Consider the following 115,343-nt stretch of genomic DNA (forward strand, 5'->3'; position numbering starts at 1 on the left):
GCTGTCTACGAGAGAAACGTTAGACCCGCCCGCGAGCAATGTCTACTCCGGCGCGCATAGATTTTGCGGCGCCCGCGAGTGAGGTAGTCTCCCGCCGCGCGGCGGCGGCAACCCCGAGCCGCCGCCGCGCGCCCGAGACAACGAGCGGCACCGCGCAGGGAGGCGACAGTGGGACACCCGGCGGCAGTGAGAAACCCGGCGCCCGTGGCACCGGAGACGGTCCGGAACGGACAGGTGGCCTTGATCGAGGCGATCACCGAGGCCGTGCACGACGGTGACGACCGCGCTGTCCGCCGACGCTGGCCCGCTTCGCCGAACTGGCCACCATCACCGACCTGTACGCCCTGTGCGACGCCCTCGGCACCGCCCGGTCGGCGACCGCGAGCGGAGCTGACCCGTGCCGACCAGGCTCGTAGACCTCCGGCCAGGCGTTCAGGTCGATCCCGCGCCTGGCGTCGTGGCCGCTGCGCAGGCGCACTCGCCCCGGCGGTCGGCGCGGGCAACGGGCGGATGCCGGCCGGTGGGTGAACCCCCGTTCCGGGTTGAGCGGCTCGGCGGCCTGCAGGGGGTTGAGCAGGACCAGGGCCATGGTCTCCGGTAGCCGGGCGGCCAGTTCGGCGCACACCTCGCCGACCAGGTGGGCTCCCAGCAGGGCCAGGACGACCCGCGCCGCGCGCTCGGCCTCCTGCGGGGTGTCGTACTCACCGCGTTCCCGGACCTCCTCCAGGAACGCCTCCCATCGAAGAGTCACCGCGGTTCTCCCTCCGTTCCGGGCCCCGGTACGCCGCCCGGGTGGCCGTCAGAGCTCGACGGCCAGGCGCCGGTGCAGACCCGTCAGCTTGAGTAGCCGCACCACGCGGCGACCGGCCCCGCGCAGGACCAGGCGGGCACCGCACCGGTCGGCCTGGTTACGGGCCCGGACCAGGGCGCCCAGGCCCACGCAGTCCATGAACGTCACCTCCGACAGGTCGAGCACCACCTCCCGCTGCGACTCGAGCGCGGCGGCCAGGGCACGGCGCAGCGAGGGGGCGGTGTCGAGGTCGATCTCGCCGTGCGCCCGTACCACGAAGGGTTCGTTGCTCTGGCCGTTCATGGCGTTGCCCCGTCTCCGCTTGCGGGCTGCCTGACAGCCCGACCGCCGGCGGTTCCGCACGGCGAGATCGACCTCGACTGTTCCGGCCGCCCCTTCGATCGAGGGGGAGAGATCGGGGGCGGCCGGAACGGTCGGGGGACGGGTCAGGCCCGGATCTGCTTGCGGTCGCCGCTGTGGCTGATGGCGACCTTGCGGGGCTTGGCCTTCTCGGCGACCGGGATCTTCAGGGTCAGCACGCCGGCGTCGTAGTCGGCGGTGATCCCGGCGGGCTCGAGGGTGTCGGAGAGCATGACCTGGCGGGAGAACACACCGAGCGGGCGCTCGGAAAGCTCCCACTTCACGCCCTCGCCCTCCTGGCGCGGGCGGCGCTCGGCCTTGACCGTCACCATGTTCCGCTCGACGTCGATGTCGATCGCCTCCGGGTCCACCCCCGGCAGGTCGAAGCAGATCACGTACTCGTCGCCGGCCCGGTAGGCGTCCAGCGGCATCGGCGCCGGACGCGACCAGGTCCCCGTGTTGCCCAGGAACTGCTGGGTCAGCCGGTCCAGCTCGCGGAACGGGTCAGTGCGCAGCAGCATTGCGAAACACCTCCACAGATCGAATGGGTGCCAGTGCGCTTCACCTGACACCCTTTGTAGCGCGGTCATCCATCCGATGACAAGTCGGTGTGTCGCCTATAGAGTGACTTCATGAGCGAGAAGCCCCCCAGAGCCGCCGCCCACACCTCCCCGCCGGTCGAGCCCGCCTCGTTCCTGGCAGCCGCGGCGGCGCTGGCCGCCATCGACGACGCCGTCCGCACCGCCCGCAACCCCGCATCCCGGACCCCGACCGCCCTCGATGCGCAGCAAGGCCCCGAGCAGGCCCTGGCCGCCCTGGTGCTGCTGCGCGAGCTGCGCGCCGAGCTCGCCGGCTGGGAAGCCCAGCTGGTGGAGACCGCCCGGGAGGCCGGCGCCACCTGGGCCGACCTCGCCCGACCCATGAGAGTCGCCAGCCGCCAGGCCGCCGAGAACCGCTATCTGCGCCTCAAGCCCTCCGCCGACGGCACGACGCCCGTCGGCACCGGCACCGAACGCGTCAAAGCCGTCCGCGACCGCCGGGCCGCCGACCGAACGGTCACCGTCTGGGCTCGCGACAACGCCGCCGGCCTGCGCGTCCTGGCCGCCCAGATCACCGCCGCGCCCGGCCTCACCTCCCGGGCCCGTCCCGCGCTGACCGCGCTCACCACCGCCCTCGGCGGCCCCGACCCGGCCGCCCTGATAGCTCCCCTGGCCGCGATGCGCCCTCACCTCGGCCCGGCCCACGCCGACCTCGCCGACCGCCTCGACACCCTCACCCACCACACCACCCGGCTCCGCGATGACAGCGACCGACGCCGCACCTGACGCCACCGCCGAGGACCGCTGGCAGCACATCCAGGACCGGCTCACCGCCATCGAACGCCGCATCCGCGAACACAGCACCGCCGCCATCGCCACCGTCGAGGCCTGCCTGGCCAGACTCGACACACTCCGCCACGACCTGGCCCACCGGCCCTGGCCCCCGCAGTCCTCCCCCGCGCCCGCGGCCCCTCCGAGCCTCCCGCCGCAGCCGGCGCGAGCCCCGACGGCCGACCCCTTCGACACGGCGGGGCGTCGGCGTACCCGGACCGTCGCGGACGCACCACAGCAGGACAACCCCGCCAACAACCACCAAGCCACCGGCCGCGTACCCGCATGACAGAAAACCCGCCGCCCCGGCACGGCCGGGCATCGCGAGGCGCAGCCGGGTGCACGTCCGTCCGCACGTAGATTCCGGACCGTAGGCAACCAGAAGACCTTCGGGCACCCCGACCGCCTGATCCGGGCGCAGCGGGCGCCGACGGCCGTGCGGGCCGAGCGCCGCGCCTTCCTCGGCTCGCCGCCCTCGTGGAGCGGTGACCTGGAGGCCGCCCGGCGCGGTCTGAGCGAGGAGCAGCCGGCCGCCTGGGAGAACCTCAAGGTCGTTGACAGGCCTGCCCGGTGCTTCCGGATGTGGGGTGTGCCGTTTCAGGTGTTGGCGCCGGCATGGGCTTGGCGTCCCCTGGTGGTGGGGCCGTGCCAGTCCAGGCACATCACGGTGGCGTCGTCCTGGAGTTTGCCGCCGCAGGCGTCGGTGACGGCCGCGACCATGGCGCGCACCACCTCCCGCGGGTGCTCGGTGGCGGTGGCGACCATGACGGCGGGCAGGTCCACGGATTCCGCCCGGCGGTCCTGCATGCCGTCGGTATAGAGCACCAGCCGGTCACCGGGGCGCAGGTTGATGTTTTGCACCCTGTACCGGCCCTGCCCGGCGACGCCGAAGGGCAGGTCGGCGCGCAGGGGCATTTCTTCGACGGTGCCCTCGCGCAGCCTCAGCGGGTGCGGGTGGCCGGCGTTGACGAGCTGCGCACCGCTTCCGTCCAGTGCGATGCACAGGATCTGGCCGGTGGCCAGGACTCCGGGCTTGTGTTCGAGGAGGGAGTGGTGGGCGCGGTCGGCCTGCTCGGCCAGAGGCGCTGCGACGCGGCGGGCGCCCCGGGAGGCGTTGACGAGGATGGTGGCGATGAGCGCGGCGTTGAGGTCGTGACCCATGGCGTCGGTCAGGGACAGGTGCAGGGTCTCGCGGTCCAGGGCGTAGTCGTAGGTGTCGCCGGCGACGCTCTCGGCGGGCACCAGTGCGCAGGCCAGGGTGAACTGGGCGGCTTCGCAGCAGGGGGCGGTGGGCAGGAGCTGGCGTTGGATCTCGGCGGCGAGGCTGACGGGGGCAGTGCGCTGGCTCCAGTGGTAGAGGTCGGTGAAGCGGCGGTCGGTGACCACGATGTAGGCGAGGGCGTGGGCCGTCTGCTCCACCTGCTCCAGCATGTCGTCGGTGACTGCGGTGGCTGCGGGGAGAGAGAGTTCCAGGAAGCCGATGGCATCGCCGCGGTTGGTGACGGGGGTGATCACGCGGTGCCCGTGCCCGTCCTCGTCATCCGGGAAGCGGACCAGTTTCTGGGTGCGCAGGACTTCGTCGTAGAGGCTGCCGGTGAGCTGGATCCGCTCGGGGCCGCGCCCGTGCAGGGTGGTGGCGTCCTCCGTCACCCGCACCACGTACTGGCCGACCAGATCGAGGAACAGGAAGGACACGTGCCGCGCGCCGAACCGCTCGCGCAGGTTGCGCGCCACCACGTCGAGGGAGTCGACCGGCGCCGCCGCCTCGGCCGCTGCCAGCATTTCTCCCAGGACCATCCGCTCCCGTGCCACCTCAGCCTCCTCGAAGATCCAGGGCTCTCACCTTCCCGCGATGGCCCGAGGAATCCCAGCCTCCCTCGGCGCGGCCCAAGGCCGATGCCGAGCCGAGCGACGGTCGTGGCTGTGGGTCACAGACGAGCAGGTACGAAATATTCCATCCCGGACCGCAGGTCATGGCCGCCTTCTGCACACCTTGGCTGGCCCCCAGGGTGACCCGGCCCCTACGGAGAGGGGCGACTCTGGGCTTCGACGCACGCGGCAACCGCACCTTCGGCGCCGTTCTCCCCGCCAACGACGAACTCACCGACGCCGAAGCCGCTATCCGGGTCCGTGCCTGCTCGGCGACCTGCCCGGGGAGTTCGGGGTGCTCGCCGCCGGCCGGCCCGCCACCGAGCTGCCGGCCGGATGAGCAGGACCGCCCGACGCGGGCCCGCCCCAGGTCGTCCGCCCGATCTGCCGAGCCACGGGCGCGGTCACGAGGACCTCGCGGTCACGGTCCCCGTCACGCCCCTGCCGGATGCTCCGGTCAGGGGCGCGGGCACCGGGTTCGCGAGTCCGCTTCTTCCACGGCATGGCTGCGCCGTGGGCGTTGGCCGTGCAGGACACCCCCGGCCGACGGCTTCTCCAACAGCGGAGCCCCGGCACCCGGACCGCCGCGTCGTACACCGGCTTGCCAGCGGTGTCCCGGTGCGCGCCCCCGCCCGGGTGCGTTACTTCTCCCAGGGGACGGTGCGGCCGAAGACTTCGTTGACCTGGGCTGCGACGTCCTGGCGGATCGTGGCGACTGAGCGGCGGCGACGGAATTCGGCAGAAGCGGGCCGGTGTTGGGCTTTCCTCTCGACCCCGCATCGCCAAGCCGGAATCCTCAACCGTTACCAAACAGTGCATGATTCCTACTTCTATAGTTACTGCCATGCAATTGGATTTGAATCTGCTCACCGCCCTGGACGCGCTGCTGGAAGAGGGCAGTGTGGCCGGAGCCGCGGACCGGCTTCACGTCACCGCGCCGGCGATGAGCCGCTCGCTGGGCCGTATCCGCAAAGCAACCGGCGACCAGATCCTGGTCCGCACCGGACGCCATATGACGCCCACGCCCCGCGCGCTGGCCATGCGCACCGAGGTCCACGCCCTGGTGCAGCAGGCTCACCAGTTGCTGTCCGCCCGTACGGACCTCGACCTGGCGAGCCTGGAGCGGGTGTTCACCGTCCGCCTGCACGACGCCCTCACCACCGCCTGCGGGAGCGCCCTCGTCGCCGCGGTGCACCGCCAGGCCCCGGGGGTGAAGATGCGTCTGACGGTCGAGCCCGGCCACGACACCCCTGAGCTGCGTCGCGGTGAGGTCGATGTGGCCTCCAGCGCCGGACCGCCGTCTCAGCCCGACATCCATCACCGCCTCATCGGCCAGGACAGGATCATCCTCGCTGTCCGGGCGGGCCATCCGCTCACCGAAGGACCGGTGACCGTCGAGCGGTACGCGGCGGCCGACCACGTGACCGTCTCCCGGCGTGGAAGCCTGCGCGACCCGGTCGACGATGTCGTCACCGCCCTCGGCCACGAGCGCCGTGTCATCGTCTCCGCCCCCGCGACGGACACCGCCCTGCAGCTCGCCCGTGACACCGACGTCGTGGTCACCCTCCCCGACGCGGTCACCCGCTCCGCCCGCGAGCAGCTGGGCCTGGCCACGCTGCCGCTGCCGTTCGACCTGCCGCCCGTACCGCTCTATCTGCTCTGGCACAAGCGGTACGACGACGACCCCGCCCATGCCTGGCTGCTCAACCTGGCGGCCCAGACCCTGCAGGACCTGTTCACCACTCCGGAGGCCTCTGACCAGTAGCGTTCCGTCGGGGCAGTTGGGCCCGACGGTGCCTGATCCCGGACGGTCCGGACCGGCGGCGGTGAACGCCAGGCGCAGGCGCCGGTCGATCGCGGTGCCGACGGTGCCGGCCTCGGTCCCGACCCCTTCAGGCGGCATCAGGACGGGGAGGCGGCGTACCGGGCGCGGAAGTTCTCCCGCAGCGGCTCGGGACCGGCGGACAGCTCCCGATCCAGAAAGCGGCGCGGCGGCGTGCGGGGGCGGCTGAGACCGGAGGTCAGACTCATGCCGTCCACCGCCCCTCTGCGGCTCTGCGGCTGCTGCGAGCCGGGCCGGCGGGCAGCGCAGGGGTGCCGGGCCGGGACGTGGTCGGGGAGGTGGTGCACAGGTGGTTCGTCCTACCGGGGACGCTGGGAACGTCCTCTGACAGGTCGTAGGACGAACGGAGCAGCCGCATCGCCCGGCCGGGGACGTCTTCACCCGACCGGGCGGACCCGCTTTGCGCGTCAGGCCGGCTCCTTCGGCGGGAAGTGCCGCTCGAGGATCTCGGCCCACGTCGGCACGGTGACGAAGCGGCCGGTGTCGTCGGCCTGGGCGGGGCTTGGACGGGTGCTCACGGACGTCTCCCGGTGGTCGTGGTCGGCTGGCTGCCCCTGAGGGACGTCCGGCGCTCCCGACAGGGGATCTGCGTGGACACCGGGGAGGAGGAGGGCTCGCTGCGCTACCGGTGCCCGATGCCGGGTGAGACCATCGGCCCTGAGCCGGAGCCGATTTCGCGGGTCGGCCGACAGAGCGGGGAGTTGGACGACGTCGACGATGCCCTGGCCTTCTTGTGACCTGGGGGACACCGTGACCGAGGAGCGAAGTGGCGCCGGCGACGTCCCCGAGCCGCCGCCGCGGCCCAGCGGCCGGAGCCTGCTGCTCGGCGTCGCCTGGGACGTCGTGGTCCCGATCGCGGTGTACTACGGCCTGCGCGCTGGCGGTGTCAGCGTCTTCGTAGCCCTGCTGGCCGGGGCCGTCCTGCCGGCGCTCACCACGGCGGTGCAGTGGCAGCGCACTCGCAGCCTGGAGGGTATGGCCGGATTCATCGCCGGGACCATGCTGCTCGGCGTTGCGGCCGCGCTGGTCAGCGGCAGCCCCCGGTTCCTGCTGGCCAAGGACGGTTGGCTGACCGGCGTGGCCGGGCTCTGGTTCCTGGCCTCGATCAGAGCCAGGCGCCCGCTGCTCTTCCACGCCGGCCGCCCCCTGCTGGAGGGCCGGTTCCGCTCCGACGGCACCTCCTGGGACGTGCTGTGGGAACGCGAGCCGGCCTTCCGGCGGATCTGGCGGGTCTCGACCGCGATCTGGGGCGTGGCGATGCTGCTCGACGCCGCCGCACGGATCGTGATGGCCTACGCGCTGCCGGTGGACCTCGTGCCCGGCCTCGGCGCGTTGCTCTGGCCGGTCACGCTGCTGCTTCTGCAACTGGTCAACGGCATCTACTACGAGGTGGCCGGGCTCTGGGGGCTGACCTCCGGCAGGACCACGCACCCGCCAGGCGGCTGAGCACCCACCAGCTCATGCCACCTCGCTCGCGCGCTCACACCTCACAGGCAAGCGCCGGACGGGACCGGAGCTGCCGCCCCTGCTCACCCGTACCAGTCACCAAACCCAAGCGCACCCCCGAGAACGCACGAGGCCGGGACGGACGGCGAGGACGCCAGCGGGCAGGAAGCACGGCGCCGCGACCGGACGTCGGAACGGCAGCGGCGGAACGGCACCAGCAGCACCACGCCCGCCGGCCGACCGCGGGCGGCGGGACGGAACGGCGGACCGGCAAACCGGCGGCCGCGGGCGAGCGGGACGGCGGACGGGCAGACCGACCGGGCGACGACGAAACAGGCGGGCGACGGCGGACCGGGCCGGTCAGTCGCACGGTGGCGTCGAAGAGGGCGTGGCCGGTGCGGCGGTGCCCGCGAAGCGGCGGTGGGCGGCGTCGACACTCCGGCGGGGGCCGGTGGGCAGCAGGAACTCGGTCTCCGTCGACCGGTCGGTCACGGCGCCGACCCTGCCCGCGGCGCCTTTGAGAACTCACCCCCACCGGCCTCTGCCTGATCGACAACGCCGATGGCTTCGGCCACCACGAACAGTGGCCCGCCTGACCCGATCCGGACCTTTTCCCGCCATCCTGTCCGGGTGCTCCGTAGACTTGGTCTCAATCGCCCATATCCGGTGCGGTTCAGGGGAGTTGGGGATCATGGAACTCGATGCGTTCATGGCACTGGCCGGTCCGGCCGTCACCTCCGCAGCGGCCGCCTACGGCGGTGCGGTCCTGACCCGGGCCGAGGAGGCCGCGGCCGACGCGACCGTGGGTCTGGGGCAACGCATCATCAACTCGGTCTGGCGCCGCAGTGACGCACAGCAGCGAGCCCAGCTGGAGGCCTGCCTGGACGATGCCACCCAGCCGGGCAACGAGGACGCTGTGGGCGCCCTGCGCTACCAGATCCGGCGTGCCCTGAGCTCCGATCCGGAACTGCTGGCCGAGTTGGCCGCCCTGCTGCCCACCGGGGAACCCCAAGGCGCCACCCGGGTAGAGGCCAGTGGCACCGGATCGGTCGCGGTCGGTGGCAGCATCCACGGTTCGGTGACCACCAACGTCACCACCACGCCCGCCTCGCCCATCGCCGCGTCGGCCGGCGCCGAGTGACGAGCCCTCACCCACCCGGTGCCATCTCGGTCCACGCCGGGGGCATCGCGTCGGTAGCCGCCGGCGGCAGCATCCACGGTTCGGTGACCATCCAGACCACGGTGCTGCCCGCCAGTGCGGTGCGCGACGCCGCCGACACCGAGGCCCGTGGCGTGGTGTACCTGCGCGCCCCCAAAAACACCTTCACCGGCCGGAAGGCCGAGCTGGCCGAGGTGCGGGCCGAGTTGGCCCGGAGCACCGGCGCTCCGGCCGTGGTCCTGCACGGTCTGGGCGGGGTCGGCAAGACCGAGCTGGCCCTGCAGTACGCCCACCTGCACAGTGAGTCGTACGACCTGATCTGGTGGATCGACTCCGCCGTCCCCGGGGCTACCGACGCGGCCCTCGCTGCGATCGCCGAGCAGCTGAGCCCGCACTGGACGGGCACGAAGCCGTCGCTCTCCGCCCAGGCCGCCTGGGCCAGGGCCTGGCTGCAACAGCACGACAGGTGGCTCCTGGTCCACAACAACGTGGAGAACCCGGCCCTGCTGGGGGACATCCTGGGCAGTCTCCGGCGCGGACACCATCTGATCACCAGCCGGTACACCACCGGCTGGCAGAGCCGGGTACGGTTGGTCGGCCTCAGCGTTCTCCCCCGCACCGACTCCGTGGCTCTGATCGGCTCCTGGGTACCGTTCGCCTCCCCAGAGGAGGAATGGCACGCCGGCCAGCTCGCCAGGGAACTCGGCGACTTGCCACTCGCCCTGGAACAGGCCGGCGCCTACATGAACCAGACGATGACCAGCGTCGAAGAGTACCGGAGCAGCCTCCACGAGTTCCTGGACGAGGCCGCCCTTGACCACGCCGGCAACGAGCAGACCGTCGCCGGCGTCTGGGCCCTGACCCTGACTGCGCTGGCCGAGAGCAATCCACTCGCCGTCGAGCTGCTCCACACCCTGGCCTGGCTCGGCCCCGACGGCCTCCCTCGGGAGCTGCTGGCCGAACTCACCGCCAGTCCGGTACGAATCACGACGGCGCTCGGTCTGCTGCACGCCTACAGCATGGTCACCCTCTCCCCGGAGGAGGTGACCGTCCACCGGCTGGTGCAGAAGGTGCTGCGCGACCGGGCCACCCGCGAAGCGGCCGCGCGAGCCACCGCAGACGGGCCGCCTCCCGCATCGCGCGGACGGGAGGCCGCCGAGCGCATCCTGCTCGCAGCCGCGTACCCCAACGGGCCGGAGGAGGATCCCGACACCGTCCAACTCGCCCGGCTCGCAGCACATGCGACCGCACTCTCCACCACCGACCCCGGCACCTACCGCCCCGGGCCGTCCCGGCTCTTCGCCGACACCGCGCGGGACCTCTGTGAGCGCGGCCAGACCGTCCAGGCCCTCCCGCTCCTCGAGGCCTACGCCCGGCAGACCGCCGGCTGCTTCGGCGCCGACCATCCGTTCACCCTGAACGCCCGCGGCGCGGTCGTCACCTCACTCATGGCGGCGGGCCGGCTCGAGCCCGCGGCCGACCTCCTGGAGGAGCTCATGGAACGGGCCACCCGGGTGCTCGGCGGCGGAGACCTCATCACCCTGCACATCCGGGCGAGCCTCGCGGAGGTCCACTTGGCGCGCGGCCAACTTCAGCTCGCGGAAGACGAGTTCGCCGCAGCGGCGGCCGACAGCACAGCACATCTCGGCCCCGATCACCCCCGGACGCTCACGCTGCGGAACAGATTGGCCACCACCTACGAGAAGGGCCACCAGTTCGACCGGGCGATCGAGATCTACCAGGACCTGCTCCGCCACGAGCACGGCGGCCTCACCCACTGGAAGCAGCAGTACTCGACACCCCTGCAGCTCAACGCCGCCACCATCCGGAACAACCTTGCCGGGGCTTACGTGGGCGCGGGGCGATCCGCAGAGGCCATCGCCGCCTATCGCGAGGCGCTGGCCGACATGGTCGACCGTGTGGGGGCGGACCACCCGAGCACGCTGGAGTGCCTCGGCAACCTCGGCTACGCCCTGGACGCCGCCGAACAACGGGAGGAAGCCTCCCGGATCTACCGGGAGGTCGCGGAGAAACGCGTGCGGATCCTCGGCGAGGACCACCCCGACACCCTGCTGAGCCAGAGCAATCTCGCCTACATGCTCCTCAAGACGGGAGAGCCGGAGGCGGGCCTGGAGCTCTGCCGCAAGACCCTGGTCCAGCGCGAGCAGATCCTCGGCATGCTGCACGCCGCCACCTTGGCGAACCGGAAGCTGCTGGCCTCCGCCTACGACTGGATCGGCGACCTCACGACCGCCGCCGAGCTGTTCGAGACCACCCTCCAACAGCACCGGGAGGCCCTGGGCAGCCGGCACCCCGAGACCCTGTCCACCCTCTCCGGCTACGCGATCTGCCTCATACAGGCCGGTGACGCACCCGGCGCCGTGCCGCTGCTGGAGGAGGCCCTCGCCGCCCAGGAGGAGCTCTCCGATCCGGAGGGCATCGCGGCCATGACCTACCGTCACAACCTCGCCACGGCCCTGCGGGACACAGGTGCGTTCGACCGCTCCGAGGAACTGTTCACCACCGTCCTGGAGCAGCGCACCCGCCGACTGGGCGCCGACCACCCCGACACTCTGATCAGCATCGGAGGCCTGGCCCGGCTGTACCAGCTGACCGGCGACCTCGACCGGGCCGTCCCGCTCTACGAGTCGGCGCTCACCGGCCTCACCGCCACCTTCGGCACCGACCACTGGACCACCCGCACCCTGGCCGGCTACCTCGCCGAGGCCCGCACGGCCTGAGACCCGCCCACACCGGGCACGGCGCCAAAAGGCCGTTGTCGTACCGACCGCGGGACGCGTCGATCGAACGGGAGTCTCACTCGGGTGATCGCCGGTCGGCGGAGGCTTGGAGACAGGGCCTCTTGGGCCGATCCAGCGCAGCCACATCGCGCCGCGCACCAGCGGGGAGTCGGGGCGGACGGCCCAGGGGCCGGCAGCAGGGGCGGGGCGGCTGCTGTTCAGGTCCAGCTCTAAGGCGTGTCTCTTTGATGGGCTGAGCAGTTGCCGTCGTGCCTCCCCAGCCGGCCGGGGACCGAGCTACGGCCGCAGGACGAGCTTCCCGGCGGCGTGACCACTCGCGCTCAGCTCCTGCGCCTTCGCGGCGTCCTCCAGCGGAAGGCTCTGCGCGATGCGCACCGTGAGCTTGCCGTCGGCTGCGAGGCGGGCGTACTCGCCGAGGCGGGAACCGAACGGGGCGGGGCCGGAGAAGGTGACGCCCAGCTCGGCGGCCTTCGGATCGGCGATGGTGATGATCCGGTCGGCGCCGCTGAGCAGGTCGATCGACACCTCCAGGTCGCCCGCCCCCGCGGCGTCGTACACGGCGTCGATGCCCTGCGGTGCGGCCTCGCGGACCCGGTCGGCGAGGCCGGTTCCGTAGGCGACCGGGATCGCGCCCAGCGAGCGCAGGTAGTCGTGGTTGCCGGGGGAGGCGGTGCCGATGACCGTGGCGCCGCGGGCGACCGCGAGCTGAACACCGACGGCGCCAGCCACACCCGCCGCTCCGTGCAGCAGAAGCGTGTCGCCCTCCCCGACGCCGAGGGCGTCGAGCACGCGGACCGAGGTCTCGACGGCGACGGGCAGTGCCGCGGCGAGGTCCCAGTCGAGGTCCGCGGGCTTCGGGCCGAAGTCGACGGCCAGCGCGTGCTCGGCGTACGCGCCGGTGACGGTCCAGCCCAGGACCTCCTCACCCACCACGACGCCGGTCACGCCTTCGCCGACCTCGTCGACGACGCCGGCCGCCTCCACGCCGGGGATCACCGGGAACGGCGGCGCCATCTGCGGCCTCCACCCGTTGCGGATCTTGTAGTCGAGCGGGTTGACCGCTGCCGCCACGACCTTCAGCCGCACCTGTCCGGGTCCGGCGTGCGGCTCGTCGACCTCTGCGAGGCGGAGGACTTCCGGGCCGCCGAACTCGGTGTAGGTGATCGCCTTCATGTCCTGCTCCAGTGCTCGTCGCTCTAGGTGAAAGATCAACGTTCTAGTGAAAGATCAACCTCGGCCTGGACCGGCGGGCGCGGTCCAGCCGGTGGATCGGATCCACTCGGCCAGGTCCAGGGTGGCCGGCTCGATCGCCCGCACCACCGCAAGATCCGACGGGTGTTCCGCCGCCTTCGCGAACTGGCGGAACATCGCCCTGTCGAGGTCGCTGGGAAGCGCGCTCAACGGGAGGGCCTCGTAACGTGCCGGGAGCCCGGCGCGCGCGCCGAACGCCGCGGCGATCTGAGGGCCCGTCAGCTCGTCGCCGACGAGCTCGACGGCTCCGCCGGGCGCCTCCGCGGTGTCGAGCAGGAGCGCGGCGGCGACCCGGCCGACGTCCCTGACCGAGATCATCTTCAGGGCGACGTCCTCCGGCAGCGGCAGCCTCAGCACGACCTCTCCGTGCTCCAGGCTCGGTGCCATCTCCTCCATGAAGGGGGTCGGGCGAACCATCTCGGCCCTGAGGCCGGACTTCCTCAGGTGCTCCTCGATCGAGTGCTTCGAGTCATGGTGCGGCACACCCCGCTCCCGGTCCGCGCCGAAGACCGAGTTGAACACGACGTGCGGGACGCATGCCGCGACCGCCGCGTCGACGAGCGCGGTGCCGATGCGGATCTCCGTCTCGACCTGTTCGAGGTTGTTCGCCTCCGGGGTCATGAAGGAGAACGCCTCGACCGCCGTCAGCGCGGCGGCCAACGACGCCGGGTCGTCGGTCCGGATGGCCGCCAGCTCGACGCCGCGGGCGGCCAGCGCCTGAGCCCGGTCGGATTGCGGGTTGCGGACCAGGGCCCGCACCGGGGCCTTGTGGTCCAGCAGCGCGTCGACCACCGCCCCGCCCTGTTGCCCCGTCGCGCCGAAGACTGCGATCGTGCCGGTCGTCTGTGTGCTCATCGCTGCCACCCTTCACTCAGGGCGTGAGCGAGGTGAGCACGAGTCCGGTGTTGACCTCGGCGGTGGGGGGAGGACGACGCGGGCGCGGCGTCCTCGAGCTTGATCTGTTGTGACATGTCTCCACGATGCGTCTGCGGCGCCAGGCGCACCACCGGCATCCCGCCAGGTTCTTCCGATAACCCGCCAGTGTCGGGTAGCCTCAATCGCGTGTCCGACCCCAGCGGCGAGCCGAGCTTCTGCACCGACGACGGGCCGTTGTCGGCGCCGCTGGCCCATGGCGCCGACGTGGCCGCGCACTTCCACGACTATGGCCAGCTCCGCTACGCCGCGCGTGGGGCCCTGGTCACAGCGACCCAGGTGGGCACCTGGGTGGCGCCGGCCAGTCGGATCATGTGGGTGCCGCCCTTCGCAGTGCACAGCAGCAAGGCATACGGCGAGACGGACATCCGGGTGCTGTCGCTGCCCGTGACGCTGACCGGACAGCTGCCAACCGAGCCGTCGGTTCTCGTGGCGAGCGCGTTGCTGCGCGAGGCCTATCTGGCGCTGATGAGCGAGGGCGAGCCGCTGGAGAGCCCCCGTGCGCGGCTGCTGATCGACGTCGTACTCGCCGAGCTCGCCCGCGCCGCACAAGAGCCGCTGCGCCTCCCGGAGCCGAGCGACCGGCGTCTCAAGGCGGTCACCGACCTGCTTCACGTGGACCCAGCAAGCCCGGCGACCCTGGCCGAGCTGGGCCACCGCACCGGCGCCAGCGAACGCACCCTGAGCCGACTGTTCGGCAGCGAGCTGTCGATGAGCTTCCACCAGTGGCGTACCCTGCTGCGCATCCAACGGGCGCTGATCGAGCTCAGCGACGGCGCCTCGGTCACCGACACGGCGATCCGGCTGGGCTGGTCGAACCCCAGCAGCTTCATCGACGCCTTCACCGTGCTGGTCGGTCAGACACCCGGACGCTATCGCTCGTCGGCTCGGTCCTCCCGCAGCACCCATGTCGAGTGCGTGGCCGCCCCGGGCCGGGGCGCGGAACGCGGATCGCGGCCATGACGGTCGTGAAGGCCGGCGCGTCGCCGGCCTGCCCGGCCGCGACGACGAGGGCCAACGGGCGGGCCCGGGTGTCTCTGACCAGGTGGACCTTGGTGCTCAGGCCTCCGCGTGAGCGGCCGATGGCGTGGTCGGCCGGCTCGCCCCGGCCACCGTCACCCTTTGCGAGCTCCGGCGGCGTGCTGGTGGGCCCGGCACACGGTGGAGTCCACCGACGTGGTCCAGCCGATGTCGTCGGCCGCGTCGGCCGAGGCCAGGACGGCGGCGAAGATCCGCTGCCAGGTGCCATCGACGGCCCACCGCAACAGTCGCTTGTGTGCGGTCCGGAACGGGCCCAGTTCCTCGGGCAGGTCCCGCCAGGGCGAGCACGTGCGGTACTTCCACGCGATCGCCTCAAGCGTGCGACGGTGGTCGGCCCACCGTCGCCCACGGACCGGATCGGCCGGCATCAACGGCTCGATCCGGTTCCACATCGCATCACTGACCACTAACCGGACAGACACATCCGATCAACTGCTCAGCCCATCAAAGAGACACGCCTTAGCCGTCCGGCGGCGGGGTCGGGGCGGGTGGTGGCGGTCATCGCGCGGTGCCTCCGGGAGTCGGGAGCCGGGTGCTGGCGGCCGTCCCGGCCCGGGGTGGGCCGGGACGGCGGGGTCTTGGGGGGCGGGTCAGCCGGTGACGGTCTCGGCGCGCCGGGTGAGGGCGTCCAGGAGTGCGATCTGGTGGTCGGTCAGTCTGCCGTCGGTGCGGGCCCCCGCCTGCTTGCGCAGCCACGTGCCGGGCCGGAAGGCCGGGTCGTCGCCGAGGCCGGTGCGGTTGGCGGGGCCGTCGAGGGTTCCGCCGGCGGCGAGGTAGGCGAGCAGGCGGCGGTAGGAGCGGTTCCAGTCCGGCTCCAGGCGCCACAGCTCGTCCAGGCCGTCGAGCTTGGCGACCTGCTCGGGGGTGAGGCCCGCGGCCTTGCGCTGGCGGCGCATCCACGCACCCACCGCGTAGTCGTCGAGCTTCGCGGTCGCCGGGATCGCCAGGTGGCCGTGCTGGCGGTGGAAGGCGGTGGCGTAGGCGTGGCCGCGTTCCCAGGCGTTGGCGTTCTTCGACCAGATCATGCCGAGCGCGTCAAGCTCCGAGACGCGGGCCGGGTCGAGCAGGCCCTGGCCGTTCAGGTGGCGCTGGCGGGTGAGCCAGGAGATCAGCTCGGCGTGCTTGGTCTTGTCGATGGGGTCGAGGTGGCCGTGCTGGAGGTGGAACACCGCGGCGACGGCGTGCATGCGCTGCCACTCGACCGCGCGCGGGTTGAACGCCCGCAGCTTCACGGTCTGCAGGATCCGGGCGGCGTGCTGCCGGGCGTTGATCTTGAGCCACTCGATCGGCGACTCGACCGGGGCCGGCTGCCGCTCACCCTCCCCGGCCTCGGCCGGCTTGGCTGCGGTGGTGTGCGCGGTGCCCTGCGAGCGGGAGGCGCGCAGCTCGGTGATCCGGCCGACCACCCGGGCATCGTGCGCAGCGAGGGCGCGCAGGACCCGCCAGATGGTGCGGAAGGAGCTGGCCTCGATCTCGGCGTCGGCCTCGGCCTTCACGGCCTCGCCGGCGTCGTGGACCTCGGCCGGATCGGCCGCCGCGGTGTCGTCGCCGACCTCCGGGGTCGGCAGGTAGACCGGGATGATGACCCAGGACACCTTGCCCTGCCGGTAGGACTGGCGCAGCGCCCTGCCGACGGCCTGGACGATGTCGATGACCGAGCTCTTGGGGTCCGCGAAGCAGACGGCGTCCACAGCGGCCACGTCGATACCCTCCGACAGGAGGCGCGAGTTGCAAATGATGCAGCACTCCTCGCCGTCGTCGCCGGTGGAGGCCTTGAACGTGGCGAACGCGGCCCGGCGGTCCTTGAGGCGGTCGGTGCCGGCCACGGCGAGCGCTGTCAGCTGCTCCGGCCGGTCCGCATCCTTGAGTAGCTCGGAGGCGTCCAGCAGAGTGTTCGCGAATTCCCGCGCCGCGGAGACCCGGGAGTGGAAGGTGATGACGCGGCGCAGGCCGAGGTCGGCGATCGCGCGCAGCACCGCGATCTGGAGGGCCAGGCGCAGCAGTTCCTCGTTGGTGCGCTGGGTGCGGAGGTCGGCGACGGCGGGGAGGTTGAGGAGTTCGCGCAGGTCCTCGTCGGTGACGACCGGGACCAGGACGCGGTAGTCGGCGAGGTAGCCGTGCTCGATGCCCTGGCCGAGGGTCCAGGTGAACACGGTTTTGCCGTAGATCTCCTCCGAGTCCATGGAGCAGAGCACGGGCAGCGCCTGGCCGTCGGCGTCGGTGAGGTCGGCCAGGCCGTCCTTCGCGCGCCGGTCGTCGGCGATCCGCGGGGTGGCGGTGAAGTACAGGCGGCGCTTCGCCGGGACCTGGGCGTCGTCGTGGACCGCGGCCCACGCCTTCCCTTCGGCGCCGGCGGTGCGGTGCGCCTCGTCGATGACCACCAGGTCCCAGGCCGGCAGGCCGAAGTCGCGGTGGGCCTGGACGATGCGCTCCAGCGAGGCGTACGTGGCGTACACGGTGACCGGCTCCCCCGGCCTCTCGGCGGCGACCAGGTCGGCGATCCGCGGGGCCTGCGTGGTGACCTGGGCGTGGACGCGGCCGCCGGCCTCCGCGCTCTCCAGCGCCTCATCCCGCGAACACGCCGCGACCGCCAGCCCCCGGCGACCGCCCCGCAACGACCAGGCCTCGGCGGTCTGCTCCAGCAGCTCGATCGTCGGCACCAGCACCAGCACCCGGCCCTTCGCCGCCACGCGCCGGGCGCAGCCGGCCGCGATGAGCGTCTTGCCGGAGCCGGTCGCCGCGACGACGGTGGCACGGCCGCCGTCCTTCACCTCGCGCACCGCGGCCGCCACCGCGTCCTTCTGGAACCAGTGCAACGGCAACGGGTTCACCGCGGCGGTGCCGGACGGCTGCGTGGGGACCGGCTGCCCGGCTGCGGCGCGGAACGCGGCCGGCACGTCGGCCTGGGTGGCGGTGGTGGTCTCCACGGCGGTGCTTCTCCTGTTCTTCCTGGCTTGGGTGCACGGGGTGGTGCGGGTTCCATCCGGCCGGAGCCGGGCGGTGGTGTGGCGGTCCGGGTCGTCAGGGGTTGTGGCCGTCCCGTACGACCTCTTCGGCTTCTTCCAGTGCTTCGAGGACGGGCTTGCGGACACCGGGAGCCGGGTGGGTGGCGTGCCTGTGCAGGAAGTCGATGATCTGCGGTGCGGAGTCGGCGAGTTGGGGGACGAGGAAGCAGACGGCGTCGAACTGGTCGAGGTCGGCCGGGTCGGCGGTGCGCAGGATGTCGGGGACGACGCCCAGGATCCGATCCCGGCAGTACGCGGCGGTGTCGACCGTCCCCCCGTCGACCTCGACGGTCGAGCCGGAGTTCCTGGCGTTGAGGATCTCCTCCAGGATTCTCAGCGCGGCGCTGTTCAGTCGCCCGCCAGCGCGGACGTACCCGGTGATGAAGTCCACGCACGCCGCGGCCGCGGTGTAGAGCTGACCCTGGTTGGCAACCTCGCAGTACAGGACCGAACGGGCACCGCGGCGTTCGTCGGGACCGCCGGACACCAGCCGCTCCAGATACCGGGGGAGCTCGGAGGCCGGCTGGCTCATGGTCTGCAGAGACGACCAGTCCCACGCCTGCGTCATCACGCGATCGACTCCTTCGTCGAGGCAGAGAGGTGTGCTCACGACTCGGGCACCCAGGCCCGGACTTCGAGGTACTGGATGTCGGCGTCCTCGATGGCGCGGCCGGTCTCCACCAGCCACTCGCGCATCGCGTGGGTGACGTCGCCGTGGTGCTCGGCGACCCGCCTCGACCACTCGGCGGCGTCGAAGCCCCCGGTGCTGGCGGAGCCGTAGGTGCGCTCCTCGGTGCCGTCCGAGCGGGGGATGAACCCGCGGCGGATGCCGCCGGAGTCCTGCTCCGAGCCCGCGCTGTAGACGTACTGGTCGGCCTTCATCCGCACCGTGAAGGCGAGGCGGCCGCCGGCCTGGCCGGTCTCGTGGACCACCGGCGCGAGGTGGGAGGCGCCAGAGCGGATGGCCTGCCTCCCGGCGCGGCCGGCCATCGACCCGCCCGCCTCACCGACGGTGTCCTTGCCCCGCACCCGGGCCTTCTGCCCGGTCCTGGTCCGGCGGCGGCTGGTGTTCGCCTCGGCGATCCCGGCCAGCGCCTCCGGGTCCCGCTCGCCGCCCCGGACTGCCAGGACCAGCTGGCGCAGCGCGCCGACCATGCTCGCGCCCTTGCCCTTGGTGAAGAACTGCGACACCAGCGAGGTGTCACGGCCCAGCATCCTCGCGACCTTCCGCTTGCTGTAGCCCGCGTCCAGCAGTTCCTGGGTCAACCGGGCGGCCTCGTTCGGGTTCTGCGGATCGGCCGGGCTCACTGGTCAGCCCCCTTCTCGGCGGCGGCGAGCTCGGCGCGGCCCAGACCGCGCAGCTTCAGGTACTGCTCCTGGTTGGTCGGGTGCTCCACCGGCCCTGCCAGGTGGCCCTTGAGGAGGTAGTCGCCGGGCTCGCCCCGGTAGGGCCAGGGCTGGCGCTCGGTCAGGGCGATGCCGTCGGTGCCGAAGTAGACGACCGTGCCGGGCTTGGCGTGGAGGGCACCGGCGTGGCCGATGACGTCCTTGCCCTGGCGGTACTTCATGTCCAGCAGCGCCGCCCGCGCCCCCGACCACACGTAGGCCGCCCACTCCGGGTGGGCGTACGGGTCGCGGGAGAACCCGGCCTGCCGCTGCCAGGTCACCACCTCGTCGCCCTGGCCGAGGATCTCCACCCCGGCCGGGAGCGCCTCACCGACCGGCGTGGTGCCGGAGACCAGCCGCGGGCGCTGCGCGAACCCGCCCAGGCCGAACAGCAGCACCGAGCGGACCGCGCGGGAGGCGAGGTAGGCCGCCTGCCGCTGCCGCTCGTCCCCGTGGACGCGGGAGAGGTTGGTCAGGTCCGCCCACGCAGCCTTGAGTCGCTTGCCCCACTCGTCGAGCGGCTTGCCGTCCTCGAACAGCAGGCCGCCGAGGACCTCGATCCGCCACGGCGCGATGTGGTTCGACAGCGCCAGGTGGACCTCCGCGCCGCCCGCCCACGTGGTGAACGTCACGCCGGGCTCGGAGGGGTAGACCCAGGCGCGGTCCCCGGTCACCGGCGCGGGCAGCAGGCCGACATGGTTCCACCCGGCCGGGACCGTCACGCGCACGTTCCAGTGCGAACAGGACATCAGCGCCTTGACCTGCTCCGCCTCGGTCATCGCGGCGAACGCGGCCGCAGTGATCCGGCGCGGCGTGCCGACCGGCGACTTCCACAGGTGCTTCGCGTAGGCGAACGTACGGTCGTACTCCACCAAGGCGGGCAGCCGCTCGGGGACGCGAGGCGGCAGGACCAGCTCGGTCCGGCCCTGCCCACCGGTCGCGTGCAGCAGGCCCCGCAGCTCCTCGGACAGCACCGGGTAACCGCCCGCCCACTTGCCGGTGGTCGGGATGGTGCGCGACCACAGGTCCCGGCCCGTCTGCGACGGCGAACCCATCAGGACCGCGTCGTCCCAGTGCCGGCGCAGCGCCTGCCACAGCAGCGTGAACACCTGGCGGCAGGTGACGACATCGGCGCCGTCCGGGTCGAACCACTCCCCCATGGAGCGGATCTCGGTGCTGCCGCTGTCCGGCGCGGTGGCGGGCGCGTAGCGGCCGACCGGCTGGCGCTGGTGGACGAAGTGCCCGGCGAGCTTGTCCCGACCCGAGCCCACGGCGGTGGTCCACCGCTCGCTCGGAGTGTTGAGCCAGGCCGCGACCGCGTCCTTGAGCGTGGAGTACCGCTCGGCGCCGTCGTGCCACGGGGCGCCGGCAGTGATGTAGATGCGCTCCGTGCCGGGCGCGGTCGCCAGCACCGCGTCCAGGATCTCCCCGGGCGTGCAGGCACCGAGGTCGAGCCGCACCACACGGTCGCGCACCGCCAGGTCGCCGGTCGCGGCGTCCAGGAACACCGTGGCGCGGGCCTGCTGAACGAAGTTCGGGCGCTTGGACACCAGGCCCGTGGTCACTGCCTCGAACCGGGCACCGGCCGGGCCCTCCGGGAGGGTGGGCAGCTCACGCGGCCCGGCCTCGACCACCGGACGCGCCGCGGCAGCAACCGGAGCGACCGAAGCGGCCGGGACGACCGGCGCAGCGGCGGAGGCGGGAGCAGCAGGGGCGGGCTGCTCGACGACGGCCTGGTCCTCGACCGCGGTCGGCACCTCGGTCACCGGGGCAGCCGGGGCCGGCTGCTCGACGACGCCGGCCGGGCGGGTCAGCGCCGGAGCGACCGCAGCTGCGGGCTCGGCGACCGGCTCGGCCACGGACGCCGGGGCGGGCGCGGCGACGGCGGCGGCCTGGTCGGCGGCCTTGGCGGCGCGGACGGCGGCCGGGGTCGGGTCCAGCAGCGGGGCGATCCGCACGACGTCGCCGACCGACAGCCCCGAAGCCTTCGCGACCGCCGGCGCCTGGGCGCCCTCGTACCCCGCCAGCCCGGCCACCCGACGCGCACGCTGCTTGTTGAGCTTGTCCAGCTCCTTCTGCGCGGCAGCGACCGCCTTCTCCGCGGCCGTGATCTCGGTGCGCAGCTCGCGCAGACCGGCGAGCTCGGCGGTGTACGTCTTGCGGTCCATCAGGGTGTCACTTCCCTTCCGTGGTCTCGGTGCCGGCCTCGAGGGGACGGGCCTGGCGGGCGAGGGTGAGCCAGCCGTCCGGGCCCTGGACGCCGTGGATCTCGGCCAGGCCCGCGAGCAGGAAGGCGTACGCGCCCCGCCTCGGCGCCCGCGGCTGCGCCGTCCCGGCCTCCCACTTCGCGAACGTCTCCCGCCGGGTGTCCAGAGCCGCGGCCACCTCGACCTGCGTCAGGCCCGCGGCCTTGCGCAGCCGCTCCCGCTCGACCGGCTCCGGCAGGTCACCGCCGTCCCGGGCCTTGGCCAGCAGCGCGTCCACCGCCGCGAAGATCTCAGACATCACATACCTCCCAGCAAAGAAGATATCGCAGAAGCACTCTCTAAATGCAACATTATTCATCGCATAAACGTCGCATTTATGACCACACAACGAGCTCACAGTGCCCGACCGGGCAGGACCATGACCACTGGCTTCGGTGCCGTTCCCGTGTCCGGGCGGGGCGGGGCGGCATTCGCAGGGCGTGACGACGACCGCCCCCACCTCCGCACCGGGCCCGACGGCCGCTATCCCGCGTACCGCGGGCGCACCTGCCAGCCCCCTAGTGCTCTGACCGCATAGGTTCACCGGTTCGCTCGGGCCGCAGTGGCGAGTGGGCGTCCGCCCCAGCGGATGCCTCTCTCGCTGCGGATGCGAGCGCGTTCCTTACGTTCGGCGGCCAGGACGTCGCGGTGGCGGGCGTTGGCGTTGCGCCAGCGGAGGTAGGCACGCAGGGCCCGGGTCTGGACCGTGTGGTTGGGGTGGTGGGAGTTGGCCCCCAAAGCCGCAGCAGCAGCCAGCCGGTGGCCTCCGCCGAGGCCGGCGCGAGGGAGACTGATCGTCCGATCGACGGCGAGCGTGGAGGGCTGACGCACCCGGTGAGAACGATCACCCTCACCCGGTGCGTCGTCCTTTGAGGAGCGTGAGGAGGAGGGGAGCATGAGGCCCGGATCAAGGCTTCGCGGCGAGTTCCCGCGTGGCTGGTGGAGCTCGGCGCGATGGTGGGTCACCGGGATCCGTGAGCAGGCACTGAGTGCTGCGGCGGCTGTGGCTACCGTAGTGTTCGTCGGCGAGATGGTGCGCGCCGTGCGGCATCGTGACGAGCCGAGGATCCTGGCGCGTCTGGTCGGCTCGGTCGAGGGGTACGTGGCGGGCCTTCTGGTCAACGGCGCAGGCTTGGGCGTTTTGGGCACCATGGAGATCGAGAATGATCTGCCTGTGGTGCTGATGGTGCTGCTGACGGGGTGGTGTCTGTCCAACATCGGCGTCAGCGCCGTGATGTTCGTCGTGGTGGCCCAGTCGAGGATTCGGAGGCCAGAGGCGTGGGCCGAACTCGATTTCGTCGAGCGGCATGCCCCGAAATACGGCCAGCCGCCGGAGACGATCGAGGAATACCGGGCGCTGCAGCTTCAGGAGTAGACGTCAGAGGCTTGACCAGCCGAGGAAGGACAGAACCCCGTGGACGCGATGCCCACGGGGTTCTGCGCTGCTTGGCCGGCCGAGCGGGACGTCGACGCTACTTCCCGCACTTGGTCTTGAAGCCGTCCAACAGAGCCTTGCCCGCATCGGAGTTGTCCCGCACGTACGCGCTACCGCTGATGCTGATCGAGGTGGTGCTGGTTGAGATCGGCTCGCTGCCGGTCCGCTTGTTGCGGCTGTCGTCTCCGGCGACCGTCCAGATGATCTGGGACTGATCCTTGTTGAACTCGCCGGTGCTGGTCACGCCCGGCTTCTCGTAGACACCGTCGCAGCTGTACTCATGATGCGAGACACTGTTGCCCTTGACGACCAGCTGGCCGAGGTCGGACGTGCCGTTGACGTCCTTGACGTAGTAGGTACCGTCGAGCTTGCTGGCGCTGTCGCTGCTTCCGCTGCAGGCGGTGAGTATGAGTGAGCCCGCGGCCAGGGCCGCGATGGACACGGTCATCTTGGCCCGCGTCCTACGTGCGGTCCTGGTGATGCTCATGGTGCTCTCCTTTCATTCGTCCTGGATAGTCGGTTTGAGATAGAAGGCCAGTCAAAATACCCTATGGATAGGTCACTTTGGCTGACCGGGACCACCTATCAGGCGCCTTCTCGGAGGTTGCCGAGCCGATGCCCAGTCAGCGCTAGTTGTTCTGACCGCATAGGTTCACCGGTTCGCTCAGGCCGCAGTGGCGAGTGGGCGTCCGCCCCAGCGGATGCCTCTCTCGCTGCGGATGCGAGCGCGTTCCTTACGTTCGGCGGCCAGGACGTCGCGGTGGCGGGCGTTGGCGTTGCGCCAGCGGAGGTAGGCACGCAGGGCCCGGGTCTGGACCGTGTGGTTGGGGTGGTGGGAGTTGGCGATGGTGAACTGCCGCAGCGGTCCGAAGTGGGCCTCGATCGGGTTGGCCCAGGAGGCGTAGGTCGGGGTGAAGCACAGTTCGACCTTGTTCTTCTTCGCCCAGCGGCGGATGTCCGCGCCGGTGTGGGCGGAGAGGTTGTCCAGAATGATGTAGATCGGGGCGCCGTCGGGCCGGGCGGCGCGGATCGACTTCAGTGCGGCCAGGCTGTTGGCGGTGCCCTTGCGGCGGCGGTTGACGCCCCACAGTGTGTCGTCGCCCACGGAGTAGCAGCCGTGGAAGTAGGTGATGCCGTGGGTGCGGCGGAAGGTCGCCGGCAGCCGGTCGGGCCTGCCCTGCTTCGCCCAGCAGGAGCCCGCGGTGGGCCGGATCCCCAGGGGTCCGAACTCATCGAAGGCAAAGACCCGGTCCGGGAAGCGTTCCACAACATGCTCGATCCGGTCGAGCTTGGCGTTGCGGTCGGGGTCGGGGGACTCCTTCCAGGTCTTGGTGCGCTGGAAGGTGATGCCGCGGCGCCGGAGCAGGCAGCGTAAGGCCTCCCGGCCGATACGGATGATGCGTCCGTGTACTTTCCGCAGGTAGTCGGCGAGTTTGCGTACCGACCAGCGGGTGAAGGGCTGGCTGAGCTTGGCGGGGCGGGTGGTGGCCGTCTGGACGACGAAGTCCTCGTCGTCAGGGGTGAGCAGGCGGGGACGGCCTCCCGCCCATCGAGGGTCCAGGCAGGCCAGACCGATCTCGTTGAACCGGTGGATCACATCCCGCACAGTGTCCTCGTCGGCGTGGACCAACCGGGCGATAACCGGCACCCGGTTCCCGCCGGCGGACGCCAACAACATCATTGCCCGCCGGTAGCGCACCGAGCTGGTGCTGCCCCGGCGGACGATCTGCTGCAGCTTCTGTCCTTCCTGATCGGTCAGTCTGCGGACCCGCACAGGCTCGGCCACCCCACCTCCAGTAATCGGAATGGACGTCACCACCCATCCAACCGCGCCACCCGCCAATCCGGTGAACCTATGCGGTCACAGCACTAGACAAGGGCTGGGATGACCGCCGCTGGTCGCGCGACGGACCGGAGGACGAGCCCGAGTTCCGCCGGCCCCTTCAAGACCAACCCCTGCTGCTGGTCACCGAAGCTCGGGTTCCACCGCGCCCGCACCCCACACATCCCGGAGCGTCTGACCAGGCTGACCAACGGCACGTTCGACCACGCAGGCCCGCTCGGCGGCCGTCCCGGGCGCGGCAGCGCAGCACCAGGGCAGCCGACGCGGCAGAGCCGGATGACGGCAGGACGGACGGAGCGGGTGCAGGCCAGGATGCGGCCTGCTCATGGGCGGGAGACCGGCCGACCTGGGCGGTACTCCCAGGTGGTCTCCTCCTTCGGGACCTGGCCGCAGTCGGCCCGGGCCAGGGTCCGCATCAGCTCCCGGTGTCCTGGCGCGCCTTCGTCTCGCGGGCCCTCCGGCACAGGTCGTAGGCGTCCCATCCGGGGCTGCCGCATCGCGTTTGTGCCGGGTTCGGTGTCCCAGCCATGATGTGCCCTCGCGAACAAAGGAACGAACGTGAACGTCCAGGTGGAGTACGACGCAGCACCTGAGGAGCTCGCCGCCGCGGTGAGAGCCAACTTCCCCGCACCGGCTGTGCGCTGGGCGGTCGCCGGCGCCTGGTTGCTGCTCTCGCTGCTCTGCCTCGCAGCGGGCGGTGTCCTCTTCGCGGTCGCCGCGCTCATCGCCTGCCTGATCCAGGTCCAGAACGTCGCAGTGGTTGCCAAGAAGCTCGCTGCTCGTGCCGCCCAGCGCCAGGCGGGTCCCACATCGGTCGCGATGACCGATCAGGAGGCCGTCATCCGTACGGCGTCCGGGGAGCTGAGGTTCCCGTGGACGTCGGTCACCCGAGCCACGGACACTCCCCTGGCCTGGTCGGTCCTGGTGAAGAGGCCGAGCGGAGCCCCCGTGTCCGCGACCATCCTCAAGACGGCCTTCACCGACGCTCAGGCCGCCGACGTCACGGCCGCGCTCACGCGGCTGACCAAGACCAAGGTCAAGGTGCGCAGGTCGAGTGCCCCCGGCGTCGCCCCCGGAGTCCCGGCCCGGTAGCAGGAAGCCCTTCCCTGTCAGGTCGCACCCGCCGCCCCTTCGCCGAGTAGAGCGTCGCGTGCAGCGTCCGGTCCCACGGCGGAGTGCCCTGGCAGCCGTGTGGTGACGGGCCGGGGGCGGCGCGTCTCCTGGGTGTACTCCCCCAGCTTGCGCAGCCGCTCCCGCTCCGCCGGCACGGGCAGGTCGTCCACCGGACGCGGCCGCGCCGGCAACGCGTCGACCGACGCGAACAGGTCGTCAGTCACAACCTCACCTCCACGCTGCACGCCACAGCTCGAAAGTCACCCTGGATCGCACGTTGCAGCGCACATTCGGGGATCGGGGTGCGCGAGCTGCCGAGCGGCGCCGGCTGCGCGGCAGGCGACGCCGGGACGGGTTCTCCGTCGTGGGTGTCGCCTGCCGCGGGTCGCGTCAGTGGGCCGGTGCGCACTCCAGGGCCCTGATGGTCGAGCCGTTCTCGTGCTTGCGCACGTGCATCTGTGTGGGAATGCGGCGGCGCAGGTCCGCGACGTGGCTGACAACTCCGACGGCCCGGCTGTGGGAGCGCAGTTCGTCGAGGACCTGGAGGACCTCGTCCAGGGTGTCCTCGTCGAGGCTGCCGAAGCCCTCGTCGATGAAGAGGGTGTCCAGCCGGCTGCCGCCGGCCTCGTGGGCGACGATATCGGCGAGGCCGAGGGCCAGGGCCAGGGAGGCGAAGAACGACTCCCCTCCCGAGAGGGTCTTGGTGTCGCGGGTCTGGCCGGTCCACTGGTCCAGGATTTCCAGGCCCAGGCCCGAGCGGCCCCTGCCGGAGCGGGTATCGGTGTGGGAGAGCAGGTAGCGGCCCAGGGACATCCGCTTCAGGCGGGTGTTGGCGGCGCGTGCGACGTCCTCGAGCCGGGCGGCGAGGACGTAGGCCTCCAGGTGCATGCGCAGTTGGTTGTCGGTGGAGGTTCCGGCCGCGAGTTCGGCCAGGTGCTTGGCGCGCGCGTGCTCCTCGGCCAGCGGGCCCAGACGGGTGGTGTGCGCGGTGAGGTCGTCGAGGTGTGAGGCCAGGGCGTCGCGGCAGGCACGGGTCGCGGTCTCGGCCGCGGTGGCGGTGGCCAGGGTTTCGGTGGCCTCGGCCAGGGCCGTGTCGGCGGCCTGTGGGTCCGCCGGGTCCTCCTGTGCGGCCGCCGCGACGGCCGGGTCCGTCAGCGTGGCCGCCCGGGTGGCCTGCTCGGTGCGCCAGGCGGCGAGCTCCTCCGCCATGTGGTCGGTCCTTTCCCGCGGGACCAGTGCCGCCCGAACGTCAGGGAGCGTGTCGAAGCCGGCGTCGGTGGCCTGTTCCTCGGCGCCCCTGCGGGCCCGGGCGAGATTGACCGCCGTGGTGTCGGCATGCCGGATCGCGGTGCGGGCGGCGGTGACGGTTGCCCGCTGTCCGGTCAGGTGGGTGATGCGGTCGGCCACGCTCGGGTGCCCGTCGAGTGCTTCTTTCAGCCGTCGGCCGAGGATTTCGGCCTCGCCGGCGTGGGTTTCCTGCCGTCCGACGTAGTCGCCGATCCGTTTGCCGAGCGCCGCGACTTCCCTGGTGCGCTCGGCGTGCTGTTCGTCGAAGAGCCTCAGCTGTTCTTCGGCGGGGGCGATGTCGGCGGCCGCGCCGAGCAGTTCGGCGTGCGTACGCTCGGCGTCCTGGTGGGCCTGCTCGAGGTCTGCGGTCGTGGCGTCGCCTGCTTGTTCTCGGGCCGCTTCGGCTTCCGTGGAGTACTTCGCGGCGTCCACTTCGGCCTTCTGCCAGGCCCGGTCGGCCTTGCGGAATTCCTTGTCGGCCTGCGCGGCGTCCTCCCGGGTGGGGTGGCCCTCCCCCGTGGTGGCGGGCCTGGGGTGGGTCGGGGAGCCGCACACGGGGCAGGGTCGGTCGGCCTCCAGCTGTCCGGCGAGCTCACCGGCCATGCCTTCGAGGCGCCGGTCGAGCAGGTCCCTGGCCTGCTGTCCGGCCGTGAGTGCGGCTTCCTTCAACTTCTCGGCCTTGGCGCGGGCCTTGGCACTCTTGCCGGCCAGGGCGTCGCTTCGGCGGGCCGCGTCCAGCTGCTGTGCGAGCTGTGGCAGCGTGGCGCCGAGCCGGACGGCTTCGACGTGGGCGTGCTGGGCCGCTTCCAGCCGGGCGGTGTGCTCGGCGCGTTCCTCGTCCGCCTGCTGCAGCCGGACGGCGATCTCCGTCTGGTCGGCTTCGGCCTGCTCCAGTTCCGCGTCCAGGGCCGCCAGGAGGGTGGTCCGCTCGGCGGCTCGTTCCTCGTCGTGCCGCAGGGCGTCCAGGTGGCCGAGGTCGTTCGCCAGCCGGTTCTCGACAGTGGCCAGGTCCGCGTCGCCGGCCTGGGTGTGGGGCTCGGGCAGGTTCTGCGTGGCCTTGTCCCGTGCTTCGGCGGCCGCGGCGTGTTCACGGTCGGCGGCGTCGAGGGCGCTCAGCAGTGCGCGCACCGGCTCGGCGCGCAGAGCACGCTCCAGGGTCTGCTCCAGTGCCCCGAAGTGGTCCGCCTGGGCGCGGAGTTCCGCGAGTGCCAGGGCCGCAGCGCGGTGGCGGTGCTGGCGCTCGGCGAGGGCACGGACGGTCTCCGCGTGCCTCGTCGCGGCGGAATGCCCGTCGCGGGCTGTCGACAGCGCGGTCCGCGCATCGTGGTGGGCCGTGCCTGCAGCGGCGCTCAGTACGTGCGCCCACTCGAGCGTCTGCGCGGGCGTGAGGTCCGGGGCGTCGGGAGAAGGGGTGGGTGCGGTGGTGGTGATGCCCACCGCCGCGGCGGCGTGCTGGATGCGGTCCGCGTCGCGCCACACCCCCGCCTGGGCCTCGTCGCGGAGGCGGCCGGTCTCCTTCGCGTGGTCGGAGAGCCAGCGCTGGACGGCCGTGAAGCGGTGGGTGCCGAAGAGCCGGCTCAGGACCGCGCCCCGCTCGGTGGCGTCGGCCCGCAGGAACCTGGCGAACTCCCCCTGGGGCAGCAGCACGACCTGGCAGAACTGGTCCCGGCTCATCCCCAGCAAGGCGCTGATCTCGCTGTTCGTCTCCTGATGCCCGGAGATGACCGGCTTCCACACCTCTTGTCCGGAGGCGGTGTCGGCGTGCCGTTCCAGCAGGTGGGCGGTGGCCGACAGGGCGGTGGCACGGCCCGGCTTCTCCTGCTGGGGTGTACGGGTGATCCGCAGCCTGCGCCCCGCCATGGTGAATTCCAGCTCGACCTGGGTCACGGTGGCGGCATCCGCGTGATGGCTGCGCAGCGACATCGCGTGGCGCTTGCCGGGAACGTTCCCGTACAGGGCGAAGCAGACGGCGTCGAAGACCGTGGACTTGCCGGCTCCGGTGGCGCCGTGGACCAGGAACAGGCCGCCTTGGCGGAGCGTGTCGAAGTCGACGCTCTCGCGGGTGCGGAACGGGCCGAAGGCCTGAAGGGTGAGACGGTGCAGACGCATCAGGCGGTTTCCTTCACGGTTTCCTCGACCCGGGCTTCCTCCACGGCTCGCAGCAGCAGGCCTGCCTCGGCGGGGTCGGGTTCGCGCCCTCCCCTCACGTGGCTGATGAAGTCCCGGGTGATCTCGATGTCGGTGCGGTGGCGGGTGCGGGCGGTGTAGGACGTGGCGGTGGTGTCGGTTCCGCCTTCGGGGGCGAAGTCGAGGTGGACGGTGTGGGGGAAGCGGCCACGCAACCGGTCCATCGCGTGGACGGGGCGTTGCGGGTCGGTCAGGGTGACGTGCAGCCATGCCTCGCGCAGCGCCTCGTGGTCCGGGTCGCCGAGGAGGTCGTCCAGACGGCCGGTGAGGGTCTCGAGCCGGCGGGGTACGGGGCAGGGCACGGGCTCGACGGCGGGGGCGGCATCGGGGTGGAGGTCGACGATCCACATGGTCTTGGCATAGCGGGCTTCGTCGAAGGAGTAGGCGAGGGGGGAACCGCTGTAGCGGATGCGGTCGGTGATCCGCTGAGGACGGTGGAGGTGGCCCAGGGCGACGTAGTCGACTCCGTGGAAGACGGACGCGGGCACCGTCGGGATTCCGCCCGCGGTGATGTCGCGTTCGCTGTCACGGCTTTCCGCGGCGCCGGTGACGAAGGCGTGGGCGAGGACGACGGCACGGGTGCCCGCCGGCCGGGCGGCGAGGTCCGCGCGGACGCGGTCCATCGCCGCGCCGAGGACGGCTTCGTGGGTGGGGGCTCCGGCGCCGAGCTCGTCGCGGGTCATGGCCGGCTCCAGGTAGGGCAGGCCGTAGAACGCGACGGGGCCGTGGGCGTCGTGGAGCACGGCGGGCAGGTGGCAGGTGGCCGGGTCCGTGCGCAGGTGGATGCCGGCGCGCTCGATCAGGCGGGAGGCCACGCCCAGCCGACGGGGTGAGTCGTGGTTGCCGCTGATCATGACGACGGGGACACCGAGGTCGGCCAGGGCGTTCAGGGCATGGTCGTAGAGGGCGACCGCGTCCAGCCCCGGGATGGCACGGTCGTAGACGTCGCCGGCGACGAGGACCGCGTTGACCTCGCGTTCCTGCACGGTGGCCAGCAGGTGGTCGAGGAAGACCCGCTGGTGGTCGATGAGCGGTTCGCGGTAGAAGGTCCGGCCCAGGTGCCAGTCCGAGGTGTGGAGCAGCCGCATGGTGTCGGGCATCGATAGGAACTCCTTTTCCCTGCACGGTTGTTACAAGGCATGGTTGTTACGAGGCATGGTTGTTATGAGGCGCGGTTGTCACGAGGTCGGTCACAGCGACATTGCCGCAGGTGGCGAGCGGTCGTCCCCGGTGAAGCGGTGTGAGTCAGTACGCCCCCGCTGTCCACGGTGTCATCGCGGTATCCGCCCGTACAGGTGGTGCAGGGGTTGCCGGTGGTGAGCACGGTGGCGCCCGGGGCGCGGGAAGCGAGACCATGCTCTTGCCGGCGGACGGCGGAGAGGACGCGGTGCCGGGCTGCCGGGGAAAGGGCCTTCGTGCAGATCAGGGCCGTATGCGAGACCTCCGAGAGGAACCGCTGGGGGTACGGCCCGGAGCGCACCACAGCCGGAGAAGATCATCTGTTCGATTTCTGCGGGCCTCGGGCCCCGCGAAATGTCAGTGCCGGCGTGTAGGTACCGGCGCGACGTACCGGGTCCGGGGAGGGCCGACTGCTGCCGTCGGCACCCGGCTGCCCGCCTGACGCGTCCGTTGGCGGTCCGCGCGCCATCGCGGGACGCTGGAACTGCGGCCCTGTGCCGCGACGACTCCAGCCGGACCGGCGGCCGTTGAGGAGTCTGCGGGCTCCACCGTACGGTCGCGGCCCGGCACGGCCCCGAAGGGGCAGCTGCCGCAGGAGGCCCGGCACCACCTGCGTAGCCGCGCGGAGACCGGCCCCGGAACTGCTGCGCGCGGACGCCACCACCTCCGACACGCACTGCAGCGCGCGTAGAGGGGCTACCGTCATGCCCGACACCGACCTGCTCAGCCTGCTGATCGCGCACACCGGGGATCTGCGGCCCGGCCCGGACACCACGCCCGCAGAGCTGACGGACCTGCGGCGCGCCCTGCTCGACGGCGCGCCCGGCGGCCCGTCTCCGGCCTCCGGAACCGCTCCGACCGTGGACGGCGCCCTCCGCGCCGAACTGGACTACCTGATCGCCCGGCACGCCTCGGCGCCACGGCCGCCCGGCCCCGCGCCCCGCCTGATCCGCCGCGAGACGTTCGCCCCGGGCCTGGACCCGTCCGCCCCGGGCCGGGCGGTGGCCCAGCGGCCGGCCCGCACCTTCGGCCCCTTCCTCGACGGCGCGGACCGCCGGGTCTGGTTCGACCTGTTCCAGCCGCACTCCTGGCTGACCGTCCACCGGGGTGCGGCTGGCCCGCCGATCCTCGCGCTGCCGCCGGCGAGCGAGGGGGTGCCCGGCCTGGGGCAGTTCGACCTGCCGGGCGGCACGGTCTGGATCGCCGTCGACCAGCTCGTCGGCTCGGCCCCGGGCGACGGCTGGGCGGGCCTGCGGATCAAGAGCGGCACCCTCCACGTCGGCGCCGCGCCGCAGCTCTCCGACGGGCGGCTGACGGTGCCGCCCTCCGTGGACCTGCGGCTGACCCTCACGCCCGATCCCCCGGCCGGGTCCGGACCAGGCACCGGGCCGGGCGCCGAGGCCGCAGGCACCACGGCGGGCTTCCCCGTGGAGGTGGTCCTCCTGCTCCAGCCGTCCGCCGGGTCCGTCAGCAGCCCCGATGCCTCCCTCACCGTCTACGGCAGCTCCTTCGCCCTGCGGGCGAACGCGCAGCCACCCGCCTACGACCAGGGCTCCAGCCGGTTGCTGATCCCGTTCACCCCCACGCCCGACCGGCTCACCATCACCCGGACCCGGGCCGACCTGTTCACTCCGTCCGGCACGGCGGCGGTCGCCCGCGCGGCCTGGGCACTGCCCGTGGTCAGATCGGCCCCCGAGGGACTCGGCGAGGCGGCCGGCACCGGCGCGCTGCTGCTCTCCGTGAGGGACGGGCTGACCGCGAGGTGGCCCGGCCTCGACGGGGGGCCGGCCGTCCTGGGCCCCGTCGACGTCCTGGCCCACGGGCAGTCGCTGTCCGTGGTCTGCACACGGGCCGCCGCCTGCCGGGCCCGCCAGGAGTTCCGGCTGTGGCGGGAGTCCGAACCCGACGTCCGCTCCTCGGTCGAGATCCGCTTCCCCCACGAGTTCCCCCTGGACTACGAGAGCGTGCTCCCCGCCGGAGACCTGCTGATGACCGCGGGCACCGCCCGTACCCGGCTGGACCGGCCGCGTACTGCCGCGGGCGAGCCCATCGACACTCCGCTGAAGGCGGCGTGCATGCTGGGCCAACAGCCCGGCAGAGTCGGGCTCCTGCTCACCGCGGTACCCGACCGACCCCGGCCTGCGGACCGGACGGCGCTGTCCCTGGCGAACGTGCTGCTGTCCACCACCCCGCCGTCCCGCCTGACCGTCGCCGGGCCGCTGGCCGCACCCGACCGGCTGGACTCCGGCACACTCACGCTGGACTTCGGGCTGCTCCACGTCCTGCCCATGCTCCCCGACCCCTACGCCGCGAACTTCACCGTCCTCACGGACCGTGAACCGCCCGCCGAAGCGGTGACGGTGCAGGCCAGGGTCGCCTGGTCCGACCCGGCGACCCCCGACCTGACGATCGGCCTCGGCACCGACGACGCCTTGCCGCCCGATCTGGTCCCGCCACCGGGACCGGTGTTCGGCTTCCGTCCCGCCGACCATCCCGCCCAGCCCCCCGCGCCCGCGCAGCAGGCACTGGACTGGCTCCTCACCGTCTTCGACGAGCTCGGCCCGTCCACCGGTCTGACCCTGCTCGACCTCTCCTCGAACTCCGACCAACTGGGCGTCAGCATCCCGCTGAGCGCCGCCGCCCGGCTCCCGGTCACGGTCAAGGACCTGATGCTCAACACCGCCGCCGGCAACGCCCGGATCTTCCTGCTGCCCCAGTTCCACTGGGAGACGGTGCACAACCTGACCAACCCCATGACCGGCGACGTCGACGGGCCGCTGCGCTCCGGCGACGACGGCCTCCCCGCCCTGGTCCTGGCCGACTCCGTCGCGCTCGTCCCGTTCGTGCCGGTCCCGCTGACCGAGGAGGTCGTCCGCGGCTACCGGCAGGACGCCGCCGGCGTGAGCGCGCTGTTCACACTGCCCTTCGGCCTGATCGCCCTGGCCATGCTCGATCCACACGACCGCCGGTACCGCAAGCCGCCCGAACTCGACCTGCGGAGACCCGATTTCACCGCACCGAGCGGCCGGCCGGCCGACCGGATGACCGGCGCGCGCCAGCTGAGCCTGCGGGCCGGAGTGAGCGCCGGCACCGACGACGCTCCCGCGGTGGTCCCCCCGGTCCCCCTGCTGGGCGGCGCCACCAGGCAACTGGAGAACCTCACGCCCGGGTCGTCCGTCAGCTCCGTCCTCGGCCTGCTCGCCGGCGACTTCGACGCGCTCTTCCGGACCGAGGTACCGCTGAACCGGATCGAACTCGGCGGCTACGGCGCCAACGTGTTCAGCCGCTGGGTGAACGACTCCACGTCCGCCGTGACGATCACGCAGGTCGCCTTCGACGCCTTCCACGGCCGGACGGCCTTCGAGCGCGTGCAGTTCACCACGATCCTCTGGCCCTGCCAGGCGACGCTGGTACGCACCATCACGCTCGAACGCCGCGGCAGCGCGGCCGTGGTCCGCTTCGACAGCGGCTGGCTGGCCAGCACACCCGGGCTCTTCCACCACCCCAAGGCTCCCGGCATCACCTTCCACCCGGGCGTCGTACGGGGCCTGTTCGACATCCGCGAGATCCGGGACACCTCGCTGTACGTGGACCTCGACGGCGCCGCCGGCGCGCCCGGTCCCCGCCTCCAGGCGGTCTACTTCGACGCCGACGTCGAGATCGACGGTCTCACGGCCGGGGGCGCGAACGGCCGGGTCCCGGCCCACCGCCACCTGGGCTTCGTCCAGCGGATCCCGCTCTCCGAGCAGGTCTCCAGCAGTGGCGTCGGCGCACTGACGCCCGGCCAGCTCCAGCAGCTGTTCACCCTGCAGGGACCGCTCGGCGGCCCGGTGGACTGCACCATCCGGATCGGCGACTCGCCGCACCTGATGCGCGTCACCGGAGTCCACGCCGACAGCGCCGACCCCGCCTCCCGGCAGTTCGCCGTCGCCGTCCACGGCACGCCCGCGCTCCCCGCGCCCGGCCAGTGGAGCGTGGTGCGGGTCGAACCGGACCAGACCGTCGCCCCGGTGGACGCCCAGCGGGGCGTGCCACTGATCCGCCGGGGCGAGGCCACGGCCACCGGAGCCGACCCGTACCCCTTCCGGTTCGCCGACCCCGCCCACCTCTTCAACGACCACCCGGACGACTACTACGCCCTGCTGTTCGCGAGCGAGACCCAGCGGATCCTCTACCCACGGCCGAAGATCGACACCGGAACGGCGGAGATCACCAGCGTCGACACACCCCGGCTGGCCGATCCGTACGCCCTGCTGCGCACCGGCGGGCTCTTCCCACCGCCGACGACGGACGCCGTCCCCTTCGACCCGAACGACCCTCCGCAGGCGTTCCCACTCACGCTGGACGCCGGCCGGCTGCGGTTCACCGGGGGCACGGTCTCCTTCCCCGCCGCGGTGGACCGACTCCTGGTGAACGCCGACTCGTGGACGGCGCGCACGCAGTACGCCTCGTCCACGGTGCGGGTCGAGTCCGACAAGGACTGGCGGATCGTGCAGCAGCAGGTCGAACAGCACCTACGGTTCGAGCCGCTCGGCGAGATCCTCACCATCGTCCACGACATCGACTCGCCGACCGCCGGCTCGACGGACTTCCCCACGCCCGCAGTCGAGCTGGCCGGCCCGCTGCAGCCGGTGGCCGAAGTGATGAACCTGCTCAACAGCCTGGTGCCGAGCCACGGAACACCGGGACTGCCCGGCCCGCTGCAGGTCTCGCTCACCCGCGACGGCACCGCCGTACGCCTCACCGCCGTCGCGGACTTCGCGGTGGCCGACCCGGACGGACAGCCGGTCGAGTGCGGGTTCGGCAAGCTGCTCGGCCACCTCAAGGTCGGCGCCGACATCGCCGCCGACCTGGTGGCCGCGAAGAGCGGAGGATCGGTCTTCCTGGAGATCACCGGCAGCTACCAGCAACAGATCTTCCCCGCGGTCTACGGCGGCGGGCTGCTGCGCTTCAAGATCGGCGCGGATCAGACCGGCGCCACCACCGTCGAGCTGGACGCCTGCGCAGTCGGCTCGGTCGGCGGCACGCTCATCCCCGGCCTGATCGACCTCGAAGCCGGCGTCAAGTACGGCTACTTCATCGGACGGGCCGGCGACCGCTTCCAGCCGGGCATCGTGCTCGGCATGGACGGCCGCGCCACGCTGCTGTCCGGGCTGCTCGGGTTCAGCTTCTCCGTGGACGGCCACCTCGACGTCGACCGCGTCGACGTCCGGGAGATCTCGGTCAGGCTGCACGGCGACATCCTGGTCGCCGGCACCGTCACCGCGGCGTGGTTGGTGAAGGCCCGCAAGTCCTTCCACACCGCCTTCGACGTCACCGTCGACTGGCAACTCGTCGCGGGCGCCGCCAAGGCCGGGCTGATCCCCGTGCCCTGAGACCAGCTGGCCCTCATGCGCCGGGGCCGCCTGCCCCGTGCCGCCCGATCGTGGAGGTGCCCCGATGCCCATCAACAGCGCACCGCTGAACATCCTTCTGCTGCCCGGGCGTTGGCAGCCTCCCACGCTGACCCTGACCCTGCTCGTCCTGCCCCAGGGCGACCCGCGAGCGGCCCTGCCCGGCACCGGCACCGCGTTCGCCGACGCCGACCTCACCTTCGACGCGATGTTCGTGCCCACCCTCACCGACCTGCCGACCCCCGCGAGCGCCCACCGCACCGCGCTCACCACCACCCGGCCCGCACGCCGTCGCGCCTTCTTCGACGAACTGGCCGCACTCTTCCGGATCCGCCCCTCGGGCCTGCCGCCCGAAGGCCCGCCCTCCGCCGTCCGCAAGTTCCTCCCGCCCAGCTTCCGCGCCGCGAACGGCTACACCACGCCGCGTTCGCGCTTCCTGGTCACCGACCGCTCCTACGACTGCGTACTCAAGGAGACCAAGCCCCACGTCCCGCCGCCCGACCGGCCCGACACACGGCTCGAATGGGAGGAGGTGCTCACCTTCGTCCTGCGCCAGCCCCGACTCGCCCGCGAACTGGGCCTGCTGTACGACACGACACTCACCCCGGGCACGACCGACCCGGTCGACCAGGGCGGCTACCTCTTCGCCGACCCGGCCGCGGGCAGCGCCTACCGGGCCGAGGCGAACACGAATCCGGCCCTGCTCGCACGCTACGCCGCCCGGATCCCGCCACTGACCACCGCGCGTCCGGTCTTCGCGGCCGTGCTCTTCCCGGTCACCGGCACCGGCGACTTCGACCAGGTCTTCGTCGAGGCCGACGCCTACGACCACGGCTTCGCGCGCGTGGTACACGGAGCGCAGTCGCGCAGCGCCGCACAGGTCGAGCACGACGTCGAACCGCCCGAAGGAGCACTGCCCCCGGTCAAGGACACCGGCATCCGGCTCGGCTGGGACGACGACCAGGTGACCGTCTGGCTCAACCGCCAGTTCGGCGTCAACGCCCACGACACCCAGCCGTCGCCCGACTCACCGCTCGGCGTCGCCGGGTACCGCGTGGACGTCCGCGAGGACGGCGCCCCGGACGCGCCCTGGCACTCACTGACCCACGTCGCCGGCGACCTCACGCTCGGCCCGCTCGGGTTCGGCCACTTCGACGGCGAACTGGCCGTCGAGACCACGCCCGTCAACCACACCCTGCAGGCGAAGGACGAGTTCTGGCTGCCGGCCTACTTCACCGCCTGGCGCGGCGGGTCACTGGTGCTGGCCGATCCGAGTGCCATCAAGGTCTCGGGGCGCAAGGGCGCCAACGCCGACACGGTCTACCGAGCGGTGGACGCCGACGCCGTCCCGCTGCGCTACGGACACACCTACCAGTTCCGCGTCCGGCTGACGGACCTGGCCGGCGGCGGTCCGCTCGTCACCGACCAGCACGACCCGAGCGCGCCCGCGCCGGTCGCCGTCGTCCCGTTCCGCCGCTTCGTCCCGCCGCGAGCCGTCCGGGTCGACCACGGCGGGCTCGGGGCGGACGGCCGCAGCGCCGGCTACACCGTCCACCGGCCACTGCTCGGCTACCCCGACCTGGTGTACACCGGCTTCCCGGACGCCATGGACGCGCTGCTCGCCGACCTGCCCGCGGCCCAGAGCGAGTACCGCGAGGCCGTCCGGCCCGATCCGGACGTCACGCAGCTGCGCATCGACGTGTCGGTGCGCACGCTCCAGGGGGACCCTGCGGCCGACTCCGACACCGCCCAGCCGTTCCGCCCGCTGTACACGGCGGTCAAGGCCTTCCCTCCCGCGCCCGACCAGCCGCTGACGCTGCGCGCCGTCTTCGAGGACCTCCCCACGGCCTCCCGGCTCGCGGACCTCACCCTGACCGGCCCCACCCCCCTGCCCGACCCCGACCCGCTGCGACTGCCGACGGCCCGCGACGTCCGCCTCGTCCTGACCGCCCTCGGACGCGAGGACCAGGAGCTCGGCTACTGGGGCAGCGACCGCGCGCGCACCGGCGCGGCGCCCGTGAGCGTGTACCTCCGGGCACCGTCCGCCGACGAGCGGCAGCTGTTGCAGTCCCCACCCGAAGGACCCCAGGTCCAGGCCGTCTTCCTGCAGCCCGACCCGGAGGACAACCCCGCCTCCGCGGCGCAGCGGGCGGTCTCGGGGCAACGGGTCGACGCGCCGTCGGACCTGGTGGACCGGCTGGCCCACCAGCTCGGCCTCACCCGCTCCGCGCTCACCCTCTCCGCACGCGCCGGGCGCCGGCTGGTCCTCGGCGCGGCGGCCGGGCTGCGGCACACGCTCAGCCCGGAACGGGACGCGATCACCTTCGCGACCAGGACCGACCTCACCCACCGCTGGCTGGTCTGCCTGCACCTGAGCCTGGAGCGGGACTGGAGCTGGGACGCGCTGCAGCCCGCCGCCTTCGAGGTACTGCGCGACGGCACCCCCGTCGGGACCCTCACGCTGCCGCGCACCCTCGCCCGCGGCGCCACGGGCCGGCCGGACGGGACAGGCCCTGCGGACGGGGACGGCGACCCGCAGGCGCGGGACCGCACCGAGCTCCTCTTCCTCGACGCCTACGACGACCAACCGCCCGTCGACAAGCCCCCGAGCGAGACCCGGCTGACCTACAGCCTGGTGCCCGCCTTCCGCCCGCCGCCGGCCCAGCAGGACCCGGTCCGCCAGGACCCGGTCCAGCAATGGCCGCTACGGCTGCCGATCACCACACCGCCCGGCCAGGTCCCCCGGCTTCGGTCCGCCGGCGTCGCCGCCACCCCCTACCAGCGTGACCAGGACCGCTACACCGCGACCGGGGAGCGGCGTCGCCTGCTCTACCTCGAACTCGCCGAACCGCCGAAGGACCCGGCCGACCGCTACTTCGCCCGCGTCCTGGCCGGCGCCCCCGACCCGATGCTGCTGCGCGGGGCCCCGGAGCGGCCCGATCCCGCCGAACCGCCGCTCGACGTCGCCGAGCCCATCCGGGTCGTCACCCAGAGCAGCTCCGCCGACTGCGCCGGCCACGCGCTGATGCAGGAGCTGATCCCCGCCGCGGACGGCCTGCACTACCTGCTACCACTGCCAGAAGGCATCGGCCCCGACGCGCCGGAGCTCTTCGGCTTCTACGTCTACGAGCTGAGGGTCGGTCACGACTGCTCGCGCTGGAGCACGGCAGCCGGGCGCTTCGGGCCCCCACTGCGGGTGGCCGGGGTACAGCACCCCGCACCGCAGCTGCGATGCACGGTCACCCGCACCGACGAGAAGGTCACCGTCACCGCCCTGCACGCAGCCTCGGTGGCCGACGGCACCGGAGTGCGCCCGTACCCGCCGGCCACCACGATCAGCGCGCTGCTCTACGCCCAGGTGCAGCAGGCCGACGGCCGGGACTGGCGCAACGTGCTGCTGGACTCCCGCCCGCACGCCGGCGGCCCTGCGGCCTGGAAGCACGAACCGTTCGATCCCCACGTCCCGTCGAGCGTGCTGTCCTTCCCGAACGGCGAGATCCTCGCCAAGCTCGCCTTCCTCGGCCTGCCCCTGGACGCCTCGCTCAGCGTGGTCGCCGTCGAGGCCCTCCCGGAACCAGGCGGGCGGAACGAACTTCCGCCGCTTTCGCAGGGGTTGGGAAGCGTCCGGGTCCTGCGCACCTCGCCGCTCACCCCGGTGCCGGCCATCTGCCCCCCGCCGGTCGCACCGGTACCCGGGATCGAGGAGGGGCGATGACCTCGGCGTTCGGGAAGGACAGCCCGCTCACACCACCCTTCCCTGCCACCGGTACCCGATCGAACCCGGCGGCCATGTCCCACGCCCGCCGAGGTCGGCGACCGCGCGCAGCGTCGTCGACGAGCTGCTCGACGTTCCAGTCGGCGACGTCCAGCAGGAGGCCGTCGAGCGGGTCGCCGGCCGGCCGGGCACTGTCTGGATCAGGCCCCACCCGGTCTGCTCCTGTGACTGGGTTATCCAGTTGACGCCTCGCGGGGTGAACGGCTCTCCTGCTTCAATGCCTCAGCTCAGCTTCACAGAACCGGTAGGCGACGCCATGCTCGCCGACTGGCAACGCGTCCATAACGTGATCATCCCGACCGACGTCCTGTCACTCGACGAGGTGCGCGAGCGGGCCGGGCGCAACCACTTGGAGGTCGCGTACCTCGACGGCGAGCCGGTGGGCTGCACGACCGTACGCCCACCCGCCGGCGACAGCCCGTCCACCGCCACCGTCATTGCCCGGGTCCTCCCCGAACACCGCCGCCAGGGATTCGGCGAGCAGCTCTACCAGCGCGCACTGGAGCATGCCCGCGCTCTGGGCGCCACCACCATCGAGACCGTCGTCCTGGCCTCCAACGAGGACGGCCTGCGGTTCGCCGAGGCTCACGGCTTCGGCGAGATCGACCGCTACGTCCTCCCGGGCGACACCATCGCCTACGTCGACCTGCGCCTCACCTGAAGAAGCCGGCAGAGCAGCGGCCCGTGTGACCGGTCGGCGGATTCCTGCTCGGCCTGCCGACGGTCGGCGAGCTCCCGCTTCCATCCCTTGGACGGCGGCCACGGCACGCCCCGGACCGCGGGCGGCCTGGGCGGGCGCCGTGGTGGTCCCCCGGTGGGCCGGGCCGTGGGCGGTGACCCGGCCCCGGCCGCCATGGGGTCGGGCTCGGCGAGGCCGTCCAGCGCGGCGGCCAGGACGGAACGGCGAGGGCAGCGCGGCGTCGGAGCGGGCACCGGCCGAGCAGCAGCCCGGCGGCCAGGTCGTGGTGCACCGGGCGGCGCCGGGTTCGGCCGCCTTCGCGTGACGGTGCGGGGTGCGGCGGTGTGTCGGCACGGGATCCGGCCGTCGCCGGATTCCATCCGCAGCAACGCCAAGTCCCCTTCGGGCGCGAACTTCCTCCGTTGCCGGCCGGCGGCCCCGGCCGGCCAGAGCGGTGCCGGGGATCAGGGGGTGTCGCCGGTCCGATCGTGCCGGCCGGTCGAGGGCGCCTGCGAGCGCCCGCCCCGATGCGTCCCGACCCGGATGCGTCCCGACCGGATGCGTCCGGGCGGGCGCCGTGTCGTCGGCGCCCGCCCGGGGGACGTGCCGGAGTCGGGTCAGAACTCCAGCACCTCGCGGTCGAGCGGGTACTGCGCTCGGTGGGGGCCGTCGTACGGTGAGGGCGTGATCGGCAGGACGCCGGTCGGTTGCAGGCCCAGGTTGTCGTCCCAGATCCGGGGTTCGACCTGTCCGAGGACGCGGAACCGCCGGAAGGTGAACGGCGGGCTGTCGGTCGGGAAGAACTCGGCCGTGGTCATCACCTGGAAGTGCAGGTGCGGGGTGGTGGAGTTGCCGCTGTTGCCGATCAGCGCGAGGACCTGGCCGGGTTCGACGCAGTCGCCCTCCCGGACGTTGAGCGAGCCGGGCTCCAGGTGGCCGTAGAGCAGGTAGCGGCCCGGTGCGACTTCCAGGGTGATGTGGTTGCCGACGGTGTCCTCGATCGGCGGGATGGGCGGCGTGTGGGGCGGCGGGTTGTCCGGGATTCCGTCCTGGACCTCCACCACCCGGCCGCGGGCCGCGGCCGCGACCGGCTGGCGGTAGCTCAGGTAGCTGGTGAGCTGGGCCGGGTCGCCCTCCCAGGCCTGCCCCTGCTCGCCGACCCGGTACCAGTCGATCGCGAAGCGCTGCGGCACGTCGAAGCGGCCGTTGATCGGGGCGAGGCCGCGCCGGTGGTGGGTGTTGCCGCAGCACGACTCGCTGGCGTACCAGGTGCCGGGGAGGACCGGCGGGTTCAGGTTCAAGGGCGCGGTGCGGGCGGTCGGGGTGGCCTGCACGGTCTCCTCGAACGCGGAGGGGCCGGAGGCGGTCAGGATGGCACCCGAGAGATGGTGTTCGAGGACCTCGGGTACCGCCCGGCCGTGGTCGAGGGTCAGGTCGAGCCAGATGATCCACTGCTGGGAGCCCTGGATGACGGTCGGCGTCGGCGCCGGGGGCGGCGGGGTGTACGCGTCCGCACCGGGCAGGGGGTCGCCCACCGGATTGGCGGCCTCGGCCAGCGCCTGCCCGCTCAGCGAGCCGATGACCTGCTGGGTGCGGGCGTCCGTGACGTCGACACGGTCGAGCCGCACCGGCGCGCTGCTGGACAGTGCGCTCGTGGTGAGCAGTTCGTACGAGAGGTGCGTCTTGCCGTCCGTGGCGTCGAACGGCGCCGGTTCGGTCATCACTGCCGCCGTCAGCGGCGTGAACTGCGTGCCGGGCGCCAGAGCGGCCGCGCCGGCCCCGTGTCCTGGTCCCGCCGAGGCCACCAGCATGCCGCCCGCGAGCACGGCTGCGGCGAGCCCGCGCAGTAGAGGGCCGCGACCGGTGCGGTGACGAGGGTCGTGCTCTGCCATCGTGCTCTTTCATTCGTCGGGTCCGGGTCCGTGAAGGCCCCGGCACGCCCCGCGCCGAGGCGCAGGCCCATGCAACCCGGAGGCGCACCGCTTCGGGCGGAGGCCACCGGAGCCAGGTGTCGAACTACACCCGTCCAGCCGCACGCGGGTTTGCGCCGCCGACCGGACCGAAGGCGCCTGCCGCTACGCCATCTGACGTCGTGTCGGAACCATGGGCACGGGCGGGCCCGAAAGACCCGGAACGCAGGCGGGCCGGCCGAACCCGCACGAGTGGGGCCGGAACCGGCGCGGGGTGGGGTCATCCGGCCGCGTCGAGGAGGGCCTGGAGCAGGCGCTGGGGGTCCTCGGCGAGTCGGTTGCAGACGTAGAGCCACCATTCCGTGCCGAAGACGACGTACTCGCGGGTGGGATGGCCGCGCTCGGCCATGGCGTCGAGGCGGTCGGGCCCGAGGCCGAGGAGGGTTTCGAACTCCCAGGGGGCGCAGCCGTGGCCCTTCCCGCCGAGGTGGTGGTCGATGTGGTCGATCAGCTCCCGGTCGTGGGTGGCGAAGGAGCACAGGTGGCCCGAGTCGGCCAGCTGTTGCGCGTACTCCAGGTAGGCGGTGGTCAGGGCCGGGGCCTCACGCGGGTGGGCGATGGTCCCGGGTTCGAGGAAGGCGCCCTTGACCAGGCGGATGCGGCCGGGACGGGTGAGCAGTTCCGGCAGGTCGTCCGCGGTGCGGTGCAGGCGCGCCTGGACGGTGATGCCCACGTGGTCGAACTGCTCGCACAGCTCGCGGTGCAGGGCCAGCACCGCGTCGGTGCGGTCGGAGCCTTCGGCCGAGATCATCATCTCGCGCCCGGTGGCGGCGGTGGCCCGGGCGATCAGGGAGGCGTTGGCCAGGGCGAGCTCCGCGTCGACGGCGAGGCCGATGTGCGACAGGTCGAGGGAGATCGAGCACTCGGGCGGAAGCAGCCGGGCGGCGGCGAGGAACGTGTCGGTCTCCTCGACGGCGCGCTGCGGGTCGCGGCAGCTCTCGCCCATGTACTCGACGTTCACCCGGTGGCCGGCGGTCAGGACCAGCTGCGCGCGCTCCAGGGCGTCGGCGAGGGTTTCGCCGGCCACGTACCGCCGGGCGACCTTGCGGGCCACGGGGCCCAGCACGGGGTCGCCGGGGATGCGCCACTTCAGGTCCTCGTCGAGCGCGAGTGCGCGCAGGACCTGCGCCGCCTGCGACGAGAGGGCGGCGTCGGAGGCGGGGGTGTGCGTGGTCATGGGGTGCCTCGCTGTTCGCGCGGTGGAGGGGGAACGTCTGCGAGCCTTCCAGGACGGAGCACCCGCCGGGAGTGGCAGAAATGACGGGTAGGCTGAAATTCCTGCCACCGTCGTGAGGGGAGAACGGGAGCCGATGCTGCGCGATGTCGCCGTCCTGGCCCTCCAGGGCGCCCACGCCTTCGAGCTGGGCGTGTTCTGCGAGGTCTTCGGCATCGACCGCAGCGACGATGCGCTCCCCGTCTACGACTTCGCCCTCGTCTCGGGAACCGGCAACAGTGTGCCGACGCGACACGGCTTCGAGGTGCGGACCCGGCACGGCCTGGAACGGCTGGCCTCGGCGGACCTCATCTGCGTTCCGGCCTACGACCCGCACGTGCGGCAACCGGACGACCTGGTCGAGGAACTGCGGGCCGCCGTGGAGCGCGGCGCCCGCGTCCTGAGCATCTGCACCGGGGCCTTCCTGCTCGGCGATGCCGGGCTGCTGGACGGGCGGCGCTGCACCACCCACTGGCGGTACGCCGACGAACTCGCCCGCCGCCACCCGCGCGCCCGGGTCGAGTCGGACGTGCTCTACGTCGACGAGGACCCGGTCATCACCGGTGCCGGCACCGCCGCCGGCGTCGACACCTGCCTCCACCTCGTCCGCAAGGAACACGGCAGCACCGTCGCCAACGCGATCGCCCGCCGCATGGTCGCGCCCCCGCACCGCGACGGCGGCCAGCGCCAGTACCGCGAACGCCCCCTCCCCCAGGACGGGACCGGATCCCTCGCCCCCGTCCTGACCTGGATCGAAGCCAACCTCGACCAGGACCTGACGGTCGAGGCCATGGCCCGCCACGCCCATCTCTCCCCGCGGACCTTCGCCCGACACTTCCAACGGGAGACCGGGACGACCCCGCTGCAATGGCTCACCGGGCAGCGCGTCCTGCTCGCCCGGCACCACCTGGAGACCACGGACGAGCCGGTGGCCGTCGTCGCCCACCGCACGGGCTTCGGCAGCGTCGACAACCTCCGCCACCATTTCGCCCGCCGCCTCGGCACGACGCCGCAGGCCTACCGGCGCACCTTCGGAGGCCCGCCCGGCAGCGGATGACCCACCCGGGTCCACGGCTCCACAGGGGCCGCGGAGTACTGTCGCCAGCGCGGTGCGCGGGGTGCCGGAGTACTGTCGCCAGCGCGGTGCGCGGGGTGCCGCGGCCGGGAGACGGCTGTTCAGCGTTCGCCCCCGCGGGCAGGGCGGCGGGTGGGACAATCCCTCCCCTGGGAGAAGAGCCTCTGCGGGAGGCGGCGTCGTAGGCGGGGCGGACGCGGATGCATCGAGAGACGCGGCGGGCGGCAGCCGAGCCGCACACGGGAGCCGGAACGGGCGAGCCCTCCGGGGTCTCGAACCTGGTCGACGGCAGCACCGTCCACGGGGACGTGTTCCAGGCCGGCCGGGACCTCATCATCGACAACAGGACCACCGCGCCCGCTGTCGAGGTCCGGTGGCCGGTGCTCGTCGGCCGGATCCCCAACCTCGCCGGGTACTTCCAGCACCGCCCCGAGAGCGAGATGCTGCGGACCGCTCTCGAAGACGGCGGGAAGGCGGCGGTGCTGGGCCAGGTCGTCACGGGCACCGGCGGCGTCGGCAAGACCCAGCTCGCCGCCCACTACGCCCACCAGGTCCTGCAGGCATCTCTCACCGCCGCAGCCGGGCCGGCCGCAGCGGTCCCCGGACCGGCGACGCCCGGCGCCACCGGCGCGGACACGGGCCCGGACGGCGACGGGGCCGGCGGGGCCACCCCGGCGGCTTCGGTGCGGCGGACGGCACCGGTGGACCTGGTGATGTGGGTGAACGCCGCCACGACGAACGCCATCACCACCGCCTACGCCCAGGCGGCCCGCGCCGTCGCCCCCGGCCAGTACGACGGACAGGACGCCGAGGAAGCCGCCCTCGATTTCCTCACCTGGCTCCAGGTCTCCGGCCGACGGTGGCTGATCGTCCTCGACAACGTCCCCGACCCGGCGGCGCTGACCGTCCTGCGTCCGCCCGACACCGGGAACGGGCGGACGGTGGTGACCACCCGCAGCCGCCACGGTGCCTGGACCACCACGACCCGCACCCTGCTCCCGGTCGACCTCTACTCCCCCGAAGAAGCCCTCGCCTACCTGCGCTCCGCCCTCGACAACCCCGGACGCGCCGCATTACGCGGCGCGGACACCGACGAGCAGCTCACCGCTTTGGCGCAGGACCTCGGGCACCTTCCCATCGCGCTGGCCCAGGCCGCCGCCTACCTCAACGACACCGCCCGCGCCATCCCCCGCTACCGCGCCCTGCTCGCCGACCGCGCCCGCCGGCTGGAAGAGAGCCTGCCCGACCGCACCGGTCTGCCCGACCAGCAGCAGCACACCATCGCCGCCCTGTGGGACATCTCCATCGAGCAGGCCGACCGCACCCGCCCCCAAGGCCTCGCCCGGCCCCTGCTCGAACTCGCCTGCGTCCTCGACCCCGACGCCGTCCCCGACACCGTCCTCACCACCGAAGCCGCCCGCGCCTACCTCGCCCAGGCCCGGAGTACGTCGACCGGCGAAGCCACCGGACCGTCAGCGGACGACGGCGACAACGCCCCCGTGACAGCGGGCCCGGGCCGGACCGACCACGAGATCCACCCCCTCGTGCCCGTCGACCAGGAGGACGCCGAGGACGTCCTGCGCGTCCTGCACCGCCTCAACCTCCTCGACCACACCCCCGCACCGGCCCGGACGGGTGCCATCGGGGAAGCGAGTACCGCCGACGACCCGCCCGGCGGCGGGTGGGGGGCGGTGCGTGTCCACCGCCTGGTCCAGCACGCAGTCCGCGACAGCGCCCCCGCCCGCGAACGCCGCGCCCGCCTCGTGCGGGCGGCCGCCGACGCCGTCGAGCAGGCCTGGCCCGACGAGGACCATCACGACCGGAACCTCGCCGCCGTCCTGCGGGCCAATACCGCCACCCTCACCGCCCACGCCGGCGACCACCTCTGGAACCCCGACGGGCACCCCGTCCTCTTCAGGGCCGGCGACAGCCTCCTGAACGCAGGCCTCCACGCCACCGCCCACTGGCAGCACCTCGCCGCCGCCGCCCAACATGCCCTCGGACCCCACCACCCCCAGACCCTCACCGCCCGCAGCAACCTCGCCACCTCCCACCAGCAGGCCGGACGCACCCAGGAAGCCATCGACCTCCTGCAGCAGGTCCTCACCGACTACGAACGCGTCGCCGGCCCCCACCACCCCCACACCCTCACCGCCCGCAACAACCTCGCCTCCTCCTACCGGCAGGCCGGACGCACCCAGGAAGCCATCGACCTCCTGCAGCAGGTCCTCACCGACCGCGAAAACGTCCTCGGCGCACACCACCCCCACACCCTCAACACCCGGGGCAACCTCGCCCATGCCTACTGGCAGGCCGGACGCACCGACGAAGCCATCACCATCGAGGAACAGGTCCTCACCGACTACGAACGCGTCGTCGGCCCCCACCACCCCCAAACCCTCACCGCCCGCAACAACCTCGCCTCCTCCTACCAGCAGGCCGGACGTACCCAGGAAGCCATCGACCTCCTGCAGCAGGTCCTCACCGACCGCGAAAACGTCCTGGGATCCCATCACCCCCAGACCCTGTCCGCCCGCAGCAACCTCGCTTCCTCCTACCGTCAGGCCGGACGCACCGACGAAGCCATCGACCTCCAGGAACAGGTCCTCACCGACTACGAACGCGTCGTCGGCACGCACCACCCCCAAACCCTCACCACCCGCAACAACCTGGCCCACTCCTACCGTCAGGCCGGACGCACCTACGAGGCCATCGACCTCCAGGAACAGGTCCTCACCGACTGCGAACGCACCCTCGGCGCACACCACCCCCAAACCCTCACCGCCCGCAGCAACCTCGCTTCCTCCTACCGTCAGGCCGGACGCACCGACGAAGCCATCGACCTCCAGGAACAGGTCCTCACCGACTGCGAACGCACCCTCGGCGCACACCACCCCCGAACCCTCACCATCCGCGGCAACCTCGCCACCTCCTACCGGCAAGCCGGACGCACCGACGAAGCCATCGACCTACTGCGATCCGTGGTGGGAGGGCGGCTGCGGGCTCTGGGGTCCGGTCATCAGGGCACGGCGGGCTCGCGGGTGTCGCTGGCGGTGACGCTGACCGGACGGGGTCGCTCTCTGCTGCCCGGTGACACGGCGGGCGCGTGGCGGGACGCCGCCGAGGCGGTCCAGGCCGTCGGCCCCCACTTCGCCGAGGACCCCGGCGTGTACGGCCCCGCCCTCGGCCGCGCCTACCGACTCGCCGCCGACGTCCTCGACGCGGACGGGCAGTCCGACGCCGCCGCCGAGTACCGCCTGCGCGCCTTCTACACCGCGGGAGCGGCGGCGTCCCAGCGCGCCGGGGACCACAGCTGAGTCCTGGGACCGGCCGTCCACGGGCCCGCACCAGCCGCGCAGCTGTGGGCCTCGGTCGGCGGTCATGCGGTCGGCACCTGGCTTTCCTGCGTGCGGGCCGCTCCTGCTCGGCCTGGCCAGCTCCGGCGTCGCGGGCCGCGTAGCGCCGCCGGGCCACCGAGCCGAGCATCTTCCGGGTGATCGTGCGCCATCGCGGAGACCCCCTCGTCCACATCCACGTCCACGGGCGGCGCGGCCCACCGTCCCGCGCCGGTGCGGCGGGCGGCGGGCGTCAGGCCGGCGGGGGCGGGACGGCGACCGGGGAGAAGGCGCCGGGGAGGAGGAGGCGGGGCGTGCCGGTGCCGTCGGCGGGGGTGGCCCAGACGTCGGTGGCCTTGCCCGCCCGGGCCGGGAGGGCGTAGGCGAGGGTGGCGTCGTCGAGCCAGGCGGCCTGGTCGTCGACGCTGCGGGTCTCGGCCAGCGGGTGTTCGTGGAGGTCGGCCAGGTCGAGGACGTGGAGGCGCCAGGGCGCGGCGGGATCGGCGGAGACCTTCTTCTTGAAGGCGATCCGGGTGCCGTCCGGGGAGAGCGAGGGGCATTCCACGTTCTCCCGCAGGGTGCGGGCCGACCAGGCCTTGAGGTCGCCCTCGACCAGGTGGGTGCGGCCGGCGGTGGAGACGGTGGCGTAGAAGCGGTTGTCGTCGGCGGCGAAGTTGACGCCCCAGTAGTTGACGTCGGCGGCGTGGTGGCGGATGCCACCGATCGTCAGCGGGATCTCCTCGACGGACTTGATCAGGTAGCCGGTGCGCAGGTCGAGGATCGACGTGCGGGTGGAGAAGCGGTCCGCCGCGTAGGAGTCGCCGACGGCGAAGGTGGTCCAGGAGAGCACCTGGCCGGAGGGCGAGACCCGGGCCCGGTTGGGGATCCCGGGGACGATCACCGACCGGAGCTCGGTGAACCGCCGGTCGTAGACCACCGCCTGGGTCCGGGCGGGGGTGCCCGGGAGGGCGCGCAGGCACAGGGCGCGGTCCCCCGCGGCGTAGAAGCGGGCGCAGGACGGGCCGCCGGGCTCGCCGCCCGGGCTGCGGGCGACGCGGCCGGTGGCGGTGTCACGGTAGTAGAGACCGGGCTGATCGAGCGTGAACGAGGCGTCCGCGGCCGCGAGTTGTGGTACGCCGTCGCGTTGGCGGGCGTGCACCACGTAGCCGAGGGAGCCGCCCAGGAGGACGAGGGCGGCGAGGACGAGCAGGACCGTTCGCGACTTCATCGGCGCGCCTTCCTTCCCGGGAGGATCCGCCAGGCGGCGGTGAGTGCGGTGGCCAGGGCGAGGGCGGCCGCGACGAGGGCCGGGCGCGGCCCCCACCACGTCCAGGCCGCGCCGAACCCGGCCGCGCCGACCAGGCGGGCCAGGGCCTGTCCGGTCTGCAGGACGGCGAGGCCGCTCGCCCGCCCGGCAGCCGGGAGCGCGGGCGCCGCCAGCGCCATCAGCACGCCGTCGGTGGCGGCGTAGAAGACGCCGAGGAGGACCAGGACCAGCACGGCGGCCGGCAGGCCCGACGGGGCCAGGAGCGTCAGGTAGGCGGCGAGCAGCGCGCCGTGGCCGAGGAGGAACGGGATCCGGCGTCCGGCGCGGTCCGCGATCCGCCCGGCGGGGACGGCGAGCAGCAGGTAGCAGGCCGCCGCGCCGAGGGGCAGCAGGGGGAAGAGCGCGGCCGACAGGTCGAGGCCGCGTTGGAGCAGGAGGTAGAGGAAGGAGTCGCCGACGGTCGCGGCGCCCAGCAGCGCGGCGGCCGCGACCACCCGCCGGAAGGCGGGGTCTGCAGTCGGCCGGGCGGCCGTGCCGGTCGGGCCGGTCGGGCCGGGTGCGGCGTTCGGGCGGGGTCCGGCGTTCGGCCCCGCGGCCGGGAGCGGGGCCGGGACCGGGGACGGGACCGGGCGGGTCGATGCGGCCCGTGGCGGCGGCGCCGAGGGGTCGGCCGGGACGAAGAGGCCCAGCACCACGACACCGAGCAGGCCGGTGGCGAAGCTGACCACGAACACCGCGTCGTACGCGTCCGCGGTCGCCCACAGCACCACGAAGGCGACCAGCGGGCCGAGCAGTGCCCCGGTCGTGTCCATCGCCCGGTGCACGCCGAACGCCCGGCCGAGGGTCTCCGGCGGTGCGCTGAGCGTGATCATCGCGTCCCGGGGTGCGGTGCGTACACCCTTGCCGAGCCGGTCCGCGGCCAGCGCGGCGGCGATGCCGCCGGCGGCCCCGCCGGCCACCAGCAGCCCCAGCCGGGAGAGTGCCGACAGCAGGTAGCCGGCCCCGGCGACGGTCCGGTGCCGGCCGGAGCCGCGATCGGCGAGCCGCCCGCCGAGGAGCCGGACCAGTGCCGTGGCTCCGTTGAACAGTCCGTCGAGGAAGCCGAACTGGAGGGGTGAGAGGCCGAGGCCCAGGACCAGGTAGAGCGGCAGCACGGCGGTGACCATCTCCGAGGAGACGTCCGTGACCAGGCTGACCGCACCGAGTGCGACGACCGTGCCCGGGATGCGCCGCCCCACCCCGGCCGGGCGGGGCGGCGCGTCCGGACGACGGCCCGTGGTGGCCAGGTACATCATCAGTGACAGCTGTAGGTCGGGCTGGTGTCCTCGGCCTTGCCGTCCGTCCCGACGAAGCTCCAGCCGTACCCGGAGTCGGTGAGGTCCAGCTTCAGCACGCCGTAGTCGCCGCTGATCCGCTTCTGGCTGTTCGGCTGGACCTGTTCGATCGGGTACGGCTCGGCGCCGCCCATCCCGCCGACGATCTCGACGATCCCGTCGGCGGTGGCCTTCCCGTCCGGGTCCTGCGGGGCGAACCGCTCGTAGTGGTGGTCGTGCCCGTTGAGCACCAGGTCCGCCCGGGCGTCGTAGAGGATCCGCCACACCGGCCGGGAGACCGGGTCGTTGCCGTGCCCGCCGGAGGAGTACAGCGGGTGGTGCCAGTAGGCGGCGACGCACTTGCGGGTGTTGGCCGCGAGGTCGGCCTTGAGCCAGTCGATCTGGGCGCTCTGGTCGAAGGCGTTGGAGTCGAGGGCGACGAAGTGCCAGTTCCCCTCGTCGAAGCTGTACCAGCTCTTGCCCTGCGGGTAGGCGATGCTGCCGAAGTACGCCTTGTACCCGGAGAGCGAGCCGGCCGGGTCGTAGGTCTCGTGGTTGCCGGGGACGGGGTGGGTCTTCGCCTTGAACGCGCCCCAGCTCTTGTCGTAGTAGGCGCGGAAGTCCGACAGCCGGGCTTCGTCGTACTGGTTGTCACCCATCGTCAGGTAGAACTTCGGGTCGATCTTCCGGGCGAGGGCGGCGGTCTTCGGGTGCGCGCAGGCGCTGTCCGAGGCGGTGCACTGCGCCGCGATGTCACCGGCCGCGACGACGGTGAACGCCCCGCCCGGGGCGGTCCCGGTCGGCGACGGCGTGGCGGTCGGCGAGGGCGTGGTGCCCGTGACGCCGTAGACCTCCAGCTCGAACAGCGAGTACCCGTAGGACGTGCCGCGGGCCGTGCCGTACATCCGGACGTACCGGCCCTTGCCGGTCAGCCCGGTCCAGTCGTCCGTGCCGCCGTCGCCGGCCGCCTCCTCGGCGACGGCGGTCCAGGCCGCCCCGTCCGCCGACACCTCCAGCCGGTACGCCTTCGCGTACGCGGCCTCCCAGGAGAGCTTGATCCGCGAGACGGTGGCGTTCGCCCCGAGGTCGACCCGCAGCCACTGCGGGTCCTTCCCCTCCGCGCTCGCCCACCGGGTACCGGTGTTCCCGTCGAACGCCTTGCCCGCCGCGTAGGACGAGCCCTCCGTGGACGAGGCCGTGGCGGCCTTGCCCCGCGAGAGCAGCGGATCGGCCGCCGCTCCCGCCCGCCCGGACCAGCCGAGCAACAGTCCGCCGACCAGCACGAGCACCGCGGCGAAGACTCCGATGTGAACAGGCCTTACCGAGACTTGGGGACGCATCCCTGAACTCCCTGACCTCGAACGACGGCGAGAGCTGGACTCCGGCGGGGCCCGCACGCGATCCCCGCCGGTCGAGCGGTGGTTCCCTCACCACCGCGGCGGCCGGGTCAGAGCTCTCGCTGAGCGCGTCACGCCCCGATCGAGGGGGCGCCGCGCCAAGCCGCCGCCGAGAGCCTAGTAAAAAGTAAAGTTTCCTGACAATAGTGCGGGGGTGCCGAATCCCGCGCGGATCGACGGGCACCGACCTACGGGCATCCCGGGGCGGCGCCGTAAATACCCCGTGGGGGTACAGTGGCGACAGATGCACGAGGTCGACCGGCGCACCCGTGGCCCGACCTGTCCCGTCGGCCGGGGAGGGCGGATACGCTGCCGTCATGGCCGAGCCGCGAACGTACGATCCCGTCGAGGTCCGGGCAGCGCTGGCCGGGCAGACCGAGCTGCTGCGCGACACGGTGCGCGCGTTGTGCGCGGCGCCCGGTGCGGAGCGAGCGCTCGCCGGGCCGACCCGGCTGGGGGGCTGGACGGTACGGGAGTTGGTGGCGCACCTCGCGATCGTGCTGGAGTGGCTGCCACAGCACCTGGACCAGCCGGTGCCGGAGGGCCGGCCGGTGAGCCTGGTGGAGTGGACCGAAGGGACGCGGCGGTTGAGCGCCACCGTCGACACGGTGGCGCGCGAGCACGCCGCGGGCGCGTTCGCCGGCACCCCGCAGGAGGTGGCGAGCGCCTTCGACCGGGCGGCCGACGCGCTGCTGGCCGCCCTGGACCGGCCGGAACCCGGCGAGCCGAAGCGGCTGTTCGCCATGCGGTTCGGCCCGATGCTGTTGAGCGACTTCCTGGTGACCCGGCTGGTGGAGACCGTCGTGCACGGCGACGACCTGGCGGTGGCGCTCGGGCTGGACCTGCCGCACGAGCGGCAGGCGGTGGCCGCGGTGGTGGGCCTGCTGGCCGACGCCTTCGCGGCGCGGGTGCCGGGCAGCTCGGTGGAGTTGCGGATCCCGCCGTACGCCGTGGTGCAGGCCGTGCCGGGGCCGAGGCACACCCGTGGGACGGCGCCGCACGTGGTGGAGACCGACCCGCTGACCTGGATCCGCCTGGCGACCGGCCGGACCGACTGGGCCTCGGCCGTCGAAGCCGCGACGGTCCGGGCGAGCGGGGAGCGCAGCGACCTGGCGGCGTACCTGCCGCTGCTCGGATGAACACCCTGGAGCGGACGGCGGTGGCCGCCTTGGCGGACGGGTGCCGCCCACGGCGCGCCGGCAGGCCGCGCTGAGCCCACAAGGTTGCGGGTGGGAGTGCGACGCGATGCGTGGCACCCCTGAGCTGCACCGGCCGGCGGGCCGGCCGGCGTGGACTCCGCATCGTGCCGGGCCCACCGGCGACAGGCCGTCCTACGCTCCGGAGCAGATCCGGTCGGCCTGCCCTCAGCAGCCGCTCATCGAGTTGTAGTACCCCTCGATGTACTTCCCGTTCGCATAGATCCCGTAGAGGCCGGACGTCGTGTCGCGATGGAAGACCGAGGACGTTCTGGCGTCGCCGTTGTACCGGACGAAGTACGCCCAGGGCCCGGTGTCCTCGACGGAGGAGAGCCAAGTGGAGGCCTTGCCGAACGTCTTGTTACCGACGACACCGTCAGCCTCCGACGCTCCCAGATACTTCGCCTGCCACTGCCGGGTTGCCTCCGCCGTCTTGGGCCCGAACCTGCAGTCGATGTCCGACTTGTCGAGGAACCCGTCCATATAGAGCACGGCCTGCCAGATGCCCGTCGCACCGCTGTTGGCGTGCTGGCTCATGGAGAGGAGACCTTCGTCGGACCAGTCGTCGGTGACGTCTCCGAAGCCGTTGATGTAGCCCTGAGTGGTGGCGGCTCGCGCGGTCGTGGTGGTCGTGACGATGCTTCCCAGCACCAGCGCGGCAGCAGCGACCGCCACCGCCTTGCGCTTGAACCCCTTCATGACCTTCTCGGCTCTCTCGGTGTCAGTCCGTCTGGCGTCGACGGCGGATGCGCCAATGGACGGCCCCCGCCGGTGAGTTGTCGAGGCGATCCCCCGTGACGGAAACGGCTTCCCCCGTACGGCAACCCGCACCGTCTCGTCTCGTGACGCACCGTCTCGTCTCGCCTCGTGAACCATGTTCCTCGAGCGAGACGATCACGTCAAGACGGTACGTGACGTCTCGTGGAATAATCCGGACCATGCCACCAGCCCCGAATCCGGACCTCCGCAACCAGCGCGCCCACCGCGCCATCCTCGACGCCGCCCTCGAGATCGCCGTCCGCGACGGCTACGCCCGGGTCACCGTCGAGGGCATCGCCCACACCGCCGGAGTCGGGAAACAGACCATCTACCGCTGGTGGCCCAGCAGGGCCGCCGTCGTCCTCGAAGCCCTCAACGACCGCACCGGGCCCTTCTCCGGCGTCCCGGACACCGGCGACATCACCGCCGACATCACCGCCGCCGCACAAGGAGTCATCCAGGCCCTCGACACCGAACTCGGAGTCATCTGGCGCGGCCTGGTCGCCGACGCCCAGAGCGACCCCCGACTCGCCGAAGACCTCCTCACCAACTTCCTCGAACCCCGCAACAAGGCCTGGCAGGACCGCCTCGACCAAGCCGTCACAGCCGGCGAACTGCGCACCGACGTCCCGACCCGAACCATGGTCGAACTCCTCTTCGGACCCGTCTACTACCGCCTCCTGCTCGGCACCGGCCCACTCGACCCGGACGACACCGCCGCCCGCATCGACTACCTCCTCAACGGCCTCAGACGACGCTGACCACGGGAACAGGGCTGACACGGGAACAGGGCAACGGCGACGGCTCCCTCACCAGTGACGACCTGCCTGCCTCAGGGTTCGCCTTCTTCACCGACCCCGACCCCCGCCCCGACACGGACCGGGTCCTCACCGTCCTCCGACGGCCCACGCACACCCGCGGTCGGGCCGCCGGCCGCCCTCCTGGTCCGATCCCCCTCGGAGTCGTTCGGGCAGGAGGACGGGTGCCGATGCTACGACCGGCACCCGAAGTGACGCAGGACCGGGCGAGTCACGGGCCGCTCGGGCCGTGGTCGGGTCAGGCCAGTGCGGCCTCGACCAGGTCGGCCGCCCTGGCTGCGCCGCCACCTGCCCGGACCTGCGCGGAGAGCTCCGCCAGGCGGTCCGCCACCTTCTGGTCGGCGGTCAGCTCCAGCACGGCGGCGCGCAGCGCGGCGGGTGTGGCGTCGGCGGTGTCCAGGCGGCGGGCGACGTCGAGTTCGACCAGTCGGTCGGCGTTCTCGAACTGGTCCGCGGCCTGCGGCACCGCGATCATGGGCACCCCGCAGTAGAGGCCCTCGCTGCATCCGCCCATCCCGGCGTGGGTGACGAACGCGTCGGCCTGCTGCAGCACCGCGAACTGCGGCACCCACGGGTGGACCTCGACGTTGGCCGGAATCGGCCCCAGCTCCGCCGGGTCGGTCGCCTTGCCGACCTGGAGCACGACGTGCCAGCCGGGCAGGCCGCCGAAGGCCTCCACGCAGGCGCGGTAGAACTCGGGTTGGTGCGTGAAGGCGGAGCCGAGGGAGACCAGCAGCACCTTCTCGGCGCCCTCCGGGCGGGTCCAACCTCCTTGCTGTGCGCGGTCGTCGAGGCAGGGGCCGGCGAACGAGTAGACCTCGGGATCGATCTGCTCGATGCTCGGCTGGAGGGCCTGGGGGACGAGGACGAGGGCGCGGTCCGGCTTGAGCATGAAGGAGAACAGGTCGCGGGGCGGCACCCCGTTGTCGGCCAGCCACCGGGTGAACCGCTCCGGGATGCCCTCGGCCTTGATGACTTCCGCGGCCGCCCGGAACGGCTCCGCCGGTTCGCCCCCGGGGGCGACCCTGGACGGCGAGATCAGCATCGACGGAACGCCCCAGCCGTCGGCCAGGGCCCGTCCCGCGTACGCCATGAAGTCGTACAGGACGAGGTCGGGTCGATCGTCGTGGAACGCCTCCCGCATCCGGGGCAGCATCGCCTGTGCCTCCCCGAAGATCATGCCGTGCACGCGGTCCTGGATGGCGGGGTCGACCGCCCCCTGGAGCGCGGTCATGCCCGTCTCGTGGGGCACGAATCGAGCACCCGTCGACTCGATCTGTTCGGCGAACGACGGATCGTTGACGTAACTGACCCGGTGGCCGCGGGCGACCAGCTCCCGGATCACCTCCAGGCTGGGGTTCACGTGGCCGTGCGCCGGGACGTTCACCATGGCGATGTGTGCTGGGCGGGACATGTCAGGCCTCTCGTCGTATGCCATCGAGGGTGCTACACGAACTGATCTGATTCTTCGTCAAATTACCTTGTGCGGTGAAATATGAAGGGTGGAGGGCGAACCTTCAGGCCAGTGGGTGACCGTCCGTACGCCGTGGTCTCGCTGACCGGCTCGATCCCGCGGTTTGGCAGCGGCCTCGAATCCTTCGCGGGTGCTGCCTGGGGCGTCCGTTGTCGCGGTCCACAGCGGGCCGGGGGCACTCAGTCCCCCGCCGGTGTCCAGTCCCCCGCCGGTGTCCAGTGCCCCGCGAGGTGGGCGGTGGTGCGATGGGCGGTGGTGGTGAGGGGGGCGGCTGCCGCGAGGCCGCTTCGTCCGGTCCTCGCGCGGTTGGTGCCGGGGGCGGGCCTCGGCGGCGGGCAGCTGTGCGCGTGGAACTGCCCGGAGATCGACGTCTGGTCAGATCCGCAACGCGGCGCCGCCGTTGCCCCCACGGCGGCACCGCGTCGCGCCCGTGGTCCAGCGTGACCGGAAAGCGGCCCGCGGGACGGGCGCACGCGCAACGGCTGGTATGACTGAGGCATGCAGGAAGAGACGGCACGATCCGCGATCGACACGTTCATCTCCGCGTTCAACGCCTCGAACGACGACTATGTGACGGCCCTGCTCTCCCAGGCCCTGACCTCGGACGTGGTCTTCTGGGGGCCGTTGGGTCGCAGCGAAGGGATCGCGGCGGTCGAGCGGTTCGTGCTGGACATCCGGCGCCACCCGGCGGGGACCGGCACGATGGCACGCTGCTCGGCGGTGGACATGCCGGACGAGTGGGCCCGGTACCGGTGGGTCTTCACCACGCCGGACGGAGGCCCCCGCCTGGCGGGAACGGACGTCGTCCATCTCCGGCGCAGCCTCATCGACCAGATCATCGTCTTCGCGGGCGAGCTCGAGCCCTCGACCTCCTGAGTCGTCCCCCGGCCGCCGTCCCCCACGGGACGGCGGCCGCGACACCCCACCACCACGGGCCTGGCCGACTGCACACCTCCATCCAGAGGAACTGTCACCGGGCACGTCACGCGAACTGCCGCATGAGGGTAGGGCTCGACAAGGGCTCAGGCGCGGGCAGCGCGCGGGCACAACGGTCGGAGGGCATCAGCATGGGGTCCGTCTTCGCCACACGGCAGCCAACGCAGCGCATCACCGTGGCGTTCACCGCCCTGGCGCTCTGGGCCGGGTGTCCTGGCATCACGGCTGCCGCCCCGGCCCCGGCCCAGCAAGTCCCGCCGGTGGTATGGGAAGACTGCCCACAGGACGCCCTCACGGGCCTGCCGAAGGACGTCGACCCCGCTCTGATGCGCTGCGCGACCTACGCCGTCCCGCTGGACCACGCTCACCCCGAAGGCGACACGGTGCCATTGGCCCTGATGAAGCGCAGCGCCAGCGATCCGGGGAAGCGGATCGGTTCGATCCTCACGAACTTCGGCGGTCCGGGCGCCGCCGGCTGGGGCGCTCCCGTCGTCGCGGAGTTCTTCCTCTCCCCCGCCGTCCTGGAGCGCTTCGACATGGTGGCGTTCGACCCGCGCGGGGTCGGCCGCAGCATGCCGCTGCGCTGCTACACCTCCCAGCAGCAGTTCGACGCGGTCGACGCCAAGCTGATGCGCGACCCGGTCACCCCGCAGCAGCTCACGGACGAGGCCGACGCCCTGCGCACCCAGGGCGAGCTGTGCCGCGACAACGCCGGGCCGCTGCTCTCCCACATGTCCACGGCCGTCGTGGCGCGGGACCTGGACCTGCTGCGCCAGGCGGTCGGCGACGAGAAGCTGACCTACTTCGGAGTCTCCTACGGGACGTTCCTCGGCGACACCTACGCGAACATGTTCCCGGACAGGGTCCGCGCGATCGTCAACACCGGCAACGCCGACCCCGCCCTGCGCTCCTCGGACGGAACGCGCTACGAGCACGACCGCGCGCTCAACTACGAGGAGGTGCTGGGCGCGGTGCTCCAGCGCTGCAAGGACGCCGGCTCGTCGGCCTGCCCCTTCGGGGACGGGGATCCCCGGGGCAAGTTCGACGCGATCCGCGACTACCTGCGCAGCCACGCCGATTCGGCCGTCACGACCGCCGACGGCCTGAGCGTGACGCTCAACTCCTTCGTCAACGACCTCTACGCGAGCCTGCCCGACGCCGGCAGCTACGGCGCGCTCGCCAAGCGCTGGCAGTCCCTCTACGACGCCCTACCCGCCGGCGGCGGTGCCGGCCCCGCCCGCCCGCGCACCGCTGACACCCCGTTCACCGGCAACAACGCCAACCCCGCGGTCAACTGCAGCGACATGCCCTATCCCCGCGACGTGGAGCGTCTCCCCGACCTGGCCTCGCAGTGGGAGCAGGAGGCCCCGACCTTCGGCCGCCCCCAGGTCTTCAACGGCCTCAACCAGTGTTCCACCTGGCCCTACACACCCGGCGAGGGCGACGACGTCTTCCGCGGTCCCTGGGACCGTTACACCGGCGCCGCACCGATCCTGCTGGTCAACGCCCTCCACGACCCCGCCACCCCGTACTCCTACGCGCAGGCCGCGGTCCGCGAACTCGGTCCCGCCGCCCGCCTGCTCACTGTCGACGCCTTCGGACACGGCTCCGTCTCCCCTGCGGAGAGCGCCTGCGTCACCGGCCACATCACCACCTACCTCCTCAGCACCACCCCGCCCGACGACGGCACCACCTGCACCGACCTGCGCCAGCCCTTCACCCCCTGAAACGAAGTCGCCCGGTCCGTGGCCATGCGTGGCCGTCCTGAGCGCCTCGCCTGACGCCGGCTGAGTTGACCCCAGGGCGGCCGCCGCGGCGTCGGTCGCCCGGCTGACCGGCCGGTGCGCGAGCGGGGCGGCTGCACGGCTCGGACGGGCGTCAGTGCAGGGCGGCCGCCTTGCGCAGCAGCACCGCCCGCTCGCGGGCGTTGCGGCACAGACGGGCGGCGAGTTCCAGTTCGGCCCGGGCCTCGGAGGTGCGGCCGAGGCGGACCAGCAGCTCGCCGCGCACGCTCGGGAGCAGGTGCGAGCCTGCCAGACGGCCGGAGGCGAGCAGGTCGTCGACCAGGGACAGTGCCTCGTCCGGTCCGCTCGCCATCGCGACGGCCACGGCCCGGTTGAGCTCGACGACGGGTGACGGGGCCACGCGGCCGAGCGCCTCGTACAGGAGGACGATGCGTTCCCAGTCGGTCTCCTGCACCGAGGGCGCCGTCGCGTGGCACGCGGCGATGGCCGCCTGCAGACCGTACGGTCCGAGGCCCCGCCCCAGGGTGGAGGCCCGGCCGAGCACGGCCAGGCCGCGACGGATGGCGGAGCGGTCCCACCGGCGGCGGTCCTGGTCCTCCAGCAGTACCGCCTCGCCGTCGGGCCCGGTGCGCGCCGGGAAGCGCGCGGCGGTGAGCTCGAACAGCGCGAGCTGGCCGTGCACCTCCGGCTCGCCCGGCAGCAGGGCGGCGAGCGTCCGGGCCAACCGCACGGCCTCGTACGCGAGGTCCGGGCGCAGCAGGTGGTCTCCGGCGGTCGCCGTGGAGCCTTCGGTGAAGATCACGTACAGGACGCTGAGGACCGCGCCGAGGCGTGCCGGTCGTTCCTCGGGCGGCGGGAGTTCGAACGGCACGTGGGCGGCGGCGATCGTCTTCTTCGCGCGGGTGATCCTGGCCTGGACGGTCGGGGTGGGCAGGAGGAACGCGCGGGCGATCTCCTCGCTGGACAGGCCGCCCACCACGCGGAGCGTGAGGGCCACCCGGGCCTCGGGCGAGAGCACCGGGTGGCAGGCGGTGAACATGAGGGCGAGGACGTCGTCGTCGACGCGGTCGGGGTCCCAGGGCGGGTCGTCCGGCCGGCCGGGTGCGGTCTGCGCGCCGGAGCTGAACTCGCCCTCGGCCAGTGGCCCTGCGAGCAGGGCGTACCGTTCCTCGAGTGCCGATCCGCGGCGGAAGGCGTCGATGGCCCGCCGCCGGGCGGTCGCGAGGAGCCAGCCCACCGGGCTGGCCGGCGCACCGTTTGCCGACCAGGAGACGAGTGCCTCGGCCAGCGCCTCCTGGGCGACGTCCTCGGCGAGCGCGAAGTCCCCGGTGTAGCGGGCCAGGGCGGCGACGATCCGCGCGGACTCGATCCGCCAGACGGCCTCGACGGCCCGCCGAGCCGACTCGGGGCTCGGCGGGCCGTCGGGGGCCGGGGTCGTCACAGCTGGCCGGTCCGCTCGCGCCACGCCCGCTCCTTGACGATCCACTCGTTGTCCTGCGGGAACTCGTCGATGCCCGGGACGCGGCGCACCTCGCACTTGGAGCCGGCGACGGCCGGGAGGCGCTTGGCCCACTCGACCGCTTCCTCCTTCGAGGCGACGTCGATCAGGTAGAAGCCGCCGAAGAGCTCCTTGGTCTCGCCGTACGGGCCGTCGGTGACGACGGGGGTCTCGCCGCTGTAGTCGACGACCACGCCCTGGGAGGGGTCGTCGAGTCCTTCCGCGGCGACGAGGACCCCCGCCCGGATCAGCTCCTCGTTGAAGCGGCCGACCGTCTCCAGCATCTCCTCGAACGGCGTGGTCATCATCTTCGCGACGGACTCGTCCGTGCCCCGCATGATCAGCATGTACTTCGCCATCGTCCATCTCCTTGGTCAGGGGTCGTCTCCTCGACCCTCTCAGTCCTAGGTCGAACGGCGCGGCCGCCGATCGACGCGGCGGAGGGAAATCTTTTCAGGCCGCACCGGGTGGGGGCCGGGCGGCTCGCCTACCGCTCGGCTTCGTCCGATCGGTCCGGTTGTCACGGTGCCGAGATCAGTCCGGGCCCCGGAGGCGGGGAGCCGCCGACGCGAACGCCGCTCGTGACCCGCAGGAACTCCAGCTTCTCCGCGTCGGCGGAACCCGCGGCCACGGTGTAGACGACGAGACGGACGTCGCTGCCCGGGACGGTGAGCACGTCGCAGTCGCACGTCACGTCGCCGACCTGCGGGTGCACGACGGTCTTGCGGGCCGAGATGTGCCGACCGACCGCGCCCTCGTCCCACAGGCGGGCGAACTCCGTACTGGTGGAACGCAGTTCCTCCACGAGGTCGACCAGTCCGCGGCTGTGGGGATACGTGACCAGGGCCGCACGCAGATCGGCGACGAGGGCGGAGCGCAGGGTGTCGCCGTCCTGCTGCACGGGCCAGGCGGCGAGCCTTCCGGGCCCCGACGCGAAGACCGCCCGCACCAGGTTCCGCTCGGTGTGCGTCCGTCCGCTGGGGTCGCCCAACAGCGCCGCCCATGCGGGAGTCCAGGACAGCAGGGTCCAGTCGGCGCTGAACACCCCCACGGGGAACTCCCCGAGGCGGGCCAGCATCCGCTGGACCCCCGCCGGGACGTGCGTGGAGATCGTCCCCTCGTGCGGGGGCAGGAGGCCGGCCAGCCGGTAGGCGTGATCGCGCTCCTCGGGTTCCAACTGCAGGGCCCTGGCCAGGCTTGCGACGACCTGCGCCGAAGGGTTCGTGGCGCGCCCCTGTTCCAGGCGCACCACGTAGTCGACCGAGAGCCCGGCGAGCTCGGCCAGCTCCTCGCGCCGCAGCCCCGCCGCGCGCCGTCCGGGCCGCGCGGTCCGCCCGATGTCCACGGGAGAAAGGCGGTCGCGCCAGCGGCGCAGTGCCGTGCCAAGTGTCTCGTCCACCCGGCCATTGTGTCCGCCGGCCGGCCCCTGTGCCTGGTACCGGCAGTCCTACTGTCGCGGAGGGCACTGGCTCTCCTCCCGCCGTCGGCCGAGAGTGGACGCATGACGACCACATTCATCACAGGTGCCAACAAGTCCCTCGGGTACGAGACCGCCCGCCGACTGGTCGAAGCGGGCCACACCGTCATCGTCGGTGCGCGCGATCCCCGGCGCGGCCGGGCGGCCGCCGACGCGCTCGGTGCCCGGTTCGTGCAGATCGACGTGACCGACGACGCCTCCGTGGCCGCGGCCGTCGCCGACGTCAGGGCTCACGAGGGAAGCATCGACGTCCTGATCAACAACGCGGGAATCCTCGGCACCTCCAACGCCGCCGACCAGATCACGGCCGCGGACGCCAGCGCGGTGTTCGAGGTCAATGTCGTGGGGATCGTCCGCGTCACCCACGCGTTCCTGCCCCTCCTGCGGATGTCCGCGAACCCGGTCATCGTCAACGTGTCGAGCGGCATGGGCTCCTTCGCGGCCACCCACGACACCGAACGTGTCGAGGGCCGGTTCGTCGCGCCGCTCTATACGGCGTCGAAGGCCGCGGTGACCATGCTGACCACGCAGTACGCGAAGTCCTGGCCGGACGTGAAGGTGAACGCGGCCGATCCCGGCTACACGGCGACCGACTTCAACGGCCACAGCGGCCCGCAGACGGTGACCGAGGGGACCGACGCGATCGTCGAACTCGCCACCCTCGGAACGGACGGACCGACCGGGACCTTCCGTGACCGGCACGGCGCGATGGCCTGGTGAAGCCCTCGGACAGTCCCGGGAACACGGCCGGTCCGGCCCGCCTCCCCGACGGTGGCGCCCGCGTGGCGGTGGTCGGCGCGGGCGTCACCGAAGGCGGGGCGCCCTGTGGCGGGCGTCCCGGCCCCGCGGTCGCGACGCCCCGTGCGTCGTTCAGATGTTGGGGAAGACCGGGCGGTCGCTGTCGGAGTGGTGCCAGTCGAATTCCTGGGTGATGCCCGCGCTCGCGTTGCGTCCCAGGGTCCACAGGCCGTAGGAGGAGCGCGGGCCGGGGTTGCCGACGTAGGTCAGGCAGGCGCCGCCGGCGTTGCACACGCTGCGGTCGGTGTTGAACGTCCAGCGCTGGTTCGCGTCGTTCGCGTTGCAGCCCACCGCCTGGGCGCCCGGGTTGTCGGACGGGCTGTCCGGGAAGTGGCCCCACAGACACCGGCCGTCGTTGGTGCTGTGGATCAGGCCGTCCGGGGAGACGAACCAGAACTGGTTCCAGGAACCGTCGCACGGGCGCAGCAGGACCGGGCGGCCGTCCCCGTTGACCTGCCGGTACTCGTCCATGCAGTAGTAGGTGCCGTCGGGGCCCCCGCTGGCCGGTCGGGCGAGCGCCGCGAGGAAGCCGTAGGCGTAGGGCTGCGGGTTCATCGGGTCGGCCTGTGCGGTGGCGGGCAGGGCGAGGGCCCCGGCCAGGGCGAGCAGAACGGTGGACAGGGCGGTGAGTGTTCGTCGCATCGGCGTGTTCCTTGACCTTCCGGTGGGTGATGGCCGCAGCGGGCGCCCGGCCCGGCTGCGCGCCACCCACAGTGAAGGACTGCTTCGCCGCCGGTCAGCACCGGTCGGGTCCGGACAATCAATCCCGGAGAACGCCGCCGCCGCAGGCACCCGGTGCGTCAGAGTACGGACAAACAATCCCGTGGCTCTGACCAGAGGGAGGAACGGAAGTGGGCCGCAAACAACGTGCGTTGGACCCGTCGGCCGGACCGGTGGCCGGGTTCGCCGCCCAGTTGCGCGAGTTGCGACAGTCGGCCGGGAACCCCACCTTCGCCACGATGAGCCGGCGGGTTCACCGTTCCGTGTCGGTGCTCTCGGAGGCGGCCGGCGGGGTGGAGCTGCCCACCTGGCTGACGGTCGAGGCGTTCGTGCGGGCCTGTGGGCAGAGTGAGCCGGCCTTGTGGCGGGAGCGGTGGGAGCGGGTCCAGGAGGAGGTTGCGCGGGACGCGCCCGTGTCCGCGCCGTCCTCGGTACCGTCCGGGGGCGGGGCCGTGGCGCGGGTGGACGGGCCGGTCGGGCCTGCTGTCCCGACCGGCCCGGTACCGGGGACGGGTGGGCGCCGGCGGTGGGTTCCGGCCCGTTTCCGGGCGCTCGCCGCGCTGGCCGCGGGTCTGACGGCCGGTTGGGCGGTCGGCTGGTCCGCCGGCTGGTCGGCCGGCCAGGATGCGGCTACGGCACCCGGCCCCGCCGCTGCGGCCGCCGCGGACACGCCGGCCCCGATGCCCTCCGTCGTGGTCGTGCCCCCGCCCTCCCCGCTGCCCTGGCCGTCCGCCGGTTCCGGATGCGAGGTCCGCACCCACTGGGTGTACCAGTTCACGCAGTCCTACCGGGGGCAGGTGTACGCCCTGCTGTCGACGCCCACCGGCCGGAGCGCCGACGTGGCCACCACCGTCACCTGGGGTGTTTGGGCCTGGCACCACGACGTGACCGTCACCCCGGGCGTGCCGGCTCAGGGCCTCGGCGGCACGCTCCTGTTGTTCGACAAGCTCGACACCAACGTGCGCAACCCCCTGGTGGAGGTCGACACCGCCGTCCCGACCTGTGCCGCTTTCGGGACCGCGGGCGGCACCTCCGTCGCGCCGCTGGCCGTCGTCGACGCCGACCAGGGGTGGGTCGGCGTCACCGCCTCGCCGGCACCGGTCGACGACCGGTAGGCGCGGTTGGGGCGGCAGGCGGCGGGGGCAGCAGGCCAGGAGTTCCTCTCGGCGCGGGCGGTCCGGGCCCCCGACGAAGTCGGGCAGAGCACAGACCTCGCTGTCGAGGAGATCGCCCGCCCCGTCGGGTGCGGGAGCGCGGCCGTCCTACGAGAGCAGTCCGTGCGGCGCCGCGCGGTGCCGCCCCGCTCCGGGATCCGTTCGGAGCGGGGCCGGTGTCGGTTCCTCGCGAAGGCGGATGCCCCTCCCCCGCCCCGTGTCCGGGCCGGGAGGGGAGGGGGCGGGGTCAGAACTTGCGGGCCTGGGTGACCTGGTTGAGGTGGATGAGGATGTCGTAGGCCTGGCCGATCGCGAGGCGCGGCATCGGGTCGCTGACGTAGATCGAGCCCGCGTCGTAGCTGGGGCGGCTGACGGCCAGCCAGTCGCGGGCCGCCCGGGGCGCGGTGCGCAGGTCGACGTAGTAGTCCCGGTGGCGGACCTGGTCGAGGGTGTACTCGTTCATGTCCGGCGTGGCCGCCGGGACGGTGACGGTCTTCCAGTCGTCGGTCAGGACGGCGCCGTTGGTGAGGAAGGAGCCGCTGTCGAAGGTGAAGCCGATGGCCACGTAGTCGCGGCCGTAGGTGTCGCGCAGGTGGGAGCCCTGCGGCTTGGGGTACAGGAAGGTGTCGGTGGCCAGGTAGCCGACGTGCCCGTTGTGGGCCGACAGCAGGACCTTTCCGCCGGTGCGGCGCTGCCACCAGGCGGTGTTGTCCGCCATCGCGCGGTCGCGCAGCTGTTCCGAGGCGGCCACCGAGGCCGGGTCGGTGATGTCCAGGGTGGTGAAGGCGAAGGTCTGGGCGATGTTCCGGGCGTGCTGCACGGCCCAGGCGTGGGCGTCGTCGTCGGGGGCGCCGGCGCCGCTGGCGATGACGAGGTCGAGCGCCTGCTGGGCCTTGGCGGCGTCGTCGCGGCGCTCGGCGGCCGGCTTGCGCAGGTAGGCGAAGGTGTCGTCGAACGGCCGCAGGTCCTTGTAGAGCCCTTCGAGCTGCGGGAGGAGGTCGGGGCGGGCGCCGCGCACGTAGGACGTGACCCGTTCGAACATCCGGTCGCCGAGCCTGGGGAGGCCGAGGTCGTCGCCGACGAAGTGGACCGGGTTCCGCGGGTGGCTCCGGTTGTGGGCGCGCATCCAGGCGATCAGGTCGGCGAACTCCTCGCGGTCCCACGGACTGCCGCCCAGGGCCTCCTTGACGATCTGCCGCGCGTCGCCCGGACCGCCCTGGACGTACTCGTCGATCTGCAGGCCGCTGCTCCAGCTCGTCTCCAGGGCGAAGGTGGTGAAGCCCTTCTCCTCGACGAGGTAGCGGAACAGCCGCTGCTTCATCGCGAAGAACTCGTGCGAGCCGTGGGTGGCCTCGCCGAGGCCGACGACCTCGGCGTCGCCGATCATCGAGCCCATGGCGCGCAGGTCGGCGTTGCCGCCGCCGGGTTCGGTCGTCCGCAGCGGCCGGGCGACGCTCTCCAACGCGCCCACCACGGCGGAGCGTTGCACCGTCGGCGTGCCGGTGCCGCTGGAACCCGGGGACACCGGCGCGGCGACCGCCGCCACCGGGACGAGCACCGCCGCGGCGACCACCGCCGCCAGGAGTCCACGCCGTGCGATCCTCTTGTCGTCTGCCATCGTCTCGACCACCTCAACTCGACGGGACGCCGATGACCTCGGCGTTCGATGAGTTGATCTTCGTGTGGGCAGGGCCCGCCGCGCACTGGGGAGCACCGCCGTCATCACCGGGGGTAATCCCCCGCCCGGCACCCGCCGGGGTGCGACGGGATGCTGCGGGGTGCGGCAGGCCCGTGGCGGGGTGCGGCAGGCCCGTGGCGGGGTGCGGCAGGCCCGTGGCGGTCGCGGCGTGAGAGCGCGGTGCGCCGGGAGACACCAACGCCCACCAGGCTGGACGTACCCAATCCGGACATATATGGCGATAGACATTGCTCGACTCGGCTATTGCAGTTCGGTCACGTTTCACTCGCCGCAGGCCCTTTGACAGGTGCTCCGCTCAGCCAATACGTGCTCGGGCGCTTGGTGCGCGAATCTCTGCTCCCAGGAGCCTCCGACCAGGGCGTGGGTAGCGGGTACCGGCCTCGGGGACGCGGCCACGTGGTCAGTCCCTCACCGCTAGGTGGACGCTGTCCACCCGCACCACGATCCGACGGCCGACCGCCCGCGCCGGCGTCCGGCACGGCGAACTCACCCTCATCGAGGCGGATCCCGACGAAGCTGGTTCATTCGCCGCCCGAGACTTGCCGCGGAACCTCTGGCGCCCGCTCCAGCCCGGGCCCAGCCGAGGAAACCCGCAGGCAGCGGGCCGTACACGACCGCTACGATCATGGTCGAGTTTCGTATGGAGAGGGTTCAGGGGTGGAAGCCGAGGTCGTCGTCGAGCAGGACGGTGAGAAGAGCGCCGAGCAGGTCAAGGACCGGACGGGCATCAAGGTGGGGGCCGTGGCGGCACTGGTCGCCGTGGTCATGACCGGGCTGTGGGGGGCGGGCGTGTTCGAGCCGGAGCGGGGGCCGAAGGCCTGCGGCCGCCCCGGGCCCACGGACCCGCCGAAGTATCTGGACCTGTGCGCCGCGCTCAACCGCCCTGACCTGCCGGCCCTGCTCGGCACACCGGGCGACCACGTATCGAGCGCAGGACCCGGCTTCTTCTCGGACGGGGTCGCGGTGGCGGAGGTACGCCTGGAGCGCAGCGTCGTCGCCGTCACGGACAGCCAGTCGTCGGTCTGGACGATGACCGGCAGCCAGCAGTTCCACACCGAACGGGCCACCGTTCTCGGCCACCCCGCGGTCACCTACTCGAACCACGCGATGGTGATCATCGGAAAGCACGACCAGCCGGGCCCGGTCACACGCAACCTGATCGTCGCCACCGACCCCAAGGACCCCGGCGGCCCGGCCTACCAGTTCGCCGTCTTCCGACAGGACAACCACACGCCGGAGGACGCCGACCTGCGCCGAGTCGCCGAAGCGGTGCTGCCGACCCTCCCCGGCTGGAATCCCGCCCAGTAAGGCCGGCTCGGGAGCGGACGAACCGGTTCGGGCAACACCGCCAGGTCGACGCCCAGCCCGTCGAGCGGCCCCCGGCCTGGTCGAGGGCGGCCGGGTCCCGGCGATGGCGCCTCCTGGAGGATCAGGTTGTGCAGGCGTTCCTGCCCGCATGGCCGGGACGGCGCCCCCTCGGCCAGCGCCCGGCACTTGCGGCACGAGGCCAGAGCCCGCGGCTGGAAGTGGTGCAGGAAGAGCTCCAGGTACCGACCGCGGATCCCGCACAGGGTACGGCCGCTGCCCTTGGCGTGCTCGACGCCGGGCACGCCTTCGACCTCGACCGCGGGGAACTCAGCCGGCACGCGCGCGGTCGCGAACGACCACGTCCCGCCCAGGGCGTCGGAACCGGGAGTGTCGATCACGCCAGGCAGCATGCCACTGCGGGAACCCACCAGCCTGGGCCGGCCGCCGGAGCTGAGCTCGTGTCCGTCACACAAGCGCTCGTCGGCGACGTGGCGTCCGGCCTGACCCGAGACGGCCCGCCTCGCCCCCAACCACGACTCCGAACCGTCGGACGAGCGGCGGGGCCCGATGCTCACGGCGAGCGGCCGTTACTGCATGACTTCCCGGCATGGGTGCTCGAAGGAGAGCGGGCAGTAGTAGAGCTGCATGTTGTAGCTCCGCCCGATCTGGATGCCGATGTCACCGTTCGCGTCTCGGTCCTCGACGGGGTCCCAGCCACTGCCGTCCAGAACGCCGGAATCGATCGTCAGCAGCGGCATCATGACGGATTCGCAAGCGGTGCACCGAATCACCGACGGATCGCGGAAGCTCCACGGCCCCCAGCCGCCGACCTTCCACCCAGGGGCGACCGACAGCTCGTACTGGTAGTAGGCACGGAACTCCTCGGCGTACAGGTACCTCGGATCGGTGCCGGTGAACTCCCGCTCGCACCAGTCCCCGATGCGCTGTGCCAAAGCCCTCTCCAACTCGAAGGGGGACGGGTACTCCGTCACCACCTCGGGGTGCAGGACGCACGGCTCGGGCACGTAATCGCCGTGATGCGACACGTCAGCGGGCAGCGGAGGGTCGGTCAGCAGCGCCGCGACCCCCGCGGAGGAGCGCCACACCACCCTGGCCTCAGGCATCCACGACGGTTCGTGGTTCAGCGGGCACCACAGCACCTGCAGCAGGTCCTGACCCTCGGGGCACGGCAGCGCGGGGATGTCGCGCGCGTAGAGCTGGGCCACCGGCAGCAAGGCGTTCGGCGTCCGGGTCCACGGATGCCCCTCGTACGTCGCGTCCAACGCCGCCCGCTCCCGGTCGTCGGGATGGGACCCGGCCCAGCCCTTCTTGTAGAGCTCCCGGCGTAGCCGGACGTCGGCCAGCGACACCGGCAGGTCGCCCTCGCTCTCCTCCGGGTGCGCGCCCACGCAAACCGGCCACGGCTCACCGGCCGGCCACAGCAACGGGCCGCCGACCGAGCTGTCGTGGACGGTCGGCTCTCCCAGGCGCGGGTGCAGGCGCACCGTCTGGCGCGCCAACGACACCAGCTCAGGGAAGACCGCAGCGATATCCACCCGACGCGGCGGAGTGACACGAACCATCAAGGCATCTCTTTCGAACGGGGACCGGCCCACGGACCCTAGCCGCCACCACCGTCAAAGCAGCCACTCGAAAGCGCATGGCTACGAGCCGTGGGGCGGGTGCGCGGGGTTCAGGTAGGGGGTGACGCCGGAGTAGGACATGCCAAGCGCCGCGGTCAGCAGTTCGATGTCGAGTTGGTCGGCGAGGGCCGGCAGACGCGTGGAGCGCAGGACCCGCGGCAGCAGGCCGACAGGGGTGAGGCTGGCGCGGATATGGGCGGCGTCGGCGGGGGCGCGGGTGGTGGTGGTGAGGCGGGTGGTGAGTATGTGGGGGTTGGCCGATCCGGTGCGGGCGCGGTAGTCCAGGCATCGCTGCAGGGCGTTCCAGGTCGCGGTGTCGAGCGGGGTGGATACCAGGCGGCCGGGGAAGCGCAGCGTACGGCGGGCGGTGTCCAGGGCGTCGTCGGTCAGGTGGCGCAGTCACGCTGCGCCGCGGCCGAAGCCGCGTCCTGCGGGCGTTGATCCCCAGCCAGTCCACCGGCGACTTCCCCACGGCGTCGCCCTGACCGGCGTCGGCGTCCATCATCTCGCCCTCGCCGGCGTCCGACACGACGGTGTGGTCCTTCTCCCCCGCCCGCTCGGTGCGCAGCTCGGTGATCCGGCCCACCACGCGGGCGTCGTGGGCGGCCAGGGCCCGCAGGACCCGCCAGATGGTGCGGAACGAGGACGCCTCGATCTCCTCCTCGGCCTCGGCCTTGACCGCCTCCCCCGCTTCGGTGACCTTGGCCGGGTCGGCGGTGGTTGTGTCGTCGCCGACCTCGGGGGTGGGCAGGTAGACGGGGATGATGACCCAGGAGGCCTTGCCCTACCGATAGGACTGGCGCAGCGTCCGGCCGACGGCCTGGACGACGTCGATGACCGAGCACTTCGGATCCGAAAAGACGATCGAATCCACGGCCTCGACGTCGATGTCCTCGTTCAGGAGCCGGCTGTTGCAGACGGTGCAGCACTCCTCGCCCTCCTCTCCGGGCCGCTCGCCGGTGGTGGCCGAGAAGGTGGCGATGGCGGCCCGGCGGTCCTTGAGCCTGTCGCTGCCGACCACCGCGAGAGCGGTCACCCGCTCCGGCCGGTCCGTAGCAGGCAGCAGCTCGGCGGCGGCGTTCATGGTGGCGGCGAGGTTCCAGCGGAGCTCGGTGGAGACCCATTCGGAGGCGTAGCGGCAGTGGACGGGCCCGTTGAGCGGGGGGAGCCGGTCGGCGGGGTCCTTGTCGTCCTTGGCTCGGTTGGACTTGGCGGTGACGGCGAGGATGAGGGGTGATCCCTGGTCGTTGGCGTAGGCCTCGCAGCGTTCGGGGGTCCAGTCGTAGCCGCCGACTGGCGGGGAGCGTCATTCCAAGCACGCGATATTCGGAGGGCGTCGGCGTCACTGAACCGTAGGGTGAGTGCGCCAAGGCAGCCTGGTAGCAGGGAGAAGCGTGCGGTCCGAGGAACATGCGGGGTGGGAGCAGGACTTCCCGGTCCGGTATCTCCTGGTGCGGGAGGACATCCACGGCCGGGAGGAGGACGTGCTGTGGGGGCGGTGCGCGGAGGTCGAGGGCCTGTTCATGGACCCGCCTCCGCTGCCGCGAGAGGTCCTGACGCTGCGCGGCTGCCCGCGCGAGAGCCTGCTGGTCCAGGCCGTGACGGACAGCACCGAACCGGTACGGCTGCTGCGGGACGGAATGCTCTCGATCGAGCCTGTGGACCCCTCGAACGACAGGCCGGCCCGTTTCTGGGACCTGGAGGACACGGCTGTCCTGGCCCGGTGGCCCACGCCGGGCGATCCCGGACGCGTGGACATCGTCGTGGGCACCGGCGTCAGGGAGGACGACTTCTGGGGCGGCAAACGGCTGCCTTCGAGCCCGCGGTTCGACCTGTGGTTCCCCTCGATCCAGGGGGACATCCCATCGGGCAGCTGCCGTTCCGTTGACGGCCTGTTCACCCCGCGCCCGAAGCGACCCACCCAGCCCGTGCACCTGATCGGCTGCGAACCCGCCGCACCGCTTCTGGCCCTGCTGCGTCGTCCCCTTCCGCAGAAGGGCGACCCGATCACGCTCTGGCGCCTCGACCGCCACGGTCGGACGATGACCAGGTACCGCCTCGACCTGCACATCGTCGGGGCACGCCCGTCCGTCCTCGGCGGAACCCTGATCGACGTCACCATCGCCGACCCCGGCGACGACCGCCCCGCCCTGGCCGCCCGCGCGGTCTGGGAGATCTGGTCCGACGGTACTCCCACGCGGCCCAACCAGTGGGCGAAGTTCGACGCCAAGGGCCGGTCCGAGTGGCTGAACCTCACCCACGTCGGCCCGTACGGGCCGGGCGGCCTCTCCGGTGGGACCTACCACCTGGACGGACAGCACGTCACCGACAGGAGCGGCTTGCTCCTGGCACTCGGCGAAGCCCTGCTCGGCCCCGGCGCCAACTACGGCAGATGCCTGGACTCGGTGGCGGACCACCTGTGCGGTGGGCCCTCCGTCGTCCCCCCGTTCACCCTCGTCTGGCACCATGCCGACATCGCCCGTCACGCCCTCGCCGGACACGTCCTGCACCACCTCGGCGGCCTGTCCTACTTCGAGGTGACCGTGAACCTCCTGCGCGAGAAGGGCGTCGACGTCGTACTCCGGTGAGGCAGGCGACGGAGAATTCCGGCCCCTCGACCCCGACGACGGCCAACCCGGGCTCGCCGAAGACGCCGCCCACACCGTCACCCTCCTGACCACGGCACTCGACCAGCAGGAGCCGGCCACGTGAACCCCGGCGCCGCAGACACACCGCCGACCCGTACGCGACCTCGCGAAGGACGGACCGGCCCGGTCACCCCATGTCCAGTACCGCGTTCGGCCCTCACGCCTCCATCGCCTCCGCTGTCTCCCAGTGCGCGGGCGGGACGGCAGCAAGCGGCCGACCGGCCGGCCAGCGACAGCGAGCCGGACAGCGACGACGGCGCAGGCACAGGCACAGGCACAGGCAGCCGAGCAGACAACGGCGCCCGGGCAAGGCGACCCAGCGGGAACAACCCAGCCCCGGCCAGCGGGCACCGACCGAGACCGGGCAGGCAGGCAGGCGGCCGGGAAGCCGGGCGCGAACCCTGCCCGGCTGGTCAGGCCGCCGGGGACACGAGAACTCATCGGCACCAGCGGGGCCAGAGCGGACAATCTCACCAGTTCCCTGGGAACATAACTCGCCAACCCTGCCAGGCGGAACTCGCCAGCGCAGGTCAGCGGCTCGCTCCGGCCGAAGAATGAGGGCGGGTCGGGAGCGGTGCCGCAGGATCCAGTCTTCGCGGGCTTGGCCGCTTCGGCAGCCGCAGCCGCCTTGGCGGCCTGCTCCGCCCACTTTTCAGCGGCGATCAGCTGATTGCCGTCCGGGTGGTCGGGCGCCTGGTCGAGAGTGTGTCAGCCAGGCCGCCGAACCGATGCCACACCGCCGCGTAGCAGCGGCAGCGTAGCCGCCGCGACTGGCAGAGCCCGTTGGCAGTCGCAGGTGTTGATCCCCCGCCCTTGGTAGGGCGGTGCGTACCAGGGCCGGGGCAGGCCCACTCGGGTAGATGGGAGGGCCCGTCCGGTGGGCGTCCTGCCAGCGAACGCGTGGGCGGAGGAGTACCTGGCCGCCACCGCCGGCGTCGGAGGGATCCGGACCGGATCACCGAGGTGTTCACGGAACCCGGGAACCCGGAAGCGCACACCCTGCAGACCCTGGCTGCGGCGGACGTTGCCCGACCGGCGTTGCGACGCACGGACGGGACAGGAGCTCACGCCCTCGCCGAGGAGTTCGAGGGAACCGTTCCAGCCGTAGAGCCCGGCACGTGTCCGTCGAGAACCTGCTTCAGGAACCGGGGGTAGACCCCGCAGAGGGTGGAAGCAGGCAGGGAGTGGTGACTCTCAGGTACATGCGGTCCCCGGTACCCGAGGTGGAGGCCGTGGCGGAGTACCGGCTGGTGGGGTGGTAGGTGTCGACGAGTGCGTCCGGTCTGCCGTCGGCGGTCTCGCGGTAGCCCTTCACCGTCAGTCCTTCGCCGGTCAGCAGGTCGCGGATCTTCCTGACCGCGTCGGGGTGCTGGGCGCGTGGAACCGAGCTCTTGACGCTGTACATCAGGATGTACCGGTCGTCGGAGGCGGTTTCGCCGTTCTTGCCGGTGCACGGGGTGAAGAGCGCGGAGATCGTCGACGGGTCGGTCTCGATCCCGGCGGTGCGGGCCATGTGGTCGGTGATCTGCTGGGCCCAGGTCTGGGCGTCGGCTTTGGACTTCACGGGTGGGGTGTCACTCCTGTCGGTAGCGGATGAGCATCCGCCGAGTGCCGCGAGCAGGAGCGCGGTGGCGATGATCCGGCCCGCGGTGCGGGGCGCGCTGGCAGTCATGGTGCTCCTGAGTCGGCGGTCGGTCGGACTGGTCGCAGGGTCAGCGCGGGGGCTTGGGAGCGAGCGTCGGTGGCCGGCCCGCGATGATCCGGCCCTGGTTGTCGAGGCTTTCGCTCGCCCCGTTGGGGCCCGTGTCCCAGTAGCCCCCGTGTCCGCTGGTGTCGATCTGGATGCGCTGGCCGCCGAAGACCCCGTTCTGGGGGCCCTCGCCGAACACGGTGCCGGTGAATGTCTGGATGAAGTCGTCCTTGGCCGTGCCGACCCAGACGTGCCTGGGGTCGATGTTGAGCTCGGACGCCTTGTCCACTCCCATCCCCGGGCTGCCGAGCGCGATGATGTCGTCGACATTCGCACCGCCGTCGCGCGCGGCCGCGCCCACCACGTAGGTCCCGTAGCTGTGGCCCATCAGGGTCAGGTGCGAACACAGGCCGTTGTCGCCCTCGGCCACCCGCAGCCCCTTGGCGAAGTTGCGTAGCAGCGGTGCTCCGGCATCTCCCCGGTCGGTTTCGGCTACGGTGCCGTCCAGCCAGTTCGGCGTCTCATAGCCGAGCCACGATACGACGGCCACGTTCGCACCGCCGTCGGCTTCGTCCTCGGCCGCCTTCTGGAGACGCCGGATGTGGTCCATCTGTCCCGGCACCCCGGCGAACACCGTTCCGGTGCCCGGCACGAAGACCGCCGTGTGCTGCGACTTGTCGGGGTTGCCCGTCGAGACGATGGCCCGGCCGTTGTGCGCCTCGGGATCGACTCCCAGCAGGAACATCCGGTGGTTCTCGGGGTTCCCGTCGGACGCTGCCAGCTTCCTCCTGATCTCCTCCATGGCGTTGATCCGCGACTTGTACTCGTCCTCGTCGACACCGAAGTCGCCGGGCTTCCCGCTTCGGTAGGCGTCCAGCTTCTCGTCGAGGACGAGCCGGTTGGCCTCGTCCCGGACGGTCGTGGGAAGCCCGTCGAGGCGGCCGATCTGATCGGGGTGCAGGGCCAGGTAGGCGTCCTGCTGCTCGGGGGTGAGCCCCTTCCACCAGGCCGCGGACTTCTCCGGGTCCTTGCCGTCCGGGATGTAGGGGTCGACCAGTCCGAGGTCCTGCATCGCAGCTGCGGCCGCGCTCTTCGCCCCTGCCAGCGCACCGTCCACCTTGGCCGGGTCGAGGGCGTCCGAGCTGAGCCGTCCCAACGCCGAGTTGCCCTGGTCACTTGCCGTCTGGGCGTCCTTCAGAGCGGTGTTGATCCGGTCCTGGAAGCTCCTCATCTCCGACCCGAGCTGCTGGCGCGCCTTCTGCGCCTCCGGGTCGTTGTGCTCCCCCTTGCCCTCGGGCGGGAGGCTGACGACGCCGTCGGCGGACACGTTCAGGCCGGCGTCCACCGCACGGTTCACGGCGTTGGTGAGGTTGGTCCGTGCCTGGTACATCCGGTCGGCGACGGTGTTGAGGACGAGGGCGGCGGTGTCGGCCTCCATCTTGACGATGTTCAGGTGCTGTTCCGTCTTCGCCAGGAACGGCAGCGCGGCCTTCGCGTCCTCGCCCTCCCAGTTGCCGGCCAGCGGTCCGTCCACCTGGCTGCGGTGCCGCTGGCCGGTGGTCTCCGCCGCGTGGCCGAGCGCCGTCCAGGTCTTCGCCGCGTCGTGCAGCCCGTGCGGGTCGAACTTCACCAGGAGCTCGTATGCGCTGGTCACTTGGCTGCCTGTGGCGCGACGGCCCACGCGCCGGCGACGGCCTGGTCGGTGTGCTCGTGTGCGGCCGCGTTGGCCTCCAGGTTGGTCGCGGTGCTCACGAGGCGCTGCCGCAGTTCACCGAGCGGCTTGGACCAGTCGGTACCCAGCTGCGCGAGTCCACCCGCGATCGACCATCCGGTCAGCTGCCCCGACACGGTGGCACTGGTGTTCACCGCGTCCTGTATCGGCGTGCCGAACTCCTCCGCCAGCGTCTTCGCGACACCCGCGGATGCCCGTAGATCCGCCGGCTTGATCACAACCTTGCCTGTGGTGTTGTCAGCCACGTGGGTTCCCCTCCCCGAAACGAATGCCTGAGCTCAACCCCCGCAGAACCCTAAACAGGTGATGCGCGCTCCGCATCCGTACAAATACTCAGATACTACTGCGGACCGCACAGGCGGTCGGGGTTACACAGGGAGTACCGGCCCTGGGCCCGCGCAGCAGGGCAGGCGGGTCACTGACGGCTAGGGGAGATCGAGGGGCCGATCCGGGAACGGGACTGGCTGCCGGTCAGGGCTCGATGTGTACGGTGATGCAGGGGTCACCGTTCTCGCCGCCGGTGGTTCCGCGCTCGCCCAGGCTGGAGGCGAACAATGGGGCGATGATACTCCGGATGGTGATGATCTGGATCGGGTCAGCCCCCCGCGATCCTGACACCACCGAGCAGGCCGCCGCCAAGATGCTGACCGAGCTGACCAACCCGGTGCCCGCGCCTCAAGCGACCGCCACGACACCGACTTCGGGTAGGCGGCGGCCAGGAGTTCCTGCACTCCCCTTGAAGCTACTGTTGACCAGGGTCAGTCGGCTGCCGGGCCTGCCCACCGGGACGTTCTGGCCCCGGAGGTAGGTGGTCAGGTCTCGGTGGGCTCCCGTGGCGGTCTCCACCGCGTTCTGTTCCCGTGTTCCCCGGGCATCCCTCGATCCCGGGGAAGGTCCGTCAGCTGTTCTGTTCGAGGTCCTGGAGCGCGGCCTCCGCGACGACGCGGGAGAGGACCACCTCGCGGCGGCGCTCTCGGCGAAGAAGGCCGGGTCTATGTGGGCGACGGCCTGCACCGCGTGGTGCAGGCCGTCGCCTTTCTGCCGGCAGTCTCGGAGGATCTTGTAGTTCTTCCATGCGAGCGAAGGTGTGCTCGACGCAGGCGCGCACGCGTCGGTGTTCGGTGTCGTCCTCTTCCTGGGCCCGCGGAGGGGGCGGCCTGCTCGTGGGCGATGAGGGATGACGAGGCCGGTGTTCGGGTAGGCGCCGTCGGCCGAAGACGTAGCCCTCGGTCGCCCTGTCGAATCGTTCCCTGAGCTGTTCCGGGGTCAGCACGTACGGATCCGGGTCAGCCACGATGTTCTTTGTCAAGGGCTCGGATCTCGGCTGTCCACACGGTGATCTTGGCGATCAGAGCGGCTCGGTCGTAGGGGTCGACCGCGTCCCGCTCGTCCCGGAGGTCGAGGACCCTGGTCCACCAGCTTGGCGTTCGCGTTCAGCGGTCGCGCCGTCATAGAGCCCCACAAAGCGGGCCGAGAGGTGTGTCGCTGTCTCGGCGAACATGTCGTAGACCACGGACGTGGGCACGTCCCCGGAGATTGCCACGGTCGGGCTGTGCTCAGTCATCTCGCTCCTCGAATCGCGGGTTAGGTCCTTGCCTTCGGTGAGTATCCACGGGTCCCTATAGTCGTCCCACAGTCCGATCTGTCGGAGGTTCGCCGCCGCTTATAGACAGGAGCCTGCCGCTCGGGTCCACGCATCGCAGTGGCGTGGTTCGAGCTGTACAGGGTCAACGGGGCCCTTCAAGCCCAGGCGGCCGTACCCGACATCCGTCCCCGGCGGATTCTCGGTCGACACGGTCGTCGCGGCTGCGGCCCTCGGGAAGCGGCATGGCGGGTGAGCCGTCGCCTCGTCGGCCGGTTGCGAAGAACCTGGCGTCGGCGACCACTGCCTCGGCGTTGCGGAAGGTGCCCTCGGCGACGAAGGAGTACCCGTGCTCGACCGCGTGGGCGAACGCCATCTGCCAGGCCGGACGCGCGACGCCCTCCGACGCCGACGACGAGGCACTCCCGCCCGCGCTGGCGCGCCTGCAGGCGCAGACCGCGAGCTGGAAAGGCGCTGAGCTGCTTTACCGTCAGGCCGTCGACGCCGGATACAGCGCCTCCCTGATCGAACTGGCGCGGCTCAGGGAGCAGCACAGCGACCTGCGGGGCGCCGAAGCGCTCCTCCGGCGCGCCGGCGACGCCGCGCGCGGCAGCGTCGTGGCACCTCGCCCGGCTGGGTGAGCAGGGCGGCGACGCGAGGGATGCGGGGGCCCTCTACCGGCAGGTCGCGGAGGACGGCTACGCCGCCGCCCTGGCCGAACTGGCGCGGGCGGCCGGAGAGAGGCCCGGTCCGGCGGACGCGTTCGCGCGACGGGCCCTCGATGCCGGCTATCACGCCGCGCTGACCGAGACGGGACGGCTGAGGGAACTGCACGGAGACAGGGACGGCGCACGAGGCCGCTACGGGGAAGTCGCCGCCACCGGAGACTCCGCCGCCCTGGCCGAACTGCCCGCCTGAACGAGCAGGACGGGACCCGGACGGCCGAGGACGTCCTTACCCGGCCGACGTAGGCGGAACTCACCGCGGCGCATCCGCCGGGCCCGGCCGGCTGAGCGGGCCTGTCACGGGCTCATCCCCACCTCGCCGCCGACGGCCGCTGCCGCCCGCCTTCCACCGCACGCCCGGCCAGGCTGGTGACGCCGGCATACGCAGGGCGGTCCACGACAAATGGGGCTATCCCCATCATGCGATTCGATCCGTACGCTCCAGCAGCCGCCTTCCGTGCGCGTTCCCCCCTCCGCCACACATTCGCCGTCATACCCGCAGAGAAACAATCAGGACGGCTTCGGAGAGGCATGGTGACCCGCGGCGCGGAATCGGATTCGATCATTGTGCTCCGCGACACGCGGGTCGGTTCAAGCTCCGACCTGATCATCTGGAATGCTGTCCCACGTCCGCCGTCCAGGCTTTGAGCGGCGGGCATCCGCAGTACCGGGCAACACCGCCCGGGAAGCCCACGGAGAGAACGGAACATCATGAAGCCATCTGTGCTTGTCGTGTCCACCGACCCCCAGGGGTCCGCCGTCGTCTGGGCGGAGCGGGTGGGAGACAACCTGCCCTTCGACTTCATGGCGGCGCACGAGCAGGCCGATCAGTTGATCCACCTGAAGAACACCGGCGCGAAGATCCACGTCATCGCCAATCAGAAGGGCGGCGTGGGCAAGACCACCACCACGGTCAACCTCGCGGCGTGCACTTTCGACGTCCTCGGCGAGAAGGACGAGTACGAGCACATCTTCATCGACACGCCGGGCACCCTGGCCGACGAGGAGATCCTGCGCCGGGCACTGGAGATCGCGGACGACGTCCTGGTCCCGATGATCACCGAGCCGCTGTGCTTCGACCCGACGGCCCGGACCATCCAGAAGGTCATCGAGCCGATGGACATCCCCTTCCGGATCGTCGTCAACAACTGGGACCCGCGCGACGGTCGCGCAGACCTCGAGGACACCGAGGCGTACATCACGGCGAAGGGCTGGCCCCGCGCCAAGACCGTCCTGCGCCGCTACAAGATCCACTCGCGGGCGGTCGCCGAGGGCACCGTCGTCACCCAGTACAAGGAGAGCGGCACGGCCTACCGGGCGCGGGAGGATTTCTTCCGCCTGTCCCTCGAGCTCGGGTACGGGGGTCGCTGATGGCGGGCCGTCGCGTCTCCTTCGCGTCGATGGCCGCCGACCCGGTCGTCGACGCCCCGGGTGTGGACAGCAGCGCCAACGACACCCCGGCACGGTGGGTACCCACTGCCAACTGCCTGCCCAACCCGCGCAACCCACGCGACGAGCTGGGCGACCTCTCCGACCTGGCGAGCATCAAGGACCGCCAGCTGCAGAGCTGCCTCGCCGTCACCCCGGACGCCTACCTGCGGCTGTGGCCGGAGGACCGGCAAGCGCTCGGTGCGGGTCCGCAGGACGTCGTCATCGTCAACGGCAACCGCCGCCGCGCCGCGGCGCAGCTGTACGGGCGGGAGCAGTTGCTGGTCGTCGTGGACGACACGGTGGCGGACTCCAAGGCGACCCTGCTGCGGGCGGCGCTCGACGAGAACATGGCGCGCAAGGACTTCGACCCGATCGAGGAGGCCAACGCGGTCCTGCTGATCGTGGCGCAGTACCCGACCGCCAAGGAGGCCGCCGAGGCCGAGGGCTGGTCCCAGAGCTGGATCTCGCACCGCAAGAACCTGCTGAAGCTCCACCCGGAGCTGCAGCGCCAGGTGCGGGCCAAGGCGCGCGGCGAGGATGGCGTCTCCATCAACGTCGCGCGGCGCCTGGGGTCGGTCAAGGGCATCGAGGAGATGTCCCTGGCCGAACAGACGGCAGAGCTGGAGCAGCTGCTCCAGTCCGACTCTGACACGGTAGCGGCCAGACGGGCGGCGAGGGTGGAGGCGAAGGCCGCGGCCAAGGCCGCTCCTGCCGACGTGCCGACCCCGCAGCCGGTGGTCGCCCCGGCGCCGGCCCCCCAGCCGGCCACGGAGGCTGCGCCGCCGGCGCCGCGGCCAGTGGTACCTCCCGCCTCCCGGCCGGAGCCCGCCCCGCAGGCTCCGATCGCGAGCACTGAGCCCACGCCGATCGCCGACCGATTTTCCGCGGAAAATTCAGAGCCGCTCCCGATGCCTGAGCAGCGGGAGAAGCCGGCAGCCCCCACCCCGACGGTGGAGCTCGGCGATGTCGACTGGCACAACGTCGAGGAACTGGCAGATGCCATCTGCCGCACCCTCTCGGCCGACGAGGCCTACCGACTCGCCGACGCCCTGGCCAACCGTCTGCTGACGACCAACAGCTGACACATCCGTGTTGTCCCGCCTCACCTTCGGGCGGGGCGGGACAACACGACTCCTTGAGGCCCGGCGCAGCGGGGCCAGCTGTTCTCCTTGGTCGACAGGCCGAGGAAACCGTCAGGCGCGCGTGGCACGATGTCAGGTGCTCCTTGACAACTCGACACTCTGACCACGCCACCTCTGACAACACAATGACGGGCTTCCAGACCTGGCATCCCATCAGTCAAGAAATGGCAAAGTCGCTGCTGCGCCGCAGCTCAGGAAGTGTCCTCCCCGCACCCGCGGGGGTCAGCCCCCGCCCGTCCTCGGCGGACCGGCGGAGGTGATGTCCTCCCCGCACCCGCGGGGGTCAGCCGACGGCCAGCAGGCCTGACCCCCCGCCCCAAGGGTCCTCCCCGCACCCGCGGGGGTCAGCCGTCCTGCTCGATGGTGGCGGCGACACCGACGGCGTCCTCCCCGCACCCGCGGGGGTCAGCCGGTGACGACGAGTTCGCCGACGTTCACGGGGCCGTCCTCCCCGCACCCGCGGGGGTCAGCCGCTGCACCGAGTCTTGCCGACTCTCTGATGGGCGTCCTCCCCGCACCCGCGGGGGTCAGCCGGAATCGGTCGCCTCCGTCCCGGGCCTCGTGAAGTCCTCCCCGCACCCGCGGGGGTCAGCCATGATGATTGGCCAAAAGAGCGAACTCGTCCGAGTCCTCCCCGCACCCGCGGGGGTCAGCCGATGGCGGCTCCCTCGTCACCTGCACGCTGGAGGTCCTCCCCGCACCCGCGGGGGTCAGCCGCCTTCCGCTACCCCCACGAGTACGCCATCGACGTCCTCCCCGCACCCGCGGGGGTCAGCCGCACGTGGCGGGTGAAGACCGCCCCCGTGGCGAGTCCTCCCCGCACCCGCGGGGGTCAGCCGTCGGTGCAGCGTGGCGAGGTCACCATCGATGAGTCCTCCCCGCACCCGCGGGGGTCAGCCGCGCAGGTAGCTGTCGCTGTCGTTGTCGGACACATCCTCCCCGCACCCGCGGGGGTCAGCCGGGGCAACCGCAGCACGCGGGCGACCCGACGCTGTCCTCCCCGCACCCGCGGGGGTCAGCCCCCTCCTAGAGGGGCTGTAGGGGGCCGGGCCCCGTCCTCCCCGCACCCGCGGGGGTCAGCCGTACCTGCCGCCTTGGAACGTCTGGACGTGCTCGTCCTCCCCGCACCCGCGGGGGTCAGCCGCGACGTTGATCCGGTAGGCGCGCCCCGCCTCGGTCCTCCCCGCACCCGCGGGGGTCAGCCCTCGCAGCCGATCTGACGGTGCATCAGATCGCAGTCCTCCCCGCACCCGCGGGGGTCAGCCGGGGGAGTTGATCTGGGTCACCCATCCGACGCTGTCCTCCCCGCACCCGCGGGGGTCAGCCGGCGGGGATCACGCCGTGGCCGTTCACCGTGGAGTCCTCCCCGCACCCGCGGGGGTCAGCCGTTAGCACTCGTGTAGTGCGTTGTGAAGGGGTGGTCCTCCCCGCACCCGCGGGGGTCAGCCACACGAACAGGACACCCTGGATTCTCTGGTGAAGTCCTCCCCGCACCCGCGGGGGTCAGCCGCGCAGGCAGAGGCGCTGCGGGCCGTGGCAACGGTCCTCCCCGCACCCGCGGGGGTCAGCCGGTCACCGACGTCCGAGGCAAGGTCCGCGTCCCGTCCTCCCCGCACCCGCGGGGGTCAGCCGGACATCATCAGCGTCGAGCACCTTCACCAGGTGTCCTCCCCGCACCCGCGGGGGTCAGCCGCAGCAGATCGCGGCGGCCGAGGACACGGTGGCGTCCTCCCCGCACCCGCGGGGGTCAGCCGACCTCGCGCGCCGCCTGGCCGACACCAGCGGCGTCCTTCCCGCACCCGCGGGGGTCAGCCGATCACCGGGCCCCCGCTCCCTGGGAGGTGGCCGTCCTCCCCGCACCCGCGGGGGTCAGCCGTGGACCATCATCAACCCGATGCTGGACACCTGGTCCTCCCCGCACCCGCGGGGGTCAGCCGCGACCGAGCGCCCGTACATCATCGAGCAGCCAGTCCTCCCCGCACCCGCGGGGGTCAGCCTGACCGGGCTGCCGCTGTGGTCCGGCATGGTGCGTCCTCCCCGCACCCGCGGGGGTCAGCCGGCGGCCTTCGAGCGGATCGGCGGCCTGCGTGAGTCCTCCCCGCACCCGCGGGGGTCAGCCTGACCGGGCTGCCGCTGTGGTCCGGCATGGTGCGTCCTCCCCGCACCCGCGGGGGTCAGCCGGCACAGGCCATCGCCACCACCGGGCTGGTCCAGTCCTCCCCGCACCCGCGGGGGTCAGCCGCAGGCCGTGATGCAGCTCCGTGAGTTCGAGTGGTCCTCCCCGCACCCGCGGGGGTCAGCCGCGCGTCCAGGAGCACCAGGTCCGCTTCCCGGCGTCCTCCCCGCACCCGCGGGGGTCAGCCGGTTCCCAAGCCCGTGAGATCCACGAGGGCGAGTCCTCGCCGTACACGAGGTCAGTCGAGGCAGCAGGCCAGAGGTGCCAGGCAAGCCGGCGGAGATGCAGCTACGAGGGGAGCGGTCGGCTCGCGGCCTGCCAGCAGCGGCGACAGTGGGGTGGCTCCGCTTGAGCCGCCCCCAGGCTCAAGCGGCCTCCGTTGCACTCAGTCCGCCTCCGGCGCACTGATCGCGACAAGCTCGACCTCGAAACCGTCCTCGTTCTCCAGATAGGCGGCATAGACGTGCTCGCCGCCGGCGTGCGGGTGACGGTCCGGAAACATCAGGCGCCAGCCATGCTGGTGGGCTTCCGAGGCCAGCGCCTCCACCGTGTCCGGCCCGTCGATGTGGAACGCCAGGTGGTTCAGCCCGGGCCGACAGCGGTCGTGACGGTCGGCGGTGAGAGCCTTCGACTGTTCGAAGACGAGGTACGTGGCCCCGAGGCGCCAACTGCGCCCGTCGCTCCAGCTCTGGGCCAACGTGTATCCGAGGGCATTCAACAGCCACCCGAAGGAGGCCGTGGCACGGTCAAGGTCAGGGACCCAGATCTCGACGTGGTGCAGCATTCCGCCGATGGGCCTGGTCACGCCGCCGCCACAGAGGCCGTCCCGGCCGACCGAGCCGAGTCGCACGATGCCCCCACCGGCACGGCATCGCATCGGCGGCTCCCGGCTGCCTGGGGGACCCTTGAGCAGGTCCGGCACGTGGCCGGGGAGTCATGGGCCGTCAGCACGTCGTCCTCACCATCGGTCACGGCCGCGGCCCGTCCGTCGCCCCCGAACCAGCTCGAGGACGCTCAGCGCGGCAGGCCCCGCCGTGCGCGCGTCTGCGGGCATTCTAGATGTCCCGCGAAGTCCCCCTTCTCCACTGGCCGGCTCCGCGGCCGCATCCACACCCGGGCCGTCCGACGAAGCCGGCCCCCGTTCCGCGTCTCCTCCCCCAGGGTCGGGACGACGGCACGGATCCGGTACGGGCGCCCCCGCCCGTACCGGGCCGTTCGGGGGCGACGCGGGCTGGAGGACGCGGACTATGCGGGCGGGCCGGCCGGTTCGGGGGCGTCGAGGGGCCAGGTGTCGCGGTCCTCGATGTGGTCGTAGGCGGGGAGTTCGGCGGCGAGGACGTCGAAGTGGGGAAGCGGGGCCCACAGGGCGCGGTCGCCGACGACGTAGAGGCGGCGTTTGGCGCGGCTGGCGGCGACGTTGAGGAGGTGGGGGGTGCGGGCGGCCCAGGCGCGGGCGCCGGGGCGGCCGCCGGCGCCGAGCAGGAGGACGACGACGTCGGCTTCCTTGCCCTGGGCCTTGTGGACGGTGGCGCAGCGTTCCTCGAGGGTTTCGGGGGTCCAGCCGGGGAGGGTGCGGCAGGTTTCGCGGGCTTCGCGGACGAGGGCGCGGAAGGGGGCGATGACGCGCAGGCGTTCGGTGTCGACGCCGTGGCGGTCGAGTTGTCGCAGGAGGTAGGTGAGGGCGCGGCGGTCGCGTTCGCCCCAGGGGGCGTCGGCGGGGCGGTCGGGGTCGGGGGTGTCGAGCCAGCGGCTGGGGAGGAGGCCGTCGTGCCCGGGGTCGGGGAAGGGCTGGGGGCGGGTGCCGTGGACCATGAGGCCGCCGTAGGCGGTGTCGTTGCTGACGGTGAACATGGGGTCTTCGCAGCGGCGGTGGACGCGCAGGGGTGAGCCGACCCAGACGGTGTCGTGCTCGGCGCCGGTGGGGGCGGGCAGGTAGGTGCCGTGACGGTTGACGCGGTCGGCGACGGCCTGGGCGGAGGTGGCGGAGGGCAGCCACTCCTCGTCGACGTGGTGGGCGAGCAGGAGGCGGCGCTGCAGGGCGGTGGGCATGGTGACGACGGGTTCGAGCTGGAGGGGGTCGCCGACGAGGACGGCGCGGCGGGCTCGCCAGAGGGCGCCGACGGCGGCCTGTGGGGTGGCCTGGCCGGCTTCGTCGACGAGGACCCAGCCGAGGGAGCCGCGGCCGAGGCGGGCGAACATGCTGCCGAAGGAGGAGAAGGTGGTGGAGACGACGGGGACGAGGAGGAAGAGGGTCTGCCAGGCGTGCAGGACCTGTTCGTCGGGGACGGGGCCGCTGTTCGCGGTCATGAGGTCCATGAGGACCTGGAGGTTGCCGCGGATCCGTTTGGCGGTGTTGGCGGCGAAGGCGCGGTGGAGGTCGAGGGCGCGCAGGAACAGGTCGCTGCGGGCGGTGCTCCAGGCCTCGTCGGACCAGGGGGCGCCGAGTTCCTGTTCGTGGTCGTCGAGGTGGAGCCAGTCGAGGGGCAGGGAGGGGAGGGCGGTGGCGGCGGTGCGCAGGGTGCGGTGGGCGGCGTCGAGCGCGGCGGTGGCGTCCTCCAGGTCGCGGCGGGCGGCCCATGCCTCGCCGCGGGCCTGTTCGGCGGCCGCGTAGGCGGTGGATTCGGCGGCGTGGGCGGCGTCCCGGCGGGCGCGGGCGCGGGTGAGGGCCGTGGCGGCGTCGGTGAGGGCGGTGGTGGAGCGGGTGTGCAGTTCGGCGGCGGCGAGGTCCTCGTCGCGTGCGCAGCGGGCGATGTGGTCGTAGGCGTCCTCGAGGGCGGTGCGCTGTCGGGCGATCAGGGCGAGGAGTTCGGCCTGGCCTCGTTCGCGGTGCTGTTCGGCGGCCTGGCGTTCGGCGCTGTTCCGGAGGAGGCGGCGCAGGCCCGCGCGCAGGCCGGGCTGGGCGGTGGGGGGTTCGTCGTGGAGGGTGGTGAGGGCGGCGATCTGGCGGGTGTGGTGGTCGGCGCGTTCGCGGGCGGTGGCGAGGGCGCTTCGGGCCTCGGCGAGGACGCTTCGGGCGTGGGGGATGCGCCGGGTCGCGTCCTCGTGGGCGGCTTCGGCGGTACGGACGGCGTCGGTGGCGGTGTCGACGGCGGTGAGGGCGGTGTCGTGGCGGGCCCGGGCGGCTGCCGCGCGGGCGTCGGCGCGGGTGATGGCGGCGCGCAGGGCGTCGAGGCGGGGGTGGAGGCGGTCGGGTCGGGTGTCCGCCAGGGTGGCGGCGAGGCGGGCGCGTTCGGCGCGCAGGCGTTCGACTTCGGCCTGGGCGGCGGTGAAGGCGGCGACGGCCCGCGGCCAGGAGGGGATGGGCTGGGCGGGGCCGGCGGGTGTGGTGGCGGTGCGGGTGTCGGCGGCTGCTGCGGCGGGGGCCGTTCGTCGGTCGCGCGGGGTGCGGGCGGGCTTGGGCGCGCTCGGCGGGACCCAGTCGCCGAGGACGGCGTTCATGCCGCGCAGCGGCGGGAGCCCGGCGGCGGTGCGGGCGGCGCTCTCGTCCTCGGGCAGGCGGCCCCACCAGAAGCGCTGGGTGAAGCGGGTGCGGTTGGCCTTGTTGCCGAGGACGGCGGCGACCAGTCCCCAGGCGGGCTCGCCGCCGAGGAGGGCGGAGGCGAGGTCGGAGAAGTGGTCGGGGCCGTCGTGCCAGTGCTCGTCGAGGGCGGCGGCGCCGGGCAGTTCGGCGGTGATGTTCTCCACCGCGCCGTTGTTGGAGGAGGTGACGACGATCTCGCGGCCGGTGAGCTTCGGGTCGAGGGCGGCGACGAAGCGGGCGTGGCGGCCCTGGCGGTCCTTGCCTCGCCAGGCCCGGCCGGGGAACGCGTCCCCGGGCCGCCGGTAGCCGGCCATCACGGCGGCGCGTTCGACCACGAGGGCGGCGACGAGGTCGCGCAGCATGGTGGTCTTGCCGGTGCCGGGCGGTCCGTTGACGGAGAAGAGGCCGCCGGCGTCGGGGCCCGCGGCGGCCGTCGTCCCGTCCGTGCGGTCGGCGAGCATGCGGTTGACCGCGAACTGCTGGCTGAGCGCGAGCGGGTGGCTCGCCTTGGCGGGCCAGCGTCCGGCGGGGACGAGGGCCGGGTCGACGCCGTCGAGGACGGCGAGGCGGTCCTCGCGCAGGTCGGTGCGGGCGTCGACGGGGATGTCCCGGTGGGAGGTCAGGTAGGCCTCCAGGGCGGGGCCGAGGCCCTCGGCCCCGCCGCTGCCGCTGCCTGTGCCCTTGCCGTCGGTGAGGGCGGCGCGGACCCGGGCGAGGTCGGGCGGCAGGAGGCTGTTGAGGAACGGCTGCGGGGTGGCGGGCTTGTCCTTCGGGTCCCGGGGGAGGCGGACGAGCCTGCTCTGGACGCGGATCACGCGCGGGTCGAGTTGCTCCTCGACGCCGCACAGGTGGGCGATCTGGGCTGTCAGGGCGACGAGGTCGGCGAGTGCCACCGGGCGGCTGCCGGTGTCGTCCGGGGCTTCGCCGTCCGGTGACGGCACGTCGGCGGACGCTTCCAGCGGCATCGGCGGGACGGTGGTGTCCGGGACGGTGGTGTCCGGGCCGGGGGTGTCCGGGCCGGTGCCGTCCGGGCCGGGGGTGGAGGCCCCGTCGGTGTCCGCCCGGTCCGGACGGCGGGCCGCCGACCACTCGGCGACACGCCGCACCAGCGGCTCCGTCGCCCCCTGCACGGCGGCGCCGGCGACCTCGCCGAACAGCGCCCCGACCGCGGCCACCGCCGCGCCGCCCAGGATCTCCGCAAGCAGCCGGCGCCAGCCGTCGGCGGGGACGGGCTCCTGGCGTACGGGCGCGGCGCCCATGGGCCGCGACAGCAGGGGGTTCGGCAGGGGAGCGGCGCCGGCCGCGTACGGGACCGGCGTGGCGGCCAGCCGCCCCACCGCCACCTCGAACGCCTCGCCCAGCTCCTCGAACCCGTCCAGCCACCCGGGCGCCGACGGCCCCGGGTCGAAGAGCCGCCCCGTCGCCCAGGCGCACGCGGAGACCACCGAGGTGTCCGCGACGGGCCGCCCGTACTCGTCCAGGACCAGCGCGAACACCGCGCTCCTGCCCGGCAGCTCCAGCTCCCCGTCCGGCACCCCCGGATCCGGCTCCGTGTCCTCGGGCAGCACGGCGATCATCGCCCGGCGCAGCCGCTCCAGGTCGAACACCCCGCCGTACACCTCGTGCCGCCACACCATCCCGCTCGGTGCCCGCCACGCCGCCGTCTCCGGATGCTCCGGCGCCCACGGCAGCGGCGGCGCCACCTGGCCTGCGGCCGGCGTGACGTCGACGACCACCGTGTCCGACACCCGCGGACGGCCTGCGCGGCGCTTGCGCGGCACCTCCGGAATGGTCGGCGGACTGAACAGCTCGATCGCCCGCCAGCACTCCAGCAGGTCCCCCACCCGCCGGCCCCGCCCGTCCCCGGTCCGCACCCCGTTGCCCCCTGCGTCGAACCCGCGGCCCACAGCCGCTTCGTGTGCCGATCAGCCGGCGGCCGAATCTACCGGACGGCGGGCTGGTGGGCCGGGCGTTCGGCTGCCACAGCGGTGAGGCAGGGACGGCATCGCGGTGAGCACTGACGGTGGGCCGGCTATGTCCCGTCCGGGCGTCTCGGGCACGTGGCAGGACGGCCACGGCCCTTTGGCACCTCCACAGGCCAGCTGCTGCGGCCGCTTTCTCGACGCCGCCTCAGGAGCGGCAAAGAAACAGCAAAGTCGCTGCAGTCCGGAGAGTTGTCAGCTGAGCGGTTCGAGGACGTCAGGCTTGCCGTCCACGGCGGGACCCCAGCCGGCTGGAAGGTTTGCGGCAGCGATTTCGACGGCCTCCTCGGCAGTGAAAGCTCCGCCGATTCGCTCCCGCCCGGAGCCTTGTGGTTCGTGCAGTCTCAACACGCGAAACCGTTGGCCATCGAGGGGGAAGATCGAGGGCAGGTCCTGAGACCAAGGGAAGCGGGTGCATCGGCTGAACTGCAGTGATCCGTGGCCGACCAACGGGAAGAGGCTTCGGAGAGCAGGGTTGGTGTAGGCCGCTTCGACGAGGTGCTTGTCGATGCGGTTCTCGTTCATCTCTCGAACCAGCTGCCACTGCGCTGCTACTGGGTCCTCGGCTTCCGGCTGGGCTGCGTCGCTGTCGTTCATGCCCGGAGACTAGCGGCCTCGCTGCGAGCGGGTTCGGCACCTTCCCCGTCGATGTCACCTCGACGATCGGCAGCAGCCTTGCCGTGGCCGGGATACCGAGCTGGCATGGTGTCGGTCCGGCTGGGGTGGGGACGTCGGTGAGTCGCTCCAGGAGTTGGTCCAGGGCGGCCTGGCCGTCGTCGACGGCAGCGCGTTCGTCATCGGTGAGCGGGATGTTGGCCAGCATCTTGTGGAGGTTCTCCTTCGCCTCCAGCAGTTGGCCCCTGCTGGAGTTCTCCGGGGTGTAGAAGTCGCAGCGCGCGCAGGCCATCCGGTGCTGGCACTGCTCGAAGAAGGTGTAGGTGCACCAGCCGTGGTCCAGGTCGTAGTACTGCCAGGGCTCGCGCGACCCGGCACCGCAGACCAAACAGCCGGTATCGGGATGAGACATCGGACGAAACGACTCGTCCCGCGCACCGTTTCACCGGCGGGCCGGTTCTGACGGCTCTCGGGGTCCGGGCGGGTGCCGCAGACGGCGCCGCAACGTCAAGGGGGCAGGGAAGCGCCTTCGGGGCACCCGCCCTCCGGGCGGAGAGGCCCACCCGGAACGCTCCCGCCCGGATGCGTGGCGTGGGCGGTTGGGACCGGTCCGCCGCCCGCTCGGGGGTTCGGACGCGGACCGGTCCTTTCCAGTGTGCGCGAGCGGGCACGGCGGGACCGCCGGAGCGGGTTCGGAAGCGTCGCCGGCCCGTGCCCGAGTGTGGTCCTGGTATCGGCTCGACTTCAGCGGAGCCCTGCCGGCAGCGCTCCGACGCCTTCTTCGGACGGATCCATGCCCCGGTGGGCCCGCCGTCCCCGCCCTCGGACGACTCACCGACCCCGGGGTCTCCCGGACAACCCGGCTTGTAGGCTCTCGTCGGACAGCTCTGATTCGTGAAGGGGGAGCCTGGTGCGCGCCCGTCGATGGATACCCGTGGTCGCCGGAGCGGCCGCGCTGAGCAGCCCGACCGTCGCGTACGCCCGCGGCGGGGGCGGCGGCCACGGGTTCGGCGGCGGGGGCAGCAGCGGTGGCGGGGGCAGCCACGGCGGTGGCTTCCACGGGTCGAGCGGCGGTGGCTTCGGCTACGGCGTCGGAACCGGTGGCGGCGGGCTCGTCGCCCTGGTGGTGATCGTGGCCGTCGTCCTGCTGATCCTGTGGCTCGTGTACCGGCACCGGAAGGCGGCGCAGGCGGCCGGTCTGAACACGGTGTCGGACCGTGTGGCGCACCGCGCGGACGCGCAGGCGCGCGAGCGCGCGGCCCGGGTCGGGGCGCGGGTCGACGCCCTGGCCGACACGGATCCGACCTTCGAGCGCGCCGCGCTCGAGCACCGGGCCGTCTGGCTGTACGTGACCGCCCAGCACGCCTGGACCCACCACGACCACGCCACGCTGCAGCGGATCCTGTCCCCGGTGCTCTACGGCAAGTGGGCCGAGGAGCTGCGCGACTACGAGTCGCGCGGCGAGGTCAACGTCGTGGAGATCGTCTCCGGCCCGGAGGTCGAGCTGGTCGACGTCGCCAACCGCGCGGGCGAGGTGAACGACACCGTCACCTTCCGGATCACCGCGACGCTCAGGGACTACGTGCGCCGCGGCAACGGTCCGGACGCCGTGCGCAAGGACGGCTCGACGCGTCCGGTCGAGTACTGGACGCTGCGCAAGAGCGGGGCCGGGGAGTGGATCGTGTCGTCGGTGGAGCAGGCGGCCGAGGGTGCGCACCACCTGACCAGCGCCATCGAGACGGACGGCTGGGACCAGAGGGAGGTCGCCCGCGAGGCGGTGCTCGAGGTCGCCGGGAAGACCGCGGTCAGGGGCGCGGGCGACATCCTGTCGCTCACCAACATCGTGTGGAGCACGGACGCCGACGCCGCCGCCGGTGATCTGAGCGTGCTCGACGGCCGGTTCGACAAGGCGGTCCTCGAGGTCGCCGTCGAGCGGTTCCTCGAGGAGTGGGTCATGAACGACGGCAGCCTGGACTTCACGTCCGTGCGCACGGCCGACCGCACCGTCATGCGTGACGCCGTCGTCCGGTCCGTCGCGGTGCGCTCGCTGGTCTCCCGCGACCCCATCGTCTTCCGGGTCGCGGTCGACGCGGAGGGCGTCTACTACGAGGTGGACCGGCGCAGCGAGCAGGTGCTCCGCGGTGACGCGCGCAAGCGCCGTCCGATCGCTTTCGCGTTCGACCTCCGGCTGGACGACACGTCGACCAAGGCGTGGACGGTGATCGCCACCGCGGTGGAGTAGGCGGGGCCCGCGCCGGCTCGGGCGTAGGTGCGGTGGCGCTCGGCCGTACCCCGGCCCCGGGTTTCTCGCGCTGCGCCCGGCCGATCCCGTGCGCCGGTCGCTCGCCCGCCCCGGGCGGCGGGGCGCGCCTCCGGCCGTCGTCGCGCCTTCAGCGGCTCCCGGGGAGTGGTCGCGGTCCGGGCTTCAGGTGGCTGGTGTCGGCGGTACACCGCCCGCCAGAGTGGTGCGGAGCGCCGCGGGCGTGGGAGGCCGCCGGCTGGGCCGCGCGCGACTGCCTGTCCGCCGGCCTCACCGCTGAACCGACTGTCTGAGGGGGACCCACACCAGATGTCCATATGGCCTTCGATCGTCGCCGTGCTCGGCACCCTCGCCGGTGCCCTGACCGCCGGACTCCTCCAGCACCGTTCGGCGCGCACCGCGCGGGCGGAGGAGCGCGCCGACAGCCGGCGCCAGGAGCGGCTCGGTGCGGTCACCGACTTCGCGGCCGCCCTGGACGCGCACCGCTCGGCGATGTTCCACCGGGAGCGGCTGGCGCTGGCCGAGGCGGGCGCCGAGCACCAGCTGGAGGCCCAGACGAGGTCACACGACACGCGGACGGCGGTCACCGCGCCCCATATCCGGCTCCAGGTCCTGGTCCCCGAGCTGGCTGGCCCCGCGCAGCGGGCGGCGGACGCGACGTACGCGTTGCGCAGGGCCGGCGACCGAGCCGAGCTGGACGCCCGGCGGCATGCGGCGAAGGAGGCATCCGTCGCCTTCGTCGCCGCGGCCGCCGCGCTGCTGGGCCCCGACGACGGCTGACGGGGGCGGCCGGCGCGCTCGGGTCCGGTGACGGCATCGCGTCCTGCCTCGCATGGCGACGGCTTGGGCCACCGCCTCGGACGGCGCGAACGCGGTCAGCCCGTCTCCAGGTGCCGCGTGATCCGCTCCCGCACCGCGCCCGCCCGCGGGTCGCCGTACCCGGCGAGGAGGGCGAGTGCGTCCTGCCGGTGCCGTCGCGCCGCCTGGGGATCGGCGTTCGCCAGGGCCGCGGCGAGGGCGGCGAGGGCGAGGGCCTCGTGCCAGGTGTCGGCGAGGTCGTGGTGGGCGGCGGCGGCGCGGCGCAGGAAGGCGGCGGCTTCGGTGGGGCGGTCCAGGCGGCGGTAGGTCTCGCCGGTGCCGTGCCAGGCCTGGGCTTCGCGGCTGCGGTCGCCGAGGCGGCGGTGGAGGACGGCGGAGCGTTGGTAGGACTCCAGGGCGTCGGTGTGCTGTCCGTCGGCGCGCTGGGCGTCGCCGAGGGTGAGGAGCCAGAAGCCCTCGAGACGGTGGTCCCTGAGGTTGAGGGCGATGTCGAGGGCGGCTTGGGCGGCGGCGAGCGCGCCGGCCGTGTCGCCGTCCTCGCGGCGGATGTCGCTGAGCAGGCGCAGGGCGTTGCCCTCGCCGCGCTGGTTCTTCAGGGCGCGGTGGGCTCTCAGCGCCTGGGCGACGGCGGTCGCGGCCTCGGGCAGGCGGCCGGCGCGGTAGTGGGTGCCGGCGAGGTTGGCGAGGGTGGTGGCCTCCCACTGCGCTTCGTCCAGGAGCCGGAACGCGGCGAGTGCCCGCTCGAAGTGCTCGGCGGCGTCGGCGAGTTGTCGGCGGTGCAGGTGGACCAGGCCGATCAGGTTGAGGGAGTGCGCCTCGTTGAGCCGGTCGCCGAGGCCTTGCCAGAGGGCGAGCGCCGCGCGGTGCTGCCCGAGGCTGTCGTCGAGGGCGTTGATGCGGGTGCAGCCCATGCCGAGGTCGGTGAGCAGCAGGGCGCGGGCGCGGTCGTCGCCGAGGCGTGTGGCGGCGGCGAGGCCGGCGTGGCCCGCCGGGAGCCAGTCGGCGCCGGGGGCGGAGGGGGCCTGGGCGTTCCAGAGGACGGCGGCGAGCTGCCAGGTGCGGCGGTCCTCGCCCGCGGTGGCGGCGGTGTGGACGGCGTGCAGGAGGTTGGCGCGTTCGCGTTCGGCCCAGTCGACGGCGGTGTTGTAGTCGGCGAGCGCGGTCGGCCGGATCCCGTCGGCGGGCGGGTCGAGCGGGACGCGGGCTTCGGTGGGGCGCAGGCGCTGCTGGGCGGCGTCGGCGGTGTGCAGGTACCAGTCGAGGACGCGGCGCAGGGCGGCGTGGCGTTCTTCGGGGGTCTCCTCGCGGTGGGCCTGGTCGGTGGCGTAGGCGCGCAGGAGGTCGTGGAACTGGTAGCGGTCGGGGGCGCTCTGTTCGACGAGGTGGGCGCCGACGAGGGAATCGAGGAGTTGGCGGGTGCGGCCGGGGGTGAGGTGGGCGAGGGCGGCCGCGGCGTGCAGTCCGAAGTCGGGGCCGGGGTGGAGGCCGAGGAGGCGGAAGAGCCGGGCGACGTGTGCGGGCAGGGCGCGGTAGGACCAGGCGAACACGGTGCGGACGGCGTCGGCGTCCTCGTCCTCGCCGACGGTGAGGGCGTCCCAGAGGGCGGATTCGTCGCGCAGGTCGGCGATGAGGTCGCCGAGGGCCGTGTGGGGCAGGCTGGCGGCGCGCTCGGCGGCGATGCGCAGGGCGAGCGGGAGCCGGGCGCAGAGTCGGGCGAGTTGGGTGAGCTGGTCCGGGTCGTCGTGGGGGCGGTGGTCGGCGGTGATGGCGCGCAGCAGGGCGACGGCCTCGGGTTCGGGGAGGGTGCCGAGGGTGAGGCGGCGGGCGCCGTCGCGGACGGCGAGGCCGGACAGGCGGCTGCGGCTGGTGACGAGGACGAGGCTGCCGGAGTTGCCGGGCAGCAGGGGGCGGACCTGGGCGGCGGTGGCGGCGTTGTCGAGGACGACGAGGACGCGGCGGTCCGCGAGGAGGGAGCGGTAGAGGGCGGCGGCCGCGTCGGGGTCGGTGGGGACGGAGGGGGCGGGGACGCCGAGGGAGGTGAGGAAGTGGTGGAGGGCTTCCGGGGCGGTGACGGGGCGGCCGGGGTCGTAGCCGCGGAGGTTGACGTAGAGCTGGCCGTCGGGGAAGCGGTCGCGGGCGTGGTGGGCCCAGTGCAGGGCGAGGGAGGTCTTGCCGGCGCCGGCGGTTCCGGCGATGACGATGACGGCGGCTTCGTGGCGGTCCGGGGTTTCCCGGGTGAGGTCGGTGTCCAGTCGGTGGAGTTCGTCGACGCGGTTGACGAAGCCGCGGACGTCGGCGGGCAGTTGGCGGGGCTTCGGGGCGGTGTCGGCCGGGTTCGTGGTGTCGCGGTGGTCGGGGTCGCGGTGGAAGTGGATTCCGCCGCGGATGTCCCGTGCCTGGACGAGGTCGTGGGTCGAGGACCCGGACACGGCGGAATGCGTGCGTCCGGGGCTGTCGGTGTTCCCGTCGTCCTCGTCTGCCACGGTGCTCCGATTCCGTGTGGGCGGGGGGAGGTGCTCCACTTCGCGGGCGAAGTAGGAGTGCACGTCCTCGCCGGCACGGTAGAGATCCTTGATGTAGTCCTCCCAGCGGAGGACGAGATCGGGATCGGTGTAACGGACGGCGCCGGACGGGACCCCTGTCTCCGAATAGATGACCCGGTAGGCCGTGCGGCCGCCGAGGACGACGATTTCCGGCAGCGGACCGAATTCCTCGTCCCCGGAATCGGCGAGCGCCTCGGCGTCGAGGATTCGGATCCGCTCGCCGCATTCGGCGCGGATCCGCAGCGAGTGCAGCTCCCAGTGCACGTACGCCGTCAGCGGCCGCTGGACCACCCGGACGCGGTGGAAGAACGACTGTCGCTCCTCGTCCTGGCGCCCCATCGCGAGCAGCGCGGCGCGCCGGCCCTCCAGCAGCCGCAGCGCCTCGTCCCAGTCCCCGCGGCGCACGGCGTCCCAGCTGGTACTGCCCTGCTCCTCGAAGTGCTGGAGCCGCTCCAGCTTCCAGGAGTCCCGGCCGTGCACGCGCGTGTCCCGCTCGCGGAAGTCGCGCTTGTAGTCCTGGCGGGCGAGGGTCTCGCCCCACTCGGGCCGCAGCTCCGGGACCCGCCGGTCAGGCATCCGCGATGTCCGCTTTCGCCGCGCTCAGCATGACGCCGGGAATGACGACGAGCCGCTCGCCGGGGCCGAGGGCGACGCCGTCGGGCAGCCGGCCGCCGTAGTCCTGCGTGAGGTCGCGCCCGATCACGGCGATATCACCGTTGGAGAGCTGCCAGATGTCCGGGCATTCGTCCCGGCCTTCGGACGTCCCGAGCTCTTTCGCGGATTTCCCCAGGCGCTTCTCGAACGAAGCGGAAGGATCGGCTTCCCATCCACGAGCCATGCCTGCCCCCATTGATATCGCTCCCGACACAGAGCCGCGGGTTCAGCATCCTACACCTGACGGCAGGTCAGGGGAATATTCCGCACATTCGCCATGTACTCCTAAATGATCACCATTGCGGCATAATCGACCTTGTCTCCGTATGGTCGGCCGCGTGCCGGGCGGGCCGTGAACGGCTGCGGCGGGCAGCCGCACGCCCGGGCGTGCTGTCGGGCGCGTTGTGCGCCGTAAGCGCCGCAGTCAGCCGTTCAGGACGGCTTCTTCGACGGCGATACGGCGTCCTCCCCGCACCTGCTGTCGGCGACGGCTCAATGTGAGGCCAGGTTCGGCGGTTCGCGTCGTCGGCCCGGAAACACACGCTGGACATTCCGGGGGCGCTGCGGAATCCGATGGATCGTCCGCCGCGAGCGAGGCACAATCCCGGGGAACCGCAGCGAGGGGAGCTTGTTTGGACGTGTTCGCGTGTGCCGGGTGCCGCACCGACCTGACGGCGCCGGTGTCCCGGGTCGCCCTACCCGTCCACACCCACCACGGTGCCTGGGAGGAGCTGCATCCTCCGCTGATGGAGCCGGCGACGTACGCCGTCGACCCGCAGCCCACCGGACCGCCCTGGCGGTTGTGGCAGGAGGTCGGAGAGGAGGCGGCCGCCCGGCAGGGAGTGTATGCGCCGGTGTACTCCGTCTCCTTCGGCGCGCGAGGCAGGATCGTCATCGCGCCCGGTGACTCCCGGTCTATGACCCTGGTCCTGGAGAAGTGCGAGGGCTACTGCCGGGGTGTGGACGGCCGGGCCGGACCCAACCTGGCCTGTGCGGGGTGCGGGCGGGCCGTGGCGACCCGGATCGACGACTGCGGTTCGTGGCAGACGGTGTGGCTGGAGCCCGACGCCGTCGTTCGCCGTCCCTCGGGGCTCCCGGCTGCCCCGCTGCCCGATTGGGCGGACGTGGGACGCGCCGACCACCGCGTCCCGCCCGTCGAACCCGACGGGTCGTGGAGCCGCCGTTGGGAGGCCGCGATCGGTGTCGCGCTGGCCCACCTCGTGGCGGCAACCGGGAACCACCCGGTGACCCTCCCGGCCGGTCCCGTCATGGAACTGCTCGGCCATGCCGTGGCCTGCTACCTCCCACCCGGGCCCGACGCCCGCTCGGTGGGGTTGGCCGGCCCGGGCGTCCCCGCGCCCCGGCCCCACCCCGACGTCCTCCTCGTCCCCCGCCACCCCGGCACGGGCGAGCCGTGGCGCCCGCCCGACCGCGAGGCGACGGTGGTGCCACTGGACAGCGGGGTCTGGGCGTACCTCACCGGCCCCGGGGAGAGCTCGCCGACGCCCGCCACAGGGGGGCTCCCGGAGGGCGTCCTGCGCGACGACTACCCACTGCGATCCCGCCCCTGGCACCCCCTGGAACCCCACCACGGCGCCTTCGCGGGCACCCTGGTCGGGCTGCCCGCGATCCGTGGCCCCCGACTGCGCGGGTATCACGACGCCGCGTACCGATCGTGAGAGCCCGTCGGGCGTTGTAGCACCGCCTCGGACCGTCGAGACGCCCCCGACCGTCCGACCCACCTCGGTCTGCCCACATCGACGTGCCCAAAAAGCAGGAAGGGCGCCCCCAGGACGTCCTCTCGCCGGTCGGCCACAGACGCGTCGCGCCGTTCTCGACAGTCGCGGCCGGGAGACGCGCGGCTGCGGTCGCGCAGGTCTCGGCCGCGGCCTGGGCGTTGCCGACCAGCCCGACCTCTGTCACCCGGTCGGCACGCTGGGCCACGGCGTGGAGGACGGCAGATCAGCAGGGCAAGGCTGTCCGGGTAGGCCGTGCGGCCGTCCTGTGACGGACCGAGCCGTACAAGTCGGCGGACCACGGGGAGCACTCCCCGGCGCCAGTCGGTAAGCCGCTTCCGGATGCCGGGCACTATCGGAAGCTCGTCCGTCTCGGCCGGGGCAAACCACGCGTGTCCAGGACGGTGTCTCTTGGCCCCGGAGTGACGGCTACAGACCGTCGCCCCGACCGCCCAAGCCTTCTCCGCACTCCGGCTCTCCCCCGGTGCCAGGGCCTACCACGAGAAGCAACGAGCCCGCGGCATCGAATCCGACGCCGCCCTGCGCCGACTCGCCAACCGATTCGTCGGCGTCCTGCACGGTCGCCTCAAGACCGGCGCACCATACGACGAGGCGACCGCCCGGTCCCACCAAGCCCACGCACTCACCGCTTGACGGTGCCGCCGCGTGCTCATGGCTACAGCTCGGGCACCGGCTCTCGGTGCGGGAGGCTGTCGCCCCGCCAAGTTCGTTGTGCCGCGCTTCATCTCGATCCTGCGGGGCCTCCGCCGTGTGGCTGCCATACGGCGCCCGCGGTGGGTCAGCGCTTCCAGTAGTCGAGGTCGGGCAGACGGACCCAGGTGTCGGCGGGGCCGGTGACGGCGCGGGCGCTGGTGGGTCGGAGGCCCGCGAAGGCGCAGGCGTAGGCGACGGCGTGATGGCGGTAGAGGTAGCCGGCCAGGACCTCCTCAGGGGTGTCGTCAGGGCGGGGGCCGCCGCCGGGGTGGAGGTCCGATGCTTCTACGGTGCTGTTGCGGACGATGCTGCCCTGATTGCCGCTCTTGGGGTTGGCATAGAGGCCGTAGCCGAACGTACCGGTGGTCAGGCGGGCCATCGCACCCGGGGTGGACGGGGTGTAGCCCCAGGGCTGGGTGACGATGCATCCGCCGGGAACGGTTGTGACGCCGGCGATGAGCAGGCTCTCGTCCATGGAGTACTCGTACGGGTCGTCGAGGAAGTCCGCCATGGACTCCTCGTCCGCCGGCGCCGCGTCCAGGCGGCGGATCGCCTCGGCGGCGTCGATGCCGGCGATGCAGGCGAGGCCGGTGCCCTCGTAGTGGAAACGGCCCAGGGCCTCGACGAGTTGTCGACCGCGCTGGACGGTGGCCTGCTCGGCTGCCGTCAGGCCGGGTTCCTCGTCGGGGACGGCGAACAGGTCGGGGACCGGCCCGGCCAGGGCGAGGCGGCCCGGCGACCAGCCGCCAAGCTGGGGCTGCCAGGGATCGGCACCGGCGGCCACGAGGGCCCGGGCGTTGTCCGGCCGGTCCTCCATGACGGCCCCCCACAGCGCCGTCGTCCCGTACTCCAGCGCGTCCACGTCCGAGACACGGCCCGCCAGTTCGGCCACCACCTCGGGGGAGCCGAACCCCGCCGCCCGGTGAAGAGGGTGACCCCCATCCCACTCGTCCGGGTCAGCACCCGCGTCGAGCCGCGCTCGGATGTCGCCGTGGTCGCGCCAGCTTTCCCAGGTCACACCGGCCCAGCCCGTCATCGTGCCTCTCCGTCCTCTCCACACCAGCGCGTGCGTCAGCCCCCCTCCGCAGACGATCGCATGCGGGTCCGACAGCAGTCGTCCCGAAGCCGATCCGGGCGGCCGGCTGTGACGTCAGAAGCGCCGGACGGTCGCCGTGTCGGCCCTGGTAATCCCCGTCGGCGGGGTGGCGGGGCGGCGGCGCGCCAAGGCGGCGAAATCGGCCAGGTCCTCGAGCCGTCACCCCCGACAAGGTGGTGATCTCGCGCTCGGTCAGCCACTGGGCGAAGATCGACCACTCGCTGACCGTCTCCAGGACACGGCCCGAACTGAGCTTGGACCGCGTGGCCGTCCCGTGTCAGATCATGTCGGACCATGTCGGACCATGTCGGAGTCCGGCAGCGGGTAGTTGAACGCCGATGCGTCCGTTGCAGCATGTGATCCTGACGGCTCGTTCTGCAGGGGCCGTCGGTGGTGGTGTCGGTGGTCGGGCGGCCCGGCAGCGGTGCCGCTCTCGTCCTGGTGCTGGTGCGCGCCCGCGCTCGTCGGACCGGCGGCTGCGTCGGGATCGTGGCCCTGGCGTGTCCGAGGCGCGTCGCCGGCTCGGCGTCCCGACGGCGTCTGCGCCGCCGCACCGCCCGCCCGCGCTCGCCGCGGACTGCGTGTCGGACGGACCGCGACGGAAGTCCTGCAGGTCGTCGAACGACGCTCCCGCGATGTCGATCGGTAATTCCTTGTCGATCCTGTCCGGCGCTGGGATACTCGGTGGCCGTCAAGTTCGCCGTCGACCGATACCGGCGATGACGGGCTCTGCACGCGAAGCGATGCGATGTCGGTAAGAGCTGTCGGGCCGCGACGGGGTCCGGCCGGCCATCGGGGGAGTGGATCAGGGGATGGCGAGCGGGGCCGTGTGGGGCGCGTTGGAGGCGTACTGGCCTGCCGAAGAGCTGGTGCGCAACCGGCTGGCGTTGGTCGGGAAGATCGAGCAGTGCTACCGGGAGGCCCACCCCGAGGGGAAGGACCCGTCGACGGGCGATGTGACGTCGTGGCGGGAGAGCCTCTACGAGCTGGCGACCGTCCTGACCGACCTCGGGCGCGGTCAGGTGTGGATGTTCGTCGAGTACCGCGTCGACCCCGGCATGAACCCGATCGACGTCGTGCTCGCCGGCTGCCACCCGTCGGGTGGGCTGAGCTTCGCCGCGATCGAGCTCAAGCAGTGGAACACCGTCGAGCGTCCCCGGGCGGACAGGCCCAAGGGGCTCTGCGTGTCATGCCGCTCCGGCGGCGGGAACGGGCTGTGCGCGCAGTGCGCGGTCGACCGCGTCTTCGTCCCGGACTACGAGAGGCACAAGAAGCATCCGGCCGTCCAGGTACAGGACAACGTGGTCGCGCTCCGGAAGCACCACAGCATGTTCGACAGCCGCTACGTGAACCTCGTGGGCGCCTCCTACCTGCACAACCTCAAGCGCCCGGACGCGCAGTGGATCGGCAACGTCGCGCCGTGCCCGGGCATCCCGACGTTCACGGCCCGCCGGCCCGCCGACCTGCGGAAGTTCCTCGAGGCCAACTTCGCCCCGGAGTCCGGTGCCGAGGCGGCCCAGACCCTCCTGGACCGCCGCCGTTCGGAGACGCTCCTCACCGACGAAATCGGCGCGATCATCGACGGCCACACCCGCTTCAGCCTGGTGGAGAACCAGCTGCGCGCGGTGAACGACGTGATGGAGTCCGTCCGTACCGCTTCCGCACCCGGTGCGAAGAAGGTCTACGTGGTGAGCGGCCGGGCGGGCAGCGGCAAGTCGCTCGTCGCTCTGACGTTGCTGGGAGACGCGCTGTCCGAGGGCTACCGGGCCGCCTTCGTGTCCGGGGGGATCGCCTCGCGTGACACCTTCCGGCGCGCGGCGCCGGGCCGGCGCGGTGCGTTCACGACACTGAGCAAGGTCGCCGACGACCGGGCGGTGGACGAGCTCGACGTCATCCTGTGCGACGAGGCGCACCGGTTGTCGGAGCGCCCGATGCGGGGTTCCTTCCACATGCGTCCCGGTGAGTCGTCGGTCGAGGTGATCGTCTCCCGGGCACGGGTGCCGGTGTTCTTCGTCGACGGTGACCAACGGCTGTTCGCCGAGGAGGTGTGGTCTCCGGAGGCGCTCGTCGAGGAGATCAAGCGTCTCGGGGCGGAGGTCGTCCCGATCACGCTGGACCGGGTGCTCCGTGCCGTCGGGAGTGCGACGTACGACGCCTGGGTGCAGCCGCTCATGGCCGGCTCCCCTATCTCGTGGAACCCCGACGACGGTCCGGATCCGGAGCCGTTCCAGCTGTACTACGCCGAGAGTGCGGGCGAGATGGAGGGGTTCCTGCACGCCCGGCAGGAGGATGGTGCCAGTGCTCGGATGAGTGCGGGCATGTGCTGGCCATGGACCGATCCGACCGGCACGGTGCCGGAGGTCGCGCCGGACGAGGGGTGGGCCCGTCCGTGGAACGCCGGGGACGATCACAAGACTCCGGGGGTCCCGAAGCGCAAGTACTGGGCGACGGACCCCGGGGGCTTCGGGCAGATCGGTTGTGTCCACACCGCGCAGGGGCTGGAGTTCGAATGGGGCGGTGTGATCATGGGGCCGGACCTCACCTGGGAGGACGGCGCGTGGGTGGTGCACCGTGAGCACGTACTGAGCAAGGCCGACCGGATACGGTCCGACGAGGAGCTCGCCCGGGCCATCCGCAACGCCTACGGCGTCCTCATGACGCGTTCCATCCGCGGCACGGTGCTGTACTCGGTCGACCCGGCGACCCGACGGCTCTTCGCCGATCTCGGTCTCCAGAAGATCTGAGCCCCCGATGACCGACGACGCCCGCCGGGCCGCCCCCGGACGGCCCACGATGGGAAGCGAGAACCGGTTGTCCCCCGCTCTGCCGCTGCCGCCCGGCTGGGCCCTGCGCCGGGTCGACGCGATCGCCACGGTCCAGCCCGGCCGGGGCGCCACCCGTGCGCGGGTCCCCAGCACGCTGACGCGGCGCCAGCTGAGGTGCTCCAACCTCGGCTGGGGCGCCCTCGACCTCACGAAGGTCTCGACCACGGAACTGACCCGGGAACAGTCCCGCCGGTACGACCTGCGCCCGGGCGACGTCCTCCTGGCCGAGGCCTCCGGGAGCGTCGAGCGCATCGGCCGTCCGGTGCTGTGGAACGGCGAGATCGAGGACTGCTCGTTCCACAGCGGTCTCATCCGCGTCCGGCCGGTCCCCGGGGTGGACCCCCGCTACCTCTGTCACGCCCTCTCCTACGACGCGTTGCGCGGCGAGTTCGGCCGCCGCGCCAGGGGCGCCACCGGGCTCAAGCATCTGGGCTCCACCGCCGTCCGGGAGTGGCGCGTCCCGGTGCCGCCGCTGGCCGAGCAACGGCGCGTCGCCGACGCCCTGGACGAGTTGCTGGGTCGTCTCGACGCGGGCGAGGCGGCCCACAACGCCGCGAATCAGGGGCTTCCCCGCCTGTGGGACAGCGTCCTGAACGCCGTGGTCACCGGACGTCTCACCGAGGACGTCACCGCCGACGGCCCCACCGAAGCTCCCCCCACCGGACCGCTGTCGCCGATCGCCGAGGTCGCCGAGGTCACCGCGGGGCTGCGCACGCCCAAAGCCGCGGAGACGGGATCCTCGCATCCGTACCTCGGCGTCGCGAACGTCGCGCGCGAGGCCCTGACGCTCGGTGACGTCCGCCAGGTCACCATCCCCGTGCACGCCGTCGACTCCGTGCGCCACCACCTCGTCGAAGCCGGTGACCTCCTGGTCGTCCGGCAGAACGGCAGCCTCGAACGCATCGGCCAGGCCGCCCTCTGGCACGGCGAGCTCGCCGGTGCCCTGTACCAGAACCACCTCGTCCGCATCCGGCCCGGCTCGCGGCTCCTTCCGCGGTTCCTCGAGCTCGTCTGGAACGCCCCCGCTATCCGCCGCCGCCTCCAGGACCAGGTCAGGGGCACGACGGGCAGCCTCTCCGTCCGCCTCGAGGACGTCAAGGCCGTCACCGTCCCCGTTCCCGCCCTGCCCGTCCAGGAACGGCTCGTCCGGGCGGCGGAGGTCTGGAGGGAGCACGTGAACGCCACACGCGCGCTCGTCGCCGACGCCCGCCGGTCCGGTCCGGAGCTGCGGCTGGCCATCCTCGCCCATGCGTTGTCCGGACGGCTCACCGGCCACGGGACCGCCGACGATCCCACCCAGGCCGACGAGCCGACGAGGTTCCCCGAGACCGGCTACGAGCAGCAGGAGTTCGACTTCCGATGAGCAGCAGCCGCCCCACCGACCCGTCCCTGCCGCTCGAGGAGGCGGAACCGCCGAAGGCTCTGACTGACCGGCTATGGGGCCGGTACGAGCGGCTGCGCGAGGACGGCGTCCCCGGCTGGATGTTCCTCGAGACGATCTCCCACCTGCTCCTGCTCAAGCGGGCCGACCGACCGACGCCATCTAGTCCCGGGCACCCGGCCGACCCGGAACTCGCCGCCGCGTCCGGCGCCTGGACCACCCTCCGTGCTGCTCCGGACGGCGATCTGCCCGAGGTGTACGAGCGGATCCTGAAAGGACTCGGCAACCGGCCCGACACCGCACTCGGGCGCGTGCTCGCCGACGCGCGCGGGGCCGTCACCGACCCACTCGTGCTCCGGGAGCTGATCGACGACCTGGAGGAGGGCCTCACCCCGGGTCCCGACGGGAGCGAGGAGGAGGGTGATGTCCTGGAAGCCCTGTTCGACCTCGCCGTCCAGGACACCCGGAGAAGCAGCCCACACCATATTCCGCGCTTCCTCGTCGACACCCTCGTGCGTCTCGCGGGACCGGGCCCGGCGGACAGCATCGCCGATCCCGCGTGCGGAACAGGCGGCTTCCTCGTCGCCGCGCTACGCCACATCCGCGAGCAGCACCCCGACACCGTGTTGCCGCCGTCGACCGAACGCCGCCTCGAAGGCAACGAGGCGTCCCCCGCGAGCCGCCTGGCCGGCGCCAACCTGCTCCTGCGGGACACCGGCTGGTACGGCGGCCCGGTCCACGTCACCAGCACCGACCCGTTCGACGCGCGCCGCTTCACCCAGGCCGACGTCGTGCTCAGCAATCCGCCGTTCGGAATGCTCGGAACCCCACCGGAACGCCCCGACTTCGCCGTCCGGACCCGCGACAAGGCCCTCAACCACCTCCAGCACGTCATGTCGGTCCTGACCCCCGGCGGCAGGGCGGCGGTGATACTGCCGGACGGCGTTCTGTTCGGAAGCGGCCCCGCGGAGGCGGTACGGCGGCTACTGCTGCGCGACTTCGACCTCCACACGCTCATCAGGCTGCCTACGGGGATCTTCCACAGCGTGCCAGGGGTCCGTACCAACGTCCTGCACTTCACCAAGCCGCAGTCGCCCTCGGGCACACCCGCCACCACACACCTGTGGGTCTACGACCTGCGCACCGGCCACTCGTTCCACCCGACAGAGCGCCCGCTGCGAGCGGAGGACCTGACCGGCGTCCTCGAGGCCCTGCGCCCCGGCGACCGCGCCTCCCGCACGGAGACCCCGGACGGCCGCTTCGCACGCTTCACCTACGAGGAGCTGATCAATCGGGACGACACCAACCTCGACCTGCTCTGCCCGATCGCGCAGCCGACCCCGTCGGACGACAGTCCGCCCGAGGTCATCGCAGCCGAGATCGCGCAGAACCTGCGGGCGGCGCTCGCCGAATTCGAGGCCATCACCCACACGCTCGCCCAGGCACCACCGGCGTCCATGCCAGCTGCTTCAGCGGACGTCGCCGACCCGACCTCTGACGCGTAAGTTCGGGCGCCCTCATTCCACCACCGTTCGAGACCGTTCGCCGCACCCGCGGGCCCGCCCAACAGAGCGCACGGCCCTCCCCGGGATCCCGAGCAACCAACATGACAAGCAAGCTGATTACGCGGCGGCGATCGGCGGCCAGCCACGGGAACGGACGAGCACGGAAAGGGCCGTCAAGGCCCGGATCCGGCGGCAGCCGGACTTCCGTGATCGGCGCAGTGACACCAGCCCGACACCGCGCCAAGCAAGCGACGAAGACCGACCAGGGCGGCGGAAGCGGCACGGACCGTGAGCCCCTCCGCCGGAGGCGGCCCTGCTTCCACCGCCAGCACTCGACACCCCGCTGCGACGCTCCTGGATACCGGCGTGCTCCACATTGTCGACCTCAGTCCGCCATCGGCACCGCGCATAGGATGTGACTCAAGCTCTTTGACACCTCAACAGCTCACATGCGCCGTTGAGGTCGACCCAGCGGGCACATACGAGCTCGGCAAAGAAATAGCAAAGCCTCCGCATCGTCCCAGGTCGCGAAGGGTCCTCCCCGCACCTGCGGGGGTCAGCCGGTCGCACGGTTCGATCGAGCGGAGTTCCTGGCGTCCTCCCCGCACCTGCGGGGGTCAGCCGCCGGCCCCGGTCCCGGCCGGTACGCGGGCAGGGTCCTCCCCGCACCTGCGGGGGTCAGCCGGTCATCCGGCCGCCGTTCTCGTCGGCGGTCTTGTCCTCCCCGCACCTGCGGGGGTCAGCCGTGCCCGCTGTCGTCGAGGGTGGCGCTGGTGTCGTCCTCCCCGCACCTGCGGGGGTCAGCCGACTCGAGTGTTGGCGGTGATGCTGGTGTTCGCGTCCTCCCCGCACCTGCGGGGGTCAGCCACCGATCCGGGCGCCCGGGGCGCCGGGGGCGCGGTCCTCCCCGCACCTGCGGGGGTCAGCCGCGCATCGCCGCCCGCGACGACATCGCCGCGGAGTCCTCCCCGCACCTGCGGGGGTCAGCCGTCTCAGGCGCTCTGGCTCTGCATCAGGGCGTCGTCCTCCCCGCACCTGTGGGGGTCAGCCGGCCCTCGGGCTCGCCGCTGGCTTCGGCATTGTGTCCTCCCCGCACCTGCGGGGGTCAGCCGGTTCGCGCGAGCTGTCGAGAAGGTCGGGGTTCGTCCTCCCCGCACCTGCGGGGGTCAGCCGCTCTTGGGGTCACAGCCAAGGCGCATGAGTTCGTCCTCCCCGCACCTGCGGGGGTCAGCCAGCGCACGCCGGTGTCGATGAACAGGCAGATGAGTCCTCCCCGCACCTGCGGGGGTCAGCCGTCCGCGGTCGTGGACGCCGTCGCCCGTCGATGGTCCTACCCGCACCCGCCGGGGTCAGCCGGACGCAGCGCGCCGGGCATGGGCCTGCTGCGGCCCTCCCCGCACCTGCGGGGGTCAGCCAATCCCGCACACGAATTCCCGCGACGCCCCGTCGTCCTCCCTGCACCCGCGGGGGTCCGCCGTAGCCACACCTTTCGGCGGTGCGTTTTCGGCGTCCTCCTGCACCCGCGAAGGTCAGCCAGCCAACACCAGCGACGGTCGCGAACCACCGGCGTTCTCCCCGCACCTTCGGCCGTAGGCTTCCGCACGCCTACGGCATGATGGATCCCAGAGGTCCTCCCCACACGCGCGGGGATCAGCCATAATCCTTCTCGGGCATCGCACGGGTGAGCGGGTCCTCCCCGCGCCCGCGGAGGTCGGCCGCAGCAGGCGCGCCGCGGTCTACCGCCAGCGGTTCGCCTCGCGCCCGCGGGGGTAGGCAGGGACCGCCCCGTCTCGTTGGATCCAGAACCCCTCTTCCCGTGTGCGACCGACAGTGTGCCCGGTCCTACCGAAAATAATTCTGAACAGGGAGCGCCCGTCAAAGCAGGTCGTCAGCGACCGTTTGACAGCAGATCGCGCAGTCCCTTTTCAAACGCAGGATGCGGATACCGATCGGTGCCGCAACCCGGCATCTCAAGCTTCTTGAGCTGCCCGCCGACGAGATGGGACACCAACGGGACGGGCAATCCGTCAGGCCAGAGGCCGGTCCGCTGGCCCTCGGAGAGCACCCGCCTGAACGCGCCGGTGGATCCCCGCAGGCTCCGACCGTTCGCCCTCAACTCCTCGGCGGCGCACTCGCCCTCGCCTTGGATTACCTGGAGCAGGATCTGCTGGGCGCGGGGCGGCAGGCGGTCGTAGTACGAGCGCGCCCGCTCCGGCGTCCAGCGGTCGTCGGGCACCGCGGTCACGACGGCGGCCGGCATGGCGGCGAGGGCGAGCAGCTTCCCGAGCGCCTCGGGAGTCGGATTCTCCACGGTGATCGTGATCTTCATGGCAGACACCATCGCACCGCAGGCGCCTGAACACAAATAACCGTCACAGACGGTCTATAAACGCCGACCTCTGTCCGAGCGCCCTCTTACGTATCGACCTCTGCATCGCGTCCTCTAACTTGATTTAGGGGGCGCGACACAATGCCCGGCACAGATAGGCCGTCTGCACGGGCGTCAGCACCCGCTCCTACGCTGGGTCCGTCCGCCGTGCTGGGCCCGGGCCGGCGGTCTGCCCGGAAAGGGAACGCCGTGTACCTCGCCCTCGAACAGCCTCACCCCGTGGACGAGTGCCAGCGAGAACCCGGCACCGTCCTGACAGACGCCGTACGTCGTACGGGCGGCTGGGCCGGGCACCGGCCGGTCGAGACGACCACCGTGAACGACCTGCGGCCGACCGCGGTGTGCGCGGGCTGCGGCCGGACGATGGCCGCAGAGGACGGGGCGTGGTCGCTCACCGGGCGGGACGAGCGGTGAGCGCGGCCAACCTGCCGGTGCTCGCCGGCGAAGTGGTGGACGCCGAACTCGTCGAGGACGACGACCAGCTGCTCGTGCAGTTCGCGCTGACCGACGGCGGCCAGGACGACGTGCTGACCGAGGAGGCGGCCGCGGACATCGCGGACGCCCGGCCGCAGCGCACCAGCCAGACCTACGACGAGCAGTGGCTGTACTTCGCCCGCTGGTGCATGGCCAACGGACGGCGACCGGGGCCGCGCACCAGCGAGGCGACCATGGTCTCCTACCTCTCTCACCTGCGCCGCCACGGCGGCCGGGACGGGCGCGCCGGTGAGTTCGCTGCGGCTGGCGATGGCCGCGGTCCGCGACCGCAACGCCCGGGCGGGCTTCGAAAACTGGCCGCCGAAGAAGGCGGCCTCCGAGCTGATCCGCAAGCAGGCTGGCGAGCACGCCCGCGCGCGGCGCACGCCGAGGTCGAGCCCGCCGGTCGACGCGGCCCGGGTCGCCCGGCTGCAGGAGGGGGTGACCCCGGGTGTGCCATTGGCCCGGTGGCGGGACCTGACGATCCTGCATCTCGGGTACCGCACCCGGGCCCGCCGCAGCGAGCAGGCCGCCTACCGGATCGACTCCATCGCCTTCGAGCACCTCGAGGACGGTACCGAGCAGATGGTCGCCGGCAAGCGCACCAGCAAGAACGACCGCTGGTCCACCGGCCGCGAGTACACCGTCCGCGACCCGCTGGCGATCTCCGTGGTGCGCACCTACATCTCCCTGCTCGCCGAGCTCGGCCAGGCCGCACCGGAGATACCGCTGCTGCGCGGCATCACGCAGTGGGGAGAGCTGGTGCCCGTCCCGGCCTCCGGTATCGGGATGACCGCTGCGTCCGTGAACCGGGCACTCAAGCGGATGGTCGCGCGCACCCCGGGCTTCGACGCCCCGGACGCCACCAGCCACGGGCTGCGCGCCGGAGTGCCGGCCGACCTCGCCGCCCAGGGCTACAGCCCGGCGGAGATCCTGGTCATCACCGGGGACTGGAAGTCCACCGCCATGGTGGAGAAGTACGCGAAGGCCGGCCTGCGCCGGGCCGGGAAGGACGACAAGGGCCGGACCCAGGCGGCGCTGGACGCCCTGGTGATCGCGCCGCCGACCGATCCGGCCGCACGGATCGTCGGTGGCACCGGATAGGGTGCGCAGCGACCCCGAGAAGGTCAACGCCCGGGTGCCGGGCCCGCGGATTGCGGGGCCGGCACCCGGACGGCCGTCGGCCGGGGTGGCCGGTCAGTTCCGGGGTGCCGGGAGATGTTCGAGAGGCGGGCCGCACTGCAGGACGGCAACGCGGCGGACCGGAGTCTCAGGCCAGGGCCTGGTCTCCGGTTCCGGTAAGGGTTGTCCCGTGACTGCCCTCGCAGTTCCGCGCGGGCGGCTGCGGAGGTCGGAATCCGGGTGCGGCAGGGTAGCCCTGCCTGGCATCATCGCTCCGTGATCATGTGTCGAAAGGCCGATGCCGCGTAGACGGCCACGCGCGCTGCGCGCTGAACGACCGGTCTCCCGCGTCTGGGGGCCGGTCCCTCCGCTCCGGATTCACGGACTGTCCGCCGGGGCGAGCCTGGCTGTGCGCCGGGTCGAGTACCTGAGCGACAGCTTTTACGTACAGCCGGGTGCCACCGACCGGGCACTGCGGCGCTACCGCGAGTTCCTGCAGCTCGTTCGCCGGCTTCCTCCGCCAGGACCTCGGCGCCGTCACCGCTGGCCTCACCCTCGAATTGAGCTCCGGCAAGGTCGAGGGCAACGTAGATAGGGTCAAAACGATCAAGCGAGCCTTATACGGCCGGCCCTCATTCCGGCTTCTCCGCATCCGGGTCCTCGTACGAGCGTGACCGTCCCGCTGTCAGCAGTGCTCCTCCAGGTAGAGCATGCGGCGGTCGGCATCCGCACGGAACTCGTGCGCGAGGTAGCGTCCTGCCATCCGGCCGCCGTTGGGCCCCTTGTAATCATCCTTGACCTTGCCCCAGAGCGTCGGGCGCTCGCCATCGGAGACAAGCCGGGGGCGAGTCCCGCCGCTCTCTCCGAGTACGACGGTCACGGCGTCGTCCTTCATCAGCCGGCTCACAGCGCGAAGATCGACTCGCTTCTTCCGGAGCTGCCACGCGGTGCCCGCGTCGTCCATGAGCTGCACGGGCGATTCGAGCCGATCCGGGTTCATGGGGAAGGCCTGCATGATGTGAGTATTCGCCATCGCGACGGGTGAGGTCATCCCGGTTTCACGGAACTCCGGTCGGAGCCAGATTCAGAGAGCGCCATCAGGCGCTGGACACGGGCAACGGGGCCGGTCGAGGTGGGCCTCGGCCGGCCTGGTGGCCCCTTGCATCCGCGAGGGGCGCTGTCGTCCGTTGGGTGGCATCGGGGAGGGAAGCAGTTGTGACGTTCGTATCCTTGCCAAGCAGGAGGCTCCGTCTCGGTGCGGGGTTCGCCTCAGGCGGCCAGAGCCTGGGCCAGGTGATCGGCGGCCCGCCCGGCGAGGGCGAGCTGGAGAACAGTGGCTCGGGAGCGCACGAGGCCGCTGCGGTGCAGGACCGGCAGGTCGGTCCAGACTCTGGCCGCCGGGTCTGCGGCAGCGTCGTGGTCGCCCTCGATCCGGCGGCAGGCGGCCTCGTCCAGGGCCAGCAGGGCACGCGTCATCACGGACGCGCTCGTGGTGAGGGCCAGAGCACTCTGCTGCTCCCGGAAGGCGTCCGCCGTACGCCCGAGCAGGGTGTAGGCCTGCGACAGGTGGACGCGAGTACGCCGCCGCGCGGACGGGGGTGTGAGGGACATGGGCACCTACACGATCGGCAAGCTCATGCGCTTCGAGGCCACCCGGACCGTCCGGGGCATCGAGGCCGGCAACTCGATGACGGCCGAGGTCATCCTGTCGGCGGACCGGCTCACCGGCACCGGGTTCGTCACCGACTTCGGCGACCTCTTCGCGCTGCAGGAGCACATCGACCACGCCCTGGATCACCGCGACCTCTCCGACGTTCTGGCCGACCCGAGCGACGAGGCCATCCGCCACCACCTGCTCGCCTGCGCACGCACCCACCTGCCGCAACCGGCACGCAGCCAGCTGGCGGACGTGCGGCTGCTGACCGGCCGCACGGCCGTACCCGCTGGACTTGCCGCGGTCCACTTCCCGGCCACCCACTGGCTGGAGGGGCTCGCCGTCGGGCACAAGTGCGGGCGCCGTCACGGCCACGCCTACGCCGTCACCCTTCCCGGCCCGCTCGGCGGCCTGCTCCCCGTCCCGGACGGGCTGACCGACCACATCCGGTCAACGCTCCACCACCAGGTCCTCAACCGGATCCTGGACTTCAACCCGACGTCCGAACTGCTTGCGGCGCACCTGGCTGGCTGGCTCACCGCCAAGGGCCTCAGCGGGTCCGTCGGGTACCCGCTCGCGGTCCGGGTGTCCGAGACGGAGAGCACCCGCCCCAAGCTGCCGCCGCGGCTGCGCATCACGGAGAAGTTCCGCAACACCGTGCAGGGCGAGGGGCCGTCGACCGGCCGGCGGGCCGCCTTCGTCCGCTGCTGCTGCAACCTGACATGCGGCTGGTGCGACACCCCGGAGACCTGGGATACCCGCCGGTTCAACCTGACCACGGAATCGTCCTGGTGGGCGGTGGAGGACCTTGCCGCGTGGGCATTGGAGGGCACCGAGCCGATCATCGTGATCACCGGTGGCGAGCCGCTGCTGCAGCCGGGCGTCGTGCCGCTGGCGGCGGATCGTTCCGCAGGCGCTCCGCGCGTTCGCCGCCCTGGAGCGCGCCCGCTTCAAGTTCGCGGTCAGCGGCCAGGTGCAGACCGCGGATGGCGGAGGTGAGCTGGAACACTTTCCGAATCGCATCGAATCCGTCCGGATCGCCTGACCGATCGAACTCCCGCGGGTCAACGAAACGCAATCTCCGGTGCTCAGCCCGCGCCCCTCCCCTGGCGAAGAGCCTTCGCACACCCCGAACACCCCTGCTGCCGGCCTCGTCACTCCCCGCAAACACAGCGAACGCGCTGTTGCCAACCCCACCAGCAGACGATCCGGCAACACCAAACACGGCGCACTCACCCCGACACAGAAACACGCTCGCGCGCCCACGGCCCTGGAGCACACCACCGGAGGCAGCCGGGACAACCCCTTCTGGACAAGAGCGGATGGGGCGCATGGCCGCTGGTCTGCCCGCTACGGACACTCCGCACTCGGGCAGCCGGCGGGCGCGGGCTCGGGCGCGCCGCCGCACGGTGGCGCTACAGCTCGGGCAACCGGTCAGCGGGGCTGGGGGAACGCCGTTCTTCCAGCCAGTAGAGGTAGATCCGCAGGTCGGCTGCCAGATCACCGGCGATGTAGAGCTCGAAGTCGCGAACGGCGGCGGCGATGCCCTGGCCTGACCAGGCATCGCCCTCATCCCACCTGCTCCGCTGATCGGACAGGTATTGCAGGACCTGGCCGCGGTTACCCCACCATTCCCGCACCGCTTCCGATGTCCAGCGCGAGTCGCCGTCACAGCCGTACCCGAGCAACGGGTCGTCATCTGCCGCCTCGACCAGCAGGGCCGTGTCCCCGGGCGTTCTGGGCTGGCGGTAGACGTACTCGCTGAGGTACTCGCCTCCGTAGAGGACGTGGGCGGGCGCCGAGAGCCGTCCGGTCCAGCACGTGTCGGTCTCCCCGCCGTAGAAGGGCCCGGGGACGTTGAGCCACAGCCGGTCTTCCCAACGACCCCGAAAGGCATCGCGGTCGTCGCCGAGGATGGCCACCGGGTCGAAGTAGAGCGTCATCCCCCGAGGCTAGGGCATTCGTCCGAGCTGAACGACGGGCTGCCGATGGGAAGCGTTCTGCCCGGTGCCCTCGGCCGCACCCGGCGCCGACGGTGATTCGGGTGATCTCCTGACGGAGTTCGAGGATCTCAGCGTTCTGGTCGGCCACGGTCTGCTTGAGCCGTCCCCTGGGGTGCCCGCGAGATCAGAGGCGGCGCAGGACCGCGACGACCTTGCCGAGGACGGTCGCGTTGTCGCCGTTGATCGGCTCGTACGCCGGGTTGTGCGGCATCAGCCAGGTCCGGCCATCGTCGTGCTTGAGGCGTTTGACGGTGGCCTCGCCGTCGATCATCGCGGCCACGATGTCGCCGTTCTCGGCGACCGGCTGGCGGCGCACGACGACGGTGTCGCCGTCGCAGACGGCCGCCTCGATCATGGAATCGCCGTGCACGGGAAGTCAGCGGGTTCGCGGGATCTCGCACTACCGTCCCGCCGAACTGGATGGCCGGACACGCTCGATAGCAGCAGGGACCGCCCGATTGTGGCTGCTGCCGTGCCCGATCGGAGGCGGCGGCAGGACCGGTAACTCCTTCGGAGCGTGAGGCACCCCGTGGAGCACTGCGTGCTCACGAGCAGTCCCAGTGGTGGTCCACCGGACGGTCCGGGCACGACCTGCACTCGAAGATGTAGACGCCTCCCGCGTCCCCGAACATCACCTGCGCGGGACTGTGCGCCCCACGGCCCCCGGTGGCGTCCCGGCGCTCCTCGCCGGTCTCGCTGTCGCGGTCCTCCAGCGGGAGCCAGGTGCGGCACGACAGGCCGTCGTACTCCCAACTGCTCACCGTCAGGAGGTGGTCCATCGTCCGTCCGCAGGTCGGGCAGTCCGGCCAGCAGGCTTCCTGGGTCCAGCTCGGGTATCCGCCAAGCCTGATCCCCGGGGCCTCGGCCAGGTGGTAGCTGTACCGCAGGCCGGTGCGGGCCTTCAGTTCCTCCATCCGGAACCACAGCTCCTCGCCCAACTCCTCCGGCATGTCCCAGCTCGGGTAGTCGACCACCGGCTCGGGGTGCAAGACGCACGGGGCCGGGATGCTGTCCTTGGGCGCGGTGCCGACGGTCGGCAGCGCGGCGTCGAGGACCGGGGCCACCGAGTCCGAACTCCGCCATACAACGCGGGGCGTCGGCTCCGGGCAGAGGTCGACGATGAACGGGCACCAGAGCACCTGGAGCAGGTCGGTCCCGGCGGGGAAGCCGAGTTGGGGCACGTCCCGTCGGTGGATCTGGACGACGGACACCATCGGCACCGGCCCTTCCGTGGCGGGCTGCCCCCACTCCCCCGGGTGACTGGCGCTCGGGCAGAGCGGCCACGGCTCATCGGCGGGCCACAGCAGCGGCCCGCCGACCGAGCTCTCGGCCGGAGACGGACTGCCGGCCCGCGGGTGAAGGCGTATGGCATCGCGGCGCAGCGGCACCAGCTCGGGAAAGAGCTGCTCCACGTCCACGGGCCGTTGTGGGGTCGTGCGGGTCATCGTCGTCTCCAGCGTGCGGGTGCGTTGGGTAGGCCGGGCTGGCCGGGGCTGCCGGGCCGACTCGGGGTGCAGTTGGTTCAGGGGAGGTACGGCTCGGATCGTCGGCGCGGTCAGGGGATGAAGTGCGCTCCGAGCAGGCCTTGGCCGGCGCGTGCTGCGGCGCGCCAGACCGGGGGTACGCCGTCGAGAAGGGCGTCGATGTCTTCCTGGTCGCCTTCGGGGTAGAGGGCGGTGGTGAGGAGCAGCTCGGCCCGGCGTCGGGTCTCGGTGCTCCAGGTGAAGGCTCGTTCGACGGCGGGGAGGGTCTGGCGGACTTGTTGGGGGGTGAGGATGAGGTCTCCGAACCAGCCGGGTAGTTCGGCGTTGCGCTCAGGTCCGAGGGCGAAGGCCATGGCGGTTGCCGGGTAGGCCTTGCGGGTGGAAACCGCCAGGTGGGGCAGGGCCTTGTCGTAGCCGCGTTCCCAGGCCTCGTAGACGCGGCAGATCCTCTCGTCCAGTGCGGAGGGGCCAGCGACGTCGATGAACTGATGCATGAACGTCTCCGTGCTGCCCGCCTGGTGCCACCGTTGAAGGAGGTCCCTGGATTCGGGGAGGGCGGCTTGGGCCTCGATGGCCGGGGCCAGTTCTGTCCTGTAGTGCGCGATGGTGTCGGCGTGCATGGGTATCAGGCACCACAGCCCCAAAAAGCTCACGATGGCTCCCCCTCTCTCTCCTCGTGGTTGGGGTGATGTTGGCACGCCGGCCTGACATCGGGTTGCCACGCCCTCCTCCGCGACCGCCTCATGGGCGCCCCGGACAGCCACAGGCCGGACCCAGCTCAGGGCCTGGTGAGACCGCCCAGTCCGGCCGCCGACATCAAACCGTTCACACGTTCTATTGATGGTCGTTACTGCAGGTCACAGCCCCAGGGGTGCGGTAGTGTCCCGCCATGCATGGCCCGGTGGCAGAGCCGATCCAGCGAGAGGAGGTCCAAGCGTGGAGCCCCGTCGGCGTACCTGGCAGCCTCTGTTCCCGCTCGACCTCGCCCGTGTCCTCGGTCCGCTGCACCGCGGCGCCGGCGACCCCGTGTCCGCGTGGACGCCCGGAGAGCTGTGGCGCACCCTTTCGCACCCCGGCCGGCACCGACACCCTGCGCGTCACCGCCCGCCCCGCCGCCGGCGAAGTCGCCGCGCAGGCCTGGGGCGAGGGCGCCGACTGGATCCTAAAGCGCCTGCCGACCCTGCTCGGCGGCAACGACTCCCCCGAGCAGCTCGTCCTGCCGCCCGGAGCGCTGCACGAGGCCCAACGCCGCAACCCCGGCCTGCGGCTGTGCGCCACCGGCCTCGTCCTGGACTCCCTCGTGCCCGCGATCATGGAGCAGAAGATCACGGTGACCGAGGCCCGGCGGGGCATGCGCTACCTCGTCCGGCGCCACGGCACCCCGGCCCCCGGACCGCACCCCGGTCGGCCCGTTCCAGGGCATCCCAGTCGATGCTGTCGCCCGGGAGGGTGGGCGCCCCGAGCAGGACCGACAGGCGAGTGATGGCCGGGTGAATCATGTGAGGGGTTCCCTCTGTCGATGACGACACGCAGGCCGCCTGTGTGGCCGAAGTCGGTACTCGCCCCCGGAACGCCGCAGCCTGCCGCACACGGTGCCAGCGTGCACTTGCCAAGGGACGGCCCGCCGTTGCGGCCAGCCGGGCTCCGGGTTCAGCCGTGGATTGCCCAGGCCTCCTGCGGCAGCCAGTGGGGCAGGTCGTGGAGCGCCTCGGCGGGGTAGAAGATCGGCCGGGTGAGGAGCCGGTCGCCCGCCCGTTGCACGTTGATCGTCACCCCCAGGGACTCCGAGCACGGGACACCCGCGCTCATGAAGGCGAGCTCGGTCTCCGGCGGCAGGGAGTCGGCGCGTTCCCACATCCACTGCTCCAGTTCAGAGGGGACCCGGCCTACCAGCGCCATGCCGTCCGCGATCACCTGTGGCCCGCGCAGGGCGTCCACCACCACGGCGGAGAGCCGACGTTCGCGGTAGAACAGCTCCAGGCCGAACTCGCGGTACCTGCACTGACTCACGACCCAGGTGTCCTCCGGCCCTGTGACCCGGCGGTCCCCGCCGTCCTGCGTGACGCCGCTCATCGTGTCCGCGACCTCGGCCGCGCTCATGCCGAAACGCAGCGGCCCCACGCTCACGAACGGATCCTGCGTCCACTGCTGCCGCTCGTCCTCGGCACGTACGTGCCACCATCCCTTGAACATGATCACGAACTGTACGACCGGTCACCGACGACGGGATACCCCCGTGATCGACCTTGCCGTCCTGCGCCAGGCCATCGCGAGCCTGCCCGGGCGTCACCGCC

The 115,343-nt window shown here is 72.3% G+C and carries 81 protein-coding genes, 6 pseudogenes and 2 CRISPR repeat arrays; of the genes and pseudogenes, 36 read left to right on the forward strand and 51 right to left on the reverse strand.

Annotated elements, in window-relative coordinates; genetic code table 11:
- Nucleotides 1-532: 532 nt before the first annotated feature.
- The 3 genes and pseudogenes from ACFYUY_RS23275 to ACFYUY_RS23285 form a co-directional block, all read right to left on the reverse strand.
- A pseudogene (locus ACFYUY_RS23275) lies at nt 533-751 on the reverse strand (DUF2267 domain-containing protein); the annotation flags it as partial.
- A gap of 48 nt (nt 752-799) precedes the next feature.
- The gene (locus ACFYUY_RS23280) at nt 800-1,093 is read right to left on the reverse strand and encodes an STAS domain-containing protein (protein WP_387903141.1); all 294 of its coding nucleotides are present in this window, start codon (nt 1,091-1,093) and stop codon (nt 800-802) included.
- A 143-nt stretch (nt 1,094-1,236) separates the two neighbouring features.
- A complete protein-coding gene (locus ACFYUY_RS23285) occupies nt 1,237-1,671 on the reverse strand; it encodes an Hsp20/alpha crystallin family protein (protein WP_387903144.1) in 435 nt (144 codons plus the stop codon).
- Nucleotides 1,672-1,782: 111 nt separating this feature from the next.
- On the opposite strand from ACFYUY_RS23285, the gene ACFYUY_RS23290 reads away from it, so the two are divergent.
- Nucleotides 1,783-2,475 (forward strand): type III effector protein, encoded by a 693-nt coding sequence (locus tag ACFYUY_RS23290; protein WP_387903147.1) that lies wholly within the window; start codon nt 1,783-1,785, stop codon nt 2,473-2,475.
- Entirely contained in the window at nt 2,450-2,809 is a 360-nt protein-coding gene (locus tag ACFYUY_RS23295) for a hypothetical protein (protein WP_387903149.1), read from the forward strand. The genes ACFYUY_RS23290 and ACFYUY_RS23295 overlap by 26 nt, the downstream gene beginning before the upstream one ends.
- Before the next feature lie 308 nt (nt 2,810-3,117).
- On the opposite strand, the gene ACFYUY_RS23300 is transcribed toward ACFYUY_RS23295, so the two are convergent.
- Nucleotides 3,118-4,332 (reverse strand): PP2C family protein-serine/threonine phosphatase, encoded by a 1,215-nt coding sequence (locus tag ACFYUY_RS23300; RefSeq protein ID WP_387903152.1) that lies wholly within the window; start codon nt 4,330-4,332, stop codon nt 3,118-3,120.
- 901 nt (nt 4,333-5,233) lie between these two features.
- On the opposite strand from ACFYUY_RS23300, the gene ACFYUY_RS23305 reads away from it, so the two are divergent.
- Nucleotides 5,234-6,154, forward strand: coding sequence for a LysR family transcriptional regulator (locus tag ACFYUY_RS23305; RefSeq protein WP_387903155.1), 921 nt, complete (start codon nt 5,234-5,236; stop codon nt 6,152-6,154).
- A 137-nt stretch (nt 6,155-6,291) separates the two neighbouring features.
- On the opposite strand, the gene ACFYUY_RS23310 is transcribed toward ACFYUY_RS23305, so the two are convergent.
- A complete protein-coding gene (locus ACFYUY_RS23310) occupies nt 6,292-6,420 on the reverse strand; it encodes a hypothetical protein (protein ID WP_387903157.1) in 129 nt (42 codons plus the stop codon).
- Between the two features lie 562 nt (nt 6,421-6,982).
- Between ACFYUY_RS23310 and ACFYUY_RS23315 the strand changes: the two genes are divergently transcribed.
- From ACFYUY_RS23315 to ACFYUY_RS23325, 3 genes are all read left to right on the forward strand, one after another.
- The gene (locus tag ACFYUY_RS23315) at nt 6,983-7,678 is read left to right on the forward strand and encodes a VC0807 family protein (RefSeq protein ID WP_387903160.1); all 696 of its coding nucleotides are present in this window, start codon (nt 6,983-6,985) and stop codon (nt 7,676-7,678) included.
- A gap of 691 nt (nt 7,679-8,369) precedes the next feature.
- Nucleotides 8,370-8,819 (forward strand): hypothetical protein, encoded by a 450-nt coding sequence (locus tag ACFYUY_RS23320; protein ID WP_387903163.1) that lies wholly within the window; start codon nt 8,370-8,372, stop codon nt 8,817-8,819.
- Nucleotides 8,820-8,902: 83 nt separating this feature from the next.
- Nucleotides 8,903-11,578: a tetratricopeptide repeat protein gene (locus ACFYUY_RS23325; protein ID WP_387903166.1), complete on the forward strand. Its 2,676-nt coding sequence runs from the start codon at nt 8,903-8,905 to the stop codon at nt 11,576-11,578.
- Nucleotides 11,579-11,875: 297 nt separating this feature from the next.
- Here ACFYUY_RS23325 and ACFYUY_RS23330 read toward each other — a convergent pair whose 3' ends face one another.
- Nucleotides 11,876-12,772 carry an NADP-dependent oxidoreductase gene (locus ACFYUY_RS23330; RefSeq protein WP_387903496.1) on the reverse strand — a complete coding sequence of 299 codons (897 nt, stop codon included), beginning with the start codon at nt 12,770-12,772 and terminating at the stop codon, nt 11,876-11,878.
- A 54-nt stretch (nt 12,773-12,826) separates the two neighbouring features.
- Entirely contained in the window at nt 12,827-13,705 is an 879-nt protein-coding gene (locus ACFYUY_RS23335) for an NmrA/HSCARG family protein (RefSeq protein ID WP_387903169.1), read from the reverse strand.
- A gap of 207 nt (nt 13,706-13,912) precedes the next feature.
- On the opposite strand from ACFYUY_RS23335, the gene ACFYUY_RS23340 reads away from it, so the two are divergent.
- Complete coding sequence (locus tag ACFYUY_RS23340) at nt 13,913-14,746, forward strand: AraC family transcriptional regulator (protein ID WP_387903171.1); 834 nt, start codon at nt 13,913-13,915, stop codon at nt 14,744-14,746.
- Here the strand turns inward: ACFYUY_RS23340 and ACFYUY_RS23345 are convergent.
- From ACFYUY_RS23345 to ACFYUY_RS23375, 7 genes and pseudogenes are all read right to left on the reverse strand, one after another.
- Nucleotides 14,694-15,246, reverse strand: a pseudogene (locus ACFYUY_RS23345) (IS5 family transposase); the annotation flags it as partial. The gene ACFYUY_RS23340 and the pseudogene ACFYUY_RS23345 overlap by 53 nt on opposite strands.
- Before the next feature lie 168 nt (nt 15,247-15,414).
- On the reverse strand, nt 15,415-17,751 hold the full coding sequence (locus tag ACFYUY_RS23350; RefSeq protein WP_387903174.1) for a Helicase associated domain protein: 2,337 nt from the start codon (nt 17,749-17,751) through the stop codon (nt 15,415-15,417).
- Between the two features lie 94 nt (nt 17,752-17,845).
- Nucleotides 17,846-18,397 carry a hypothetical protein gene (locus ACFYUY_RS23355; protein ID WP_387903177.1) on the reverse strand — a complete coding sequence of 184 codons (552 nt, stop codon included), beginning with the start codon at nt 18,395-18,397 and terminating at the stop codon, nt 17,846-17,848.
- A gap of 38 nt (nt 18,398-18,435) precedes the next feature.
- On the reverse strand, nt 18,436-19,137 hold the full coding sequence (locus ACFYUY_RS23360) for a helix-turn-helix domain containing protein (protein WP_387903180.1): 702 nt from the start codon (nt 19,135-19,137) through the stop codon (nt 18,436-18,438).
- Complete coding sequence (locus ACFYUY_RS23365) at nt 19,134-21,383, reverse strand: hypothetical protein (RefSeq protein ID WP_387903182.1); 2,250 nt, start codon at nt 21,381-21,383, stop codon at nt 19,134-19,136. Before ACFYUY_RS23365 ends, ACFYUY_RS23360 begins: the two co-directional genes overlap by 4 nt.
- Nucleotides 21,384-21,390: 7 nt before the next feature.
- Nucleotides 21,391-21,720, reverse strand: a complete 330-nt coding sequence (locus ACFYUY_RS23370) for a helix-turn-helix transcriptional regulator (protein WP_360213413.1) — start codon at nt 21,718-21,720, stop codon at nt 21,391-21,393.
- Between the two features lie 281 nt (nt 21,721-22,001).
- Nucleotides 22,002-22,193 (reverse strand): annotated as a pseudogene (locus ACFYUY_RS23375) (IS630 family transposase); the annotation flags it as partial.
- 163 nt (nt 22,194-22,356) lie between these two features.
- On the opposite strand from ACFYUY_RS23375, the gene ACFYUY_RS23380 reads away from it, so the two are divergent.
- Nucleotides 22,357-22,836, forward strand: coding sequence for a hypothetical protein (locus tag ACFYUY_RS23380; protein WP_387903185.1), 480 nt, complete (start codon nt 22,357-22,359; stop codon nt 22,834-22,836).
- Between the two features lie 97 nt (nt 22,837-22,933).
- On the opposite strand, the gene ACFYUY_RS23385 is transcribed toward ACFYUY_RS23380, so the two are convergent.
- Both ACFYUY_RS23385 and ACFYUY_RS23390 read right to left on the reverse strand, forming a co-directional pair.
- Nucleotides 22,934-23,383, reverse strand: coding sequence for a hypothetical protein (locus ACFYUY_RS23385; protein WP_360211087.1), 450 nt, complete (start codon nt 23,381-23,383; stop codon nt 22,934-22,936).
- 177 nt (nt 23,384-23,560) lie between these two features.
- Nucleotides 23,561-24,682 (reverse strand): IS630 family transposase, encoded by a 1,122-nt coding sequence (locus ACFYUY_RS23390; RefSeq protein ID WP_387903187.1) that lies wholly within the window; start codon nt 24,680-24,682, stop codon nt 23,561-23,563.
- A 615-nt stretch (nt 24,683-25,297) separates the two neighbouring features.
- Between ACFYUY_RS23390 and ACFYUY_RS23395 the strand changes: the two genes are divergently transcribed.
- Nucleotides 25,298-25,831, forward strand: a complete 534-nt coding sequence (locus ACFYUY_RS23395; protein ID WP_387903190.1) for a hypothetical protein — start codon at nt 25,298-25,300, stop codon at nt 25,829-25,831.
- A 17-nt stretch (nt 25,832-25,848) separates the two neighbouring features.
- On the opposite strand, the gene ACFYUY_RS23400 is transcribed toward ACFYUY_RS23395, so the two are convergent.
- The 3 genes from ACFYUY_RS23400 to ACFYUY_RS23410 form a co-directional block, all read right to left on the reverse strand.
- Nucleotides 25,849-26,076 (reverse strand): hypothetical protein, encoded by a 228-nt coding sequence (locus ACFYUY_RS23400; RefSeq protein ID WP_387903192.1) that lies wholly within the window; start codon nt 26,074-26,076, stop codon nt 25,849-25,851.
- A 166-nt stretch (nt 26,077-26,242) separates the two neighbouring features.
- Nucleotides 26,243-29,248 carry an AAA family ATPase gene (locus tag ACFYUY_RS23405; RefSeq protein ID WP_387903195.1) on the reverse strand — a complete coding sequence of 1,002 codons (3,006 nt, stop codon included), beginning with the start codon at nt 29,246-29,248 and terminating at the stop codon, nt 26,243-26,245.
- Complete coding sequence (locus tag ACFYUY_RS23410; protein ID WP_387903499.1) at nt 29,248-30,414, reverse strand: exonuclease SbcCD subunit D; 1,167 nt, start codon at nt 30,412-30,414, stop codon at nt 29,248-29,250. Before ACFYUY_RS23410 ends, ACFYUY_RS23405 begins: the two co-directional genes overlap by 1 nt.
- A 795-nt stretch (nt 30,415-31,209) precedes the next feature.
- On the opposite strand from ACFYUY_RS23410, the gene ACFYUY_RS23415 reads away from it, so the two are divergent.
- From ACFYUY_RS23415 to ACFYUY_RS23425, 3 genes are all read left to right on the forward strand, one after another.
- A complete protein-coding gene (locus ACFYUY_RS23415) occupies nt 31,210-35,880 on the forward strand; it encodes a hypothetical protein (RefSeq protein ID WP_387903198.1) in 4,671 nt (1,556 codons plus the stop codon).
- Between the two features lie 64 nt (nt 35,881-35,944).
- Complete coding sequence (locus tag ACFYUY_RS23420) at nt 35,945-39,613, forward strand: hypothetical protein (RefSeq protein ID WP_387903201.1); 3,669 nt, start codon at nt 35,945-35,947, stop codon at nt 39,611-39,613.
- A 277-nt stretch (nt 39,614-39,890) separates the two neighbouring features.
- Nucleotides 39,891-40,334, forward strand: a complete 444-nt coding sequence (locus tag ACFYUY_RS23425; protein ID WP_387903203.1) for a GNAT family N-acetyltransferase — start codon at nt 39,891-39,893, stop codon at nt 40,332-40,334.
- A 635-nt stretch (nt 40,335-40,969) separates the two neighbouring features.
- Here the strand turns inward: ACFYUY_RS23425 and ACFYUY_RS23430 are convergent.
- Nucleotides 40,970-42,073, reverse strand: coding sequence for a M23 family metallopeptidase (locus tag ACFYUY_RS23430; protein ID WP_387903205.1), 1,104 nt, complete (start codon nt 42,071-42,073; stop codon nt 40,970-40,972).
- A 469-nt stretch (nt 42,074-42,542) separates the two neighbouring features.
- Nucleotides 42,543-43,499 carry a proline dehydrogenase family protein gene (locus ACFYUY_RS23435; RefSeq protein ID WP_387903208.1) on the reverse strand — a complete coding sequence of 319 codons (957 nt, stop codon included), beginning with the start codon at nt 43,497-43,499 and terminating at the stop codon, nt 42,543-42,545.
- Nucleotides 43,500-43,632: 133 nt separating this feature from the next.
- On the opposite strand from ACFYUY_RS23435, the gene ACFYUY_RS23440 reads away from it, so the two are divergent.
- Both ACFYUY_RS23440 and ACFYUY_RS23445 read left to right on the forward strand, forming a co-directional pair.
- Nucleotides 43,633-44,592 carry a GlxA family transcriptional regulator gene (locus ACFYUY_RS23440; RefSeq protein WP_387903210.1) on the forward strand — a complete coding sequence of 320 codons (960 nt, stop codon included), beginning with the start codon at nt 43,633-43,635 and terminating at the stop codon, nt 44,590-44,592.
- Nucleotides 44,593-44,810: 218 nt separating this feature from the next.
- Nucleotides 44,811-47,927: a tetratricopeptide repeat protein gene (locus ACFYUY_RS23445; RefSeq protein ID WP_387903213.1), complete on the forward strand. Its 3,117-nt coding sequence runs from the start codon at nt 44,811-44,813 to the stop codon at nt 47,925-47,927.
- A 271-nt stretch (nt 47,928-48,198) separates the two neighbouring features.
- Here ACFYUY_RS23445 and ACFYUY_RS23450 read toward each other — a convergent pair whose 3' ends face one another.
- Genes ACFYUY_RS23450 through ACFYUY_RS23460 form a run of 3 tightly spaced genes read right to left on the reverse strand, consistent with a single transcriptional unit; the run spans nt 48,199 to nt 51,865 of the window.
- Nucleotides 48,199-49,173 (reverse strand): hypothetical protein, encoded by a 975-nt coding sequence (locus ACFYUY_RS23450; protein WP_387903216.1) that lies wholly within the window; start codon nt 49,171-49,173, stop codon nt 48,199-48,201.
- Nucleotides 49,170-50,504 (reverse strand): MFS transporter, encoded by a 1,335-nt coding sequence (locus ACFYUY_RS23455; RefSeq protein WP_387903500.1) that lies wholly within the window; start codon nt 50,502-50,504, stop codon nt 49,170-49,172. The genes ACFYUY_RS23450 and ACFYUY_RS23455 overlap by 4 nt, the downstream gene beginning before the upstream one ends.
- Before the next feature lie 2 nt (nt 50,505-50,506).
- Nucleotides 50,507-51,865: a discoidin domain-containing protein gene (locus tag ACFYUY_RS23460; protein WP_387903217.1), complete on the reverse strand. Its 1,359-nt coding sequence runs from the start codon at nt 51,863-51,865 to the stop codon at nt 50,507-50,509.
- A 374-nt stretch (nt 51,866-52,239) separates the two neighbouring features.
- Here ACFYUY_RS23460 and ACFYUY_RS23465 point away from each other — a divergent pair, with 374 nt between their 5' ends.
- Entirely contained in the window at nt 52,240-53,061 is an 822-nt protein-coding gene (locus ACFYUY_RS23465; RefSeq protein WP_387903220.1) for a sterol carrier family protein, read from the forward strand.
- Nucleotides 53,062-53,286: 225 nt separating this feature from the next.
- Here the strand turns inward: ACFYUY_RS23465 and ACFYUY_RS23470 are convergent, their stop codons facing one another.
- Nucleotides 53,287-53,817 carry a peptidoglycan-binding protein gene (locus ACFYUY_RS23470; protein ID WP_387903222.1) on the reverse strand — a complete coding sequence of 177 codons (531 nt, stop codon included), beginning with the start codon at nt 53,815-53,817 and terminating at the stop codon, nt 53,287-53,289.
- A 239-nt stretch (nt 53,818-54,056) separates the two neighbouring features.
- Between ACFYUY_RS23470 and ACFYUY_RS23475 the strand changes: the two genes are divergently transcribed.
- Nucleotides 54,057-54,638: a TetR/AcrR family transcriptional regulator gene (locus tag ACFYUY_RS23475; protein ID WP_387903225.1), complete on the forward strand. Its 582-nt coding sequence runs from the start codon at nt 54,057-54,059 to the stop codon at nt 54,636-54,638.
- A 295-nt stretch (nt 54,639-54,933) separates the two neighbouring features.
- On the opposite strand, the gene ACFYUY_RS23480 is transcribed toward ACFYUY_RS23475, so the two are convergent.
- Nucleotides 54,934-56,133: a macrolide family glycosyltransferase gene (locus ACFYUY_RS23480; RefSeq protein ID WP_387903228.1), complete on the reverse strand. Its 1,200-nt coding sequence runs from the start codon at nt 56,131-56,133 to the stop codon at nt 54,934-54,936.
- 534 nt (nt 56,134-56,667) lie between these two features.
- On the opposite strand from ACFYUY_RS23480, the gene ACFYUY_RS23485 reads away from it, so the two are divergent.
- Entirely contained in the window at nt 56,668-57,045 is a 378-nt protein-coding gene (locus ACFYUY_RS23485) for a nuclear transport factor 2 family protein (RefSeq protein ID WP_387903231.1), read from the forward strand.
- Between the two features lie 320 nt (nt 57,046-57,365).
- Nucleotides 57,366-58,832 carry an alpha/beta hydrolase gene (locus tag ACFYUY_RS23490; RefSeq protein WP_387903234.1) on the forward strand — a complete coding sequence of 489 codons (1,467 nt, stop codon included), beginning with the start codon at nt 57,366-57,368 and terminating at the stop codon, nt 58,830-58,832.
- 151 nt (nt 58,833-58,983) lie between these two features.
- Here ACFYUY_RS23490 and ACFYUY_RS23495 read toward each other — a convergent pair whose 3' ends face one another.
- The 3 genes from ACFYUY_RS23495 to ACFYUY_RS23505 form a co-directional block, all read right to left on the reverse strand.
- Entirely contained in the window at nt 58,984-60,315 is a 1,332-nt protein-coding gene (locus ACFYUY_RS23495; protein WP_387903237.1) for an RNA polymerase sigma factor, read from the reverse strand.
- The gene (locus ACFYUY_RS23500; RefSeq protein WP_360213449.1) at nt 60,288-60,707 is read right to left on the reverse strand and encodes a YciI family protein; all 420 of its coding nucleotides are present in this window, start codon (nt 60,705-60,707) and stop codon (nt 60,288-60,290) included. The genes ACFYUY_RS23495 and ACFYUY_RS23500 overlap by 28 nt, the downstream gene beginning before the upstream one ends.
- Nucleotides 60,708-60,868: 161 nt before the next feature.
- Nucleotides 60,869-61,747 (reverse strand): helix-turn-helix transcriptional regulator, encoded by an 879-nt coding sequence (locus ACFYUY_RS23505; RefSeq protein ID WP_387903240.1) that lies wholly within the window; start codon nt 61,745-61,747, stop codon nt 60,869-60,871.
- Nucleotides 61,748-61,849: 102 nt separating this feature from the next.
- On the opposite strand from ACFYUY_RS23505, the gene ACFYUY_RS23510 reads away from it, so the two are divergent.
- Nucleotides 61,850-62,545, forward strand: coding sequence for an SDR family NAD(P)-dependent oxidoreductase (locus ACFYUY_RS23510; RefSeq protein WP_360213453.1), 696 nt, complete (start codon nt 61,850-61,852; stop codon nt 62,543-62,545).
- A 150-nt stretch (nt 62,546-62,695) separates the two neighbouring features.
- On the opposite strand, the gene ACFYUY_RS23515 is transcribed toward ACFYUY_RS23510, so the two are convergent.
- Nucleotides 62,696-63,265: a ricin-type beta-trefoil lectin domain protein gene (locus ACFYUY_RS23515; protein WP_387903243.1), complete on the reverse strand. Its 570-nt coding sequence runs from the start codon at nt 63,263-63,265 to the stop codon at nt 62,696-62,698.
- A gap of 251 nt (nt 63,266-63,516) precedes the next feature.
- On the opposite strand from ACFYUY_RS23515, the pseudogene ACFYUY_RS23520 reads away from it, so the two are divergent.
- Nucleotides 63,517-63,693 (forward strand): annotated as a pseudogene (locus ACFYUY_RS23520) (helix-turn-helix domain-containing protein); the annotation flags it as partial.
- 330 nt (nt 63,694-64,023) lie between these two features.
- Entirely contained in the window at nt 64,024-64,458 is a 435-nt protein-coding gene (locus tag ACFYUY_RS23525; RefSeq protein WP_387903507.1) for a hypothetical protein, read from the forward strand.
- Between the two features lie 286 nt (nt 64,459-64,744).
- On the opposite strand, the gene ACFYUY_RS23530 is transcribed toward ACFYUY_RS23525, so the two are convergent.
- A complete protein-coding gene (locus ACFYUY_RS23530; protein WP_387903246.1) occupies nt 64,745-66,115 on the reverse strand; it encodes an erythromycin esterase family protein in 1,371 nt (456 codons plus the stop codon).
- A gap of 738 nt (nt 66,116-66,853) precedes the next feature.
- On the opposite strand from ACFYUY_RS23530, the gene ACFYUY_RS23535 reads away from it, so the two are divergent.
- On the forward strand, nt 66,854-67,504 hold the full coding sequence (locus ACFYUY_RS23535; protein ID WP_387903248.1) for a DUF6215 domain-containing protein: 651 nt from the start codon (nt 66,854-66,856) through the stop codon (nt 67,502-67,504).
- A gap of 587 nt (nt 67,505-68,091) precedes the next feature.
- On the opposite strand, the gene ACFYUY_RS23540 is transcribed toward ACFYUY_RS23535, so the two are convergent.
- Nucleotides 68,092-69,087, reverse strand: a complete 996-nt coding sequence (locus ACFYUY_RS23540; protein ID WP_387903251.1) for a hypothetical protein — start codon at nt 69,085-69,087, stop codon at nt 68,092-68,094.
- Between the two features lie 844 nt (nt 69,088-69,931).
- Nucleotides 69,932-70,231 carry a hypothetical protein gene (locus ACFYUY_RS23545; RefSeq protein WP_387903253.1) on the reverse strand — a complete coding sequence of 100 codons (300 nt, stop codon included), beginning with the start codon at nt 70,229-70,231 and terminating at the stop codon, nt 69,932-69,934.
- 310 nt (nt 70,232-70,541) lie between these two features.
- Between ACFYUY_RS23545 and ACFYUY_RS23550 the strand changes: the two genes are divergently transcribed.
- Nucleotides 70,542-71,735 (forward strand): barstar family protein, encoded by a 1,194-nt coding sequence (locus ACFYUY_RS23550; RefSeq protein WP_387903254.1) that lies wholly within the window; start codon nt 70,542-70,544, stop codon nt 71,733-71,735.
- Nucleotides 71,736-72,933: 1,198 nt separating this feature from the next.
- Here ACFYUY_RS23550 and ACFYUY_RS23555 read toward each other — a convergent pair.
- The 4 genes and pseudogenes from ACFYUY_RS23555 to ACFYUY_RS23570 all read right to left on the reverse strand — a co-directional run.
- On the reverse strand, nt 72,934-73,359 hold the full coding sequence (locus ACFYUY_RS23555) for a hypothetical protein (protein ID WP_387903257.1): 426 nt from the start codon (nt 73,357-73,359) through the stop codon (nt 72,934-72,936).
- A gap of 148 nt (nt 73,360-73,507) precedes the next feature.
- Complete coding sequence (locus ACFYUY_RS23560) at nt 73,508-75,139, reverse strand: alpha/beta hydrolase (RefSeq protein WP_387903259.1); 1,632 nt, start codon at nt 75,137-75,139, stop codon at nt 73,508-73,510.
- Entirely contained in the window at nt 75,136-75,462 is a 327-nt protein-coding gene (locus ACFYUY_RS23565; protein WP_387903262.1) for a hypothetical protein, read from the reverse strand. Before ACFYUY_RS23565 ends, ACFYUY_RS23560 begins: the two co-directional genes overlap by 4 nt.
- Nucleotides 75,463-76,216: 754 nt before the next feature.
- Nucleotides 76,217-76,429, reverse strand: a pseudogene (locus ACFYUY_RS23570) (transposase family protein); the annotation flags it as partial.
- 615 nt (nt 76,430-77,044) lie between these two features.
- Between ACFYUY_RS23570 and ACFYUY_RS23575 the strand changes: the two are divergent.
- The 3 genes from ACFYUY_RS23575 (at nt 77,045) to ACFYUY_RS23585 (ending at nt 80,037) form a co-directional block, all read left to right on the forward strand.
- Nucleotides 77,045-77,440 (forward strand): hypothetical protein, encoded by a 396-nt coding sequence (locus tag ACFYUY_RS23575; RefSeq protein ID WP_387903264.1) that lies wholly within the window; start codon nt 77,045-77,047, stop codon nt 77,438-77,440.
- An 816-nt stretch (nt 77,441-78,256) separates the two neighbouring features.
- Nucleotides 78,257-78,895, forward strand: coding sequence for a ParA family protein (locus ACFYUY_RS23580; RefSeq protein ID WP_308437661.1), 639 nt, complete (start codon nt 78,257-78,259; stop codon nt 78,893-78,895).
- Nucleotides 78,895-80,037, forward strand: coding sequence for a ParB/RepB/Spo0J family partition protein (locus tag ACFYUY_RS23585; RefSeq protein WP_387903267.1), 1,143 nt, complete (start codon nt 78,895-78,897; stop codon nt 80,035-80,037). Before ACFYUY_RS23580 ends, ACFYUY_RS23585 begins: the two co-directional genes overlap by 1 nt.
- A 260-nt stretch (nt 80,038-80,297) precedes the next feature.
- Nucleotides 80,298-82,461: direct repeats of the CRISPR family, unit length 29 nt; unit sequence GTCCTCCCCGCACCCGCGGGGGTCAGCCG.
- A 197-nt stretch (nt 82,462-82,658) separates the two neighbouring features.
- Here ACFYUY_RS23585 and ACFYUY_RS23590 read toward each other — a convergent pair.
- The 3 genes from ACFYUY_RS23590 to ACFYUY_RS23600 form a co-directional block, all read right to left on the reverse strand.
- The gene (locus ACFYUY_RS23590; protein ID WP_387903270.1) at nt 82,659-83,057 is read right to left on the reverse strand and encodes a VOC family protein; all 399 of its coding nucleotides are present in this window, start codon (nt 83,055-83,057) and stop codon (nt 82,659-82,661) included.
- A 461-nt stretch (nt 83,058-83,518) separates the two neighbouring features.
- Entirely contained in the window at nt 83,519-87,637 is a 4,119-nt protein-coding gene (locus ACFYUY_RS23595) for a DEAD/DEAH box helicase (protein WP_387903273.1), read from the reverse strand.
- Between the two features lie 333 nt (nt 87,638-87,970).
- Nucleotides 87,971-88,372: a DUF6193 family natural product biosynthesis protein gene (locus ACFYUY_RS23600; protein ID WP_387903275.1), complete on the reverse strand. Its 402-nt coding sequence runs from the start codon at nt 88,370-88,372 to the stop codon at nt 87,971-87,973.
- 928 nt (nt 88,373-89,300) lie between these two features.
- Here ACFYUY_RS23600 and ACFYUY_RS23605 point away from each other — a divergent pair.
- Together ACFYUY_RS23605 and ACFYUY_RS23610 are read left to right on the forward strand one after the other, a co-directional pair.
- Nucleotides 89,301-90,632: a TIM44-like domain-containing protein gene (locus ACFYUY_RS23605; RefSeq protein WP_387903278.1), complete on the forward strand. Its 1,332-nt coding sequence runs from the start codon at nt 89,301-89,303 to the stop codon at nt 90,630-90,632.
- A 327-nt stretch (nt 90,633-90,959) separates the two neighbouring features.
- Nucleotides 90,960-91,430 carry a protein kilB gene (locus ACFYUY_RS23610; protein WP_387903280.1) on the forward strand — a complete coding sequence of 157 codons (471 nt, stop codon included), beginning with the start codon at nt 90,960-90,962 and terminating at the stop codon, nt 91,428-91,430.
- A 95-nt stretch (nt 91,431-91,525) separates the two neighbouring features.
- Here ACFYUY_RS23610 and ACFYUY_RS23615 read toward each other — a convergent pair whose 3' ends face one another.
- Both ACFYUY_RS23615 and ACFYUY_RS23620 read right to left on the reverse strand, forming a co-directional pair.
- Nucleotides 91,526-94,588 carry an ATP-binding protein gene (locus ACFYUY_RS23615; protein ID WP_387903283.1) on the reverse strand — a complete coding sequence of 1,021 codons (3,063 nt, stop codon included), beginning with the start codon at nt 94,586-94,588 and terminating at the stop codon, nt 91,526-91,528.
- Nucleotides 94,581-94,850, reverse strand: a complete 270-nt coding sequence (locus tag ACFYUY_RS23620) for a hypothetical protein (RefSeq protein ID WP_387903285.1) — start codon at nt 94,848-94,850, stop codon at nt 94,581-94,583. Before ACFYUY_RS23620 ends, ACFYUY_RS23615 begins: the two co-directional genes overlap by 8 nt.
- A 448-nt stretch (nt 94,851-95,298) precedes the next feature.
- On the opposite strand from ACFYUY_RS23620, the gene ACFYUY_RS23625 reads away from it, so the two are divergent.
- On the forward strand, nt 95,299-96,345 hold the full coding sequence (locus ACFYUY_RS23625; RefSeq protein ID WP_387903288.1) for a hypothetical protein: 1,047 nt from the start codon (nt 95,299-95,301) through the stop codon (nt 96,343-96,345).
- Between the two features lie 856 nt (nt 96,346-97,201).
- Here the strand turns inward: ACFYUY_RS23625 and ACFYUY_RS23630 are convergent.
- Nucleotides 97,202-98,152 (reverse strand): ankyrin repeat domain-containing protein, encoded by a 951-nt coding sequence (locus ACFYUY_RS23630; RefSeq protein WP_387903291.1) that lies wholly within the window; start codon nt 98,150-98,152, stop codon nt 97,202-97,204.
- An 872-nt stretch (nt 98,153-99,024) separates the two neighbouring features.
- On the opposite strand from ACFYUY_RS23630, the gene ACFYUY_RS23635 reads away from it, so the two are divergent.
- From ACFYUY_RS23635 to ACFYUY_RS23645, 3 genes are read left to right on the forward strand one after another with little or no spacing between them, the layout of a single operon-like run.
- Nucleotides 99,025-100,956 carry a DNA/RNA helicase domain-containing protein gene (locus ACFYUY_RS23635; protein WP_387903294.1) on the forward strand — a complete coding sequence of 644 codons (1,932 nt, stop codon included), beginning with the start codon at nt 99,025-99,027 and terminating at the stop codon, nt 100,954-100,956.
- Nucleotides 100,957-100,963: 7 nt separating this feature from the next.
- Nucleotides 100,964-102,400, forward strand: coding sequence for a restriction endonuclease subunit S (locus tag ACFYUY_RS23640; RefSeq protein WP_387903296.1), 1,437 nt, complete (start codon nt 100,964-100,966; stop codon nt 102,398-102,400).
- Nucleotides 102,397-103,923 carry a class I SAM-dependent DNA methyltransferase gene (locus ACFYUY_RS23645; RefSeq protein ID WP_387903300.1) on the forward strand — a complete coding sequence of 509 codons (1,527 nt, stop codon included), beginning with the start codon at nt 102,397-102,399 and terminating at the stop codon, nt 103,921-103,923. Before ACFYUY_RS23640 ends, ACFYUY_RS23645 begins: the two co-directional genes overlap by 4 nt.
- A gap of 534 nt (nt 103,924-104,457) precedes the next feature.
- Nucleotides 104,458-105,459: a CRISPR direct-repeat array (repeat unit 28 nt; unit sequence GTCCTCCCCGCACCTGCGGGGGTCAGCC).
- A gap of 352 nt (nt 105,460-105,811) precedes the next feature.
- Here the strand turns inward: ACFYUY_RS23645 and ACFYUY_RS23650 are convergent.
- On the reverse strand, nt 105,812-106,252 hold the full coding sequence (locus tag ACFYUY_RS23650; protein ID WP_387903303.1) for a hypothetical protein: 441 nt from the start codon (nt 106,250-106,252) through the stop codon (nt 105,812-105,814).
- A 279-nt stretch (nt 106,253-106,531) separates the two neighbouring features.
- Between ACFYUY_RS23650 and ACFYUY_RS23655 the strand changes: the two genes are divergently transcribed.
- Together ACFYUY_RS23655 and ACFYUY_RS23660 are read left to right on the forward strand one after the other, a co-directional pair.
- Nucleotides 106,532-106,726, forward strand: coding sequence for a hypothetical protein (locus ACFYUY_RS23655; RefSeq protein ID WP_387903305.1), 195 nt, complete (start codon nt 106,532-106,534; stop codon nt 106,724-106,726).
- 309 nt (nt 106,727-107,035) lie between these two features.
- Nucleotides 107,036-107,890 carry a hypothetical protein gene (locus ACFYUY_RS23660; protein ID WP_387903308.1) on the forward strand — a complete coding sequence of 285 codons (855 nt, stop codon included), beginning with the start codon at nt 107,036-107,038 and terminating at the stop codon, nt 107,888-107,890.
- Between the two features lie 703 nt (nt 107,891-108,593).
- Here the strand turns inward: ACFYUY_RS23660 and ACFYUY_RS23665 are convergent.
- Nucleotides 108,594-108,923: a hypothetical protein gene (locus tag ACFYUY_RS23665; protein ID WP_387903311.1), complete on the reverse strand. Its 330-nt coding sequence runs from the start codon at nt 108,921-108,923 to the stop codon at nt 108,594-108,596.
- Between the two features lie 254 nt (nt 108,924-109,177).
- Nucleotides 109,178-109,519, reverse strand: coding sequence for a hypothetical protein (locus ACFYUY_RS23670; protein WP_387903314.1), 342 nt, complete (start codon nt 109,517-109,519; stop codon nt 109,178-109,180).
- Between ACFYUY_RS23670 and ACFYUY_RS23675 the strand changes: the two genes are divergently transcribed.
- Nucleotides 109,518-110,561 (forward strand): 6-carboxytetrahydropterin synthase, encoded by a 1,044-nt coding sequence (locus tag ACFYUY_RS23675; protein ID WP_387903317.1) that lies wholly within the window; start codon nt 109,518-109,520, stop codon nt 110,559-110,561. The genes ACFYUY_RS23670 and ACFYUY_RS23675 overlap by 2 nt on opposite strands.
- A 416-nt stretch (nt 110,562-110,977) precedes the next feature.
- On the opposite strand, the gene ACFYUY_RS23680 is transcribed toward ACFYUY_RS23675, so the two are convergent.
- The 4 genes and pseudogenes from ACFYUY_RS23680 to ACFYUY_RS23695 all read right to left on the reverse strand — a co-directional run bounded on the left by ACFYUY_RS23680 (nt 110,978) and on the right by ACFYUY_RS23695 (nt 113,543).
- Nucleotides 110,978-111,505, reverse strand: a complete 528-nt coding sequence (locus tag ACFYUY_RS23680) for a ferredoxin (protein WP_387903320.1) — start codon at nt 111,503-111,505, stop codon at nt 110,978-110,980.
- Nucleotides 111,506-111,689: 184 nt separating this feature from the next.
- Nucleotides 111,690-111,941 (reverse strand): annotated as a pseudogene (locus ACFYUY_RS23685) (LexA family protein); the annotation flags it as partial.
- Between the two features lie 169 nt (nt 111,942-112,110).
- Nucleotides 112,111-113,010 carry a DUF1963 domain-containing protein gene (locus ACFYUY_RS23690; RefSeq protein WP_387903321.1) on the reverse strand — a complete coding sequence of 300 codons (900 nt, stop codon included), beginning with the start codon at nt 113,008-113,010 and terminating at the stop codon, nt 112,111-112,113.
- Between the two features lie 110 nt (nt 113,011-113,120).
- On the reverse strand, nt 113,121-113,543 hold the full coding sequence (locus ACFYUY_RS23695) for a hypothetical protein (protein ID WP_387903324.1): 423 nt from the start codon (nt 113,541-113,543) through the stop codon (nt 113,121-113,123).
- A 494-nt stretch (nt 113,544-114,037) separates the two neighbouring features.
- Between ACFYUY_RS23695 and ACFYUY_RS23700 the strand changes: the two genes are divergently transcribed.
- The gene (locus ACFYUY_RS23700) at nt 114,038-114,532 is read left to right on the forward strand and encodes a hypothetical protein (RefSeq protein ID WP_387903326.1); all 495 of its coding nucleotides are present in this window, start codon (nt 114,038-114,040) and stop codon (nt 114,530-114,532) included.
- Between the two features lie 167 nt (nt 114,533-114,699).
- Here ACFYUY_RS23700 and ACFYUY_RS23705 read toward each other — a convergent pair whose 3' ends face one another.
- On the reverse strand, nt 114,700-115,242 hold the full coding sequence (locus ACFYUY_RS23705; RefSeq protein ID WP_387903329.1) for a hypothetical protein: 543 nt from the start codon (nt 115,240-115,242) through the stop codon (nt 114,700-114,702).
- Nucleotides 115,243-115,343 lie beyond the last annotated feature (101 nt).

Source organism: Kitasatospora sp. NPDC004745, from assembly GCF_042873275.1.
Lineage (GTDB): Bacteria > Actinomycetota > Actinomycetes > Streptomycetales > Streptomycetaceae > Kitasatospora.

Bases quoted from the DNA above. Each gene is read 5' to 3' on its own strand.
- ACFYUY_RS23540 (WP_387903251.1), bottom strand. From the start codon at position 69,087: ATGGTTCGTGTCACTCCGCCGCGTCGGGTGGATATCGCTGCGGTCTTC.
- ACFYUY_RS23440 (WP_387903210.1), top strand. From the start codon at position 43,633: ATGCTGCGCGATGTCGCCGTCCTGGCCCTCCAGGGCGCCCACGCCTTC.
- ACFYUY_RS23425 (WP_387903203.1), top strand. From the start codon at position 39,891: ATGCCTCAGCTCAGCTTCACAGAACCGGTAGGCGACGCCATGCTCGCC.
- ACFYUY_RS23500 (WP_360213449.1), bottom strand. From the start codon at position 60,707: ATGGCGAAGTACATGCTGATCATGCGGGGCACGGACGAGTCCGTCGCG.
- ACFYUY_RS23450 (WP_387903216.1), bottom strand. From the start codon at position 49,173: ATGAAGTCGCGAACGGTCCTGCTCGTCCTCGCCGCCCTCGTCCTCCTG.
- ACFYUY_RS23525 (WP_387903507.1), top strand. From the start codon at position 64,024: ATGCCCTCCGTCGTGGTCGTGCCCCCGCCCTCCCCGCTGCCCTGGCCG.
- ACFYUY_RS23680 (WP_387903320.1), bottom strand. From the start codon at position 111,505: ATGACGCTCTACTTCGACCCGGTGGCCATCCTCGGCGACGACCGCGAT.
- ACFYUY_RS23545 (WP_387903253.1), bottom strand. From the start codon at position 70,231: ATGAACGCCGCCGCCGAGCTGCTGCCTGCTACGGACCGGCCGGAGCGG.
- ACFYUY_RS23445 (WP_387903213.1), top strand. From the start codon at position 44,811: ATGCATCGAGAGACGCGGCGGGCGGCAGCCGAGCCGCACACGGGAGCC.
- ACFYUY_RS23615 (WP_387903283.1), bottom strand. From the start codon at position 94,588: ATGCCTGACCGGCGGGTCCCGGAGCTGCGGCCCGAGTGGGGCGAGACC.
- ACFYUY_RS23305 (WP_387903155.1), top strand. From the start codon at position 5,234: ATGCAATTGGATTTGAATCTGCTCACCGCCCTGGACGCGCTGCTGGAA.
- ACFYUY_RS23600 (WP_387903275.1), bottom strand. From the start codon at position 88,372: ATGAACGACAGCGACGCAGCCCAGCCGGAAGCCGAGGACCCAGTAGCA.
- ACFYUY_RS23470 (WP_387903222.1), bottom strand. From the start codon at position 53,817: ATGAAGGGGTTCAAGCGCAAGGCGGTGGCGGTCGCTGCTGCCGCGCTG.
- ACFYUY_RS23335 (WP_387903169.1), bottom strand. From the start codon at position 13,705: ATGAGCACACAGACGACCGGCACGATCGCAGTCTTCGGCGCGACGGGG.
- ACFYUY_RS23280 (WP_387903141.1), bottom strand. From the start codon at position 1,093: ATGAACGGCCAGAGCAACGAACCCTTCGTGGTACGGGCGCACGGCGAG.
- ACFYUY_RS23575 (WP_387903264.1), top strand. From the start codon at position 77,045: ATGGCGGGTGAGCCGTCGCCTCGTCGGCCGGTTGCGAAGAACCTGGCG.
- ACFYUY_RS23455 (WP_387903500.1), bottom strand. From the start codon at position 50,504: ATGTACCTGGCCACCACGGGCCGTCGTCCGGACGCGCCGCCCCGCCCG.
- ACFYUY_RS23465 (WP_387903220.1), top strand. From the start codon at position 52,240: ATGGCCGAGCCGCGAACGTACGATCCCGTCGAGGTCCGGGCAGCGCTG.
- ACFYUY_RS23515 (WP_387903243.1), bottom strand. From the start codon at position 63,265: ATGCGACGAACACTCACCGCCCTGTCCACCGTTCTGCTCGCCCTGGCC.
- ACFYUY_RS23415 (WP_387903198.1), top strand. From the start codon at position 31,210: ATGCCCGACACCGACCTGCTCAGCCTGCTGATCGCGCACACCGGGGAT.
- ACFYUY_RS23635 (WP_387903294.1), top strand. From the start codon at position 99,025: ATGGCGAGCGGGGCCGTGTGGGGCGCGTTGGAGGCGTACTGGCCTGCC.
- ACFYUY_RS23480 (WP_387903228.1), bottom strand. From the start codon at position 56,133: ATGGCATACGACGAGAGGCCTGACATGTCCCGCCCAGCACACATCGCC.
- ACFYUY_RS23320 (WP_387903163.1), top strand. From the start codon at position 8,370: ATGGAACTCGATGCGTTCATGGCACTGGCCGGTCCGGCCGTCACCTCC.
- ACFYUY_RS23385 (WP_360211087.1), bottom strand. From the start codon at position 23,383: ATGAGCATCACCAGGACCGCACGTAGGACGCGGGCCAAGATGACCGTG.
- ACFYUY_RS23630 (WP_387903291.1), bottom strand. From the start codon at position 98,152: ATGACGGGCTGGGCCGGTGTGACCTGGGAAAGCTGGCGCGACCACGGC.
- ACFYUY_RS23665 (WP_387903311.1), bottom strand. From the start codon at position 108,923: ATGCAGGCCTTCCCCATGAACCCGGATCGGCTCGAATCGCCCGTGCAG.
- ACFYUY_RS23530 (WP_387903246.1), bottom strand. From the start codon at position 66,115: ATGGCAGACGACAAGAGGATCGCACGGCGTGGACTCCTGGCGGCGGTG.
- ACFYUY_RS23365 (WP_387903182.1), bottom strand. From the start codon at position 21,383: ATGGACCGCAAGACGTACACCGCCGAGCTCGCCGGTCTGCGCGAGCTG.
- ACFYUY_RS23645 (WP_387903300.1), top strand. From the start codon at position 102,397: ATGAGCAGCAGCCGCCCCACCGACCCGTCCCTGCCGCTCGAGGAGGCG.
- ACFYUY_RS23510 (WP_360213453.1), top strand. From the start codon at position 61,850: ATGACGACCACATTCATCACAGGTGCCAACAAGTCCCTCGGGTACGAG.
- ACFYUY_RS23290 (WP_387903147.1), top strand. From the start codon at position 1,783: ATGAGCGAGAAGCCCCCCAGAGCCGCCGCCCACACCTCCCCGCCGGTC.
- ACFYUY_RS23405 (WP_387903195.1), bottom strand. From the start codon at position 29,248: ATGCGTCTGCACCGTCTCACCCTTCAGGCCTTCGGCCCGTTCCGCACC.
- ACFYUY_RS23670 (WP_387903314.1), bottom strand. From the start codon at position 109,519: ATGTCCCTCACACCCCCGTCCGCGCGGCGGCGTACTCGCGTCCACCTG.
- ACFYUY_RS23355 (WP_387903177.1), bottom strand. From the start codon at position 18,397: ATGACGCAGGCGTGGGACTGGTCGTCTCTGCAGACCATGAGCCAGCCG.
- ACFYUY_RS23620 (WP_387903285.1), bottom strand. From the start codon at position 94,850: ATGGCTCGTGGATGGGAAGCCGATCCTTCCGCTTCGTTCGAGAAGCGC.
- ACFYUY_RS23285 (WP_387903144.1), bottom strand. From the start codon at position 1,671: ATGCTGCTGCGCACTGACCCGTTCCGCGAGCTGGACCGGCTGACCCAG.
- ACFYUY_RS23690 (WP_387903321.1), bottom strand. From the start codon at position 113,010: ATGACCCGCACGACCCCACAACGGCCCGTGGACGTGGAGCAGCTCTTT.
- ACFYUY_RS23650 (WP_387903303.1), bottom strand. From the start codon at position 106,252: ATGAAGATCACGATCACCGTGGAGAATCCGACTCCCGAGGCGCTCGGG.
- ACFYUY_RS23475 (WP_387903225.1), top strand. From the start codon at position 54,057: ATGCCACCAGCCCCGAATCCGGACCTCCGCAACCAGCGCGCCCACCGC.
- ACFYUY_RS23695 (WP_387903324.1), bottom strand. From the start codon at position 113,543: ATGCATCAGTTCATCGACGTCGCTGGCCCCTCCGCACTGGACGAGAGG.
- ACFYUY_RS23460 (WP_387903217.1), bottom strand. From the start codon at position 51,865: ATGCGTCCCCAAGTCTCGGTAAGGCCTGTTCACATCGGAGTCTTCGCC.
- ACFYUY_RS23705 (WP_387903329.1), bottom strand. From the start codon at position 115,242: ATGTTCAAGGGATGGTGGCACGTACGTGCCGAGGACGAGCGGCAGCAG.
- ACFYUY_RS23370 (WP_360213413.1), bottom strand. From the start codon at position 21,720: ATGTCTGAGATCTTCGCGGCGGTGGACGCGCTGCTGGCCAAGGCCCGG.
- ACFYUY_RS23435 (WP_387903208.1), bottom strand. From the start codon at position 43,499: ATGACCACGCACACCCCCGCCTCCGACGCCGCCCTCTCGTCGCAGGCG.
- ACFYUY_RS23640 (WP_387903296.1), top strand. From the start codon at position 100,964: ATGACCGACGACGCCCGCCGGGCCGCCCCCGGACGGCCCACGATGGGA.
- ACFYUY_RS23585 (WP_387903267.1), top strand. From the start codon at position 78,895: ATGGCGGGCCGTCGCGTCTCCTTCGCGTCGATGGCCGCCGACCCGGTC.
- ACFYUY_RS23410 (WP_387903499.1), bottom strand. From the start codon at position 30,414: ATGCGGCTGCTCCACACCTCGGACTGGCACCTGGGCCGGACCTTCTAC.
- ACFYUY_RS23330 (WP_387903496.1), bottom strand. From the start codon at position 12,772: ATGAAGGCGATCACCTACACCGAGTTCGGCGGCCCGGAAGTCCTCCGC.
- ACFYUY_RS23430 (WP_387903205.1), bottom strand. From the start codon at position 42,073: ATGACCGAACCGGCGCCGTTCGACGCCACGGACGGCAAGACGCACCTC.
- ACFYUY_RS23380 (WP_387903185.1), top strand. From the start codon at position 22,357: ATGAGGCCCGGATCAAGGCTTCGCGGCGAGTTCCCGCGTGGCTGGTGG.
- ACFYUY_RS23675 (WP_387903317.1), top strand. From the start codon at position 109,518: ATGGGCACCTACACGATCGGCAAGCTCATGCGCTTCGAGGCCACCCGG.
- ACFYUY_RS23590 (WP_387903270.1), bottom strand. From the start codon at position 83,057: ATGCTGCACCACGTCGAGATCTGGGTCCCTGACCTTGACCGTGCCACG.
- ACFYUY_RS23295 (WP_387903149.1), top strand. From the start codon at position 2,450: ATGACAGCGACCGACGCCGCACCTGACGCCACCGCCGAGGACCGCTGG.
- ACFYUY_RS23420 (WP_387903201.1), top strand. From the start codon at position 35,945: ATGCCCATCAACAGCGCACCGCTGAACATCCTTCTGCTGCCCGGGCGT.
- ACFYUY_RS23485 (WP_387903231.1), top strand. From the start codon at position 56,668: ATGCAGGAAGAGACGGCACGATCCGCGATCGACACGTTCATCTCCGCG.
- ACFYUY_RS23610 (WP_387903280.1), top strand. From the start codon at position 90,960: ATGTCCATATGGCCTTCGATCGTCGCCGTGCTCGGCACCCTCGCCGGT.
- ACFYUY_RS23310 (WP_387903157.1), bottom strand. From the start codon at position 6,420: ATGAGTCTGACCTCCGGTCTCAGCCGCCCCCGCACGCCGCCGCGCCGC.